We start from the raw sequence: 111,953 nt of genomic DNA on the forward strand, positions 1-111,953 counted from the left end.
TGGATCGGCGGTCGCTGGGGAGGTTCGACAGGCTCGGCAAAGCGTTTTAGTCAAATCTTTTTCAGGCTCCTGCACCTCCCCACCGCCCTCGTTCTGCGATCCAAGTGCTCGGCTTACGATGAACGGCTGGGGGGTGTTCCGTGCTTGAGCTGACCCCCTTCTTGGATGCCATTGCCCGAGCCGATGCCCCGCTGGAAGGCAAGGCCAACGGGTGGCAACGCAAGGCTGTTTTGGCCGAGTTCGGCAACGCCTGCGCCTTCTGCTCCGCTCCACTGGACCTGTCCTCTCCCAAGTCTTGGACGGCTACGCCACTGGTCCCCGCGCAACTGGGAGGGCCAGCTTCCGTTGTCGAAAACTGGGTGCCTGCCTGCCGTCCCTGCGCTGCTGCCAAGGGCCTGCGCGATGTCGTGAGCTGGTCGGACTGGCAAGCGTCGGCGGACCCTGACCGGGTGGCCCTGCTGCTGGAACGTCGGCGCTCTGCATTGCTCTACGCGGAGAACCATTTCACCCCGTTGAGCCGTCACTCGAAGCGTGAGCGGCTGCTAGCACACCTGTCCGCCCGTTTCGACAAGCCCCGCTTCAGGGTCTATGCCTGGTCGGGTGAGGTAGATGGGGAGCGCGTGTGCTTAGTGGGCTGGAGCACCCGGTCAGGCGATGCCCTGGCACTGAGCGAGGCCCTGCTGGCGTTACGACTGAGGGACGGGGGCGAGGTGCTGGCAGAGGGCCAGTTGACCCTTCTGCGGGTTGCGGTGGACGCGTTCCTGCGGGCCGTGTGGGCGCTCATCGAGGCCCATGGGCTCGTCGTGGAGTTGGACGTGCCAGGCGGTGGCCCGCTCGATGTAAACGACTGGAGAGAATGTTGGCGCCACCGAGTCCAGGATCCTGTCAGCAACCACAAGCGCCTCCCGATGACCGGCGGTCCTGCCCTGCCTCATGCTTCCCGTGTGCTGTCTACGAACCCGGATTCGGTTCGCCGGTTGGCCCAGCTGCAGACTGCGAAACGGGCGGACAGGTTGGAAGAAGCGGAGTTGCGGTATCGAGAAGCGATGGCCCGGAAGACCAAATACCTGGAGCGGGTGAAGCGCGGCCTGGAGGCCCCGATGCCGCTGGACGAATACCGGGCGTGGGCGGATGAGGTGCGTCAGCTAGGCGTGGACTGGGCTCGGATGGTCACCGAGAGACTGGGCTGACGCTCGGCGCGGAATGCGGGCCTATGCACCAATGACGTATTCGTTGCCCTTGATCTTCTGCAAGTAAGCCCATGTGCCAGCCAGCGCCAGGTTTGAAGGCGTTGTTTGCAAGCGGAAGGCGCGGTCACGGTAGGCATCGCCCGAGTCGCAGTAGGCGGTGATGAAGTCGTAGCCCTCCTTCCCATGGAAGCGGAACCGATCCCCTTCTACACACTTCAGCAAGGCCTCGGGGAAGCATTCCAGCACCTTGCGCCTCCCGAACTTGACGGTCAGCGTCGGCGGCCCATCGTCGTCAAACACCACCTCGTATGAGCTTGCCTCGATTTTAAGGAGCTCGGACAGGTGATGGATGGTTCCATAGCCGTCGTTCTCCACCTCACCACACATGATCGCCATGCGAGCCACGGCTGGGAAATGCTCCCAGCGCCAGTTCTGAATCCTGTGGGGATAGGGGAACCAACGCTTCTCCAAGCACTCGGGCACTAGCGCGTGAAGTTTTTTAGCGTTGAACCGTGGGCTCCTGGAAACGATGGATCCGGCCAGAGCGACCATGGCTCGAATCTCCTCCACGTCGAGCATCTCACCCTTCAAGCGCTCGTCTGGGATGCCATGAGCCTTGAATGCTTCTTCTGTGGAGGGCCTGGCAACCTCCTGATAGCCGGTATACATGGCCGCGGGCTGGACCTTTCCATCCGCCCCCTTCTCCACGATCACGCACATGATGTGGACGATCGGATCGTCCCGTGTGACACCGGTTGTGTCTGCTTCGACCAGCAGCACGGGAAAGTCGATGGGCTTGTTCCTTGCCATGGCTAAAGCATCCTTGACGCATGAGGCGGAAGTCGGTGTAAGCCCGCATATTACAGCTCGTAGGCCTCGGCCTCGCCATTGGCTTGTTGGTTAAACCATCTCGCATAGGGCGAGTTCTTCACCAGGTGCGGGTTCCAACCCTGATCCCCATCGGTCCACCACACCGGACCACGTTCGCCCAATCCCCTTTTCGCGCTGTCCACGGCGCGCCGGGCGGCGGCCAGTGCCTCCCTGTCTTCGTTGACCTTCGCAGACTTCACGGCACGCCGTGCGTCCATCAGCGCATGAACGAGGCGCTCCCTTTCTGGCTTGCTAAGACGCGGGTTGGTCGTGCGCCAGAGGCGGCCTCGAACAATGACATAACGGCCGTCTAGGGTGGTGAGGGGTTCCATGCGGGGGAGCGTATGGGGCGAGCGGTGACGGTGAAGCAGACAAGAGAAAGGCGGCCCCCTGGCCGCCTTTTGTCTCCCCCCCTGCCTCACCTCACCCAGCTTTTTGCTGCTCCTCACGCCAAGCGTTGAGCAAGGTTTTGAACGTCGGGTTGGCCTTAGTGACGATAAACTCTCGTCCGTCTCCCATGATCTTCCCGCCATTGTGGTAACGCGCATCGTGGACAGCGGTCCAGCGCGAACCCCAACAGAAGCCCTCTTCCTTCTCGAAGCTGACGGGCTCAAGGGAGACTTCAGCATAGTTTTCGACCAGGCCAGGGTTCAGCCCCAAGCCGATCATGACGGATTCTTCAGCCGTGAAAGTATTGTTTTGCATGTTGGTCACCTTTTTGGTTTTCCGGTCAGCGGCATTGCTTCCCTATGAATCCAGGTTACGACAGCACATAAAAATGTAAACCTCAAAACAACACATTTATTTGACTGAAGTGTAGAACTGACGGGCAACCGCAGAAAACACAAAAACCCTGCAACGCCCCACATTTCCAGCCAAGCGCCGGGCCCGGCGGAAGCCGAGGCCCCACCTGCCTTTTCCCAAAACGCTTTTGCTCTAGCCGCTTTTGACGTTGCCTTTTCTCTCCAAGAGCTCAAAAGAACGCGGCCCGAGACCGCGCCTGAAAAGCTCCCTCCGGGGAAGTTAGGACATGGGCCGGGGCTTCCGCCCCAGCCACCGCTCTACCTTCCCACGAACACCAAGCCCGACCATCCACCAATGGGGCACCTGCCCCTTTTGCCCCCAGCATCGCCAGACTCCAGGCATAAAAAAGGCGACGCTCAGGCCGCCCTTCTTCATTTCCATCTGTTCACTGACACTGCTCCAGGCACCGGTCCACCAGTTGCCGCATCGCCTCGCCCAGCGAGATCCCCGCCGTTCGGGCATCCCGCACCAGGCCCTCGGCCACCTCTTCGGTCACCTTCGGGTCCGGCAGAATCGCGCCGTAACGCATCCCATCAGGCCCATGCTTGGCACGGACTCGGGGCTCGAACGGCTGGCGGATGTCAGCATGGGCGGCCACCAGGGCAGCTAGGGCACCGCTGGCCGTAAGCCCCCGTTGGCGAGCGAGAGCCCGGAATGCGGCGGCCTTGTTGGCGGCAATGCGAACCATGGGCAACCGGCGGGGCACCGGTTGCTTGGGTCGGATGGCGTAGGGGTTACGAACCACGAGCGATCTCCTGCAAAACGCTATTGCTCCTCTTTTCTAAATCTTCTTTGTGGAGCTTGAGAAGCTCTCGCATATCTAGGACATGCGCATCGCTTTCAATCAGAACGTTGCATGCATCGACGTAGATCAGCTCTTTCTTCGGTCCAGACAACCGGCGCGGGGCCGGTTGCTTGGGTTGGATGGCGTAGGGGTTAAGCAACTTCCTCATCCTCGCCCTCCTGTCCGTAGGCCCAGACAAAACGCGTTTCATCCACGATGCGCATGTTGCGCCAGCCCAGGTTTTGCTCCAGATCTTCCATGCCCGCTTCGGCTTCGGCGAGCGTCGAGTATTCCGCGTTCTCGATGGGCTCCCAGTTGCTGCTCCAGGTGTTGGTGGAGTAGTCGGCTTCGATGGTGAAAGTGTTGCTTTGCATGGCGCTTACCTTTTTGGCTTTTTCGGTCAGCGGCATTGCTTTCCTATAAATCCAGGTTAAGACAGGCCCGGAAAATGTAAACTCAAAAACAACACATTTATTTGACTAAAGTGTAGAACTGACGGGCAACCGCAGAAAATACAAAAACCCTGAAACGCCTCACACTTCCAGCCAAGCACCGGCCCCGGCGGAAGCCGAGGCCCCACCTGCCTTTTCCCCAACACGCTTTTGCTCTAGCCGCTTTTGCCGTTGCTCTTTCCACCCGCCGCCAGCCATAAAAAAGGCGGCCCATGGCCGCCTGTCTTTCACTGCCACCCGAGGGATGGCGTAGGACCTGCTCAAAACTCTGCAGCGATTTCCTCGTGATCCAACGCTTCGGAAACCTCGGCCAGGGTGGCATACCCGCGGAGGGTGCCTTGATGCTTCCCGTCAGAGAGCTCCCACCGCGGCATGGCTTCGCAGTTGTTGGCAGCTTCCATTTTGACGTGGCGCCCAGCTTCGGAGAGTTCCAGACCCAAACGGGCGGCGCGGTTTTCGAGGGTTCGGCGGCGAGCGGTTTTCATGATGAATCCTTTGTTTTTCAGGTTAGCGGTATTGCCTCCCTATGAACCCAGGTTACGACAGGGCCGAAAAATGTAAATCCGAAAACAACACATTTTTTTGACTAAAGTGTAGAACTGACGGGCAACCACAGAAAACACAAAAAATCCTGAAATGCCTCACATTCATAGCCAAGCACCGGGCCCGGCGAAAGCCGAGGCCCACCCGCCTTTTCCCCACGTCGCTTTTGCTCTAGCCGCCTTTGACGTTGCTTTTTCTCTTCAAGATCTCAAAATAACTCGGCGGCTCTGTTTAAGAGACCGGTCTACCAGCTGCCTCTTCGCCCTGCCCAGCGCGATCCCACCGGCTGTCTCCCTGGCCAGCCGGGTGCCGATCCCAGCAGCTCGACAGGAGCCAAAAGAAAACTCCGTCAGATGCCTGGTCGAATAGCAGGTGTGCTTAGGCGTCGCGCAACCAAATCCGGCGAACGTGTCCGTCGACGAACCCGTTGAAAGTTCCTCTCCTTGCGTGCTAACGCTAGGCACCATCAATGTTCGGCTAAGATTGAACGCATCACCCTTTTGAGATGGAGATTTGATGGACAGCAAACAGGAAGCGAAGTTCGAACAGGTGCTTCTCGAAGCTGTGGACCAGGCCAAGGCATTCAACTATCACCCAAACCGTTTCGTAGCGATGATCCGCAGCAAGGGACCATTTCAAACGGTCAAGGACATCGTCGCGAGCGCTAAGCCCTCGGACGGCTTCAACGAGTTGCTACTGGCGGGCCGAATGGACCTGACCTGTGAGGCCATCATCGTGCAGACCGAATGGCGCACGTTCTTCGATGAAGATCTTCTGGCGATCGCAGAACGGCGGCTCACTGCGCATGGCTACGCTTGGACCCGATTCGCGGAATGATGGACCGAGTGCGCCTGCTTCGCATGGGGCTGGTTTGCCTAGTCCGAACATGGAAGCACCGGTCTATGCTCCGCTCAATCAACCGAGCATCTGCCCTGCCCTACCTTTTCAATCCCAACCACGTGAGCACCACCGCCGAAACAACGGCAAGCAGGAGCCCGATGCCGGCCTTGCCCAAGTTGTCCGCCAGCCAAGAACCCAAGCGGCGGTAAAGGCTATCCTCCCCCGGCGGGGCCTGGATGTAGCGCGATGTGACGTCCTGCCCTTCTTCCGCCAGATCTTCGTTGCCCCAAGAGTAGCGCCCCAGGAACACCACTCCGCCACCTCGGTTGAGCTCATCTGTATTGCGGCGACTCGCCTCTGCCAGCGCCTCCAAAGTGGGCGCGGCGGCTTCGACAGTGGCTCGTATAGCGGTCCAAGTGATGTCCCGCGTTTGGACAACCGAGTTGTCCGGCAGGAGGACCGGTTTGCCCTGCTTGTATGGCCTAACAAAGCGCCGCTTTAGCTCAGCTGCCGTCAAATCGGTGAACAAGGCCTTCTTCTTGTCGCTTCCTTTGAGCAACACGATGACGTGGTGGAAGCGTCCGGAGCTTTGGATTTCAGCCATGGACTAACGAGCCCTCCGGGCCTGGCCTACCAGTGCCTTCCGAACCTGTCTCCGCATCGGATCTAGGTCATCGGTTGCCGTGGTCACTACGAGGCGACGTTTGCTCTTTTTGAGCTCCTGGCAGGCCCAGGACGCCAGCGCGATGAGCGCAGTGGTGAGAATCGGCTGCTCTTCCCCGGTGACGTCCTGAATCTGCTCACGCAGCTTGGGCGGCACGGTGACCATCGTTCGCTCCACACGCGCCCCGTTCTCGTCGCGGTAGTCAAACATGGTGGAGTCGCGTCCCACCTCCAGATGAACCCTCTGGCCGTCCCGCAAGTAGGGCCGCTCTTCTTGGAAATCGAAGTAGGTCTTTCGTCCTGGCGCGTCCCCTGCAGCCACCATCAGCTCTGCCAGCTGCTCTTCGGAAAACTGGTCCAGATCAATGAGCGGCGCATACTCCCGCTGCGGCTTGGCATGAACCACTTTCGCAGCCATGGACAGATCTTTGCGGGCCGGAGCCTTCTTGGCCACGGCGTTCTTGGTAGGGGTCTTCTTGGCAGCCATGAGGTCCGGCAGGGGCAGCATTGGGAGCTCCATCATGCATGCCCCCGGCCCGGGTTGGCCAATCTTTTTTGGATAGCCTGACCTACCCGCAATATATCTTCTCGGGCGTTAGCCACGCCCGCGCCGCGCATGGAAAAGACGGTCTCCCCCAGCTCATAGAAGCTTCCCAGCGCAGCGCGCTCGGGGATGACGATGGCCCCGGCCAGCTCCGGGTCTTCCAGCCGCCGGCGGTGTTCAGCCCGCTTGATGTTGACCCGGTTGGCCACCGGTAGGAAGGCCTTGCCCTGCTTCCGGAGGGTCTCGATGGTATGCAGGTAGACGACGTAACTCCCGCCGTCGAGCAGAGTGGGAACGATGTAGAGGTCGCCATCCGGAAGCTGATCTTTCACTGGGGCGCTGGGCGGCAGGTCTTGGATTTCCAAGTCGAACCCGGGGGAGGCCGAACGGCCCACGGTGAATGGGGTTTGGTCGGAAAGCGCGGCCCAGGCAACAGAACAGCAGTGCGGATCTCGGTCGTTCACCAAAACTCGGTGTTGGGAGGCGAAGAGCGCAGCAAGATTGAGCGAAAGCGTCGTTTTGCCAACGCCCCCTTTGAAACAACAGACGACGAGACGCATGATAGAGATCCCTTTATGGGTAGGTCATGCAACACACTAGGCTGCAAACCTAATCCCGCAAGGGCCTCTGCATCCAGAGGGTTTTCGCCGTGCAGACGTCCGGGATTCAGCGACTCAGGCCGCGGCGGGAGCCGTGGCCCTCCCCGCCCCTTCTCCCACGACGCCTTTCGGCGGCGAGTAGCCGCCGGCACGTGCTTCAAACCTCTTCAGCGACCGGTTGCTGAGTCTTGATGAACGCTGGGTGGTAGCGGTGAAGGTGGGTGTTCATCAAATCCGCGGTATGGCGTGCGAACCATGCCTGCATTGCCGGGCACAGAACGCCTCCACAGACCTCTGCGACGCTCCGACCTTCTGAGATCTGACGACGTTCTAGCTTCCCGGTGTGCCCCCGTCGCACCACGAACCGCTCCCCAATCCGGACCAGCGGGTTGGCCCCGGCGTCCATGAGCGCTTCGATCATCGCGGCATAGCGCGCCGCCAGGATCCGGTCCGACTGGATCGCCTTGGCATACATGACGGAGGCGACGGCCAACGCAGTGATGCCAGGATCGCCCGCCACGCCAGCGTCGAGGTCGGGCGTCCCCTTGAGCGAGTGCAGCCACCCATAGAACGCCAGCGGGTCGTTGGTTTGGATGGCCCTGATGAGGCTTTCGGTCCCGGCACTCATTGCCCACCTCCCAGAACCCCGATGAGCACCAAGGCCACCAACGCGTAGAACGGCACCAGCACGATGCTCCACCACGTCTTCGAAACCTCTTGCAGCACCCTTCCTTGGCGATGCTCCGCCGGCAGTTGATAGAAGCGCACCAGGGCGCGCCCGGCGGAGATGGGGTTGGCGACCAGGTCCCGGTAGAACACCGCGGTGCCCAGGAGACCGACAAACAGCAGGGCCATGTTCAAGAGGCTCATGCGAAGCGCTCCTCTTCCTTCTTCCAACGCCGCTCATGGCGGGCGCGGGTGGCCAAGCGCTGGATCCTGCGGTGCTTGTCGGCCAGCTGATTGAGGCCATTGGTGCGGTCCAGGAACCGCGCGGCGGTGTGGAGTTGGAAATGCGCCAGGTCAGTGCTGGCAGGCTCGACGGGATGAATCTTCATGTCTTCACTCTCTTTTTGTGGATAGGTCGGTTTACCCATTAAACCGCTCCTACACACGATCCAACCACATCGCCAACCGATGTCAACCCATTGATTTGAAAGATTTTTGACTAAAATCAAGAACTGCCGTCGGGGCTTGTCAAAACGCGGTTGTGTCGCATGCTGAAGTGCATGACACCGCATGCCCGCCCTCGCCGCCGTTCTTCCGCTCCAGGCTTTGGCCTGGTCGAGTTGCTGCTCGCATTGGGGGTTGCCACCGCAATGGGCGCCGCCGCGTTTTGGGTCTACCCCCGCGTCACCACTCGGGTCAACGTGGCGTCGGACGTCGAGAACGTTCGGGACCTGGCCAGCCGCGTTGATCGGTCCCATGGCGTCGTCGGTTCGTTCCGCGGCGTCAGCACGTTGAACGTCCTCGAAGAAGGGCTGGCCCCTGCCGACTTCCGCCAAGGCAGCGCAGCGACCATGAGCAACGCGTGGGGCGGCGCAGTGACCGTGTCCCCGGCCACGGTGCGCTTGGCGGGGGATGCCTTCTCCGTGGGGCTGTCCGGGCTTCCTGCGCGGGCCTGCGTGCCGTTCGTCTCCGCCCTTGCGGGCGACGCGAACGTGCGGGACGTGATCGTGGGCAACACCAGTGTTTTGTTGGGCAACGGCGGAACCCTAGACATCCCCGGCTTGGGATTGGCGTGCGGGGCCGATGGGGCCGTGGTCGATGTCGTTTACTACTCAGGCCTTGTGGCCGGCTCGTCGGTGGCCGTGGTGCCCACGCTTCCCCTGCCCTCCACGCCCGCCGTCCCTGGCCCCTCAACGCCAACCCCGGCTGGACCCGTCACTGGTGCGCCCAGCGTGAGCGATGCGGTGCCGGGCGTTCCTGGGAGCGTGTCGTCAGGCCCTGGGGTTGATCCCTCCCCGCCGCTTCCTCCGCTTCCTGATGCACCCAGTGTTCTGGTGCCTCAGCCGCTCCCAACGCCGGTCCCCACCCCGGCTCCGCCGGCTTTGGTGCCGTGCCGGCAATCGGAAAGCTCGGCGGCTCGGGCGAGCTGTCCGGCGGGCACGTGGGGCACGGAAACGGTGCGGACACGCCAGGTCTGCGCCGCTGCTGACGTAGATCCAACCTCAGACGCTGCATGGGCTCGTCCGGAGGCGTGGGTTCAAGCCCAGACGGTGGTAACCGTGACGGCGAGGGATTGCCAGGCCTGCCCTGGAGCCGCCCAGGAGGAACGGGATCAATGGCTGCCCACTTCGCAAGCCTGCCCGTCAGGCCAAACCGGCACGCATACCTGGGAGCGGCAGCAGGTCAGATCGCGGGACGTGTTCACCCATTGCCCGTTCGGCACCGCCGCCCTGCCCGGCCCCACTTACGGCGGCTGGTCCAACTGGGTGGATACAGGGGCGCGTCGCAACGAGGTCAACACCTGCAAGCCCACGGCTGCTCGCTGCAGCGATGGCAGCTTGCAAGTGGTGGCGTGGCATTCGGGCGACTGGCAAGACTTGCCGCCGCTGGTTGGTTCCTGGGCGCTTCAGTATTGGTATTCCGATGCGGTGGTGCGACTGACGCCGGCGGAAAAAGCCAAGCTGGACTGGGCCATCAACAACGTGCCCATCCAACGGGTGGAGACGCCCGCACCGATGCCCGGCAACTGGCCCGCCAACGTGAGCGAGTCGGCTTTTTACGAAGAGCAATGCAACGCGCTTTCGGACGCGGGGAACATCCGTTACGCCTACTCTTACGACTTTGAGTGCGTCGCTAATATGGGATGGCACTACTGCGACTACAACTGGACCAGCGGCGGCACGTCCTTGGCCGTATGCCGGCAAGCATGCGCGTCCGATTTGGTGGGCAAGAGCAACAATCCGTATCGCTGGGAGTGGCCCGAGTCGTCGGTGGTGGCTTCGACGCCCTACACCACCTGCACGGGCCAGCCCGGATGCACGCCCAACGGCGGTTTTGGCACCCAGCAAGGCCTGCCGGCGTGCAACGAGCACAACGTGGGCGAGACCTTCGCGTTCAACTGGTATCGCCAGTTCTACAACCCCGTGCGGGTGGACTACCAGACGCTGACGCTGACATGCAGAGGGCCTAGCTGATGTGCCAGGGACCATCGTCCCCGCCCATAGGTCAGTCGCAGAGATCAAACCTCAACGGCTTGCCATCCCACCGACCATACAGCTCGCCACTCCCCCAATAGCTGACCCGGCCTTCGCTTTCGCGCCGAATCGCTCTGAACACGCCGTTTCCCGGTGTCTGGTCGACCAAGCTCCCATCAAGCACCGGGAGAACATCTCCAACCAGGCCATCCGGCGGAGTTGCTTGAGAAGGGATTGGTAAAAGGAGAGCACCTGTCGGCGTTTCTCGAAGAACGATGCAGAAGCACGGGTAGCTGAAGCTCTTCCAGGAAAAGACCAGCGCAGGATGCGTGCCTCGGGCACGAATCTCGTCGAGCAGCGGGCCGAGCGAAGTCATTGCTAGCGCCCTGGCCTTCGCCTTCATGGCCTCTTGGCTTGCCTCCTCGCACCAAGATGCAACGTCCGATGAGTCGGCGAGGATCAGGTCCTTATTTCGGCTAGCAAAGCGCTTGGCGACGTTTCTGTAGCGTGACGTAGTAACAAACAACCCGCCCGCCTTCTCCCGCAGGCTATGCGCCTCAAGGGCTGCCACTGCATCAAGATCTATAGGACGATGCTTGGCGTAACGCTTCGCTTGCACCAGCGTGAGGGCATCACCCAAAGGGGATTGAATCCACATTCGGACATCCACGCCTTCATCGGCGCTGCCCGGTCCGATCTGAGTCCGCCAGCCTCTGGCCGTGAACACGCTGCTGATCAGCTCTTCGAAGGCACGGGGACTCAGCCGATACAGGTCATCTGGGCGCTTCGAAAAATACTCGTAGATATCGCCGGAAACATCCGCCGTATCGGCCTCGATCAGCCGACAGGTCCACCTCCAGCGAGCCCATTCGTCGAACCTCTTCTGAAGGTCAGACTCCTGGTCAATGAGGTAGTAGCCGGCGGTGACGTGGTCATCTAGCTCAATGAATACACCGATGGACTCCAATGCCGCGTAGAGCTCCTCGGCCTCGTCCATCCCTTCATTCAAGCAGCGCCCCACCATACCTTCGGACCAGAGGGTCAAAATGGAAGAACCCTCACCCGGCTCAGTGTCGTAGTGATCAAGTGGATCCTTGTGCCCAGAATCACCCCACAGGTCGTGGCGCTCTGCCCATGACTCGGTGATCGCCTTGGCTTGGGCAACCACATCCTCCAGCTCTTGATCCGGCTTGGCCCTTGACTTTCGAGCACCCTTGATACTTTTAGATGAAGTTGCCACGACATATCTGCCGTCCGATAAAGTTGGAACGTATACTCCGCCCAACCGACATCTTTTTCCACATCCTCGGACGCACATGACAATCCTTTTCTTGATTGCGCTAGCCCTTGCGATCCCTACCAGCGGCCTATCTCTACTGGTCTACGGTGCAGTATTTGTAGGGAAAGCCATCCTTAAAGCTAAAGTAAGGATGCAGGAGGCCAACAAGAACATCGCCTTTAAAGCGATTGACAGCGAGGGCCCGAAGAACCTTCCCTCTTGGGTTAAAAACGAGGATCGGCGAGATGAGTTTGTCAGCGCGCTGCTGATGATGGCTCAGCGAAGAGGAGTTCCGGAGGCTTACTTGGGCGTGATGCTCAACACTCGGCAGTCTCTAGAAATCCTGTTGGGCTTCGCAGCAGAGATGGAGAAGAACGGCGCCTCTTTCGTGGAGCAGCAGTCCGGCAGCATCGATTTCGTCTGCCAGATGTGGGATCGCTTGGACGCAGCAAACAAAGCTAAGTTCGCAAACATTGATCTGACAGAAGAACAGTATCGCAGCCTCCACACGCCAATCGAACGCCGACTCCCCATCAACGCTCCGAGGCGCAACGATGCCCGCACTACCCAAATGATCGAATGGGCAATCGAGACTCTTGGCAAAGAGCCAAGCGTAATCGGAACCGCCTACGACGAGATTTCCTACAGCGCAGTGGTCAGCTACGTTCATGAACGCAAATGCACGATCATTACGCGAGTGGCAAAGCCCTACGGCGACTGGCTTGAGTTCCAAACGAACGTGCGTGGTCGGTCCTATCAAGTCACACTGGGAATGACACACGAAGGACACGGTTCGGTGCTCACCTCTCATCCCGCCTAAGATGTCAGTCCATGCGCTGGCTCATCAGGCGTCCGGCAGGGCCGTCCTATCCCACGCCCGCATGACCCACCCAAACACCACGGCCAGCACGCCGATCAAGAACATGCCCCAGAGCCAAGCCAAGTAGAACGCTGCGGTAGCGATCTCCCCAAACTGGGGATGCTCCGCATACTTGAACCCCAGAACGGCGGCCGCCACCACCGTCACCACGCCCAATCCGCCCCCGAGCAGCGCCCCTTTCAGGAAGCCGTGCTTCCGAAAATACGGCATCCGCCCCGTGCGGACGTGCCAGTCCCAGAGCCGCTGAGCCCGGATGTGGAGCGCCAGGCAAAATGCCAAAAACGCGAAGACGAGCGCACCGGGCACACAACAGACCACGCCGATGAAGAAGTCGCGCTTCATCACCTCCACGCCGGCCGCCAGCCCAACCAGGCCCAACGGACCCAAGATGACGCTCGGGAGGATCAGCGCGGATGGGCCCGGCGGCGCATACACAACTTGCTGCGGCGGATAGCGGTTCATATGGTCTTCCCCTGTTGGATGGCTGCACGCTTGATCGGGACCGGCGTGCAGTCAAGCGGCGGACTGCGGCCCGTTTAGCCCGCAGAAGTCCCTTCGTCGGTCACTTCGACCACTTGCCAACCTTCGCCTTGCGGGCGGAACAGGGCCCGCAGCTTCGGCTTGAGGGTGCTCGGTTCGGGCTTGGTGGGCTGGCCACCGATGGACCCCTGCGCTTTTACCGACCCGCCCACCATGCATTCTTGATCCCCATTCGGCTTCTTCTCGCAGTCGAGATCCAAGCCGCCCGCGTCGGTCACTTCAAACCGCCAAGAGCGCTGGAGGGTTGCCTGCCTCCCCTGCTCGGTGAAAAAGCCTTCCACGACCTTCACCCCGTCCTCCTTCGTGGGGCCCTTGTCGCCAGAGCAGGCCGTCAGGGTCAAAAGTGCCGCTGCTGCGGCCACGATCAGTGCGTGCTTCATGTCATGCGTCCTTGTCTTTGGAGGGGGTGATGCCGATGATCTGGTTCTTGTAGCCGATCTCGAGGCGGTCGATTTGGAGAACGATGTCGGGCAGGCCGTTGGGCTTCAACCTGCCCTCCACAACCTTGAAAAAGATTCGGTCTCCCGTGGCGTCGCGCCCCACCCGTCGCAGCTCGGCCGCGTCTTCGGGCTTCAATCGCAGCGCGGCATGGTAGCGCCCACCATGCTCGACCCCGACCACCGCACTGCCCTTGCCCAACGGCGAAGGGCCGATAACAGCCGTCGGAAGAAAGTCAGGCGAGCGGGGATACCAGTCGTGGTTCATGACCAGCACGTAGGCGTGGAGAATGTTGGTGCTGGGGTCGATCTCCACGTCGATGTAGGGCCGCAGGTAGAACGCGTCGGTGGAGGCGATCTGCCGCGCCTTGGCTTCAAACGCAGACGCCGGGTCGCCCTGCAGGCCTACGCGTTTGAACTGGTGCCCCCATGAGCCAATGCAGTGGGTTCGCATCGCCGGTGCCAGGGCAGCGCCGGCCTTGGCCTGGGCAAAGAGGTTGTCTTCGCACATGCCGAAACCGGCCGACGCGGTGGCCGCCAAGCCCCACCGGATCCGGGTGTAGCCGTCGAGCACTGGAGGGTCGCCGTCGTCCCAGTAAGTCCCCGCTGGTTCCAAATAGGGGCTCCTTGCCCGTTCACTGACTGTCCTGGGCGTCCCCGAGATCGCCTGCCCGATCTGCCGCAGCAGTCCTTTTGCCTCTTGGGCTTGGACCCCGGCCGACACCATCAACGCAACAGCGAAAATGCCCCCTGTCCAATGCTTCATGCCCTGCTCCTTGCCGTGGTTGCCTGCAACTTACGTGCCACGTAGAGTCTACCCGGGGCGTAGATCATCCGTCATCCTGCCCGCATGCCTGCACTGCATCCGTTCAGCCCATGACAGCAGCCCCGTCCGCTCCCCGGACGATCGTGGCGGCGCGCCTGCGCCAAGCCCGCGAGCTGAGGGGATTGAGCCAACGGGAGGTTGGAGTGCGTATGGAGTTGGACAAAGACACTGCATCCGCCCGCATCTCCCGCTACGAGTCGGGATCGATGTCGATCAGCCTGGAAGCCCTTTTCAAGCTGGCCGAAGCACTGGAAGTGCCACCGGCTTACTTGGTCGCAACGACGCCAAGCATGTCCGAAGCCATTCTCGCCCTGAGCATGGAGAGCGTCTCCCAGCAGTCCCGCTTGGCGGACATGTTGAACGCGCTCGTCAAGCTGCCGACTCAAGAGCGCGAAGCATTCGCCAAACTGCTTGAAGCCAAGACCAAAGACGGTTCCGCGTAGCGGGGCATGTCCAAGAGCACCTGTCGCCATCGCCATCCTTCCTTGGTATTGGCCTCGAATACCCCTTATCGGCCTGCATTACCAATCCTTAAGGCCCTCCTCCCTCGCACCTACGACCATCACCGACTTGCCTCCAAATGTGACCCGCGTCACTATTGCGGAAGGGGAACGGAGCCTTCCTGGCTCTGGCCATTCACAGGGGAAGTGACCGATGGCGAACAAGAATGGGGCCGCTGCACCTACGACTCTGGAAGAGTGGTTGAATGGCCGCCCAAGCTGGCTGCGCATGGCCGCTTCCACGGTGATCCAGCACCGCCGCATGCCGAACGAAGAGGAGATGGAGGCGCTGGCGGATCACTGCCTGGCCGAGGCAGCCAAGAAGCTGGATGCTCCCCACCCGGCGTTGGCACCGGGAACCATCTTGGGGACACCCACCGCCGCTGAGCTTCGCATCGACTCGGTCTCCTCCATCCGCGGCGTCAATGCCCTTGGCGAGGACGCGGCATTGGACCTCAGCCAAGGCCAGATGACCGTGGTCTACGGACCCAACGGGGCCGGCAAATCGGGCTACGCCCGTTTAATGAAGCACGTTTGCGGCGCGCGGGCCAAGGGATCCATCCACGGCAACGTGTTCAAGCAGAACCCCGATGCTGCCTCTGCCCTGATCAAAGTCACGGCGACCCGATCCGACGGCACGACATCGTCTGCTGATCTCACTTGGCAAGCATCCGACGGCCCCCACGCGACATTGAAAGCGGTGCCGGTCTTCGACTCAGCCACAGCGCTGGAGTTCGGAGACAGCGCCACCACCGCCACCCATCTTCCCCGAGCTATGCGGTTCGTCGGGATGCTCATCCACATCTCAGACGATCTCGCCACCCAGTTGAAGGCCCGCGCCGCCAAGCTCACCAGCAAACTGCCCATCATCCCGGAAGACCACGCGCAGAGCAGCGCTGCAACGGTCCTCCGGAAGTTGACGGCGAAACTGACCGAAGAGGAGATCAACCAGCGTTGCGCTTTCCCCGCGGCACTGAACGATGAGCGTTTGGCGCTGGAGACCGCACTGGCCCAGGCGAACCCTGAAGTGGCCCACGCCAAGGCCGTCGGAGAGCTAGAACGCTTGTCGCAGATGGCCACAAGCATCTCGGCATTGAAGGAGAGCTTGAACGACGAGAAGGCCCGAGCCCTCTTGGATGCCCGCAGCAATGCAGAGGTCAAGCGCCAGGCCGCCACCGCCTATGCCACGGCATTCCTCAACGGGTTGCCGCTCAAGGGCATCGGAGACGCCGTGTGGCGAACCCTTTGGGACGCTGCAAAGGCGTATTCGACAGGTCTTGCCTACCGTGACCACCCTTTCCCCCATGTTGGGGACGAATCCCGTTGTGTCCTCTGCCAGCAACCGTTGGGAGACGACGGCAAGGCCCGCTTGGCCAGCTTCGAGAGCTATCTCAACGACACCCTGCAGACAGAAGCCAAGAGCGCGGAAGACGCTCTGACGGCGCTGAAGAAGGCATTGCCCAGTCCTCTCACCGATGTCGCCTGGCAGGCCCAGTGCGCTGCTATTGGCTTGGAAGCCCCTCAAGCCACTGAGCTGCTTGAGGCCATCCATGCGAGGTTGAAAGCCATGGCCGGGGCCACGACGGCTTCGGCGGTGGAGTGGTCGGTGTGGACCAACGCCTACGATCAGAAGGTCAAAACAACCACCGCTGATCGCGACGCGCTGGCGGGCTTGCTGGACCCGACGGGGCGGAAGGAGAAGGAAACCCGCCTAGCAGAGCTGAAAGCACAACAGTGGCTGTCGGAGCAGCGCGATGCGGTATGGGCGGACGTGATCCGCCTCAAACGCGTGGGAACGGTGGAAGCCGCTGTCCGGTCCACCTCAACCAGCCAGTTGACGACCAAAAGCAATGACATCGGCGAATCGGAGTTGGCCAAGGGCTACTGCGACCGCTTCAATGCCGAGTTGCGGGCGCTGGGGGGCCATTCGCTTCCTGTCCGCATGTCGTATCGCTCCCAAGGCAAAGGCGCGTTCACCTTCTACGTGGAGCTGAAGGACGCGCAAGGCGCCCAGAAGAATCGGGAGATCCTGAGCGAGGGTGAGCAACGCATCGTGGCATTGGCGGCCTTCCTGGCCGATGCGACAGGCCTTGAACGGGGCATGCCCGTGATCTTCGACGACCCCATCTCCTCCCTGGATCAACGCTTTGAGGAGGCGGTCGCCAAACGCTTGGTGGATCTGGCCGAGCATCGCCAGGTGATCGTGTTCACGCATCGGCTGTCTTTGATGGTCCTGCTGCAGAGTGCCGCCAAGCAGCGGGCCAACCTCGATCAGTCTACGGTCAAGGTCGCGGTTGAATCGATCGCCCGCGATGGAAGCAGGACCGGCATGCCGGCGCAGATCAATACGTTCTCTCTGAAGCCACAATCCGGCTTGAACCAAATGATCAGCAGCATCGGACAGCTTAAGAAGCTTGATCCGCCGCTAAAAGAACTTACCCTGAAGGCCGCCTGCAGCAACTTCCGAATCTTGGTTGAGCGCTCCGTAGAGGACGAACTTTGTTCGGGCATCATCAACCGCTATCAGCGCGAGATCAACACGCGCAACAAGCTACAGCGGCTCAGCGCAATCACTCCGACAGACTGCGCACTGATCGACGGCATGATGACCAAGTATTCTGCGTTTGAGCACTCTCAATCCATTGATACACCAACGTGGCTTCCAGAGCCGGACGAGCTCCTTAAGGACGTGCAAGACATGCTCGAATGGTGCAAGAAGTTCAGTAAGCGAGCGGAAGCGGCGGCGAAACCCAAGGCGTAGGCCGGGCCACCCTTTACTGCGGGCTCACGGTCATCAGAAGCGCCGCTTGGCAACGACTCCCCCGGCGACTGGCAGCGCTTGATGCAACTCGTGCGCGCGAAGAAACGCGTGCAGCCACTCTTCCGCGTCTTTGGCGCCGGTCAGTTCCCGAACCACCACGCCTGCGACGCAATCCCCAGGGACGGCAAACAGGTCGTCGTTCAGATCGCTGCTGGACAGAGGGGTATGGAAATCGGCCCCCTCTTGGAACGCCTGAAGCAGGTGCTGCCGGGCAAGAGGATCCCGGCGTGCCGCCCATGCGAGGCGAACGAGCTCCGACGATGGCCAGGGTGCGGGGGTCATCAGAACTCGTAACCGTCTGGCACGCCCGAGGGGATGCCCTGCATGGGGCCCGAGTAGCCCACCTGCTGAACCAGGTTCTGGGCGGTTTGCGACATGCGATCCAGGCGTTCCGGGACTTGGTCCAGGGCGAACAGAACCATGCCAAAAAGGGCGATGTTGAGCAGTTTGTTGAAAAGTTTTCGCACGAGCGAGGTCCTCCGTGGTTGTCAGGGGTTCGGGTTTCAAAAAAGCTGGTGGTGTTGGGCGATGCCGAACAGGCAAAGCGCCCAAGTGGCCGCAATCGCTGCAGGAGCCAGGCAGAGCGACACGCCGATGGCAATGTCCGACAGCTTGGCCTTGGGGTCGGTCACCATCTCCCATCCCAGCTTGGCCGCTCCCATGCCCGACATGGCGTCGAACAGGAATCGCAGGAGGGCTCCAGGGGTGGAGGACCGGGCGGGCGCTTGGGTTTGGCTGCGGGTATTCATCAGAGCGCATCCAGTCGATCAGCAATGGCCAATCCGGCGACCAATCCAGCCAAGAGGCAAAAAGCAAAGAACGTCAACATGGGGTTTCCTTTGGTTAAAGAGCATCGGCGCTCTTCTCTGATCTCAAAGTAAAAGAAAACCAACTTTTCGCAATAGATTGACCCTACATTTTTATGACTAAAACACAAAACTGACGGAAAAAAGCAGAAAACACAAAAACCCTAAAACACCTCACATTTCCAGCCCAGCGTCGGGCCCGGCGGAAGCCGAGGCCCCACCCGCCCTTCCCCCAATGCGCTTTTGCTTCATGCCACTTTTGACGTTGCCTTTTTCTCTTCAAGAGCTCAAAAGAACGCGGCCTGGGCCGCGCCTGAAAAGCCCCCTCCGGGGAGGTTAGGACGTGGGCCAGGGCTTCCCCCAGCCTCCGCGTGGCTGTCCTTGGCCCCATGCCCGCAAAAGGCGTCCGAGGGATCAGGCGTTGGCTTGGATGCATAGCCAGACCAGCTGGCGGACGGCCTCGGTCAGACGAATCCCAGCCCGGTTAGCGTCAATCTGCAGGGCCGTCACGGCATGGAGTCCCAGCTGCACACTGGGGAGCGCGGCCCTGTAGCGCTCTCGCCCCTTCGACCCCTCCCCGGTCCACGGCGTCGGGCGTCGAGGGGAAAACGGTTCTCGAATCTGGGCGTGTTGCTCGATGAGTTGAGCCAGTGCAGCGCGCATGCTCAGGCCTTGCGCGGCGGCCAGGGCTTGAAACGCGGCTTTGCTGGGCGCGTCAATCCACGTCTCGTGGATGGTTTCGACCAAGCGTTCTGGGGGGCGGAGAATGTAGCGTTTGGTCATGCAGGGCTCCCGTGCGGCTTGGCCATCCATCCTTGGGCGGCCGCTTCTTCAGCGGTCAGCAACGCGGAAGTGCCCAGGAAGCGTGTGAGCTGGTAATGGCCGATGGTGTGCGGATACCGCTGGAGGTGGGCGTGCATGGCTTTGTCGAAGTAGCACGTGGACCCCGAGCGGCGTTGATAGGCGAAATAGCGGCGGCGACGCGTTGCTAGGGGCTTCATGCCGAACCCCCGCAATCGTCGCAACGCTGCATCTCTGCAGGATACGTTGAGAAGGGGTAGGCCCCTTTCTGCCCCACTTCCCCGCAGCACCCACACCGCATGAGTCCCCGGACGGTTTGGCAAATCGCGGCCTCCGGGCCTTGCCAAACCACGCCGACAACAACGGCTTCCCAAGAGCTGCCGCTCCGGGCCACCACGGTGAGCCTGTCGCCGTTCCGAACATTCGGGGCGAGCACCCGGGCGCCCCACTCGCCCGTCTTGAGTTGGATGGGGCTGGCGTGATGGTGGGCCATTAGAAGAACCCCCGACAACCAAGGGAAACAAAGCCTGACCGGCCAATAGCGCAAGCAATCATTAGAAAACCTTTGAAGAGGGAGCACTCCCTCGCTACCCGCTCAAACTAAGCCGCCCCCAAAAAATCGCAATACTTTCACCCTACGTTTTATCGACTAAATATCAAAACCGCCGTAAGGGCCGCAGATCGCTGGAAAACTTGAACCGCAGCACATTCCCAGCCAACCGCCGGGCCCGGCGGAAGCCGAGGCCCCTCCCGCCTCTTCTCCACGTCGCTTTTTGCTTTTGCTCTAGCCGCTTTTGCCGTTGCTTTTTCTCTTCAAGAGCTCAAAAGAACGCGGCCTGGGCCGCGCCTGAAAAAGCCCACTCCGGGGGAGAGGACGTGGGCCGGGGCTCCCGCCCCAGCCCCCGCTCTTCCTTCCCTTGGTTTCAACGCCCACAAAAAAAGCCCCGGTTTCCCGGGGCTCTGTCTGCAACACTGAAAAGCCGGTCAGGCTTTATACGGATGCGCCGGCCATTCCTGGTCCGGGTGCTTCTTTTTCCACGCCTTGCCTTCAGAGGTTTCCGCCCACGCAAGGAATGCCTTCGGTTGACGTCCAGTGCCAGCCCACGTGGTTCCATCCGGGATCTGGAACTTCGGGGCGCGACTGATGCCGGCGCTTGCGGAAGCCGACTTGCGTGGCTCAAGCAGCGCCTTCAGATCGTTCTTCTGCTTCGTGGTGTAATGCTGCCCGAACTGCTGCAAGGTCTCGTAGACTCCTGCAAAGCTGGCCCCGGCTTCGGCCGCAAGCGCATCGCCTTCGGCCTTTTCCATTTCGGCCAGCAAAGCCTCGGCCTCGGCCTTTTTCTTTCGGATTTGTTCAAGCGTCAGTGCCATGGCTTTCCCTTGGGGTTGGTCAAACCTTGATCCTGCCGTTTCGTAGAACCACTGTAAACCCTCAACGACTCAAACCCGGCTTGCACCGTTTTCGGACCCCAGATGGAGCGGCGTCATCCCTGCATGGTTGAGGCTCTCTCGCCAAGTGCTGCCCCGCCATGAGGGGGACCACCAAACTCAGGTGAGGGGCAGGCCCCATCGGGGCAACGTCGCTGAGGAACAACCCGCGAACACCGGCGATGCTTGCCCCTCTCAATCGCTGCGGCTTTCTTTCACCGGATTCACGCGTCTCAGAGCCCGCGTGGCGCCGTTTATACTGCACATCTACTTAAGCCCTAAGGGGGCGACATGGAACGGTCGAGAAAAGATGAGCTGAACGAGTGGAAGTGGCCCACTCGCCCAACCAACGAAGAAGAGTTCGACGCCATGATGACGTCTCTCGACAGTCGCTTTTCGGCGATGGGCATCGAACCCCGCCATCGAGGAATGAGAGCCTCCCAGCAAATATCCTGGACCTTGAAGCTGGATGGCACTCCAATCCTCGGCGGACCACCGGACAGGGGTCCCCCCTTCGGTCCGCGCGACCTACTTGCCAAGGTCCATGACTGGTATTCGGATCACTACGGCGACGCGATGAAGATCGACTTCTCACCGGGAAGCTTCCTGGTTGTCGTCAACGGCAACCTCTGGAAGGTTCGTCTTCCGATGATCATGGGCGAAGGGACGCTCGTGATTGATCGCGACCTATCCATAGCCCAGAAGGGCGGTGTTGGCAGGGGTCCGGCAATCCACAACGTGTTGTGCTCGGTGGAGGGACTGACACAACCGATGGCCAACAAGTTATCGGACCCGGAGCTTGCGTTTTTCTTCCACGCATTTGTGCATGGTTGGCAAGCAATCATGACTCTGGATTCACTCGGCGGGCATGCACTGTTCTCTGAAGCAAAAGCAGATTTCAGGCACAGCGTCGATGCCATCGCCAGCCGACGCGAGTATGGAAAAGCGCGCTGGGAGGCGGCTCAATGCGCTGAGAAGTTGCTGAAAGGCCTTCTTGCCCGCGAGGGACACTCGTATCCAAAGGATGCCGGAAAGGGGCATGACCACGTCCACCTTGGCAAGCTGCTGGAGGAAAAGCTCAGCATTCGTATCAGCGAAGAGATTCTAACGGCATTGAAGACGTCACCGGCCGTTCGATACGGGGAAGAGGCCAGCACATTAGAGCAAGCGATGGCGTCCCATAGCGCTCTGCTGGCATTGCTAAGGACGCTTGGGCCACACCACTTCGTCGAGACCAGCGATAGCGATTCAACCAATGGAATCGGCTAGCACCGTCTGCTCTACGCTTGCAGGCTGCGTCTCAGTCCGCCGGGATAACGGCAGACACGGCATGAAGGACGTAGCGAGATAGCGCCCCAAGCGCTTGAACGGCCCGTCTTGGAGCGTGGACTACTGCATTCGGCCAGCAAAGGAATGGCATGGACAACGGCAACGACAAACAACGGATCGCCGAATGGCGCGCAAAGCGACGCCGGCAGCGCATCGAGCAGGAACTGGAGCGAAATCGCACGCGGCAGTTCGGCGGGCATTTCTTTCTCGAGGACGATGAAGGGGAAGGCATCGATCCTGCTGACGCCGCTGCGGACGCAGAGGAGCTGGCCTTAGCCCAGCAAAAGTTGGTGCGCGCACAGGCCCCGCCTCGCCTGACGAGCAGCGAGCTCAGGCTGGCGTTGTGGTCATGGGATTTGGACGCGCTGCGCCAGTTGTGGAGTGAGCGGGAGCAAAAGCTGACCTACCTGGAGGACGCCGCTCGGTTGCTTGCACACATTCGTCACCGATCCGGGATTGACCCCGTCCTTCGTGCCCCGGCGCAGATGATGAAGAACGACGCGGTCGAAGCACTCAGGGGGACGCTGGAAGAGTCCGGCCGCCTGATTCCGAGCTCTGCACCCGCCTCACTCGCTCCGCCAGACGTCGAGGTGGATGGCAAGCGCGTCGAGCAGGTGCTGCGAGTCATCCGGGATGGGCAGGCCGAGTTCAGGAAGCGATTGATCGAGCATTACGGGGCCGTGTGCATGGTCACAGGCACGGCGCACGCGGCCGTGATCGATGCTGCGCACATCACGCCCTACAACGGCACGTCCACCAATGCGCTCAGCAACGGGCTGCTGCTTCGGAAGGACATCCACGCCCTGTTCGATGCTGGTTTGCTTGTGGTGTCTCCGAGCCTGGTCATCTCCGTCTCCAGCACCCTTTCTGATGCCTGCTACCGCGATCTGCATGGGCGGCCGCTGAGACTTCTAGCCCCGTCCAAGATCTCTACGAACGCTCTGCGGTCCCGGATGCTTGGCAAGGCAGCGGACGAGATCAGCCTTTCAGGCGTTACCCTCGGGAACAAAAATGAATCTCGCATCTGATCCGCTGGAAGCCGTTCGCTGGGCGAATCATGAGGGGGCAACTTACCAAGGAGTGCTCACTCCTCACCCTCCCACGGATCATCCTCAAGCTCCGACCAACGACCATCCCCTCCCGCCTCAAGGCGCTTGCGTTCAGCTGCACGCTCTGCTTCTTCCTGCTTCAGCCAAGCACGGGCGGCCTCGCCGCCCTCAATCAGTGCCATCAAACGGCGGTTTTGCCGTTCGTATTCACCCTGCTTAAGCAATCCGGCGGCATAGTCCTGCTCGAGTGATTCAAGCTCTGAACCGAACTCCAATGCACTTCTTACTTGATCCGCCTCTTCAGCCTCTCGCCGCGTCGTGTGCTTGAGTAGAGAGAGCATCGGATCTCCTAAATCTTCACCAGGGGCACAAGCTGCCACCTGATCCAAATCGACACCAGCAATTCGGTTAATTTGACCAAGTTCAATGAGCTTTTCCTCAAGCAACAGAACTGATCGGTGGTGGTTCCGTGATATCTCCAGCAATCCCTTGCCGCCAGAGTATGCCCTGGCAACGATCACCTCCTCCGCCTCTGTCCACGGACTATCATCTCGAGTGCCCATCCCCGTCACCTGCTTTACCCCGGTCGATCTTCGGGATTCTAATCGATAGGGCTGCACTAGAAGCCAAGCGCTGCCCCACCTCTTTCCTGCGGGGTCAAAACCTCCGAAGCTGGACAGGTCATCAGGGTGATTCCACCACACCTTATAGACCGACCGCGGGGGTGTCGGCAGGATCCGGCACTCACTAAGCGCCTGTCGGCCACCGTGCACCATTGGGCAGCGCATTCCCTACAGAGCCAGTATGCTGCACGCATGGCCCTCTACAAAATCGCAGATCATCTCGAAAAGGCGAAGGCCTTCCTCACCCAAGGCGAGGAGTCCTCGCTGATTTATGCCGCACTTGAGCTTCGATTCTGCCTGGAATCCGTGGCTTATCAAAATCTGGCCGCCTACGGCGACGACATTTCAGCCGAGTTGGCTAGAGAGTGGCGACCCGATCAAATCATCAAAATGCTGGCCGCGTTCGATCCAAACTCTGATCAAACGGCCAGCTTCTCTATCTCGGTGACGCCGCTGCCCGAAGACCTCGATTTCGCCTCAAGTGACTTAAGAGCTGCCTTCAACGACAGCGATTTCCTGCCGATAGGCGAGGCCAAACGCATTCCTTGGAGCAAGTTTCGTAGCTACTACAACTCGTTGGGCAGCTTTCTCCATTTGCGCAAGGATCTGACGAACGCACGGCCGAAGATCGAAAGGCTACGCGCTCTCATCGCGGAGCTGGAAGAGGTTGCGAGCTCGACGCTGATCGCTGCCGGCAAGCATCTCGCGACGGGCAAATGCGTCGACTGCGGCCATGTGCTGATTCTCGGTCCGGCTGAGCAAGCGGGCGACAAGCCCGTTTTCTGCCCGAACACCAAGTGCAACTCAAGCTATTTGGCCATCAGGGGGGACCCGGAGCGGCGGGTGCAGAAGGTCGAAGCCCTGGGGCTGCGCTGCGAATGCGAGGCCATCGTTCCTATCTTGCCAGAGAGGCTTCTCAAGCCTGCGGTTTGCCCAGCTTGTGGGTCGACCGTTTGCGCAGTCATTGCTGCAAAGGCAAGGGTGCTAGGGGTGCCGCCCACTCGCGAGGGAGACCTGAGCGGCTAGTTGCACCTTAACTTCGCCACTTCGTCCACGCCCGGCAGTGGCGACGGCAACACGGCTTTGCACACGCCCGACACCTCGACGGCCATCCCCGGCTCAGGGTGTTCTAGGTAAAGGGCTCCGTCGTAGCCGACCATGGCTTGTTCGTTCGGCGTGGACGCGACGGTGCCCGGCGCGATGCTGGCCCCTGTCAGGGTGAAGGCCCGGGCGTTCTGGGTCAGCACCGGGAAGGTCACCCGCACGCCGCCTTGGCGGGGGGCCACGGATTGCTTTTCGGTCTCCCCAATCTCCACACCCACGGGCAGGTCTTTATCTTTGAGACTGAAGGTGGTGTGCAGCAGGGAGGGCACGTTGGTGACCAGCACGCGCCCCTGCCGGTTGGTGATGCCCACCGGCGCCCCGTTGACCCGCACCGGCAAGCCCGCCTGGCCCGGCACATCCACCACGGCGAAGCTGGCGTAGGCGGGTCGCCCGAAGGCCACGCCGCGGTGGTCCAGGAACACGGAGCCGGAGAAGTTGGCCGCCACGGAGGTTTGCCCGTCGTAGCGGTCCACCATGATCCGGGCGTCGCCGTAACGGGTCATGGCATCCGCCGTGGCCCGGGTGCTGCGCAGGTCGCCGTCGGTGTGCTCAGCAGCCAAGCGAAGACCGCCCTCGGTGCGGTAGGTGGCCCGGGTGGTCAGGGAGTCTTGGCCCGGTGCCTGGCGGGCGCGCACGCCCACGCTGGCCTTGCTGCCGAAGCGATACGTGTAACTGGCGGATACTTGAAGATCGTCGCCTTGGAGATCTCGGAGCACGTTGGCGGAGACCTGGCCCGCGGTGCCCAGGTTCGCGCTCACGCCCAGGGAAGCGAAGGCCAGGCTGGAGCGCCCCGTGTCGATGGCGCTGTAAGTGCCGCGCACGGTGAAGCGGCGATCCGGGCGGTAGGAAATGCTGGCTTGGGTGCGCGACGCGATGGACAGCGCCGTCTCGCTCTGCAGTCGCCAGAACCCGTCGTTTTCCTCGTGTTCCAATCGCACGCCAAACGTGGGCCCTTTGTAGCCGTAGGCAACAGCCCAGCGCGTCCCGCCGTCGCTTGAGCGACCCACCTCGCCGTCGAGCACGCCCCAGGTGCCTGGGGCCCAGGTGGAACCCACGGTGACGTTGCCCTTGCCGTTCTCGTCCACCTGGCCACCGGCTCGGATGGTCCAGCGATCGTTGACGCCCCTGGCCCAGGAAGCGCTGACGCCGGCCGTGCCGTAGCGGCTTTCGTCTTCGCGGACCTGGCCAGCGGCGATTTCCCACGCGGAGAGGCCCCGACGCAGCAGGGTCGGGGCGACGTAGAGCCGTGCAGTGGAAACGGCGGTTTCCCGGCCGTAGGCGTCGCGCACGACCACGGCCGTTTGGCTGGCTCCTAGGGCCACGTTTCGACTGTCCACGGTGAAGGGCCCGGCCTTGACGTCCTGGCGCGTGATTTCGGCTTGGTTGGACAGGACCTTGACCTGCCCCGGATCCAACGCGATGCCCCCCAAGGTCGGGACGGGCCACGTCGGCGTGAGCGGATCCAGGGCTGCCGGGTCCTTCGTGAGGCGAATCCCCCCCAGCGCCACGGGGCCGATGCGGGGGGTGGCGTAGACATCGCCGGCTTGCCAGGTCCGTTGGCGCTGAAGGTCGTCTTTCTGCCAGGCCGTCATGCCGCGGCGCATGCCGAACCCGTTGGGGGATTGGTTGAGCTGCCCGGTGGTGGAGACCACGCCCCAACGCCCTCCGGTGCGCGCGTCCAGCGCCAACGACGTGGCTTGTCGGCCGCCTGCAATCTGGGTGGCGATGTTGTAGTTGACCAGCACGCCCCCGATGGCCGGCGAGACCTGGGAAACCGGGGTGCCTCGTCGGGTGAGCTGCTGGGCTGGCTTGCGGTCGGCGGGGATGGTGAGCCGGACCGTGGCGTTCTCGGGGTTGTAAGCCACCGAGACGCCCAAGGCTTGGTCAGTCAGGTCCTGCCCCTCTTCGCCCGGGCGAAGGGTCACGCCGAGCTGCTGCCACGTCGTGGCTTCCGCGACCCAAGCCCCGTTCTGCTGCCAGAGCAACACGGGGTCTTTGGCGGGCTGGCCGTTGGCCAGGATAGCCGCTGCAAGCACGGGTTCCACCCCGTCTGGGATGGCCGCGTGCGCGGTGCCGATGGACAGGGCCAGCGCGAGGCCCAGGACGCTTCCCCGCCGCATGCGTTGCCCTTAGTCTGCGGGGACGGTAGCGGGGGACCCGTTGGCCGTGATTGAGAGCGTGGACGCTTTCAAGCCGGGCTTGAGCTCAACCAGCTTGCTCTGACCAGGGAGCACCCACCCCAGCGCCCCTTCGCGCCACGCCGGCATGCCTTGAGGACCGACGGCGGTCACGCGTGCGGCGGTGGGCCCGAAGTTGGTCAGCAGGAGACCTTTGGCGGTGAAGCGCGCCCTGAGCACGGGAGGACCGGCCTTGGCGTCTTCAAACCCCACCGGCAGGTTCTGGTGGATCAACAACTGCACCTGGCCCGCCGTGGACGGCTGGGGCAACTGGCGCAGCAGCACGCGGTAGTAGCCGGGCGTGCCGACGCCTTGGGTGCGGACCAACCGCACGGCCCGGCGGGACCCAGGCGGGATTTCGACAATCGACGGTGCCGCGAGCACCGCGGTGGCGGGGCTGGTCACGTCCTGCCCGCTGGCGTCTTGGGACCAGTCCAGCACCGTCACTTGGAAGCGCTCGGGGGTTTTCCCATGGTTTTCCAAGGTCAACGCGCCCGATTTTTCCCCAGCCGGCGCCACGATGCTCGTGGGAAACAACGACACATTTCCCGCCCACGCAGGCACGGCGAACAATGAGCACAACGAAACGGCCAACAAACGCTTCAACATCACTCCTCCAAACCGATCACCTCCTTTGATCCAACCAAAACATTCAAAGTTGTCAACCCACCCCCAAAAGAAAACCCCCGGGGATTTCCGGGGGCTTTAAGGGAAACGGTTGAGGATCAATAAGTCAGGGTTACGGCGATGGTGTCGGAAAAGGTTCCGCCGGGCACCTTGTTCAGATCATAGAAGGTATAACCGATGCCGATCATCTGCTGCTCACCGGTTCCCACGCCCTCCCAAGCATCGGCCCCACTGCCCCATATCTGGCTGGCACCAGGATCCTTAAAGAGGCCGTAAGCGACGAAGTTTCCAGCACCATCCGACACGGCACGGTGATTGGGACGAGCAATCGCGGCGCCGTAGTTCAATCCATCGCCGGGCACGATGCTAAAGGCCGTGCCCTGGTTACAACGCACCAGCAACGCGCCGTTGGAATAACCCTGCGTGCCAACCGCCAAGCCGTTGTATTCACCACCGCCCAGCTGGGTCACGAGCAGGCTGCACTCGTTGTTCACGGTCGCAGAAATCATCAGGTCTTCGGTGACGTCAGCGGCGGACGCCGAAGTGGCAGAAAACGCGGCCATCAAGGCCAGAGAAAAAGAAAGGGTCTTGCGCATGAAAAATCCTCCTCGGATATTGGGGAAAGGGAAAAGGGCCCGGCTTGGGCTTGCTTCACCAATACTCGATAAATCCATTTCCGCAAGAGGATCGGGCAGCAAGATTTGAAGGTGCCAACCCAAGCGCTTGCACCGAAGACACGAGTAAGCTAAAAAGCAATCGCCGGTCGCTGAAGCGTCGGTGTTGTGCCCGCATAGCCAATAGGCGCCGGGTGCCCGAGGTCCACCCAATGGGGGCGCGGGAATCTTTTTTCGATTCCGGAGCCACCCATGACCGCCAAACGCCGCAAATCGCTTCGTATCTCCGCCTTCCACGCCCAGCACGGCCGCTGCTTCTACTGCGGTCTGCCGATGTGGCTCGCTGCTCCTTCAGAGCTCGGGCTGAAGCCTGGCAAGGCGCGCCCCTTCCAATGCACCGCCGAGCACTTGGTCGCCCAGCAGGACGGGGGCCGAGATGTATCCGGGAACGTGGTGGCCGCGCATGCTCGATGCAACCAGTGCAGGCACAAGCGAAGCGGGCCAGCTCCTTCCCCCGATGCTTTCCGGGCGCTCGTGATGACGCGCGTCAACGCGGGGAAGTGGTGGCCCCAAAACCAGAAGTTCTGGCAACATCAGTCGACCCAGTAGGGGCGATGCCTTGCCCCACTGCAAGGAGGCTTTGATGTTGATTCGGGGGGCAGAACCCGTCAGTTGCTTTGGGCTAGCCGGCTGCGATGAGAACGCGGGCACCTATGCCCTGGGATGGTGCCTGGAGCAGTCCGCAGCGCTTCGTGCGGAGCTCTTCGGTGCCATGGGGCTTGATCCGTTGGCACAGGTGGCGCTTTCCAGCCAAGACTTCGGCATGAAGGATCGCGGGTTCACTGATTTGGAGGTTCTTTCAGGCACGGCCTTTCATCTGGTGTTTGAAGCCAAGCGACACTGGCAGGTGGCCACGCATGCGCAGCTTGCCCGCTATGTCCATCGCTTGGCCGACTCGAATGTGCAGCACAAGCGGCTCATCTCGGTCAGTGCGGCTCGGAAGGATTGGGCCGTTCGGCACCTTCCCGCGGACGTCAAGGGCATCCCCGTCGATCACCTCTCCTGGTCTGAAATCCGTGCCATGGCGAAGCGGGCTCATGCTGCGACCAGAAACCAAATCGAACGCTTGTGGCTGGACCAGCTCGCCTTGCACCTATCGGAATACGGAATGACCTCCAACGCGTTTGACTCGCTCGCCTATGTGGTTTCGCTAAGCCGAGACTTGATGCCCAGCTCTCAAGAGCTGACCTGGATCGATGTCGTCACCAAGCAGGGCAAGTATTTCCATCCCATCGGTGGCAATGGCTGGCCCACTGTCCCGCCGGCCTACATCGGCTTCCGCTACCTATCGCAGTTCCGAAGTGTCCACTTCATCGAGCGCGTAGACACGGTTGACCGGCTTCAGGACGTAGACCCGCATTGGCCGGAGACCCATTCTCCGCACTTCGTTTACACCCTTGGTCCCGCGATGCGTCCAGCGACGGTGTTGCCACTGGGGAACATCTACTACACCGCCCGGCACCGGGTCGCGTTGGATCTGCTTCTTAGCGGCAAAGCAGCCACATATGAGGAGGCGGTTGCGCTCACCAAGGACCGCCAAGCCCAGCGAGGCGAGGCCTGACACCAGGCAAAAAAATAGGCCGGGGATGAGCCAGCAGAAGGATTCCGAGGAACAAGGGACGGGCAGAAGTATGCCCAGCCTCATTCGCAGTGGTAGAGACCCTTGGCCGAAATCCCGTCTGCCTCGATGTCAGGCGTGCGTGGGAAGCTTGACCAGTCCCATCCAGTCCGACTGCGCCGTGGAAGCGCTCGCCATCAGGGGCCCGTGCCCTGGGATGACCTTGAGCTGGTCCACGCCGGCCTGGTCTTGGGGGAAGAACGGGCCATCGTGCCCACGTCCAGCTCGCTGACGTATTTCAGCAGCGATGGGCCGCCTTCCTCGGGATACTCCTCGTCCTCGTTGTCGAGAAACCCAGGCACCCAAATGGCGGTCACCACGATCGACTCCGAGCACTTCCAACAGGTGGGTTCGCCCTGCAGCAGGGCGTAGCTGGTGGCCGTGATATTGAGATCGGTTATGGGGACTCGTCCACGTATGCACCGCGATCCCAGGAGCGGTAGCGCCAGGGCAACACTTCCTCCAAGAAGGTGACACGGGGGCTGGGGAGGTTCTTCAGCCCGCCGATGGCGGATTGAATGCCCTTGGCATTGGACTCTGGGACAAAGAGCCAGGGCCTGGCACTCCAATCCAGCGGCACACCGCTGTCCCGAGCCAAGGCTGCCCTGACCCCAGGCCAATGCTCGTCCCACGCCCGCAAACGGGCCAGCAGCGACGGCGCGCGTGCGGCGTAGGTGATTTCGCAGAGATAGGCCGCCTGCTCCTTGAAGCTGACCGCCACGGCATCGCAATACCAGTGCGGGCCGCTGGTGTCCGGGTTCGCGCCTTCGTTGAGTTGGATGCAGCACTGGCTGTTGACGAACAGCGCCCGGTCGGCGCGCAGGTAATCCAGCACCACGCCTTCAAAATGGTCCATGGTTAGCCCTGCCCCATCGCGGCTCGTAGCTCTTCCAGGCGCTCGGCGATCTTGGCGCCGGAAAGCTTGCCGCCCCCAGCGCCGCGGACATCCTTGACCATGGCCAGCGAAACGACCGAGGCGCGCAGGAGGTCGTTCTTGTTGCGATCCAGAGCCTGCCAGTCGTCTGGCAACGCAGTGAGCGCAGCCGTGGCCTCTTTGCCGGAGAGGTATTGGACGCAGTTCAACGGCGACCAGGCCAGGCCGATCTCATTGACCAGCAAGCTGCGCAACTCGCGCTCGCCGCTCTTGCCTTCGGCCAGGTTCAGCACCGCGTGCGCGGCGACGATGGCCTTCTGCTGGGGGGACAACTTCGCGCTGGGCCAGTTTGTGGTGCGGGCCATCAGGCTGCTTTCCGATGCTCGTAATAGGGGTGCTGCTTGTCGTCCATCAACTCGAACAGCTCTTCTTTCGAGCGCCCCTCTGGTGTCAACCAGGCCTGCACGTGCTCGGGCTTGAGGTTGATGATGGTCCGATCATGGCCAGCTTCTGCCACCTCTGGTTCGGGCTCGTCCGTCACGGCGGCGAAGCTCCAAAGGTCCGGCAGTTCGCCCTTGGGGTCGGTCCAGTGGGAGACCAGGCACGCGATGAGCAAGTTCTCCCCCGTGCGCGGGGTGAACTGGAGATCTTGGCTTCCGCCCTGCCCATCGTCCACGTTCTCGTAGAACGTGCGGGCCACCATCAAGCCGTGCGTGTGCCCGAACTGGCCGCGCCAGAACCGGGTCAAGTTGTCCCTGCGGGCGTTGTAGGTGCCCGACACCTGCCCCGTCTTCGTTTTGTCGATGCTGGGGTCCATGCCCGCCGGGCGACAGTGGTAGCGCATCGGCCGCACGATGGGCCGGCCGTCCTCGATGGTCAGCACCGGGCAATACCAGTCCGGGAATATGCGGTTGTCCCGCTCGGGTTCCAGCGTGGTGCGCTTGCCGTCGGCGATCCAGCGTTTCAGCTGCTTGATCTTGCGCCCGGCGATGCCGACCTCTTTTTCTGCGGTCTTCGTCGCCTTGGTGGCCATCTTCCGCTCGGCGTCGGCCAGGCGCTTGGCCTGCTTGAACAGCTCTTGCTCGCTGCTGCTCACCAGATCGGTGTTGTAGGCCTGGAAGAGGTCGTGGAGCTGCTGCTCTTCCGGCGATTTCGGCTTGTCGAAGGAGCGATCCATGCCCTTGGGGATCTTCAACTTGAGATCGCCTTGGCGCTGGAGGTAGAGCTTTACGAATGCCTTGATATCGATGTCAGCGCCAAAGCGCTCCACGAACAAGTGGTAGTCGGCCCACACTTCCGCGCTGTAGCACATGCTTGCCTCCGCTTGGTCAGGTCACGTCTTCGTCGTCCGCCTCTTGGGGCAAGCCTACTCCTGCCAGCATTTCGCGGATGCGCTGGGCCACGTGAGAGGCATGGGGGCCGGCTTCGTCTTCAAGAACGTCGGCTTCGCCAGCGAAGGCCATGATGAACTCCCCCCGGCTCGGGGTATTGCTCTTTCATGGCGGGGAGCGAGGCTTGGAGCGCGTGCAGGCGGTTGTCGAGCGTGGTCAGGTCAAGCATGGGCTGGGGCCGGTAGCAGGGTGACCGTGCACCCTACCCCGGGTCCGTGTCAGGGCGTGAGACGGCAGGGGCTTGAAAACGATTTTCCCCTCGCTTGCCCCTCATTCCTCCAGGAACGCCAACGCCCTCTAGTAAACGCTGGCCTCGACGTGGTTGAGGACGTGGTGAAGGCGTTGACGGGACCGAAAGGCCTTGTCGGACCGCGCCGCCCCACGGTCGGCAGCCACTTGCTCTTTTGTATACGTCCAGGTTTGAAGCACGCCCACCGGCAAACGCTTGAACAGCACGTCGGTGGTGGTGTGCTTCACCGCGGCTTCCGATTCCAGTTGTTTGAACAGCCGCTCCCGGCGCTCCCGGGCGTCTTGTTCCCACCGGGCAAACGCTGCCCTGCCCTCGGGGGTGTTCGGTTCCAACGCCTCGGTCAGCGGCGCATTCAACAACGCGGCCAAATCCATCAATCGTGCTCCACCACCACGGTCCAAGCAAAGCTGGACTGCGGCAACCCGGTCTTCGGGTCGGTGCCCATGACCACCTGCGGCAAGGTCGTGACGACCTTCCAACCCTTCTCATAGAGCTGCGGAACAGTCATGGAGCCTGCCTTGCACTGGAACACCGTGCTGTTGGACAGCGGCTCGGGCTTGTTGACCTGGGTGGCGGAAGAACACACCTCGCCCTGCTTGGCGAGGGCGGAGGTAGTGGAGAGGGCCAGCAATGCAGCGGCCAGGCAAATCTTTTTCATGCTCATGTCCTTTCCTTGGTTAGAACGGGTTTTCTACATCGTCTACGGCCGAAATCAGCAGCATGTTGAGTGCCGATGGCTCCTTGCCTTCTCGTCTTCCGAAACAGCTGTCGTTGGCAAGCGTGGTGGCTCCAGTGAGGATCACCTTCTTGCCATTGGTTTGCTTCCAGGAGCGGGTCAGCATCCCGCTGCGGACCTGCTCGGATGCACCGGCGGAAGTGGGGCAACTCTCGACCCGGCGCTCGTCCGACTCTTTAGGCGGACCAAACTTCTCGGAAATCTGGGCGACCACAGTCGTCATGAGCAAGCTGTCGTTGCGCCACCGCAGCGTGATCAACGCCAGCTTGCCTCCCTCGAACGTCAGGGAGGATTCCATCGGCTCGCTGCGCCACGGGGTCAGGACCGTTGCGCTGAACTTTTCCGTCCCCGCAGGCGTGCTTGAATAGGCATCCTCTGGTGCGTCGAGCATCGGCGAAGCCAGATGCACCCCTTTGCTTGGGAGCGCGAGGACCTGGGCCTTGGTCAGCCCGATTTGAAGGGCGCCGATTCCGGTTGGGCCCTGGGCCCAGGCCAATGCTGGTGCCCACAAGGCGGCCGTGATGCTGACGGCCGCGGCGGCGTTGCTCCAACGCAAGCCGATCTTTCTGAAACGCATTCAACCTTCCCCTGTAGGTTGCCTTCGTGGCGACCCTTGGACCTTAGCAGCGCCGCGTCTCGATGTGGATCCCCCAGTGCTCAGATACGATGCCGGCATGCCCGTTCGACCAGACTATGCCTACGAACTCCTCAAGGCCGTCAGCAAGCTGGAGTTCCAGCTTCGACGGCACGGAGACTTCTTCCGGAAAGATCGGGATAAGAACCCAACTCCCGACGTGGCCTGGCGCGTGGTGGAAGCGCGCGTTCGCCAGCAGGGCGATGCCTTTGCCGAGGATGTCCCTGGCTGGGCACGCCAGCGCCTTCTAAGCCAGCGCGACGTGCGGCCCATGAAGCAGAGGATCGTGGACGACGGCGGCCGCCTGGTGGCCCGCTTCATGCCCTGCCCACTGGATGCGGAATCGAACGCCGTTGCGTTGGTGGAAGCCATGCGCCAGGTTCGCAACAACCTCTTCCATGGCGGCAAGGAAGATTCCGAAGAGGATCTCTATGCCGAGGACGACGACTGGGAGTATGCGGCAACCCAAGTCGCGCTCGCCCTTCAACGGGCCCTGGCTACAGGCTTGCTCAACGCCCGCGCGTGAAACCGCTTTGCAGTGCTCCCTCCGCCGTTCCACGGCTGGAGGGAGCTCGCAACGACGGGCCCCGGAGCCCGTTCAGGGAAATACTAATAGCGGGGCTTCGAGCGCGGTCGTAGCCTGATCCCCCGGTGGCTGTCTCACCGGGTGATCCAGACTCCCCGGAGACTCGCGCCATGTTCGATCCCGCCCCTCCTACGCTTCTCGGTGCCGCTGACCTGCACGCCGAGCCGATGCCGCTCCCTCACCTGGGCTTCCGCGTGACGTGCGGCTTCCCCAGTCCTGCAGAGGACTACATGGGCGAAGTGCTGGACATCAACCAGCGCGTGATCAGCAACCCGGTGGTGACCTTCTTTGCGACGGCGGAGGGTGATTCGATGGAAGGTCTCGGCATCGAGGCCGGCGACACGCTCGTCATCGACAAGTCGCTGGAACCCAAGCACCTGGACATCGTGATGGTGAACTGGGATGGCGGCTTCATGGTCAAGCAGCTGCGCCGCCGCGGCGGGCGCCTGGAGCTTCATTCCGGCGACCCGGCTACCAATCCGCCGATCCTGGTGGGCGATGACCAGGAGCTGGACGTTTGGGGCGTGGTGACCTGGAGCTTCCGTAAGCAGTTGAGGCGTTAGAAGACATCCGGGGGCGCATCAGCACTCTCCTCATAAAGGTTCGCAAGCTGTGCCATGAGTCTCTTGTTCTGAAGTTCATCTCGGAGAGGTTGCAGCTTGCCGAGAACGTATTTCCACTCCTGCTCACCCATCATTGAATCGCCCAGTTTCGCAAGCGCCCATTCTAAGCTTCCGGGCTTCAGATTGACCCACGGTGACGACTTCTTAGATTTGACGATAAAGGGTTGCAACTCGCCCTTCACCGTTGCGACTGAATCAATGTTCGCCCGACTCTCATCCATCACTCCTCACCTCCATATGCTCGGCCTTGTTGACGGAAACAACTTCTACGCCTCTTGCGAACGGGTTTTCAATCCGTCGCTGCGCGGGCGCCCGGTCGTCGTGTTGTCCAACAACGACGGCTGCGCCATCGCGCGGTCGCAGGAAGCCAAGGACCTGGGCGTGGGCATGGGCCAGCCCATCCACGAAGTCCCGCCAGAGGTGCGCCGGCAGCTGAAAGTGTTGTCGGCCAACTTCGGGCTATACGGCGACTTGAGCGGGCGCGTGGTGTCGATCCTGCGGGACCTGTTCCCCCAAGTGGAGGTCTACTCCATCGACGAGAGTTTCGTGTCCTTCGATGGCATCCCGGAAGCCGAGCACGAGCGCGTCGCTGCTGAGGCACGGGCACGGATTCTGAAGTGGACGGGCATTCCCTGCTGCGTCGGCATCGGCCCAACGAAAACGTTGGCCAAGTTGGGCAACAAGGCCGCCAAGAAGACACCGCACGGGGTCATGATCGCCCTGCCCGGTTCCTCATTGCTGGAGCGGTTCGAGGTCGAGGATGTGTGGGGCGTGGGCCATCGCACCCGCGCCAAGCTCGACGTGGAAGGCATCCTCACGGCCGCTGATCTGGCGCGTGCTGATCCAGAAACGGTGCGGGCGCGCTACGGCGTGACCCTGGCCCGCACCCAGCGCGAGCTTCAGGGCATCGCGTGCTCGGGGTTGGAAGAGGTCGAGCCGGACCGGCAGCAGATCGTTGTGTCACGGTCGTTCGGGAAAGAGGTCGTGGCGCTGGAAGACCTGCAGCAAGCGGTGGCCACCTTCGCGCAGCGGGCCTGCGAAAAGCTGCGCGCTCGCACGCTCCAGGCCGGCGGGGTCTGGGTGTTTCTCCATACCAACCCGTTCAAACCGGGCGCCCCGCAATACCACCCCAGCAAAGCATTCAACTTCGTGGCGCCCACCGTGGACACACGCGAGGTGCTAATGGTCGTTCAAGGGCTGACCAAAGCGATGTGGCGCCAGGGCCACCGCTACAAGAAAGCCGGCATCGGCTTGCTGGACCTGACGGCGGGCGATGTCCACCAGGGTGATTTGTTCGCCCAGGTGGATCCGCGTTCGAAGGCCCTCATGGAGGTGATGGATCGGGCCAATGCCAAGTTTGGCCGCGGGTCGATGGCGTTTGCCTCGTCGGCCAAGCGGGTGCGCGGTGGAGAGCAGCGCAAGCAGGTCTGGGCCATGAACCAGGCGGCGTTGTCACCGGCCTACACGACTCGGTGGGATCAACTTGTCAGGGTGAGATAGCGCACGTTAGTGCGCCAGCCAATCCACAAGCTCTCGCACACCTGCAGCATCTGCACAAACCGCATCTACCCCGTCGTTCTCAAGCATCACTTGGAATGTCAGCCAGGCATGCTCCTTCTTTTCGGTCAGCCCGACATGAGGCTCGATTGCTCCTCGGCTCCATAGCCAAATCGATTTATCCCGAAGCTTTTGAACAAGTGCCTGGATGTGAGGTGCCGCTTCCGCACGCTCGGCCAGCAGCTCAAAAGCTTTCGAAGCTGAGCCTTGGGGACCCTTCTGAGGTAGGCCGCCGCTATCCAGCGCGATCAGACCGTCATCCGCCATTGCTCTCAATGTCACCTTGCAGGCAGCGAGGTCAACATCGTCTGCGTCAAGGAAACCATGCTTGGATGCCTGCCGAAATGCATAGTCCAGGTCCACAATCGCGCACGCGGGGAGTCCAAGAGCCTCCAGGATTTCCATAGATTTCTGAGTGTCTGAGACCCCGCTCATTGCAATGATTGCGAGCGAAGACTGCGCCATCGTCTTTCCAGAGACCGCGTTGAAGAGGCTGGGTAGCAACCGCAACTCAGTCTTTCCCTCAGTCAGGATCACCCTGTCAGCGAACAGCATCTGGGAAGAGTTCGTCAGACTGAAGATCTGATGGAGCTGATGCGTAGGCTCGGCAACCAGTTGCACGACAACCGATTCAAGCCTCGGCCGTGCCTGTGTTCCTTGAGGATGCTTCTTGGTCATCAACAAAGCATTTTTCGCATCTCGCGCGAGAATCATTTGAGCAGAATGGGTTGAAAAAACAACCTGATAGCCTGCTACTGAAAGGGCCCGCAATGCTTCGCGAACCTGCTCAACAGCAAAGGGATGCATGAACAGCTCGGGCTCATCAATCAGCAGAAGCGTCACGCCACCCGCCACGGCGACACCTCGCTTGAGGTCAGCAAGATGACGCACCATTGCCATTTGGATGGCGCGCTGCGCGCCATGTCCATAGGAACCGAACGCCCTACCTTTTCCGTCTCCCTCATAGACTTTGACGGTTCCAGCTTTGATGAGATCGTTCAACACGGGGACAGGGAAATCCAGTTTTATGCTCACTCCAGGGAAGAGGTCTGAAATCTTCTGATTGATGGAGGCATCAATCCGCCCCAGCTCCTCAAATCGCTCAGCCCCCTCTGCGGACAGCATTCCTACGATTGCTGAAAGATGCGGCGATAGATCGGCCTCATGTTGCTCCTGGATAGCGGCGAGCATGTTGGCTAGCAGCTTGCCTATCGTCGTGGTTGTCTTTGCCTTACTGGCGTCTTCTTCGGCATTCTCCATTGCCCCGATGCGTATCGGCTCAGGGAACAACGCTGAAATGGCTTGATCAATGCCGGTTGGGTTTGGATCCCATTCGTTGCTGTCTGGATTGAGAACGGTGAGCGACACCTCTCCGCCTGGCACTTGTTGCTCTCTCCGAACAATCAATACTCCATCGCGCACGTGCGGCTCAATCCTCCTCCTATGCTTGGGATCCAGCGTCGCAAGATCCTCTTCAGCGATGCCGTAGAGGCGCCCCACCACTTCAATGGGAAGAAGAGGGTCATGGAAATCCTCCTCCCCCAACTTTGCCTTTCTGACCAGCCATTGCAACGCGGTCAGGCAGTTGCTTTTACCGCAGTTGTTCAACCCAACCAGCGGCGTGAACTCAGTCAACTGCAACTGCGTAGAGACGCACGACCGAAAGTTGCGAATATCCAACTCTGAAATATAGACAGCCATTCCCTTGCCCCCCTGTTATGAAGTCACTACCCGATGGCTGCCCTCAGTTGCTCGGTCACGCTATTGCCCTTCTCGTCCTTCAGCTGGGCCATGAGGTAGATCCCCCTGCCCTTGCTCTTGGTGGCCCAGAGCTCCCCGATCATGCGCTTCTCCTTCTCGGAGTCGGCCGTGTAGCGGTCGCCGCCCTTGTATTCAACGACCAACAGACGCCCATCCTTTAGCCGAGCGACAAAGTCCGGGTAGGTCCGCTGCTTGGACGTCGGCATCCAGAACTGGCTCTTGTCCACCAAGTTGCGGACCCAGAACTCCACCTCGTCCAGCTGATCGATGGCCTGGGCGCAGAGGAACTCCTCGCCCACTTTGCCCCCGGCGGTCTTCCATTGAAGATCGCCCACGAAGGGGTAGTAGTGCTTGCGGAAGCGATACGTGCCGCCTTGGTAGTAAGAATGCGCTGGATACTGGGTCATGTCCGCCGGATAGGTGAACATGGCATCGGGCTCGTCGCTGACCACGATCTCTGCGTCGGCACCAAACAGGGCCTGCTGGAAGCCATCCTTGAGTGCTTCTGCCTTGGCGATCTGGAGCTGTTCGCCGAGCTTCCGTCGGAGCACGAACTGGCCATTGAGCAGTTGCGATAGCGAGAAGCCCCGATCTTCGGACAGCCCGCTGATGGACCGGCGCAACCACTCCCGCAGCACGGGCTGCTTGACCGCAGGATCGCGGATCTTCTGGTCCAGCCAGCCGACCAAGTCCGCTTGAGTGCGGTCCTTGGCGAAGCCAGGCAAGTAGGTATTTACGTCGTCGTCGATCGGCGTGTAGCTGACCTTCTCGTCCACCAAATCGACTTCAAAGGTTTTGCTGTCCGCGTTGAACTTGAGGCTGGTCAGGTCCGGGGGATAGGCCAGCAAGTCCCAGGTGAAGCCCGGCGGCGTGGCGCCGCTCTCCACGAACTCCAGCTCGTCCTGCTCCATGACCCCGAGCCGGGGCACGCTGAACACCGCGCCGTTCTGGCTAGGGGCTTTGACGGCCTTGGCGGCGATCTGGTGCCGCTGGATTGTAGCCGCCGCTTCCTCGCGCTCCTTGGTTGGCACAGCCTTGGTGATCGCTTCCACGGTGGACTCGTCCACCTCGCCCGTGATCTCCACCGAGCCGCCCTTGCCTTCCTCGTTCGGAGTGAATACAACGCTGGCCTGGTCCCGAGCAGCGATGCCGGTAAGATCAGGCTGTTTGCTCACAGCAATGGTGGCCCTGGGCGTCACGGGCACCGGATTGACCTTGCCGCCTTGCAAGTCCAAGCCGGGCCCAGGTGTGGGATCCGGCAGCACCGCCCCCACGGCCTCCAGAGGGTTGAACCCGATGTCGATGAGCGACTTGGTGAGCTCTGCGGCAGCCAGATTGAACGCCGCAGTGGTGACGTGCGCGTAGGCCCTGTTCATGGCCTCCTGCTTGCGGCGGGTGGCATACGGCATGCGCAGCACGCGCCCCAGCAGCTGCTGGATGTCCTTGTCGCTCTTGACCTGGGCCACCGAGCAGAAGACGTAGGCAAAGGAGCAATCCCACCCTTCCTTGAGCGCTTGCTTGGTGATGATGACCTCGATGGGGCAGTCCTTGGCGAACAGGTCCACCCCGTCGATCTCCCGCTGATCGCCCGTGGCGATGGCAATCGCCTTCTCGGGCACCTTCTCGTTGTCGATGAGGTGCTTCTTGACCTCCTCGACCGTGGCGGTGCCTTTGGCGTTCTCGGCTTGGATGAGCAGGATCGGCCGGATGTAGTCCGGCTCGCCCAGCGCGGTCTTGCCCAGTTCGTTGCGGCGGGCCACGGCGCTACCCACGGCGACTTCCCACTGCCCGACGTGCTCCTTGAGCACGACTGGGAACTTGATCATGTCCGCGCCCTTGAGCTCAAAGGCACTGACGCTGACCAGCACGTTGCTCTTACTGGCTTCCGGCGTGGCCGTGAGCTCCACCACGACCTTGGCACCCAGGCGCTCGTAAACCTGGTAGGACAAGGGCGTGTTGGCATTGTGGGCTTCGTCGGTGATGACCAACGGACCGTGAAGTTTCAGCAGATTGGCAAAGGACGCGATGGCCTTTCCCGCCTTGTTCTGCTCCAAGTAGGGCAAATCGGACACGCTGCCGGCGAAATGGGGCTCTAGGTCCTCGTGGTGCTCATAGACCTTGCGCCCCTCCTGGTTCTCCACGCGCAGGGCCGCCATGGTCGAAATGACCACGCACACCTTGGTTCCCAGATCAGCGGGGCGGAGGTGAGTGAAGTCCTCCACATCGAACACGGCGACCTTGCCCCCAAATGCCTCGTCCAGCTCCTGACGGTAAGGATGGCGGGGGTTCTTGAAGGCCTCCAGCGTCTGGGTCTTGATCTGGGTGGTGGGGACCATCCACATGACCAGCGGGAACTCGCGCTCGAGGTAGGCGTCGCCCGCCGCCTGGATGATGTGCGCGCCCATGACCGTTTTACCGCCGCCCGTCGGAATGCGTAGGCACACGTAGGGCGAGGCCTCCAGATGAGGCATGGGTTTGTATTGGGTGACCAGACCGGCATCCACGTTCTTCTCAAACGCGGATGCGGGGCCGGTCAGCCGGGCGTCGTCGAGGAACTGGGCCAGGCTGGACAAGGCCCGTTGCTGATACACCTTGAGGGAAAGAGCCATGCTTAGCGTGCCTTGATGTCGTAGGGGGTCTGTTTGAAGGTGATCTGGAGCTCCTCCAACCGCTCCTTCGGCAAGTCGCAAGACTCCCCGTAGATCACCTTGGGCCCGTCAAAGGGCTGCAGGCCTTTCAACACCCGCTTGGTCAGCACGTTGCCGCCGGTCTTGCTCTCATCGCCCAAAATGCCGTTGAACAGAAGGTAATAGCCAATCCCATGGTGCTCGCCTAGGAACGGCTGCTTGGGAGCACGGGTGGAGCGTGCCGTCCCGGTTTCGGCGAACCAGACATGCGCGGCCAAGTGTTCGAACTTGATGCCCTCGCGGATGTGGCCCGCATCATCGAACACGGGCACACCGAGCTTGTAGAAGCGGAAACCACCGCCGCCTTTCCAATCCACCGCCTCGGAAATCCCTCCTGCTTCACCGTCCACTACTTGCTTCAACCGTGGCTGGCAATGCGTGCGGGCATGCTCGCCCATTTCAACACCAATCCACCGCCGCCCCATCTTCTGCGCAACTGCTGCAGTAGTCCCAGAACCAAGGTAGCTATCAAGAACCAGATCTCCAGGTTTAGTGGCTATCTCCAGAACACGCTTGAGCAACTTCTCGGGCTTGGGCGTTGCGAATACACCTTCCCCAAAAAGCAAAACACTCTCTTTCTTTGCATCCTGGGTGTGACCCACTTCCTCCCATGACCAGAAGGTTTGAGGAACACGTCCCTGTTTGACTTCCGACAGGAACCGCTTCAGAGCAGGCACATTGTTACCGTCCTTCCCCCACCAGATGCGGTTGTCCTTATCCAAGTCATCCATCTTGGCCTTCGAGATAGCCCAGTAGCGACCTTTGGGAGGCCCCGAAATCTCGCGACCGCCTGGTGTTGTCAATCCGTATTGCCCGAGACTATAGGGGTTACGAGCAGTCAAGTTGTCAGGTCGCCAAGCGCCTCTCGGATCGTTGTCCGGATTCTTGTAGATTTTGTCTTGGCTATCACTTCGCTCGACTAAGTTTGGAACCCACTTAGTTGCTTGCTTCCCGTAGACCAACATGTGGTCATGATCAACAGAAAAATGCCTTGCAGAGCTTTTTGGGGCGTAGTTCTTCCGCCAGATCAGGTTGGCGATGAAGTTCTTTCGTCCGAAAACTTCATCCGCAATCACCTTAAGGTAATGGGCTTCATTGTCATCCAGGGTGATCCAAAGGGATCCATCCTCTGAGAGCAGTTCACGAAGCAGCTCGAGCCGCGGATACATCATCGACAGCCACTGAGAGTGCTCGATGTTATCGTCGTATTGTTCGAAGGCGCTCTTGGTGTTGTAGGGCGGATCGATAAAGATGCACCTCACCTGCCCTGCGTAGTAAGGCAGCAGGGCCTTCAAAGCATCCAAATTGTCGCCTTCGATCAGCATGTTCGGAGAGTCGACCTCCCCATAGGACAAGCTGGCCACCGGCTCCAAGAGCCGGTAGGGCGTCAGGGCGGAGCGGGTCAGGTCCTCATCACGGTCGGACCAGTTGAGCAGTGGCATCGAATACATCCCCTCGAACAGGCTCCAAGTATCGTTCACCGGGTGCGTTTCGGCCAATACTGGGGAATCAAGCCACTTGCAAGCCATTGATAAAAATGACGTTTTGGAGATAAGCGAAAGAACAGGTAGAGGCTCTACCGTTGCCGCGCTCCCTTGCGCCACTCCCATGGCGTCGTGAACTCGCCGGCCCAAACGCCGGCACGCCCGGCTTGCGCCACTTCCTCTGCAGCCACGTAGTCCGTCGAATACTGGCGGTAGGCCAGTGCCCAGCCATTTAGCACCAACCAAGCCTGGACGTCTTCCGTGCCGGCAAAACAACGCGCCAACGTGCGCTGATAGCGGTCCGTGCCAGTGGGGTTACACGAAACAGTGCGGGAACCCAGCCAATCGCTCAACGCGAAGGCAGCCTTTTGGCCACATGGCCACTCCTCGCCTGCCGGACCACACTTCTGCTTGGATTCCGGGGCATCCACTCCGGCCAATCGTATACGCACACCGTGGATCTCGATTGTGTCTCCATCGATGACAGAGCTTCGCCCTACAATCAGACTGGGCGCTTGGCCGCCGGGCTTAGGCGAACGAACTTCTTCATGCACTTGAGCAATCTGGTCATTGCCCTTCCACCAGACTGACGCCTTCTTCAAGCCGGTGAGGGCAGCAGCCAGAAGAACCGCAGTGCCGATAACCTGAATGAATCGCTTTCCATTGGAGTGGATCGTGACCTTCTGGCTCATCATTCAACGGGAAAATAAAACAAAGAAGATGATTGCGATGACCACCATGCCAACCAACATCAGCTTGTTGCTTCCCTTGGTGACCGTAACCTTTGTCTCTCCGCTGGCGGTTCTGTGGGTGCTCGTGAGGGTGAAGTCCTCCTTCCCCTTCCCCAACTCCCGTGCCGTGTCAATGTCCCTTGCAATGCCCACGTTTGCAGCTGCATGACGACGGCGCATGTCTTCATCGCTGCTCTCACGCTCAATGAGCGTCTCAAGAGCCTTTCCTGCGTATTTCTGCCGCTGCTCGGGCGTCATCTGGCTGACCAGCTCACGTGTCAAGCTGGAGCCTCCTCCCGTCCCGTCAAGTTGAATACCGTTGTCGCGCTTAGACAGTTCATTACTCATAGATCACCCCAGCCATCTCTTTAGTTTTGCCCATGCCGAGACCTTCGGCTTGACGATTTGAACTCGGATCGTCCCCTGCGGGAGCTCAATAGTGTGCTCAACCGATGTGTGGTGATCCCCCAACTGTCCCAGCAGCTCCTCGATTCGTTGAAACTCGCTCTTCAGGTAGGAAAGCCGACCAATCGACTCGTCCTTGATCGCTGCAGACAGCATCTTCTCCGCCGCTTCCGTGTCGCCATCCGCCAGCCAAGACAAACGCTGTTTCATATCCTCGGAAAGGTTCGCCGTCTCTCCATGCTTGACCACCTCCTCAATCACAGGAAGGAGAGCATCGATCCATTGCTCTGGGGAAGTCCCCACATACCGGCTCATTTTCCTAAAACTTGCCTGCCGCAACTTCTTGACCAGCTCAAACCTAACGTCGTATGGCAGTAAGGGCGGCAACAGGTTCAAAAGCCGCTCTGCCACCTCGCCACTCATTCGAACACTGCCGCTCTTCCATTTGGGATACGTCTTGCGAGCATAGTTCCCAGCAGACGCGCCGAACTCCTCCGCGTAGAACTCAAACAGATCATCAAGTTCATCGCGGTCCAGCGACAAGAAGAGGCGCTCCACATCTCGGTCGATACCACCGAAGGTCGAGCTCAGCTTTTGCCGCTTCGAAACAACGTAGCCCGCATAACTCCGTCGCCGATACTTGGATCTATATCGTCCCACGCGTCCTCCCTCCCCTGCTTCGCTGCAAGCACGCCTTGCCGCCATTTCCGATGCTACCTGACATTGGCGAAAACAGTCTCCCGCCCCAAGGCAACTTACCATTCAACGGGCATGCGCTGCCCCGTCGGCTTTGTTGCCCTGAGGATTGCCCCCCTAGGTTTGCTGAGCGCTCCTCTCGTCATTGCATGCTGATGTTCCCCGGACCGGCGGACGCGGCCAGGCGACCGCAAATACGTCAGAACTAAGACCCGGTAGCGCCCCCAGAGACATCTTCCGGCCTAAAGTGCCTCAAGTAACTGATTATAAAAACATTTACGACGAATCGATGGCTCGGACACGGGGATCGCTCGTCCGCTTACTTTGCGTCGAAGCCGGTCACGCGGCAGAAGCGGTAGACCGCCGAACTGCTCACCCCAAGCTCCCGCGCCAACTGAGCCCTGCTGACCGTCATCAAGCGGCCCCGAACCTGTTCCAGGCTCAGCCCCCGCAAGGTGCGGTGCTCCGGCCCTTTCAGGACACGCCCCAATCGAAGCGCTTGGCGGTCCAGGCCGATGGTGGCCGGCGACACGCCCAAGCGCTGGGCCACCTCGGCCGAGGTTAGCCCGGCTTGGACCAGCCGCTCCACCTGCTGGCGGCGCTCGATGAGCTCGCGGGTTTGGCGAGCCCGGAACGCCTGCCGCCCAGAACCGGCCAGGCCATGCCGCCGGACAAAGCGGTTCACGGCTTGGTGGGTAACGCCCAGGCGTTGGGCCAAGGCGCGCTGAGTCACCCCTTCGTCCAGCGAAGATTGAACCTGGGCCGGGGATCGTCCGCCGAGGAAGCCTTTGCGTGGGATCATGATGGAGTGGCCTGACGACGTCGCCCATCGCGCGGCGCTTTGAGACCTGCTCTTTTCATGTAAACAGATATAGACGACGCGCTGACCCCAAGATGCAGAGCCACAGCGTTGGCCGTCTGGAATCGGGCGAGCAGGATCTCGACCTCTGCTCGACTCAAGCCCGAGAGGGTCATTTTCTCCGCCGGTTTACGCATGCCCGGAAGCTTCAGCGGTTTGCGGTCGATCGATGGTGTAGTGGCCTGGCGGCATCGCCCGTCCCGTGGCGCTTTGAGGCCGGCTCTCTTCATGTAAGAGGACACATGCGCCCCACTGGTTCCGAGATGCAAAGCCACTGCCTTGATGGTCTGGAATCGAGCAAGAAGGGCCTCTATCTCTGCTCGACTCAAGCCCAAGAGGGTCATTTTCTCTGCCGGCAGACGCACACGCGGCAGCTTCAGCGCTTGGCGGTCGGCCGTTATGCATGCGTATGGCACAGCCAACTGTTGCGCCATTTCAGACACCGATAGGCCGGCCTCGCTCAACCGGCGCACCTCTTTGCGCCGAGCCAGAACAACCGCCTTCTTTCCGTTTTGCGGCATGTCCAGTTCGTATTTCTTGCAAAACAGGCTAACCGCTTGCTGCGTGACGCCGATCCGAGCCGCCACACGGGTGCGGGTGCCCAGTTCGTGGAGCAGGCTCAGCACCTCCTCGACCGAGTGCCCTGCAATGCTCCTCGGTTGTCGTTGGCAGACCGGCAACCGCAGTCCAAGGGCTTTGGCATCGCTCTGCAAGGTGTAGACAGCCATCCCTAGGAACCTTGCGATGTTCTGTCGTTCCATGCCGGCTTGAATGCAGGCGCGGACCGCATAGCGGCGTTGGCTCACATAAGCCCGGTAGCGCTCCGAGGGCATGGCATCCGCAGGATCCACACGCTGGGCGCGCTCGATTTGCTCCGGTTCGCCGTGTGCGTTGCGGTGCGCGGCCAGGGCGTCGTCCACGTCCTTGCTGAAAGGCGTGTTGCGTTGGGCTGCGTCGTAGAGGGCCTGGATGTCCGCGGGCATGGGCAGGAGTTCGATGCCGTCCGGCCCGGGAAGAACGCCTGGGGCAAACAAGGTGGAAGGCTCGCGTGTCATCGCGCCCCACCCCGCTTAGCTGCCCAGAGGATCGAGCAGGCAAGAACCAGAAACACCACGACAGGCCAGCCTGACACTGTCCCGATGGCCGCCATGAACGCCGTGACCACCATCCCTACCCCAAACAGTCCGCCATGGATCACGAAGCGGCCGTGCGTGCGAGCGTCTCGCTCACCGCCTCTCACCCGTTGCCAAGCTGCCTTGGCGTCGGCAAAGCGCTTGAACGTCCAGAACGGAATCAAGACCATGAGGCCAAGCAAGGTCAGCAGAAGGATCGCGCTCACCATGGGCGGCCTCCCGCTTCATTCCTCAGCGGGCGCGCTTGGAAGGTGAGAGGTTGGCCCCACTGGCTGGGCTTGAGATTCCATGCCATTGGCAGGTGGTGCGGCTGTTGAGGTTTCGCAGGGGAGCAGTCCATGCCATCCAGGATCAAATGCCCGCATTGCTTGAAGTCTTCGACGGTCAATGAGCCAGCGGGGCGCTTGCGGAAAAATGCGGACCATTTCATCAGCGCTGCCCCTCAATCGGGACCACACGAAGCTTGCTGCCGCGGCCTGTCAAGAACACCTTGTCCCCGGCGCGGATCGGCAGGTCATCGGCCTGAACAATGGCAATGACTTTTCCGGTCTCAAGATCGCGGACATACACTTCCACCCCGCGGCGCTTGCTCACCCCGTTTTGGATGGCCGTGCCGGCGACGCCCCCAATCACCCCGCCCGCCACCCTAGCGGCACTGCGGTAGTCGCCCTTAACCTCGCGAGCGGCCCCATAACCCACGGCGACGCCGATGGCGGAACCGGCGTTGAGGCGCTTGTCGGATTTGATGTCCACGCTGCGAACCATGAGCACCTCGCCCAGGCGGGCGTTCTGAACGGACAGGGTTTCGCTGCTGCCGTATCGACGGGCGGAACTGTTGTCAGCAGCGGAGGCCGTCAAGGGGAGCAGGCCGACAAGGGCCAGAGAAAGAACCAAAACGCGCATGAGGCCTCCTTTTTTTGAATGGGTTGCACTACCCATAACAAAAGGTTTGGTTTGCGCAAGGGGATCTGGAAAAGAAAAGGCGGCCTTCGACGCCCTTTCCCTTGGCCTTAGAAGCGCGCTCGCAAGCGAGGGACCTCCTGGGTTTGGCCATCCTGCCCATGGGCCTTCATGGCCGCACCGACCTGGCGTTGGGCGTCGGCCCCAAACCCGCCTTCCGGTGGCTTCCAAGCGTTGGCAGCGGGAAGAAGCTCGTCCAAGAGCTTGGATCGGTTGTGGGCTCGCAGCTCGTTCTCAGCGTTGTTCAAGAACGCCTTGGTCTCTCGGTTGCTCGCAAAATCGATGGGCTTCATACGAGGCTCGTTTCGAAAGCCGTTGACATGGTTGTCAAAGCCTTGCTCGCCGACGAGCTTACACCCCTTGTCCCAGTCCGCCCCTGCGAACACCAGTTCTCGGCAGAGTTCCGTTTTCCCCTGCTTCGCCGCTTCATGGAGGACGCTGTAGCCGGCATAGTTGTTGTAGGCCCAGCCCTCGTCTCCGTCGATGTTGAACGTTCGGTTCCGACTGACCAGTTCTTCGTTGGGATCCACCTGCTCCAGCAGACGTTTGGCGTCGCCGGCCTCAACGAGGGCCACAATGTTGAGCACGCGGTCTTGCTCCTCCTTCGTCTCCTCCGCCTTTTCCGCGGCCTGCTCTTCCGCTTCGGCATCCCAATACCGATCCTCCTGGTAGTAATCCCGGGTCGCATAAGGGGTTTCCCCCCTGTCGTTCTCTACGTGGTGCTGGGGAACGCCTCGCCCCACCCCATCGACCAACTCTTTCATGGCGCGCTCGTCCGCGGTGTGAGCAGGAATGTTTCCCTCCATGTCTTTTGCGTCAACCTGGGCGCCGGCCAACACCAACGCCTGCACCATCTCCCCCGTTTTGACGTAGTGAAGCGGGGTTCGGCCCAGCGCATCGGTGTCCCTCACACTGCCGCCCTGCCCCAACGCAGCGACAAGCTCGCTGGGCGTTTCGGCCAGGAAAATCGGGTCGGTCGCCGCATCGACGCGCTCACGCGGCGAAAAATAGTCTCGGTGGTTCCGAGCGTTTTCTCGATAAAGCACCGGATCATGTTTGAGCGCTGGCTCGCCACTGGAGTTCAGCAGGGAGGGATCGGCCTTGGCATCCAGCAAGCGCAGCACAACGCCTAGATCGCTGGCCAGGTGGAGCGGGGTGTCTCCCCCGTCCGCCCGCAGATTCACGTCGGCGCCGGCATCGACAAGCATGTGGATATCGCCTTCAAGCCCTCGCTTCGCAGCGACATGCAGAGCGGATTGCCCTTGGCTCAGGGCATTGACATCCGCTCCGGCCTTCGCCAACAACGCCAAACCTTCCGCAGTAGGTTTTTCGGACCAAGCGGGTTCCCTTTGGTAGGTGCTCAACAGGTGATCAAAAGGCGAACGCCCTTGTTTGTCCAACGCGTGAACATCCGCCCCAGCCGAGATGAGCAGCTCCATCTGCCACGGTTCCTGACATTTATGCAAGGCGGAATCGCCGCGCGAGTCGCGATACCCTTTCACATCGGCGCCGTCTTCGATGGCCTGCCTCACCTCGTCCTCGAAGCGACCCTTCGTCTTCAGACCAGCAAAGGCCAAAGTGCTCCCCAACCGATCCGTTGCCTCATCGTTGAAGGGCACACTTTGAGGGCCCTCAACGGGCGAAAGGGTTGCCGGCTCCGCTGAAGCCACTGGCCGCTGGCTTGAATCGTCCAAGCGCTCCCGGACCGGGGGTTCAGGCGGCTCAGAAGGAGCCACGCCTGGAAGTTCCGTGTCCTTTTGACGGATGAAGGGTCGAAGTAGATTTGAAAAGACGTTGCCAGCCATGGTTCCTCCGCTTGATGAGTGATACCCATGTCTTAACAAAGAAAGGGGGACGCGCAAGGGGCTGCAAAGAGAAAAGGGGTGGCTTTCGCCACCCCTCTCGATCCAGCGCAAGAAGCTCAAGAAAAAACATGGCGCCTAGTTAGTGATTTCTCAGGTCGGTTAACTAAGCATTCTTTCCACCCCGGCGACAGCAACCACCGGAAACCACCAAAACAGCAAGGATAACCACCCCACCACCCCCTAACTGCTCACCCGTCAAAAGTTATTAGTTAGAAGCAGGGGAATCGGACCACAGCCGGGACTTCCCCCGACACATTCATTTCTAACTCGAAACCTTAAAAGGTCAACCCCCCACCTGCGTTAAGCAACCTGGCGTTCCTTGCGTCGCGATGGGGACCTTCGACCGGCTTCCGTCTTTCGCCCCTGCTCCATGTCCTTCTCCTTCTTGACCTGGGGCAGCGGCTCGCGTTCAAACGCCGGGATGTCCAAAAAGGTCATGACCTTCTCCGCTTGGCTGGCTGCGCGGAACAGGGTCCTGGGGTCGTCGGCCAGAGCTTTCATCCAGGACTGCAGGTAGGCAGCGTGTTGCTCTTCGTGCTCCTTGCCCAGGGCAATCCCCAGTCGCTCGGAAATGAACAAACTTGAGAGCTCGGCTACCAGCTCCTCTTTGGCGTAGTCCTGGCTGCCGAACCGACCGGTCTGGTCGCGGTCGAGCCGGTGCTTCGCCCCAGTCCAATGTGCCAGTTCGTGGAGCACGGTTGACGCATAACTAATCGGATCTTGAAAGCTGCCGGCTTTCGGAACGTGGATGCTGTCGGTAGCAACGGAGTAGAAGGCCCTGTTCCCGCCATCGTGATGAAGTTTTGGCTGGTGCTTGTCCAACAACTCTCGCAGACGCAGGTTGCGGATCGACTCGGGCATGATGAAGGGCTGCGGGGGCTCGGGCATGCCATCCATTTGGCTGGCATTGAACACCGTGGCGACGAACACCGATGGCCCTTGGTATCCGTTCTTCTCTTTGCCCTCGGTCAACGGCTCAGCCCCGTCTTTGGCCTTGCCCGTCTTGCTGAAGTCCCAGTAAGCGATCTGCTGGCCCTTTTCGCCGCGCTTGACTTGGGCCCCAATGCTTTCTGCCTGCCGATAGGTCAGCCAGCGGTCGTCTCGGTAGCCGCGGGTGAGTTGGGCACGGCGCAAGATGAGTGTGTTGCTGCCGCGATAAGCCTTGCCCGTGGTCGGGTTCCAGGGCCCGTTGATCGCGCCGTTCTGCGGGGCATCGGGATCGTTCCATGGGCGGCGCCAGGGGATGGTGCCCTGCTTCATCAAGTCGAGCATGCGCCGGGTTTCGGTTTGGATGAGATCGGAATACTTGGACATGGGGTGGTTGCCTCAAATCTTTTTCAACCTCCTGCGCCTCCAAGCGGGTGGTTGTGGGTGGGGTCGGGTCAGAACTCGATATGAAGGGTCAGACTCTTGCGGTGATACAACGCTCGCCGCACCAGCTCGGCGATTTCGTCCTCGCTGCGCAATCCCTGGTCGCCGTCTTTTCCCAGACGGACATGGAGACCAAACCCGCTCTGCACGAGCAAGTATTGCGGGTCCGCTTCCGGCGTCTCTGGGCCCTCCAGATCGGCAGCGGTGATAGCTTCTTCGTGGAAAGCGTCTTCGGGGATGTGGTCGGGCGACGGCATGGGGGCTCCGTTTTGGTTTGGATACCCCTTTGCAATAGCGCAACGTCGCCGGTTGTAAAGGCCTGCCCCGGAAATGCCCGGCGTTGCTGGGTTAGCCGGCCTTCTTCTTTGCCGCCTCGGCCTTGCGCTGCTCCCGTGCTTGTCGCTCCCGGCGATCCTGCCTCTCCCATGCGGCGGCGTTCTTGGCCTGGCGCTCCCGTTCGGCGCGGCGTTCGGCCTGGACCTGCTCGTAGGGCGTATTGGTGAAGCCAAAGACGTCTCGGATGGCATCGGGCATGTCGGCGAAGTCCTGCTCGTCTTGCCGTTCGGCGGCGACGGCCAGTGCTACGTTCTGGGCGTCGTTGGCCGCCTTGGCCTGCTCAGATTCGGCATGACGGGCTTCTGGGGTCAGGGCCTCCAGCCGCTTGAGCTCCAGCTCTTGTGCGCGTTCGGCGTCGGTCTGCTCGCCCTTCCAGCTGCAGAGGTAACAGTCCAACTGCTCGCCCTCCACGCGCCGATTCGACGGCCGCCCACGCAGGTGCCCGGCGGTCTTCAGACCACGGGTGAACTGGCGCTGCGAGAGGATTTCATCCGGTTCAAAGCCCTTCTTCTCGCACCAGGCCACATAGCGGGCATGGATGGCCTTGACGCTTTGCCATTGCTCACTGCCAGCGGCGGCACCGAACAGCACCCGGTCGGCATGGGCCCAGGCGGCGATAGAATCAGCGCCGTGGATGACGGCCTGCTTGTAGGCCTGCGCGGCTTCCGGGAGTTCGTGGTCGGCCATGAACCGGCCTCGGGCCACGACTCGGCGGGCGCCTTCCAGCATCCAGTCGAGGAACAACTGGCCTTCTTCTGCAAGCAGCTTCTTGCTGAAGTCAGGAATGCGGTCACTCTCCGGAATCACGTTCGCCCACTCCACGATAGAGAGGCGGCGGGCCACGCCGCCGGACTTGTCGCGGAAGAACGGCGCGGAGTTGGAGCTGATGATCCACTTGGCCTTGGACTGGTAGTTCAGAACCGAGAGGTGCTTGCGATTGATCGCGATGCCATTGCCGCTGACCAGGGTCTTGAACGTGCCCTCCTTCCATTTTTCGCACTCCACCTCGTCCACCAAGATGAGCTGGCTTCCAAGGATTCCCTCCAGCGCGAACGTGTCGCTCAACGTGCCCAGGTCCAGGCGGGCCACTTTGTTGTGGACGCCTTCCACGCATTCGGCGAGCGTGGACTTGCCGCTGCCGGCAGCGCCATGCCACCACGCCGCAATCTGATAAGACCCGGGCAACAAGGTCATGCCGCATTGCTCCTGCACCAAGGCGCGCACGCCTTCGTCCGGCAACGCATGGGCCAGGAACTTGCCCAGAAGGCTATCGGCCGGCACGGAGCTGGGGATGTAGCGCTGGCCGGGCGTGGCACCCGTGGCGATGTTCAGGGCGTGGGTCATGCCATAGCGCGGCCGGGGTTCCAACGCCTGGATGCTGTCGGCGGTGATTTCCAGGTAAGCGTCAGCGCAGGGGACCACCGCCCGCTTGGGTTCCAACTGCGGCAACGCGCTTTGCTGGCCTAGGCGGGTGCGGGCGTAGGCCCAGCAACTCGAAGCGAGCTTGTCGCTGGCCTTTGCGGGGATGTTGGCATCGAGCCAGTCGGACGCCAGGCCGTCGCCGAGGCCGCGGTGAACCAGCGCCCAGTGATTTGCACTCCAACGGTAGACCAGCGTCGATTGCGTCGCGGATTCGTCGCGGACGCTGGCCCAGAGGTGGCCGTCGAGCCCCAACTGGAGGTGGCGAGCGAACAAGAAGTCCAGGCTTTCCGGGCGCAGCTCGCCTTTGTTGAGCTTGGCTTGCTTGTGGCGATCCAAGGCCCGTTGTTCAACCTTGAGATTGCTGGCGTAATCCCGCCGGTTTTTCTCCCAGTGCTTTTCGATGAGAAAAGCAACCTCAGGGGGGTTGACGACCGACGGATCTTGAGGGAGATTGTTCGTAGACATTGTAGTTCGGCTCCAACGACTCCCCGCCCGGCAAGGCGGGGTTTCGCGTTTGTGGGGTTAGGCGACGTGCGGCAACGCGTTGTCGAGGATCCGGCGCAGCTTCTCGCTGGGAGAAATCCCCGACCGCTTGGCTTCGGCTTTCAGCCGCTCAATCAACGCCCTTTCCATGCGGGCATTGAAAGGGTCTTTGCGTGGGGTTTGGTTCTGCTGCGTGCTCATGGGTTCTCCGTGTTGCATCCGTAATACATTCAAGAAAGCAGGTTTCTTGAAACCGTCAAGCCCCTTCCCCAGAAATATTTTTTAGCTGCTGGTTAACTTTTCTGCTGGTTTTCTGTTTTTTCTTAAACCAGCAGACAAACCAGCAACTAAAAACCTTCCAAGTGATTGTTTAATCTCGTTTTTGTTCAAAAAATAAGCTAACTGCTGGTTTGCTGGTTAAAAAAACAGGTTTACGCTACGCGCCAACGTCTCATTTGGTCGAGAGATTTTCACTTATTCTTAACATTTTACAGTTGCAGAGAAAAAGTGAAAAAGTTAACCAGCAAACCGGCAGGAGCCTTCAAAGCCTTACGTGACAAGGGTTTTGCTGCTGGTTTGGCTGCTGGTTAACGGTTTTAGCGTTAACCAGCAGGAGCGTTAACCAGCAGTCTTTCCTAACAAACCGATACGGCTGGATTATTTTTCGTATGGAATGGCTTTCAGGAAAGCGGAGTAACAAGCACTTGTTACCCGGTTTCTGCGGGTTGAAGAGCAAAAGCAAAAGCGGCTTGGAGCAAGAGCCGGCGGCTGCTCGCCGCCGAGTCTTGGAGAGGGGAAAGGCGGGCCTCCGGCCTACTCGTAGTTGAAGGAGTGGGACCAGAACCCGCATCGCCTAGGGTCGGCCAACTCGTCCCCTTCTGCCTGCCCCTCTCCTTCCGTCTGCTTTTTTCCTCGGACCAGCTCGTTTCCCACCGTCACTTTGACTTCCCTAAGCGGCAGGGAATGAAAGGTCTGGTTCATGTGAATCTGCAAAGCCGTCATCGCTGCGCACAAGGGATCAATGTCTCCCGCGCGAACCCGGATTTCATTGCTTGAAATGAGGTTGAGGCGACTCCGGATCGCGGCCAGGGCCAGTGAGCCGGCACCACAACAACAGTCATAGACGTTACCCACGCTGGCACTGGGGTGCCGCCAGGTGAGGTTGGTGGCAAGGGCTTGAACCAGGTCCAAAAGATCGCCTGGCGTGAAAGACTGCCCCAGCCCTTCCCCGCCCTTCCTGGCCAGCAGCTCGGCATGGACCTGTCCAAGAATGTCCTCAAACGGCCTGCTTGCAGCGACTGCGTCGAAGTAAGCGGTGATGGCCGCCCCCACCTCGGGCACTGCGACGGCTCTTTCTTGCAAGGGGATAAATGCAAGCACTTTGGGGTCGATGTGAGCCACCAGCTTCACGTGGTAAATCCCGAGTGACATCAGCGCGTGCTGAACAAACGTTTCGACTGCAACCCGCGGATTCCACGGCTTGCCATCGGTGGAAGGAATGGCGCGGATGGCCTTCACCAGGTTGGCGACCTCATTCATCGTTGGCCGCCCCCATGTCAGCGCCCGTCATCCGGTTGGCCTTCTCGAGCCGGATCTCCTCATCCATGGCGATGAACCGATCTCGCGAGAGAGACCAAAACACCACCCGCGTTTCCAGGTATTGAGTGATGATGTCTTTGCACTCGACCACCACGCGCCCGATGGGCATCCGCCAGATCAACTGGTTTGACAGCAACTGAAGTGCGGTCATCGCAGCACACAACAGATCGCGGTCGTTCGCTTTCACGGTAAGCCCCCGAAGGGCCTTCGAATCCTTCCCGGCCAGTTCGTGAAGCTTCACAAGCAACAGCGTGCCGGCTCCGCAGGTGGGGTCACCCATGGGCCACTCGTCTTTTTGAGGCGCTTGAGCAAAGGCGTTCAAAGCCATCGCCAAGCCCCAGGGGGTGAAATGTTGAGCGTCGTTCTTTTTCCCTGACCACACCAACTCATTAAACAGCCGGCCCAGGATGCATTCGAACGGCTCGAAGGTTTCCACTGCGCCGCCGTAGGCCTGGCCCGCTTCGAGGCACCAATCCTCGGACCCATCCACATCGGTCCCAAGCAGCGTCAAGTCACACCAGGCGACCAAGGGCCCATATCCCAAGGTGAACAACTCCTCGGCCTGCTTGAGAACGCAAACCTTCAGCGCAAGCGCGGTGAACTTGCGCATCTTTTCCCGGGGCGAATCCCCGGGGATGGTTTGGACGGCCTTCAGCAACCGCTGGTAAGCCGCATCGCGGGGTGAGGTCGGCTTTGCCTTCTTCGAAGTGGGCTTACTCATCGTTGGCCGCCCCCACGTCAGCGCCCAACACCCGGCCCACGCGGGCCATGTCAAAGTAGCTTCCGCGAATCAGGCCAGACTCCACTCCCCGCTTGAGCCTGCGCGCGGCTTCAGCACCGTAGCCGATGAACACCGATCCCGCCGGGCAACTCGTGCCCAGGGTCCCATCCGGGCGGCAGAACGACAGACGCCCCTTCGTGAACACCACCGCTGAAACGCTGGGGTGGTTGAGCACCGACTCCTGCATCCAGCTCGTTTCCATCCGCGCCAGCACAAGGGCAATCCCGTTGCCATGCTCTGCGGCCTTCTCCATCCAGCGGTGCTGCGAGGTCGAGCTGTTCTTGTGCCCACCGTAAGGCGGATTCATCCACACGAATGCCGATTTCGGCCAGGGCGTCTTGAGCCCGTCGTCGCTGGGCTTCAGCATCCGGGTGGCCGTGCGCCAGGGCATGCCCTGCTCCGGGGTGCAGGGATCCAGGTCAAACGGACCCAGGCCGTGGACGATCTTCGGCGGGGTGAGCCAAGTCTCGGTCGTAATGCCTTCCGGTGCCCGGTCGTAACCCACGTTGTGGGCGACGGCGAGCGAAAGCTTGGTCTGCTTGGGCTTCTTCGGCTTGGTGGTGAGGGGGCGAGCAACAGCGTTCATGGGAAATCTCCAGGGTTGAGGGGTTTTTGGGCAAAGCTCCGCCAGCACGGCTGGTCGGCCGCGTTTCGCGAAAAGGGTTGAGGGGGTTGGGCCTAGGCCCGGGTTACCGCTGCGCTGCTGGCTTAGCCGTTGGCGGCGTCGGCCACGTCCAGGAAGCTGTCCAGCGTTGCCAGCTGCAGGGTGAGCACCCGGGCGGGGTGGAGGCCGCGCATGTCGCGGTTGGGCACGATGACCGACGTGCTGGTGTCAGCGGCGAGCTGGGTCAGGGCCTGAGGCAAGGCGTCGGCCAGGGCGTCGATGAGGACCTGCGGTGTCAGGGTGGAGAAGTGGGTCGAGAGCGAGGGGTCGAGCGAGAGGATGAGCGGCTGCATGGCGGTGTCTGTGTCGATTGGTGTGGCGCCAGCCTATCGATCAGGACATGGGAATCGGGCCCAAAAGGGGCGCTTGCCCCTTTCCCGTGCGGACACAAAAAAGCCCCAAGGGCGACCTGGGGCTTGAGCGGGTGAACAAGGCTGCGGCGGAAGCCGCGGCCTCCCTGCCTTTTCTTCCAAGACCGAGCCGGCGGGTAGCCGGCGAGAAATGCTCCAGCCTCCGGTCAGAACGGGCACGGCTTGCGAGCCTGACCTGTGGCAGCCGGCAGGGTCAAATCGAACAACGCCTCGCGAACCTCGGACTGAAGCATCTGCACGTCGCGCTCCTCTCCCCTCCACATGTCCAGCATTGCCGCCTGGACGGCTTGGGCGGTTGGGCTTTCCTCTTGAGCAACCGCCTCACGGGCTTTTCGGATGTCTTGCTCCACCCGGGTTAGGAGCTGGGCCAGCTCGCCCTGGGCGCTTTCCAGCAGCTCCTTGTAGCGTCCCGCGCAATCCTTTTTCAGCGCCTCGTCCGCCCAGGGCAGCGTGAACGCTTCGGGCAGCGTGGCTTCCTTTTGCATGAACATCACCACGCCCCGCTCGTCCTGCTGGAGCGCCCCACGCGCGCCACGCAGCAGCGCTGCAAGTGCAACCCTCTCCTCTTCACTGAGGTGGGAAAGGTCCAGCGTTGACACCTTGCCGTCCACCAGCCCCAGGCGGATCTGGGTTTTTTTGACCACTTGGAACGTCGCCGCTGGCCTTTTGACGGTTGCCCCAAGCAAGTCCTCATCGCGCCGAGACTCACGCCAGCGGCGAACCTTGGGGGCGCCCCTCACCCCTTCTGCCCATTCCAGAAGTCGGGGCAGGCCAATGGCCGCATGCTTGCCATCGTCTGCAAGCAACGGACCTGTTTCGCTGTCCATCGTTGCGAGAACCCGGAAAACCTTTTGGTTGATTCCCAGAAGTCCAGCGGCCTGCGCCGATGTCCACGGCGGGCTCAACTCCACCTTCGTTTTCGCCTTGGCCGCTTTCGCCTCTTGGTCAATGTCGTTCTTCAGACGCTTCCAGGAGACGCCCTCGCCGGCCAGGAACGCCGGGTGCTTTTGGCCCCAGGTTTTTCTGTAGCGTTTTAACAGCTGTGTTTCCGCTTCCTGCTTGGAATCAAGGGACATGGGTTTGCCGCACGGGTGGAATGACGATGGTAGCCGGTCAGAACCGGAACGGTGTGCGAGTGATTGGGTCCGCCGCGGGCGGCAGGCCGTCGTCCAAGCCTTGCGCACGGGCTTGGTTCCGGACCGCCCTCCACGCCGCCTGGAACGCGGATTGTGCCGCCTCCATTGCGTCATCGAATGGCTCGCGCGCCGCGACGCTGGTCCAAGGCTCCAGCAGCGCCTCGGCCAGGGGGGCCTCCCAGAGTTCGCCCTCGGCCAGGGCGCGATCCAGGGTGTCCTCGTCCACGGTGAGCACGTGCCCGGCAATGAGCCCTCCCACCACCGCCCATGGGTGGGGAATGGCCCAACCTTCATGGGACGTGATCAACGCAGCAAAGCGCCCGGCGTTCTTGCGCAGCTTTTCCAATGCCACCTTGGCCTCGTGGATCTGCCGCTCCAGCTCCAGCTCTCGCTGCTGTTGGCTCAAGCGCTCCAGCTCAGCGGTCAGCCGACGCTCTTTCGCTGACCTGCCCTGACGCCCATCCTTCCAAGCCACCAGTTCGTCGTAGTCGTATTTCACACGCTGGTTGGGGCCATTGACGGCGCTGCCGGTGGCCTTCTGAAAGCGGGGCCCGGTGGGCGGGGTGCGTCGCCTCCACTCGCCCAGCGTGTCGGCATGGATGCCCAAGAACCACGCGGCGGCCTTGGCGGACACCAACCCGCCTCCAGCGCTCTTCGCCCGGGCCAACTCTGCGTTCCAAGAGGCTTCCGCTTTGGCTTGGAACGCCTCTTCTGTGCGAACGGGCTCAATCCTCGTCATCGAGCGCCACCTTCTGGTTGCGTGCTGCAAAAATCGTCACTGGCGGGTCGTTGACCTCATCCAGCCGCGGCTTGTCCGTGCCCTTCCAGCGGTTCCAGACCCGGGGACTGCTCGCCATCATGTGCTCTTCCACCACGGCAAACGCTTGACGCAGGACCGACCACTCCTGCTCGGTGTAGATCGCGTCGGTGGCCGCGGAATCCTTGTCCTTGATCCGGTGGTGAAGCATCTGCGACACGACCCGGGCCTTGGTGCCGTGAATCCGTTCGGCATAGCGCCCCAAAGTGCGACGCAAGTCGTGGGGGGTCAGGCCGATGTCCACCTCCTCGCGCAGATCGATCAGCCCAGCGTCGCGACGCACGTTGGCGATGATGGATTTGCTGTCGGAGTAATGACCCGTTTTGCTGCGCCCGGACCTTGCCGGAAAGACGAACCGGGTTCGATCCAACGCGTGCTCAGCGTCAGCCACCGCCGCCTCCAAGGCGTCGATCAGTCGCCGTTGTCCACCCCGTTTGCTCGCGGCGCTCAGCGCGGCCTTGGCGGCCTCCAATCCCTGCTTGGCCCCCGTATCGTCCACGCGCTCGCTGAAGCGCCGCCGCAGGACGCGCTCGGCAAAGTAGGTGACGGGCAAGAACCGCTGCTCTTTGTTCTTGGTCTCGAAAAGGTAGACCTGGCTGCCCGCCCGCTTGGTGGTCGGGTTGATGTCCTCAGGACCCGCCAGCCAGACCCAGGACACCATTTCCTGCGACAACTCTCCGGCGGTGCAGCGGTCATACCACCGCAACGGAGCCGCCTCGCTGCGCCGTGTCCCCCAAAGCAAAGTCAGCAGCAGGTAGTCCGCCCCGGCCGCGTTGCGCCCGCCTTGTTCGTCCCGCCGTGCTGCAATGGCTTTGAGGACCTTGGGCAGGGTTTTGTCGTTCAGGGGATTGCGAACCTCGGCCCGGCTGTAATGGTTTCGCAGCTCGTGTGCTTCTCGGAGCATGTCCCGGGTATGGATGACCACCAGCGGGTTGTAGAACTGGCGTTGGGGCCGGCCAAAGCGATGATCGCGGGCTCTTTCCTCTTCGATGAGGAAGTCGACCGCTCGCCTGGCATCTGAAAACGTGTGTTCCGTTGAACTCAACCCTGCAGCTCGCACACGCTGGATGTATTTGCCGGTGATGCCCAACGCTTCCAGCTGGGACACGGTGAGCTTCGCCCAATCCGCCACCTCCGCCAGCTTCTTGCTCATGTCCCGCGGGATGCGATTGGACAGTTGCATGGAACTGATCCGGCAAGCATCAAAGGCCTGTTGGATGACCTCCAAGTGGAGCTCGTTCAAGGATTTATCCGCCAACCCAACCGCGGGGCGCAAAAGGCGGGCCAAACTGTCCCGCACCGCGTCCACGCTGGCCGGCTTGATCTTCTTGTTCTTTGCGCGGGCGTCCAGGTGGGCGATGTAACGCTCCAATGCCTCGCGCAAGGTCAGATCCCCGAACTCCTTTTCCGATTCCCTCTCCAGCGACTCCAGCAACTGCTGGCGCTTGACGTGGACGGGGTTCTTTCCCGTTTCTTTGAGCAGCGCCAAGTGCTCCCTGCACGCGTCCCTGGCCTCGTCCAGCCCCATGTCGCTCACGTTGCCCAAGGTAAAGCGGATCGGCGTGCCCGTGGGCCCGCGCTTCTGGCCCACGTAGGTGGTCATCGTGGAGCCGACCCGGAAGCCGAACCCCGTGGGAGCGCCTGGTCCACCGTCGAGCACCACGTAGGGTTTGGCTTCCGGGCGGGGGACCAAGCGAACCTTTCCCTGCGCATCCAAGGCCGGGCCTTTGTTGACCGACAACGCCAGCACCTGGGCGTAGGTCAAACTAAACTTGAGTGAACCGGACCTATTGCTCGACGCTGGACTTTTCAACGCATGCCCCTCTGGATGCCAGAGTTGCTACAGTAGCGCACGCCCAGGACCATTGCTACAAGCCGTTGCTACACCCGATAGAGCACTCTCGGCCGCATATCGCTACAACGTCGCTACAACAAACACCGTCACTCGCCCTCATTCGCCTCGAATCACCGCCACTGCCTCGAACAACGCAGACCTCAAGTGACTGATATCAAAGAAAACACTGAAACCACCAAGGGTTCCAAGGAACATACGCCTGCGATGAAGCAGTTCTTCGCAGCCAAGTCCGACTATCCGGACCTGCTGCTGTTCTTCCGCATGGGCGACTTCTACGAGCTGTTCTACGACGACGCCCGCAAGGCCGCACGCCTGCTCGACATCACCCTGACCCAGCGCGGCAGCTCCGGCGGCGCGCCGATCCCGATGGCCGGCGTGCCGGTGCATGCCTACGAGGGCTACCTGGCCCGGCTGGTGGCGCTGGGCGAATCGGTGGCGATCTGCGAACAGATCGGCGACCCGGCGCTGGCCAAGGGCCTGGTCGAACGCAAGGTGGTGCGCATCGTCACCCCCGGCACCGTCACCGACGAGGCATTGCTGGACGAGCGCCGCGACACCCTGCTGATGGCGTTGTCGCGCAGCAAGCAGGGCTACGGCCTGGCCTGGGCCGACCTGGCCGGTGGCCGCTTCCTGGTCAATGAAGTGGAAACCGACGACGCCCTGGAAGCCGAACTGGCGCGCCTGGAACCAGCCGAGCTGCTGGTGCCCGACGAGGAGAACTGGCCGGAGTTCCTGCGCCAGCGCACCGGTGTACGTCGCCGTGCACCGTGGCTGTTCGATGCCGACAGCGGCCGCCGCCAGCTGCTGAACTTCTTCAAGCTGCATGACCTGAGCGGCTTCGGCATCGACGACAAGCCGCGCGCCACGGCGGCAGCCGGCGCCCTGCTCGGCTATGTCGAGGAAACCCAGAAGCAGCGCCTGCCGCACCTGACCTCGATCGCGATGGAAACCGCCGGCGAGGCGATCGCGATGAACGCCGCCACCCGTCGCCACCTGGAACTGGATACGCGCGTCGACGGTGATACCCGCAACACCCTGCTGGGCGTGCTCGACAGCACGGTGACGCCGATGGGCGGCCGCCTGCTGCGGCGCTGGCTGCATCGTCCGCTGCGCCTGCGCGAGGTGCTGGTGCAGCGCCACCATGCGGTGGAAACCCTGATCGATCGCGGCAGCGACGCCGACATCCGCGAGCAGTTCCGCCGCCTGGGCGACCTGGAACGCATCCTCACCCGCGTGGCGCTGCGCTCGGCGCGCCCGCGCGATTTCTCCACCCTGCGCGACGGCCTGGGCCTGCTGCCAGCGGTGCGCGAGGTGCTGGCGCCGCTGGACTCGCCGCGCCTGCAGGCCCTGCACGCTGCATTGGGCGAACACGACGAGTGTGCGCACCTGCTGGCCAGTGCCATCGCCGACATGCCACCGCTGAAGCTCAGCGATGGCGGCGTGCTGGCCGATGGCTTCGATGAAGAGCTCGACGAGCTGCGCCGCCTGTCCACCCATGCCGACCAGTTCCTGGTCGACCTGGAACAGCGCGAGCGCGAGAGCAGCGGCATCGCCACCCTGAAGGTGGGCTACAACCGCGTGCACGGTTACTACATCGAGATCAGCAAGGGCCAGTCCGACCGCGCGCCGGTGCACTACACCCGCCGCCAGACGCTGACCAATGCCGAGCGCTACATCACCGAAGAACTGAAGGCGTTCGAAGACAAGGTGCTGTCCGCGCGCGACCGTTCACTGTCGCGCGAGAAGTACCTGTACGAGCAGCTGCTGGATACGCTCGGCGGGCAGCTGGAGCCGTTGAAGCAGTGCGCCGCCGCGCTGAGCGAACTGGACGTGCTGGCCGCATTCGCAGAGCGTGCGCAGGCGCTGGACTGGTCGCGCCCGGAGCTGCAGGCCGAGCCCTGCCTGAAGATCGAACGTGGCCGCCATCCGGTGGTCGAGGCGGTGCGCGAGCAGCCCTTCGAACCGAACGACCTGGACCTGCATCCGGACCGTCGCATGCTGGTGATCACCGGCCCGAACATGGGCGGTAAATCGACCTACATGCGGCAGAGCGCGCTGATCGTGCTGCTGGCCCACATCGGCAGCTTCGTGCCGGCCAGCCGTGCGCTGATCGGGCCGATCGACCGCATCCTGACCCGCATCGGTGCCGGCGACGACCTCGCGCGCGGGCAGTCGACCTTCATGGTCGAGATGGCCGAGACCAGCTACATCCTGCACCACGCCACCGCGCATTCGCTGGTGCTGATGGACGAGATCGGCCGTGGCACCTCCACCTACGACGGCCTGGCACTGGCCGACGCGGTCGCCCGCCACCTCGCCTACCAGAACCGCTGCTACACGCTGTTCGCCACCCACTACTTCGAGCTGACCGCGCTGGCCGACGAACAGCACGAGGGCGGCCGCAGCGGCATCGCCAACGTGCACCTGGACGCGGTCGAGCATGGCGAGGCACTGGTGTTCATGCACGCGGTGAAGGATGGCCCGGCCAACCGCAGCTTCGGCCTGCAGGTGGCCGCGCTGGCCGGCCTGCCTCGTGCGACCGTGGCGCAGGCTCGCCGTCGCCTGGCCGAGCTGGAGCAGCGTGGCGGTGAAAGCCATGCCGCCGAATTGGCACCGCACGCACTGGATGCACCGCAGCAGTTCGGCCTGTTCGCCGCCCCGACCAGCAAGGCACAGGAAGCGCTGGCCGCGATCGATCCGGACGAGCTGACCCCGAAGCAGGCGCTGGAAGCCCTGTATCGGCTGAAGGCGCTGCTGTAACCACAGCGCCGCGGGAGGCCTTGGGCCCGGGGAGTTACCCCGGGCTATCGAAAGACCCTGCGAATCCGATTCTGAATTTCAATTGACAGAATCTATCAATCTGAACGGATCAATCGATTATTCATTTCATCTGGCCCTAGCTACAGTCGAGTGAAGATGTTTTCCCACGTCTTCACCGCCACCAGGAGCCAGCCGATGAGCCAGTCCGACAACAACAACGCCAAGTGCCCGTATCACACCGCCCCGTCGCCGGAGCAGGGCGCCGAGCAGCAGCGCGAGCTGAGCACCACGCCCAGGCAGAAGCATGGCGATGACCCGGTCACGCCGATGACCACGGCCTTCGGCGCACCGGTGGTGGACAACCAGAACAGCAAGACCGCCGGCCCGCGCGGCCCGCTGCTGATGGAAGACGTGTGGCTGCTGGAGAAGCTGGCCAACCTCAACCGCGAGATCATTCCCGAGCGCCGCATGCACGCCAAGGGCTCAGGCGCGTTCGGTACCTTCACCGTCACCCACGACATCAGCAAGTACACCCGCGCCAAGCTGTTCGAGAAGGTCGGCAAGCAGACCGAGATGTTCGCCCGCTTCACCACCGTGGCCGGTGAGCGTGGCGCCGCCGACGCCGAGCGCGACATCCGCGGCTTCGCACTGAAGTTCTACACCGAAGAAGGCAACTGGGACCTGGTCGGCAACAACACCCCTGTGTTCTTCCTGCGCGACCCGCGCAAGTTCGCCGACCTCAACAAGGCGGTCAAGCGCGACCCGCACACCAACCTGCGCAGCGCGCGAAACAACTGGGATTTCTGGACGCTGCTGCCCGAAGCCCTGCTGCAGGTGACCGTGGTGATGAGCGACCGCGGCATCCCGCGCAGCTTCCGCCACATGCACGGTTTCGGCTCTCACACCTACAGCTTCACCAATGCTGACAGCGAACGCTTCTGGGTGAAGTTCCACTTCGTCAGCCAGCAGGGCATCGAATCGCTGACCGACGCGCAGGCGCAGATCCTGGTCGGCCATGACCGCGAAAGCCACGGCCGCGACCTGTTCGCCGCGATCGAGAAGGGCGATTTCCCGAAGTGGAAGCTGTTCATCCAGGTCATGCCGGAGCTGGAGGCGGAAACCTATCGCGTGCATCCCTTCGACCTGACCAAGGTGTGGCCGAAGAGCGACTACCCGCTGATCGAAGTGGGCCAGTTCGAACTGAACCGCAACCCGGTCAACTGGTATCAGGACGTGGAGCAGTCGGCATTCGCACCGAGCAACCTGGTGCCGGGCATCGGCCCGTCGCCGGACAAGATGCTGCAGGCGCGCCTGTTCGCCTATTCCGATGCGCAGCGCTACCGCCTGGGTGTGAACCACCACCAGATTCCGGTGAACGCCGCACGCTGCCCGGTGCACAGCAACCACCGTGACGGTGCGATGCGCGTGGACGGCAACTACGGTGGCCTGCCGCACTACGAGCCGAACAGCTACGGCCAGTGGCAGGAACAGCCGCAGTACCGCGAGCCGCCGATGAAGATCCGCGGCGACGCCGACTTCTGGAATTTCCGTGAAGACGACGCCGACTACTTCAGCCAGCCCGGTGCCCTGTTCCGCAGCTACAACCAGGCCCAGAAGGACCGCCTGTTCGCCAACACCGCCCGCGCCCTGGGCGATGCGCCGGACTTCATCAAGCAGCGCCATATCGACAACTGCAGCAAGGCCGACCCGGCCTACGGCGCCGGTGTGGCCGCGGCCCTGAAGGCGCTGGCCAGCCAGCCGTCGGATCCGTTCAAGCCGGCGCAGCCGGAAACCGACTTCCCGGCCGCCACCCCGGGCGCGGAAGACATCGAGCTCTGACCGTCCCTCCGCCCGTACGACGCCGCCCCCCCTGTGGGGCGGCGTCGCCGTTTTAACGGCCCGCGTCGTATCGTCTGCACGCCCAAACCCAATCAAGGAGCCCCCTGATGAGCCTGACCGATGAACTTCTCTCCAAACTGCAGGGCGCCCCGCTGCAGCAGGTGTCGCAGCAGCTCGGCATCAGCGACACCCAGGCCTCCGGTGCGATCAGTGCCGCACTGCCGGTGCTGATGGGCGCGCTGGGCAACAACGCCTCGCAGCCACAGGGCGCCCAGGCGCTGCTCGGCGCACTGCAGAACAACCACAGTGGGCTGGACCTGGGCAGCGTGCTCGGTTCGGTACTGGGCGGCGGTGGCGGTGGTGCCGCCAGTGACGGTGCAGGCATCCTCGGCCACATCTTCGGCGGCAGCCAGCAGAAGGTGGAAACCGGCCTGGCCCAGGCCACCCAGCTCGACAGCGGCCGCACCAGCCAGCTGCTGCAGATCCTCGCCCCGATCGTGATGGCCTTCCTCGCCCAGCGCCTCGGCGGTGGCCAGGCCGATGCCGGCTCGCTCAGCCAGGCGCTGGGCCAGGAGAAGCAGCAGGTGCAGCAGCAGGGCGGTCTCGCCGGTGGTCTGCTTGGCAGCCTGCTGGACCAGGACGGCGATGGCCAGCTGGGTGTGGGCGACCTGCTGAAGCTGGGCGGCAACCTGCTCGGTGGCAAGCGCTGACCGAAGATGTCGCCGGGTATGGCTCGGCGCTATCGGGGCGTCGCGTTGATTGGTATCCGCCGAGCGCATGATCGGAATTTCAATGGGTAGCGCCGGGCCATGCCCGGCGTCTTACCGGTTGCCTGCCTTCAGCCGCTCCAGGATCGGTGCGAACAACGGCGCCTGCATCGAACGCGGCGGTGCCACGGTCTTCCCCTTCTCCTGCGCCTGCCAGTACGACCACGGCAGCGGCCCGTCGCCCAGCTCGTAGTCCATGCCATCCCAGGCATCCTCGCGGAAGGCGTAGAACGCCCAATGCACCTTTTCCTGCTCCAGCACCTGCAGCACATCCTGCAGGTAGCGCTGGCAGTCGGGCCAGCGCCGCATGCAACCGAACTCGCCCACCACAATGCGGTTGGCCCCCACGCCATGCGTCTTCGCCCAGTCCATCGGCTGCTGCAGGTAACTGCGCACACGCGTGGCATCCCAGCGTTCGCTGTGCTCGCCAAACGGCACCACGCCCGGGTAGCGATACGGCGTGGTGCGCTTCTGGTTTGGCGCGCTGGTGGCGGCATACGGCTCATACATGTGCACGCTGTACAGGAGTTTCGCGTCTGCCAGCGGCGCCGGCCAGTAGTTGAAACCGTCGGCAGCGGCGTACCAGCCGGCATCCAGCATCAACGGCATGTCCGCATCGACCGCGCGGATGCTGGCGATCAGTTCCGAATAGAAACGACGCAGATCGCGCGGCCCGTCCTGCACACCGGTGTACCACTGGCGCATGGCCTCTGCTGAAGCATGCTCGGCCAGGCCAGCACCGTATTCGGGAACCGGTTCGTTGATCAGGTTGTAGGCGGCCAGCGCGGGATGGCCCTTCAATGCCTTGGCGAGGTCGTTCCAGAAGCGCCGCGCGGGAACGTGGTTGTCGAAGGATTGCCACAGGCGCGGGTCGACCTTGCCATCATTCTTCTGCTTCCAGCGCAGCAGGGGCAGCGACAGCGGCACCAGCACCACCTTCAGGCCCGCGGCATTGGCGTCATCCAGCGCGCGGCGCAGGGTCGTCACATCCGCCTGCACCAGCCCTTGGTAATCGTCGGCGTCGCCCATCAGGAAATCGCGGCCGCCGGCACTTTTCCACTTGTCCGGGCTCAGCCGTACCCAGGTCGCGCCGGTGTCACGCAACGCCTGGAAATAGGCACGGTCAGGTGGTGCTTCGTTGAAGCTGTTGCCACCGCGCTGCGGCATATCCCAGAAGGTGATGTCGGCGGCGGACGCCGGGACGGCAGTGGCGAGGGTCAGGCACAGCAGGCTGCGGCGCAGGCGCATTGCGATCTTCCATGAGAAGGAAGATCCAACCTGCGGGGCGCAAGCCGAACGGTAGCTGAGCGCGCGCGGCACAGCGCACGCCGCGCGGCCATGAACCGGTAGATACCAACTTTGGTTGGCAGCCAGGCACAACGCCCACCAAGGTGGGCAACTACCTTCAAAGCGCGTCCAGGTCACCCAGCGCGCGGATCAACCGACGTGCGCGCTTGTCAGGCTTGTGCTCCGGCGGCTGGAACCCGTCGCGTGCGGCGATGCGCAGCGCACGCTGCTCGGCACGACGCGCCTTCGAGGCCTCGCTCTCGGCATACAGCTGCTGCGCCGCCGGGGCCGGCCCGCGCTGATCGCTCAGGCCCAGCACCTGGATCTCGAAATGCTCCTCGCCACGATCCACCTGCAGCTGCTCGCCCACGCGCACCGCGCGCGAGGATTTCGGACGCTGGCCGGCGACGCTGACCTTGCCGGTTTCGATGGCCTGCTTGGCCAGGCTGCGGGTCCTGAAGAAACGGGCCGCCCACAGCCAGATGTCCAGGCGGACACTGGGCGACAGCGGGGAAAGTTCATGCATCGATCTGGACTACTCCGGTGGCTTGTTCAGAGGGCGCGGATGGTCGGGGTCGGTCCGGCAACCGGTGCCGCCGATCAGGGTCGGCACACCCGCGGACAGATCCTGGCGCTGGCTGCCGACCAGGCATTCGGGGCGGTCGGTCGGCCGCACCTGGGTATCGCCCAGCCGGTCACCTGTCGAACATGCGGCCAGTGCGGCGCCGATCAAGGCCAGCGCCAGAGCCTGCGTCACCTGCAGTCGTTGATGCATTGCCACATCCCGCAAACCGGCTTGGTGCTAGTGTGCGCCTCCCGGGATTCGATCACCACTCCATGGCCAAAGCGCCGCTTGACCTGACCTCCGGCCCGATCGGCCGCAATCTCCTGTTGTTTTCGCTGCCGATCCTGGCGGGCAACATCGCGCAGTCGCTGAACGGCTCGGTGAATGCGGTGTGGGTGGGGCGCTTCCTCGGCGAAGCGGCACTGACCGCCACCGCGAACGCCAACAACATCATGTTCTTCCTGATCGGCTCGGTGTTCGGCTTCGGCATGGCCTCGACCATCCTGATCGGCCAGGCGATCGGCGCGCGCGACATCGCGCAGGCGCGGCGCGTAGTCGGCACCAGCGCCACCTTCTTCATCGGCCTGTCGGTGATCATCGCCATTGCCGGTTGGTTCATGGCGCACCCCTTGCTGGCGGCAATGGGTACGCCAGCCGCCTCGCTGCCGCTGGCCGAGGCCTACCTGCGGATCATCTTCCTGGCGATGCCAACGCTGTATGCGTTCGCCTTCCTCACCGCCGCGCTGCGTGGTGCCGGCGATTCGCGCACGCCGTTCCGCTTCCTGATGGTCTCGGTGGCGCTGGACATCGTGCTGAACCCGGTGCTGATCTTCGGCATGGGGCCGTTCCCCGCGCTCGGCATTGCCGGTTCGGCCTGGGCCACCCTGGTCGCGCAGACGCTCTCGCTGGCCGGCCTGCTGCTGTACATGCGGCACAAGCGCCACACGCTGTGACTGGGCCGCGCCGACATGCGCCTGTTCAAGCTCGACCTGACCATCCTCAAGGCACTGGTGCTCAAGGGCGTGCCGATGGGCCTGCAGATGGTGTTGATCTCGCTGTCGGTGATCCTGCTGATGACCATGGTCAATCAATACGGCACCGATACCGGCGCCGGTTATGGCGCCGCGCTGCAGCTGTGGAACTACCTGCAGATGCCGGCGATGGCGATCGGTGCAGCGTGCTCGTCGATGGCCGCACAGAACGTCGGTGCGCAGCGCTGGGACCGTGTACGCGGCACTGCGCGCCAGGGCGTGCTGTTCAACTTCCTGCTGACCGGCGCACTGATCCTGCCACTGGTGGTGTTCGACCGGCAGCTGCTGGCGCTGTTCCTGCCTCCGGCCAGCCAGGCGCTGGACATCGCCCGCCACCTCAATCACGTGGTGATCGGCTCGTTCCTGTTCTTCGGTGTCAGCTTCGTCATCTCCGGCGTGGTGCGCTCCACTGGCGCGGTGATTCCGCCGCTGCTGATCCTGGCCGGTTCGCTGTGGGGCGTGCGTGTGCCGTTCGCCGAACTGCTGCAGCCGTACTGGGGCGCCGACGCGATCTGGTGGAGTTTCCCGGTCAGCTCGTTCGTGTCGATGCTGCTGTCGCTGGCGTATTACCGCTGGGGTGGCTGGCGCAAGGCGAAGATGATCGGCAAGCCCTCCCACGCCGAGGAACTGGCCACGCCGTCGGAGATTCCGGCTTGTCCGCCGTCGCCGGTGGCCGATCCGGACGCCGCGCTGGATGCCACTCCGCCGCGGTGAGGTGGGTGCGAACCGTTGGCCCGCACAGGCATGGCCCCCCAGCCAAGCGTGGGCTCGGCTCTACGGGAAGCGGTCAGCGTTTCTTCTTTGCGGCGTTGAATTTCGCGGCTTCCCGCAACAACGCCTTCAACGCCGCGGCATTGGGCATCGCACCTTCATGGATGTCGATCGCACGCCGCGTGTTGCCATCCAGGCTGGCGTTGAACAGGCCCTTCGGATCGGCCAGCGCCGCACCGTTGGCGAAGGTGAGCTTCACCGCCTGCTTGTAGGTCTCGCCGGTGCACAGGATGCCATTGTGCTCCCACACCGGCGTGCCACGCCACTTCCAGGTTTCCTGCACGTCAGGCAACGCCTCATGGATCAATGCACGCACGCGGGCCAGCGTTTCGCCGCGCCAGTCGCCCAGCTCGGCGATGCGCGCATCGATCAGTTCAGCCGCCGTGGTTCCGGCGTCGTCAGGGTTCGGCGCGTGCGTGGTCATCAGCGGTTCTCGTCGGCAAGGAGATCGTAACGGTGGAATTACATGCGTTCTCCAGGCAATGCGGCCGCCTGGCGCACCCAGTCGAGGAACTGTGCCTCATCCCGCACGCCATCCTGCTCAATGTGCAGGTAACGCGTATCGGCACTTTTGGACGGCTCCGGCGGCACCGGCCTCAGCGCGGCGCCGCGGAAGAACGCGACCTTTATGTAGCGGGTGAAGCAATGGAAGCTGAGGAACCAGCCTTCGCCCCTGGCCACCGAGTACATCGGCGAGTTCCACTTCACCGCCTTGTGCACGCCGGGTACGGCCTGTTCGATCAGCGCATCCAGCTGTTCGCCGATCGGACGTTTCCAGTCCGGCATGGCGGCAATGTAGGCCTGCACCGGAGCATTGCCCTCGCCCTTGGCGATCTGCGGGTTGCCGCCGGACAGCAGTGTTGGGGCGGCGGAGGGTGCGGTTCGCTTGGCGGGCATCGCACGGCACGTCCATCGGGATGATGCCGGCAGCCTAGCGCGACGCGCGCCTGCTGGTCACGGCGCGGTGCGCCATCAGCTCAGTCCGCCTGCCGCGCGCGGAACTGCCGCCAGTCCGGCAGCTTGCGGTGGCGGCGCAGCGAGCGCATCAGGGCCGCCATCACCACGCCGAACAGCGCGCCGGCCAACAGACCGGCCACCAGCAGCAGCGCCAGCGGGCGCTCGCTGCCCTGCCACAGCATCAGCCATATCAGCGCGGTCCAGAACAACCCGAACAGCAGGCCCTGCACCAGCGCATTGATGCCGAAGCCGGCCAGGATCGGTGGCGGCAGCGCAATGCCCAGGCGCCATAGCAGGCGGTACAGCAGCGGCGCCGACTGCACGCGCGCCAGCCCCTTGCCGTCGAGGAAGCGCAACGCCGACTGGATCACGGCGGGATAGCGCGGATTGATGTCGTTCATCACCTGATCGTGGCCGATGCGATGCCGGAAACGCAAACGGCCACCCGAAGGTGGCCGTCGCGGCAACAACCGAAGTTGTTTATCAGGCCTTATCGGCCAGACGGGCAGCCTTGGCGGCAGCAGCGGCAGCCAGGTCTTCCTTGATGCGGGCAGCCTTGCCTTCCAGGCCACGCAGGTAGTACAGCTTGCCGGCGCGGACCTTACCACGACGCTTCACTTCGACCGAGTCGATGATGGCGCTGTGGGTCTGGAAAACGCGCTCGACGCCGTAGCCGTGCGAGATCTTGCGGACGGTGAACGAGGAGTTCAGGCCGGCGTTCTTGGTGGCGATGACGACGCCTTCGTAGGCCTGCACGCGCTCGCGGCTGCCTTCCTTCACCTTCACGTTGACGACAACGGTGTCGCCCTGGCTGAACTTCGGCAGTTCACGGGTGATCTGGGCGGATTCGAATTCCGCGACGATGGACTTGTTCAGCTTGCTCATGGGTTACACCGATTCTTGTTCGGGTGGGCGTGTCGTGTCGACAACGTAGGCTCATGCAGTCACCGGACTGTGCTGCACGTTTGTTGTGGGTACTGCGCGCGCCGGCCGGGGCTGGCGGTAATTGGCCATGATAGCCGATAAAGCCGGCCCTGCGCTAGGGGTCGGCCTTCTGTCTCTGGGCTTGGCGGGCCTGTTCCAGCAGCTTGCGGTCAGCCTTGCCCAGCGCCTGTTCATCCAGCAGGTCCGGGCGCCGCTGGGCGGTACGGACCAGCGACTGCTGGCGGCGCCAGGCGGCGATGGCCGCATGGTTGCCCGAGCGCAGCACGTCCGGCACGTCACCCAGCGGGTGCTGGGCCGGCTGGCTGTAGTGCGGGCAGTCGAGCAGGCCCAGGTCACCTTCGAAGCTGTCCTGGGCGGCCGATTCAGCGTCGTTCAGCGCCCCGTCCTGCAGGCGGGCCACGGCGTCGATGATCACTGCCGCACCCAGTTCGCCGCCAGACAGCACGTAGTCGCCGAGGGAAATCTCCTCGTCGACATTGGCCTCCAGGAAACGCTCGTCGATGCCTTCATAACGGCCGCAGAGCAGGACCATGCGCGGCAATGCCGCCAGTTCCCGCACCTTGGCCTGGGTCAACGGCGCCCCCTGCGGGCTGAGGTAAATCACCCGCGCCGGGGTCGGATCAGCGTCGCGGATCGCCTGCAGGCAGGCCTGCAGCGGCTCGATCAGCATCACCATGCCCGGGCCACCGCCGAACGGACGGTCGTCCACCCGGCGGTAGTTGCCTTCGGCGTAATCACGGGGATTCCAGCCATGCAGGCTGAACAACCCCTTCTCCTGCGCGCGCCCGACCACGCCCAGTCCGGCGGACTGGGCGAGGAACTCGGGGAACAGGGTGATGACGTCGAAACGCATGCTCACACTCAGAACTCGGGATCCCAGTCGACCACGACCAGGTTGGCCTCGAAGTCGACCGATTTGACGAAGTCCGGCTGCACGAACGGAATCATCCGCTCGCGGTCACCCCGGACCACCACCACGTCATTGGCGCCGGTGCTGAACAGGTGCGAGACCTGGCCCAGGGCAACGCCCTCGGTGGTCTTCACATCCAGGCCTTCCAGGTCCACCCAGTAATACTCATCGGGCTTCGGCGGCGGCAGGGCACTGCGGGCCACGTAGATCTCGGTGCCGCGCATCGCTTCGACCGCATCACGGTCCTCGACACCGGGGAAACGGGCGACCAGGTGCTTGCCGCTGTCGCGGCCACGCACACCTTCAATCGTGGTTTCCACGCCGGACGGGCTGCGCACGATCCACGGCTGGTAACGGAAAATGGCGGAACGTGGCTCGGTCCAGGACTCGAGCTTGATCTCGCCGCGCACACCAAAAGCGCCGACAACCCTGCCCAGCAGGATGCGGCGCTCGATATCTTTCATCTGCTTCAACCAAGAGGGCCACGCCGAAGCGTGGCCCGTCAGGATCAGGCCGCAGCGGCCTGGGACTTGGTCGCTTCCTTGATCAGGTTGCGGACCTTGTCGGTCGGCTGGGCGCCGTTCTTGACCCAATGGTCAACGCGGGCCAGGTCCAGCTCGATGCGCTTCTCGCCGCCCTGGGCGACCGGGTTGTAGAAACCAACGCGCTCGATGTTGCGGCCGTCGCGCGCGCTGCGCACGTCGGTGACGATGATGTGGTAGAACGGACGCTTCTTGGCGCCGCCGCGGGTCAGTCGAATCTTGACCATGGTGTTTTTCCTATTGCCCAGTCGCCAGGATGGCGAGGTAAGCGGGCGATTATAGCGGCAGAGCCCGGCCGAGCCAACCCCAGGGGTGAACTCCCGGGGTCAGATCCCTTTTGCGCCGCAAAAGGGATCACCCCAATCTGTCCCAAGGCACCGCCGCCAGCACCGCCCTTCCCTGTTCAGCCAAGGCCTGCGAGCCGGGCAGGACATGCCCGTCGATGGCCTCCAGCGCCCACAGGCCGCTGGCGTTGCAGGCGAAGGCGGCCTTCACACCGGCCAGATCCGCCAGCTGCAGAGGCTGCGTGGCCTGCGGGCCCGGCCAGTGCCTCTTCAGCAGCGCCTCGGCCGTACCGCGCAGGGCCGGCGCCTGCGGCCAGAGCAACCGTTCACCATCGTGCACAGCCAGGTTCCAGGTGCTGCCTTCACTCACGTCGCCCTCGGCGGTCACGAACAGCACATCGTCGAATCCTTCCGCCATCGCCGCGCGACGCTCGGCGAACAGGCCAAAGGTGCCCACATGCTTGAGCTGCGGCAGTTCACGCTGCCAGGCCACGCTTCGCACGCGCTTTGAGGCGGTCAGCGTCACCGGCGCGGACACCGCCACCAGCACGTCCACCTGCACCGCCGCGAGCGGGTTTCGGAAATCGAAGCGACGCGAGTACACCGTCACCCGCAGCGAGGCATCGCCCAGGCCGGCCTGCCGCAGCGCCTGCGCCATCCAACCCCGCACCTGCGCCGTATCCAGCTCGCTGCCGAACAGTTCGCGCGTGGCCTGCGACAGCCGCGCCAGATGCAGGTCCAGTCCCTGCACGGCGTGGTCGCGCACCTGCAGCGAAGTGAAGTGGCCGTAGTTCACCAGCGCCGGCAGCAGATCCTCGACCTGTGCCGGCAGGCCGTTACAGGTCAGCGTCATCGCAGCAGTGCCTGCGCCTGTTCCCACATGCCGCGCAGCACGTCGGCGGCCGGCTGTGCCGGCGCCATCCACGCCGACTGCCCGGCCCAGGCCTGCATCGCCGCCAGGCGGTTTTCCTGCGCAGCCTGCTTGCGCATCGGCGCGGTCAGGCCGCGCTGCACCGGATACGGACGCGGCGCCGGGGCGCCTTCCGCAGCGGCCGCGCGTACATAGGGTGTCGCCAGGCCGCGGCCCAGGCGGCCACTGAAGGCGCGGGTCGGCCAGGTATCTTCCGGTTCGCTGGCGGCCAGCCCATCGGCCCACGCCGAGGCGATCGCCGCTTCGGGCGTGCGCAGGAAGGCGGTGCCGATCTGCACGGCGCTGGCCCCCAGGGTGAGTGCGGCCGCGATGCCACGGCCATCGGCGATACCGCCAGCGGCAATCACTGGAATCTGCAGGTGATCGGCCAGGCGCGGCAGCAACGCGAACAGGCCGACCAGCTGGCGCTCGGCCATTGCCGGATCGAACGCACCGCGATGGCCACCGGCCTCCATGCCCTGCGCCACCACCGCGTCCGCACCGGCGTCCTGTGCGGCACGCGCTTCGGACAGCGTAGTCGCACAGGCGATCCAGGCAATGCCGGCGTCCTTCAGCTGCTGCACGTGGCGCGGCAGCAACACGCCCATGATGGTCGAGGCCACCGCCGGGCGCGCGGCCAGCAGTGCGGCGAACTGTTCTTCGAAGTCGGCGGGCGTGGCATCGGCGGCGCTGGCCGGCACGTCCGGGCCCCACTGCGCCAGGAAAGCGCGGCTGGCGGCCTCGGCGGCAACGTCACGGGTAGGTACGGGGTCCGGCACCCACAGGTTCACCTGCGCCGGGCCGGTGGAGGTCGCGCGGAAGTCCTCCATCCAACGACCGATATCGGCCGATGACGACAGCACCGCGCCCATTGCCCCCATGCTGCCGGCATTGGCCAGCGCGGCCGACAACGGTACCGGGCAGGCGCCGGCCATAGGTGCCAGCAGGATCGGAAGCTGCAATGAAAAACGCCGACAGAAGGTGTCGGCGCGTTCAAGAATCGGCGATGCGTTCACGCGACATACCCGTTGGAGAAGTCGCCGCCCAGCATACGCCAGTCATTGTGACCGGGGCCGGATCGCAATGCGCGCCGGCCCCGTCGCTGCATCAACGGAACGGCATGCCACGGCCGCCCATGGCACCCATCATGCCCTTCATGCTCCGCAGCATGCCCTTCATGCCGCCGCCGGCCATCTTGCTCATCATCTTTTCCATCTGCATGTACTGCTTCATCAGCTTGTTGACGTCGGCCGGGGTCACGCCCGAGCCCTTGGCGATGCGCGCGCGGCGCGAGCCATTGAGCAGGTTCGGGTTGCGCCGTTCCTTCTTGGTCATCGAGCCGATGATGGCGATCATGCGCGGCACTTCCTTGCCCTGGCTGACCTGCTGCTTCAGATGGTCGGGGATGTTGCCCAGGCCCGGCAGCTTGTCCATCAGGCCGCCAATGCCGCCCATGTTCTGCATCTGCTCCAGCTGGTCACGCATGTCGTTCAGGTCGAACTTCTTGCCCTTGGCGACCTTCTCGGCCAGCTTGGCGGCCTTGTCCTTGTCGACCTGCTGCTCGACCTGCTCGACCAGCGACAGCACGTCGCCCATGTCCAGGATGCGGCTGGCGATACGGTCCGGATGGAACACATCCAGGCCTTCCGGCTTTTCGCTGACACCGACGAACTTGATCGGCTTGCCGGTGATGTAGCGCACGCTCAGCGCGGCACCGCCACGGGCGTCACCGTCGGTCTTGGTCAGCACCACGCCGGTCAGCGGCAGCGCGTCGCCGAAGGCCTTGGCGGTGTTGGCCGCGTCCTGGCCGGTCATGGCGTCGACCACGAACAGGGTTTCGGCCGGGTTCACCGCCGCGTGCAGGGCCTTGATCTCGGCCATCATCGCTTCGTCGATGGCCAGGCGGCCGGCGGTATCGACCAGCAGTACATCCACGAACGACTTGCGCGCATCGTCGATGGCGGCGCGGACGATGGCTTCCGGCTTCTGGTCGGCGCTGGACGGGAAGAACAGCACGCCCACCTGCTCGGCCAGGGTCTTCAGCTGCTCGATCGCGGCCGGACGGTACACGTCGGCCGAGACCACCATCACCTTCTTCTTGCGCTTTTCCTTCAGGTGCTTGGCCAGCTTGCCCACGGTGGTGGTCTTGCCGGCGCCCTGCAGGCCCGCCATCAGGATGATGGCCGGGGCCGGAACATTCAGGTTCAGGTCGCTGGCTTCAGCACCCATCACCGCGGTCAGCTCGTCGCGCACGACCTTGATCAGGGCTTGGCCCGGGGTCAGCGACTTCAGCACTTCCTGGCCGACCGCGCGCACCTTGATGCGCTCGATCAGGGCCTGCACCACCGGCAGTGCGACGTCGGCTTCAAGCAGCGCGATGCGGACCTCGCGGGTCGCCTCGCGGATGTTCTCCTCGGTCAGGCGGCCACGGCCACGCAGGCGCTCGATGGTGCCGGAAAGGCGCTGGGTCAGGGACTCGAACATGCGGCGCAACCTGTCTGAAAGCGGGGGACAATAAGGCAGACAGTATAACGGGTCCGCCCCTGCCCCCGGGCTGCGACGCTGCGGCCGTCGCCACCACCGCGGGGGTATGCGAAACTGCAACGATGACAATCGTTCTCATCGCCGTCCTGCTGTACCTGGCTGCCAGTGCCCTGCTGGTGCGCGCGCTCGGCCGCGATGGAACCCCTGGCGCGCCCACCTGGCTGTGGCCGGCCCTGCCGGCGATGCTGCTGCATGGCAGCTACCACGTGTTGATCGCAATGCGCACCAACGGCGGCCCGGACATGCACTTCTTCGCCGCGCTGTCGCTGGTCGGCCTGGGCATGGCCTGGCTGACCTCGCTGGTCGGCGCGCGCGGGCGGATGTCGGCGCTGGGCGTGGTCGTGTTCCCGCTGGCCGGGGTGCTGCTGCTGGCCTACCACGGCTACGGCCACGAACCGAGCAAGGTGCTGGGCTGGCGCCTGGCCAGTCATGCCTGGCTGGCACTGCTGGCCTACGCGACGCTGAGCATCGCCGCGCTGCTGGCGATCATGCTGTGGCTGCAGGAGCGTGCATTGCGCCGTCGTGAGTTCCGCCCGTGGCTGCGCGCACTGCCGCCGCTGGCCGACCTCGAATCCCTGCTGTTCCGGGTAATCACCGTCGGCTTCGCGCTGCTCACCCTGACCCTGGTCACCGGCGTGCTGTTCGTCGATGACCTGCTGGCGCAGAAGCTGGTGCACAAGACCGTGCTGAGCGTGTTGTCATGGATCGTATTCGGCGTGTTGCTGATCGGCCGCCGTCGCTACGGCTGGCGCGGCATGAAGGCGGTGCATTGGACGCTGGCGGCGATGCTGTTGCTGCTGCTGGCGTTCTTCGGCAGCCAGTTCGTGATCGAACTGGTGTTTGGGCATACGCGGTAGAGGCGTGCCGACCAACGGTCGGCACCCACCCCAACATCACCTGGTAGTGCCGGCCGCTGGCCGGCAACTGAACCACGCCCTGCGTGGATGCCGCAGACGATCAAGGCAGCGGCTGGGCCAGGATCTTCCGCACCGAACGGCCACTGTTGGTGAGGATGTCATCGACCTGCCAGCAGCCCTGCGCTTGGCGCACCATCGGCAGGCGGGTCACGTAGGCCTTCTCCCAAACCGAATAGCGCATCTCGACCTGGCCGGAATTCGCCGAGGCCGCTTTCCAGCTGTAGCGCACCGGGGTTTCGATGTCGCCGTCCTGCGCATCCAGCCACGGATCGGAATCGATCGTGCAGATGCCCTGTTCGCGTTCCTGGCAGGCACGCTCGCCGCGCAGTGCCTTGCCGAAGGCGGGACTGACCAGCGCCGGTGGCGGCTCCAGCAGGTCGCCATCACCCGTCGTTGCCTCGTAGAAGGCGCGGGCCACAGCGGCAGGCTCCTGGCAGGTGGGCGCGGCCTGTGCGGCGGGCGCCAGCAGCAGGCCGGCGATCACGAGCATCCCTGTCTTTCGCATGTCCAATCCCTCTGGTCGTGATGGCGATCTTTTGTAGAGCCGAGCCCATGCTCGGCTGCGTCCCAGCATAAGCCGAGCGCAGGCTCGGCTCTACTTACAGCCCGTAGCGCTCGATCACGTCCAGGTGCGGCTGGCGATCCTGGTCGCAGGCCTCGGCCAGACGCAGCCAGCAATGCGGATGCGGCCACGTCGCGGTTTCCCGCTGCAGGAAGCGATGCAGTGCCAGCGGTGCATGGTCCTGCGGCTGTGCCACGGTGAACAGCAGGCCGGGCACCGTGCCGTCTTCCACATCGGGGTCGGTGACGGTGTAGTCCGGCCGGCTGTGTGACCACACCTTCCAGCCCTGTGCTTCGGCCGCCTCGACGAAGGCATTCCAGGCCTCTTCGCCCGGGTGCGCGCCATCGATCATCCAGCTGCGGGCGAAGCCGCCGCGCTCCAGCACATGCACCTGCGCATAGGTCGGGATGAAATGCTCGCGCGCTTCTTCTTCCTCCGGGGCCGGATGCACCAGCGCTGCATCGAACACCACCCAGTCACCCACCTGCTGGGCGCGGTTGGACGGCGCGTTCTCGACGATGCGCGCGGTCACCGGACCGCTGCGACGGGCGTAGTACTCCATCGGTTCGCCGTTCTCTTCGCTGCGGATGATCACCCATCCCCACGGCTCCTCGACCACGCCGTCCTGGCTGGACAATTCCATGCCTATCGCCGTCGCCGAGCGACGCACGGCGTCCCAGTCGCGCGCCGCGCTGGCGGCACTCATGTGGTCCCAATGCGCGGCATTCGGCTCTTCCAGCAATTCAACCAGCTGCGCATAGCAGGCCTGTGCTTCGCTGAAGCGGCCGGTTTCCATGTACATCCGCGCCAGCGTGCCACGCGCGCCGTGCGAGCCCGGAGACAGCTCCAGAAGCGATCGGGCCGCCTGCTCCAGCGCCGGCCAGTCGGACACACGGCGTGCACGCTGCACCTCGCACCAGTGCGCGAACACCGGCACGCTGCCGCGATAGAGATCGGCCAGCTGGCGCAGTCCGTCGTCATCGCCCTGTTCGGCCAGCCAGCGCATCAGCGTGTAGGCCGCGGGGCCATCGTGCTGGGTATGGCCGCGTACGAACCGCCACAGCAGCGACCGCGCCTCGGCCTGCGCGCCGCAGGCATTCAGTGCCGAGGCGGCCATGTCAGCCAGCGCCTCGTCATCGGGCAGCTCGGCATGCGCCTGCAGCAACCACTGCGCTTCGCGCTCGGGATCGCGCGACTGGTTCTGTTCGCCCTGCGCGTCCAGCCATGCCAGCAGCTCGCCCGCCGGCACCGGTAGCGGCGCGACGTCCGGTAATGCCTCGATGCGCGCGGCCAGGCCTGCCACCAGCGCCGCAGCACCCCGATCCTGGCGCAGCTGCGCCAGATGGGTGCGGGCAAGTTCCAGCTGCCGCAGTGCCACCCAGCGCGCGCCACGCTGCAGCGCCAGCTCCAGGCTCAGCGCCGCGACTTCGATCAGCAGGCGGTGCGAACCGACCCGTGCGAAGTGCTCGATGATGGTGTTGAAGCGCGTGCCCAGATCCCAGGTGTTGCGCGCAGGATCCCGCTGACAGAGCGCGGCGGCGGTGTTGGCCCACAGGCGCCAGTAGTTCGGGGTCAGCTCGCTCCACGGCACCAGCTGCTGCAGCGCCTCTTCGTCGCGGCCCAGCTGGGCCAGCGCCCAGGCCTTGGACAGGCGGCGCGGCACCGTGCAGTTGGCCGGCTCGTACTCCCCGGAGGCTGCCACTTCGGCCTCGCGCTTCTCGATCAGCGCCAGTGCCTCGTCGGCACGGCCGACAGCGAGCAGGATCTTGATCTGCATCTCGGGGAAGCTGTCGAACACTTCCTTGCCACAGGCTTCCACGGCATCGGCCTGCACCTGCAGGTAATCCAGCGCCTCCTGGCCACGGCCATCATCGAGCAGCGCATCGGCCTTCTCGCAGCTCAGGCACTGGAAACAGGCCCAGCTCGGGTCGATGCGGCCAAGGGTTTCGTCGCAGACCTCGATGCGCTCGGGCACCCAGCCCGGGCCGTCGATGTTGCCGTAGCAGGCGGCCAGGTCCTGGGTCACGCAGATCGACTGCGGGCATTCCAGGGTGTCCTCGCGGTGCGCGCGCTCGAACAGCGCTACGGCTTCGCCGAGTGCGCTCTCGCCTTCCACGCGGTTGCCGACGCGGTTGCGCAGCGCCCAGTGGCCGACATAGACGTCAACCCAAGGGTTGTCCAGCGCCTTGCCCAGGGCGCGTGCTTCGGGCAGCAGGGCATCGACGCGGTCGATCTGCAGTTCACTGACCTCGTCGGCGAGACGGTTCAGCAGGTGCGCGTTCTGCGCCTGGCCGGCCTGGCGCAGGTCACCCTGCAGCTTTTCGACCCAGTTCCAGATGTCCATGGGGGTAATTGCTCCTGTCTAGCGAAGGCTGGATGAGAGGGTGCGGTGCTCAGCGCAGCATCTGCTGCAGGGCACCGGCGATATCGGTGAAGGCACCATTGAGATCCGGGCCCGGCGTAGCAGTCGCGCGTGCCAGCGGGCGGCCCTGCGCGGCGACGATGACTTTCAGCGAGCGCAGCAGGCGGGCTGCGGCCTCGGCCTGTGGGTGGCCCTCGCGCTGGGCGCGCAGTAGTGCCTGCACCGCCGGGTTGTCGAGGTTGAGGTACAGCCGCGACGGTGCACGCGATTCGATGCGTGCGGTGAACTGCCGGGCCAGGCGCAGCGCGGCCATCGAGACGCGCTTGTCGTTCTCGTCGTCTTCCAGCCGCTGCTTCAGCTCGGCCTCGCGGTCGGGCACCACCACCACCGGCAGCGCCTCCGGGCTGAAACGTGCGGGCAGCAGCTGCTCGCCGTCGCCCAGTTGTTCGCGCAGCCACGCCAGCTGCGCCTCGTCGAGGCTGTCATCACTGCGGAACAGTGAGCGGTTGCCCTGCTCGGTGCCGAGCTCGACCAGGCGCAGGCCCTTGGCCTGGGCCCAGCGCCGCAGGAATGGCACCACCGCATAGCGATGGCCGTGCGCGACCGGTACGCCCATCGCGCGGAACAGCATCTCTTCAAAACCACCGCCGTTGTCGAGGATGACATGCACGGCACCGCGCGCCGGCAGCGCACTGGCCGGCAGGTCGCCCTGCGAGGTCGGTACCCGCACATGCTCCATCAGCAGTTCGAACAGGCGGTCATCACACAGCGCCGCGCCCAGCAAGGCCTCATTATGGCGCGTGAGAACGCGTCGCCAGGCTTCCGGCTGCTGCTTCGCAACGTCGGCCAGGCCGTCGATCAGCGCTTCCAGCAGTGCATGCTGCACGGCTCGGTACTGGTCGTCGCGCTGCAGGTCTTCGCGGCTGGCGGTAGGCGTGAGACGCGAGGATTCGATCACCCCGCCGATGAAGCCGGCCCAGGGCGGCAGCAGGTCGCGGGCGTCGTCGTCCAGCAGCATGCCGCGCACGAACACCGACAGGTTGCGGTTGTCGCTGGTGCCGTAGGTAGCACCGTCCTGCACCCACAGCAGGCCGGTGGCATCGCTGTTGCCATCCGCGCGCAACGGCACGGTGACGATCGGCTCGAAATCGTGCTCGAAGCGCGCTGCGAACTGCAGCGCCTGGCGCCGCGCCTGCACCGGATGCACAGCGACGTCGCCCTGGCCGCGCCACGGCGGCGGCTCGGGGTTGAGCGCCTCGGCCGCAGCACCGATGAAGATCGGTTCGGACAGCAACGCGCAGTAGCGGCCCAGCACCTCATGCAGGCGCGCCTCGTTGGCCAGCGGCAGGAAGTCCGGATGCAGCTCCAGCTCCACCTCGGTACCGACCGACCGCGCCGGCACTTCACTGACGGTGTATTGCTCGGCATTGCTGGACACGTACAGATGCCCCAGCTCCGGCGTCTGGTACGAGGTGGTACGCACGCTGACCCGGCGCGCCAGTACGAAGGCCGACAGGAAGCCGAGGCCGAACATGCCGATCAGGCCTTCGTCGTCCTCGCCGCCCTGGCGCAGGCCACGGGTGTAGCCGACGCCGACGGTGGCCAGGTAGTCGTGGATTTCCTGGCGGGTCAGGCCGGCACCGGTATCGGTGATGCGCAGCACGCCGGCAGCGGCATCGACCTGTACCGAAATGCGCGAAGGCACTTCGATGCCCGGCTGTTCGATGCGACGGCGGATGATCGAGTCGTGCGCGTTCTGCACCAGCTCACGCAGCGCCACCACCGGGGTGGAGTACAGGTGCTTGCCCAGCACCGTCATCAGTCCATTGAGATCGACCCCGGCACGACGGATTTCGGCGTTGGGGGCGGTGAGCGCGTTGTCCTGCATGTAATCGTTTACTCCTGGGCACGGAAAGACGCCAGAGGGCGTCTTCGTCGAGCGGGAAAAACTAGCACAAGGAAGCTGACGAGCCGATGCTCGGCTGCTGTTCGACCACCCGTCGAGCATGGCTCGACTCTACAAGAAGCAGCCGAGCGTGGGCTCGGCCCTACAGGACGGGCATCACGCCGCGTCGATGGCCTCGGACAGGCGTTCCACCGCAATCACTTCCATGCCCTTCACCGAACCACCCTTGGGCGCATTGGCCTTGGGCACGATGGCACGCTTGAAACCATGGGTGGCGGCCTCGCGCAGGCGGTCCTCGCCATTGGGCACCGGGCGGATCTCGCCGGACAGGCCAACCTCGCCAAAGGCAATCGTCTTTTCCGCCAGCGGCCGGTCCTGCAGCGAGGACAGCACCGCCAGCAGCACCGGCAGGTCGGCGGCGGTCTCCTGCACACGGATGCCGCCGACCACATTGACGAACACGTCCTGGTCGCCGACCAGCACGCCACCATGACGGTGCAGCACGGCCAGCAGCATGGCCAGCCGGTTCTGCTCCAGGCCGACCGCGACACGGCGCGGGTTCGACAGCGGCGAAGCATCTACCAGCGCCTGCACCTCCACCAGCAGCGGCCGGGTGCCCTCGCGGGTGACCATCACGCAGCTGCCCGGCTGATGGGTGCTGCCGCCGGACAGGAAGATCGCCGAGGGGTTGGAGACTTCCTTCAGGCCCTTGTCGCCCATCGCGAACACGCCCAGCTCGTTCACCGCGCCGAAGCGGTTCTTGAACGCGCGCAACAGGCGGAAGCGGCTGCCGCTCTCGCCTTCGAAATACAGCACCGCATCGACCATGTGCTCGAGCACGCGCGGGCCGGCGATGCCGCCCTCCTTGGTCACGTGGCCGACCAGGAACACGGCGGTGCCGGTCTCCTTGGCAAAACGCACCAAGCGCGCCGCGCTCTCGCGCACCTGGCTGACCGAACCCGGCGCGGCGGTCAGGCTCTCGGTCCACAGGGTCTGCACCGAATCGGCCACGATCAACCGCGGGCCGGCCCTGGAGGCATGCTGCAGGATCGACTCGACGCCGGTCTCGGCCAGCGCGTTGACGCCATCCAGTGGCAGTTCCAGCCGGTGCGCGCGGCCGGCCACCTGCGCCAGCGACTCCTCGCCGGTGACGTACAGCACCGGCAGTTCGGCCGCCATCTTCGCCACTGCCTGCAGCAGCAGGGTGGACTTGCCGATGCCCGGGTCGCCGCCGACCAGCACCACCGCGCCCTCGACCAGGCCGCCGCCCAGCACGCGGTCGAACTCACCGATGCCCGTACTGACCCGTCGGTGCTCGGTCTGCTCCACGTCCTTCAGGGCGGTGATCTTCGGCGGATCGATCTTGCCCGCCCAGCCCGCCCGCCGCGACGCCGGCGCCTTGGCCGCCGCCGCGCTCTCCAGCACGATTTCCGACAGCGAGTTCCAGGCATTGCACTCGGTGCACTGGCCCTGCCACTTGCTGAATTCGGCGCCGCATTCATTGCAGACGTAGGCGGTGCGGGCTTTTGCCATTGGATGATTTCCAGCAACGGGAACAGGCGTGGCAGGATAGCCGAGCCGGGTCGCAGGTGCTGCGACCGCTCAAGTCCCACCCACCCGCGCCGATAGGGGTCGCGGGCGTGCGCCTTGCGGGCGCCCCTCCCTCCCCCACTGGATTCAACATGACTGGCAGTTACAGTCAGAGCCTGGTCATCATCTCCCTGCTGGTGGCCATCCTTGCTTCGTACACGGCGCTGGACATGGCCGGACGCCTGGCCACGGCCGAGGGGCGCGTGGCCCGCTGGTGGCTGGCCGGGGGTGCGGCGGCAATGGGCCTGGGCATCTGGTCGATGCACTTCATCGGCATGCTCGCCTTCGACCTGCCGATCCCGGTCGGCTACGACCTCGGCATCACCCTGTATTCGCTGGCGGTCTCGATTGGCGCTTCGGCCTACGCACTGTGGCTGGTGTCGCGACCCAGCCTGCCCTGGCGGCGCTTGCTGGCTGGCGCGGTACTGATGGGGCTGGGCATTGCCACCATGCACTACCTGGGCATGGCCGCGATGCGCATGCAGCCGGGCATCGACTACCACCCCGGCTGGTTCGCCGCCTCGATCGCGGTGGCCATCGGTGCCGCCGGTGCTGCGCTGTGGATCGCCTTCCGCCTGCGTGCCGAACAGCGCAACACCCTGCGCCTGCGCGTGCTCGCCTCGCTGGTGATGGGCGTGGCCATCGTGGGCATGCATTACACCGGCATGGCTGCGGCGCGTTTCCCCGCAGGCAGCATCTGTGGCGCGGTGGGCAGTGGCGGCATCGATACGCGCTGGCTGGCAGTGCTGGTGATCGTCACCACCGTGGCGACCCTGGGCATCGCCCTGGTGGCCTCGCTGTTCGACCGGCAGATGCGCGTGCGCACCGGGCTGCTGGCCGACTCGCTGGCGCACGCCAACGACAAGCTGATCCAGGCCGCCCTGCACGACCCGCTGACCCAGCTGCCCAACCGCATGCTGCTGCAGGACCGCATCGAGCAGGCCATCGAGAAGGCGCGGCGGCGCAACCAGGCGGTGGCGGTGATGTTCTGCGACCTGGACGGCTTCAAGGCGGTCAATGATGCCTATGGTCACCAGCTCGGTGACCGCCTGCTGGTGGCGGTGGCACAGCGTATCGGCGGCCTGCTGCGCCCGCAGGACACCTTCGCCCGCCTCGGCGGCGACGAGTTCGTGATCGTGCTGGCCATCGACATTCCCGACGATGCCGTGGTCGTGGCCGAGCGCATCATCGCTGCTGCGGGCGAGCCGTTCACCCTGGACGCGGCCGAACTGCAGGTCAGCGCCAGCCTCGGCATCGCCCTGTATCCAGATGATGCCGTCAACGAACGCGAGCTGATGGCACACGCCGATGCGGCGATGTACCACACCAAGGAAACCGGCCGGAACGGCTATACCTTCTTTACGCCGTCGATGCAGCTGAGCGCCAACCGCCAGCTGCGCCTGCTGCAGGACCTGCGCAAGGCGATCACGCGCAACGAACTGGTACTGCATTACCAGCCCAAATTCCCCGCGGCGGGTGCACCGGCCACCGGCGCCGAGGCCCTGCTGCGCTGGCAGCACCCGGAGCTGGGCCTGCTGGCACCGGATGTGTTCATTCCCATCGCCGAGCGCAGCGGCCTGATCCTGCCGATCGGCGACTGGGTACTGGACCGCGCCTGCGCGCAGCTGCGTGCGTGGCACGATGCCGGACATGCCGAATGGTCGATGGCGGTGAACCTGTCGCCACTGCAGTTCTCCTCGCCGGCCCTGTTGGACAGCGTGCGCGAGGCACTGGAGCGGCACCGCATCGAACCGGCGTGCCTGACCCTGGAGATCACCGAGACCACCGCGATGAAGGACGTGGACGCCAGCCTGGCGATTCTCAACGACCTGACCGCGATGGGCGTGCACATTGCCATCGACGACTTCGGCACGGGCTATTCCAGCCTGCTCTACCTGAAGCGCATGCCCGCCACCGAACTGAAGATCGACCGTGCATTCGTGCACGACCTGGAGTGCAACGCCGAAGATGCCGCCATCGTCTCGTCGATCATCGCGCTGGGCCGCACCCTGCAGTTGCAGGTGGTGGCCGAAGGCGTGGAGACGCAGGCGCAGCGTGAATACCTGAGCGAGCTGGGCTGCGACCAGTTGCAGGGCTACCACCTGGGCCGGCCGATGGACGCCGACGAGTTCCTGCGCCGGGTGGGGTGAGGTCCCGGTTTCGAGGTCGGGCCCCTTGCCGCAGGCAAGGGCTCTGCCCCCCGGATGGATCGTGCGCGCGGTTCATCCACGCATGGCGTGGATCTACCCGGGCCCCGGGGTCAGAGCCCTGGCCTGCGGCAAGGGATCCGACCCCATCCATCCGCCAACAAAAAGGCCGCCCCGAAGGGCGGCCTTTCTGCGTGGCAACGTCGCGAAGACGTCAGTGCATCATGTGCACGTTCATGTTGTGCATGACCCACAGGGTGCCGACCACGATGATGCCGATCACCACCACGGTGAAGGCCGCAGCGTTGACGTTCCAGCGGCTTTCCGAGGAGCGGTCCAGGTGCAGGAAGAACACCAGGTGGACCAGCATCTGCAGCACCGCGGTGATGGCGATGACCACACCGTTGACGGTGCGCGAGAAATCGCCCGACATCACCATCCAGAACGGGATGACGGTCAGCACCACCGCCAGCACGAAGCCGATCAGGTACGACTTCACGGTGCCATGGCTTTCGCCGCCGGTGCCGTGGTCGTGTGCATGGTTGTCATGTGCCATTACAGGGCTCCATTGAGGTAGACGACGGAGAACACGCCGATCCAGATCAGGTCCAGGAAGTGCCAGAACAGGCTCAGGCACGCCATGCGGGTCTTGTTGGTCGGGGTCAGGCCGTACTTCTTCAGCTGCACGAACATCACCAGCAGCCACAACAGGCCGGCGCTGACGTGCAGGCCGTGGGTACCGACCAGGGCGAAGAATGCCGACAGGAAGGCACTGCGGTCCGGACCGTAGCCCTGGTGGATCAGGTGCTGGAACTCCCACACTTCCATGCACATGAAGCCGAAGCCCAGCAGCCAGGTGATGCCCAGCCACAGGTACATCTGGCCCATCTGCTTGCGGTGCATGGCGATCATGCCCAGGCCGAAGGTCAGCGACGAGGTCAGCAGCAGCGCGGTTTCCCATGCCACGAACGGCAGTTCGAACAGGTCCTTCGCGGTGGGGCCACCATCGGTACCGCCTGCCAGCACCACGTAGGTGGCGAACAGCGAGGCGAAGATGAGGCAGTCGCTCATCAGGTACACCCAGAAACCGAAGACGGTGTTGCCGCCGGTGTCGTGGTGCTCGTGGTCGTCATGGCCATGGGCCGCCGCATGCGCGGCGTGCCCGTGGCTCAGGGTCGAGGTATTGGTGCTCATGCCTTCAGCTCCGACTTCACCAGGCCCTGGGCTTCCAGGTGCTTGCGGTGTTCGTTCTCGATGCGTTCCACCTCGGCGGCCGGGACCCAGTAGTCCACGTCCTGGTCGAAGGTGCGGTAGATGAACGTGGCGATCATGCCGACGAAGCCGACGATGGCCAGCCACCAGATGTGCCAGATCATCGCAAAGCCGAACACCAGGCTGAAAGCACCGATGACAACGCCCGTGCCGGTGTTGCGCGGCATGTGGATGTCGGTGTACTTGGCCGGCTTCGGCCAGGCTTCACCACGCTGCTTGCGCTCCCAGAAATCGTCCAGTTCGGTGACTTCCGGCAGGGTGCCGAAGTTGTAGAAGGCCGGCGGCGAAGAGGTTTCCCACTCGAGCGTACGGGCATCCCACGGGTCGCCGGTCAGGTCGACGGTCTTCTTGCGGTCGCGGATCGACACGGCCACCTGGATGATCTGGCACAGGATGCCGGCACCCACGATGAAGGCACCTGCGGCGGCGATCAGCAGCAGCGGCTCATAGGCCGGGTTGACGGTGCTCTGCAGGCGGCGGGTCATGCCCATGAAGCCCAGCACGTACATCGGCATGAAGGTCACGTAGAAGCCGATGAACCAGCACCAGAACGCGCACTTGCCCCAGAACTCATTGAGGCGGAAGCCGAACATCTTCGGCCACCAGTAGGTGATGCCGGCGAACATGCCGAACACCACGCCGCCGATGATGACGTTGTGGAAGTGGGCGATCAGGAACAGGCTGTTGTGCAGCACGAAGTCGATGGCCGGGATTGCCAGCATCACGCCGGTCATGCCGCCGATGACGAAGGTGACCATGAAGCCGATGGTCCACAGCACCGGGGTGGTGAAGTGCACGCGGCCGCGGAACATGGTGAACAGCCAGTTGAAGATCTTCACGCCGGTCGGGATCGAGATGATCATCGTCGTGATGCCGAAGAAGGCATTGACGTTGGCACCCGAGCCCATGGTGAAGAAGTGGTGCAGCCACACGATGAACGACAGCACGCCGATGCAGGCGGTGGCGTAGACCATGCCCTTGTAGCCGAACAGCGCCTTGCGCGAGAAGGTCGCGATGACTTCGGAGAACACACCGAACGCCGGCAGGACCAGGATGTACACCTCCGGGTGACCCCAGATCCAGATCAGGTTGATGTACAGCATGGCGTTGCCGCCACCGTCATTGGTGAAGAAGTGCGTGCCCAGGTAGCGGTCCAGGGTCAGCAGCACCAGGGTGATGGTCAGCACCGGGAAGGCGGCGACGATCAGCACGTTGGTCACCAGGGCGGTCCAGGTGAACACCGGCATCTGCATCAGCTTCATGCTGGGGGTACGCATCTTCAGGATGGTGATGAAGAAGTTGATACCGCTCAGCGTGGTACCCAGGCCTGCGACCTGTAGACCCCAGATGTAGTAGTCCATGCCTACGCTTGGACTGTATTCGATGCCTGACAACGGCGGGAACGCCAGCCAGCCGGTGGCGGCGAATTCACCGATCCACAGCGACAGCATGATCAGCACCGCGCCGGACACGAACAGCCAGAAGCTGAGCGAGTTGACGAACGGGAACGCGACGTCGCGAGCACCGATCTGCAGCGGCACGGCCAGGTTCATCAGGCCGGTGATCAGCGGCATCGCCACGAAGAAGATCATGATCACGCCGTGGGCGGTGAAGATCTGGTCGTAGTGGTGCGGCGGCAGGTAACCCTCGGACCCGCCGACGGCGAGCGCCTGCTGGGTACGCATCATGATGGCGTCGGAGAAGCCGCGCAGCAGCATGACGAAGGCGACGATGAGGTACATCACGCCGATCTTCTTGTGGTCCACCGAGGTGAACCACTCCTTCCACAGATAGCCCCACAGCTTGAACTTGGTGATCAGGGCCATGACGCCCAGGCCACCCAGCACCGCGCCGACCAGGGTGGTCAGCACGATCGGATCGTGGGGGATCGACTCAAGAGAGAGTTTTCCCAACATGTTCATTCTCCCGAACCCGCATGGCCAGCATGGCCAGCGTGTTCGTGTTCGGTGGCATCCAGGTTTTCACCCGATTCCTTGGAATCATGCGCGTCACTGGGGGCGTGGCCCTCGTGCGCTTCATGGCTGGCGGCATCGGCAGCGGCGGCACCGGCATGTTCGTGCTTCATGCCGTAGTGCTTGTTGTCGCCCATGTGCTTGGCGATGACCCAGTTGAACAGGCCTTCTTCGGTCTTGCCGAAGTAGGTGACCGGGTACCACTCCGCGTTGCGTGCTTCACCCAGGGCCTTGAACGAGGTCTTGTCCAGGGTCTGCTCGCCGGCACGGACCTGGTCCAGCCACTGGCGGTATTCGGCATCGGTGACCGAGTAGGCAGTGAAGTGCATCTTGGCGAAGCCCGCGCCGCTGTAGTGCGAGGACATGCCCGGGAATTCACCGGTCTCGTTGGCGATCAGGTGGAGCTTGGTCTCCATCGCAGCCATCGAGTAGATCATGCTGCCCAGGTGCGGGATGAAGAAGGCATTCATCACCGAATCGGACGTGATCTTGAAGTTCAGCGGCGTGTTGACCGGGAACTTGATTTCGTTGACGACCGCCACCTTCTCTTCCGGATAGATGAACAGCCACTTCCAGTCCAGCGAGATCGCCTCGATGGTGACCGGCTTGACGTCCGATTCCAGCGGCTTGTACGGGTCCAGCGCGTGCGACGAACGCCAGGTCAGGACCGCCAGCACCAGCACGATCATGCAGGGAATGGACCACACCACCACCTCGATCGCCGTCGAGTGGGACCACTTCGGCTCGTAACGGGCCTTGGTGTTGGAGGCGCGATACTTCCACGCGAAGGTCAGGGTCATGATGATGACCGGGATGACGACCAGCAGCATGAGCACGGTGGCCGTGATCAGCAGGGTCTTCTCATCCTGGCCGATCTGGCCCTTCGGACTGAGGATGGCCACGGCATCGCAGCCGGTGAGCATCACCAGCAACGACAGCAGCAGGCCCGGGCGCAACCAGCGCCCAAGGGTTTTCAACGGAATCATCGGTCGATCCAATTGCGAGGGAATGCCGTTCCCCGTCCTGCCTGTTCCGGCAAAAGCCGGTCCCGCCGGTCCGGAAGACAGGCAGGGAGGTGGGGTCGAGTCAGCCTTTCAATTTTAGGCCGTCACCCACCATTTAAGAAAGGCATTGACAATGATCAGGCGCAGGAAAGGCCCGTTTCAGGCTGCGACACGTTGTCGCAGTGCGCGGCCACGGCGGGCAGAGCGCTCGCGGGCGGCATCCTGGCATCGGGCGATGGCGGCTGCTCCGCCCGTGCCCGGAAAGGTCGCCTGAACATGTTCAGGCATGCCCGCGAAGGTAATGCATGGGATGCTTGGCGTTGGAGGAAGCCCCATGGACAAGATCAACTTCAAGAAGCGTGATCGCGCGTTGTACCAGCCCCCGGCGGGCCGGTTCGTAACGGTGGACGTACCGCCCCTGCCCTACCTGATGATCGACGGCCGCGGTGACCCGAACACGGCCCCGGCCTACCAGCTGGCCGTGCAGTGGCTGTACGCGGTGAGCTATGCGCTGAAGTTTGCACTGAAGAGCGAAGGCCAGGACTACGTGGTGCCACCGCTGGAAGCGCTGTGGACCGCCGAGGATCCGTCGAGCTTTGTGGCACGCCGCAAGGATGAGTGGAGGTGGACGGTGATGATCCGCACGCCGGACGGGATCAGTCCAGCGCAGTTGGAGGCTGCCATTGCCAAGGCAGTGAAGAAACTGGGCGACGTTCCGGCCAGCCTCCGCCACGAAATTCTCGAAGAAGGCCTCTGCCTGCAGACCCTGCATATTGGTGCCTACGATGAGGAGGGCCCGATCCTGGCGAAGTTGCACGATGAACTGATGCCTTCGCTGGGCTACACCTTCGCCGGCCCCCATCACGAGATCTACCTGGGCGACCCGCGCAGGACCGACGCTGCGCGGTTGAAGACCGTACTGCGGCAGCCGGTGCGGGCGCTTGAGCCTGTTAAGGGTTCGCGCTCATGACACAAGGCCCGTGATTGCTTCAAATGCCCAAACAAAAAGCCCCGACCAAGGCCGGGGCTTTTCATGCAACTGGTGCCGGAAACAGGAGTCGAACCTGCGACCTACGCATTACGAATGCGCCGCTCTACCAACTGAGCTATTCCGGCGTAGCCCGCGATTTTAAGGGCTTGACGCCCCGGCGGTCAATCCATCCGACTCAGCTAACCTCTACCCGGTTGGCGCACACCCGCCCGGCGGCGAAATCCTGCAGGTTCCCCAGCGTGATCGCCGAGATCTCCTGCAGCGCCTCCACGGTGAAGAAGCCCTGGTGGCCGGTCACCAGGACGTTGGGGAAGGTCATCAGGCGCTGGAAGGCCTCGTCGTCGATGATCTCGCCGGACAGGTCCTGGAAGAACAACGCGCTTTCCTGTTCGTACACGTCGATGGCCAGGTGGCCGAGCCGGCGCGACTTCAGCGCGCGGATCACTGCATGGGTGTCCACCAGTGCGCCGCGTGAGGTGTTGACCAGCATTGCACCGGGTTTCATCCGCGCCAGAGAGGCGTCGTTGATCAGGTGCTGGGTACCGGGTGTCAGCGGGCAGTGCAGCGAGACGATGTCGGCGCGCGCCAGCAGTTCATCCAGCTCCACCATCTCGCCGACACCCGCGAAGGCGGCCGACGGATACGGGTCATGCCCCAGCACGGTGCAGCCTATGCCCTTGAATATGCGCGCGGTGGCCAGCCCGATCTTGCCGGTACCGACGATGCCGACGGTGCGTCCATGCAGGGTGCGCCCCAGCAGGCCATCGAGCATGAAGTTGCCTTCGCGCACGCGGTTGTAAGCGCGATGGGTCTGGCGGTTGAGGGTCATCACCAGCGCCAGTGCATGCTCGGCCACGGCCTCGGGCGAATACGCAGGCACCCGGGCGACGAACAGGTCCAGTGCTTCCGCAGCGGCCAGGTCCACATTGTTGAAGCCCGCACAGCGCAGCAGCACCGCACGCACGCCCAACACGTGCAGCGCGCGCAGCACCGCCGCATCCAGCCGGTCGTTGACGAACACGCAGACGGCGGCGCAATCCTGTGCGAGTGCTGCGGTATGCACATCCAGCGCGGCATCGAAGTAGACGAACGTGTAACCCTGCCCCGCTGCATCGCGCAGGTTGGCGTCGTCCAGGAAGCGACGGTCGTAGGGTCGGGCGCTGAAGACGGCGATCTGCATGGAAGAACCTGGGTGGAATGCCATGCCGACCATACCGCAGCCACGCGTCCGTGGGGATGGCACCGGCGATGCGAACGTCGCCGGTGCCCTGTACCACTTAGAACCGGTAGCCCAGGCCCAGCATCACGCCGTTCTGGATCTGCCCGTCACGACGCTCGCCCACGTAATCGGCCATGATCGACAGGCGTTCGCTGGCGCGGCTGGTCACGCCCAGGTTCCAGGCCAGTACCTGCTCGCCCACGGCCTGGCTGCTGGCGCCGAACACCAGGTCCGGTGCTGCGGCGAAGCCGGTGCTGTAGCGGGCCTGCGAATCGCCCAGCTCCTTCTGCCAGACCACGCGCGCACGCGGGGTGATGCGCTCGCCGTTGTCGCCCTCGAAGGTCCTGAACAGCTGCAGGCCCGCACCCACGCGGATGCTCTCCAGGCTGCCGCTGCGACCCACCAGCGCACCCGCGCCCTGCCCTTCATTGAAGCGGGTGGCCGAGGTCCGCGCGTAGTCCACCACCGGCAACAACGGCTGGATCACCAGGCCCTTGCCAGTGGTGAACGAGAACGCGTGTTCCACCCGTGCCGAGATCGCATCGTTGTTGTACTTGGCGCGCAGCGGCTGCTGCAGGCCGTCGATGCCGCTCACGCTGCGCCGGGTGTCATGACGCAGGTCGGTATAGCGCACCGCCGCCGACAGATAGCCGCGCGAATAGGTCGCGTCCAGATAGCCGCCCACGTCCAGCGCGCGCACGTCACCGCTGAAGTCGGAACCATCGCGGCCCTTGGTCGACATATCTGCCGCTGCCACGCTGACGCCCAGGGTGACGCGGTCATCGGCAACGCGGGTATCGGCACCGACGACGACGCCGCCGATGTTATGGCTCAAGCCGGCCACGCCACCGTCGGCATCGATGCGGCCGTGGCTGGCGAAACCTCGCGCCCACAGGCCATGGTTGCGACCAGAGCCACTGCCTTCACCGCCACCCGCCGCCGGCTCGACCAGATGCATGGCCAGCTGGTTGAACAGGCTGCCGTGGCGCATGCCCGGCTGCGCCGAGACCGACTGCGCGGCCTGCGAGGCCAGGCCGTCGGCATCGCCGCCACTGCGCATCGCCGCCTGGTGCTGCTGCACCACGTTGCCAATGCTGCCCACCAATGCATTGTCGGCCAGGCGCAGGCTCGCGTGCGCGTCACCGCGCAGGGCACCGGCCTGCTGTGCGATCACATCACGGTCGGCGAACTGCAAGGCGCCGAGCAGCGACTTCAGGCCACCATCCTTGCGATCGGAAGCGGTCGCCAGCGCACGGCCAAGGGCATCGCCCGAAACAGCATTGGCAAACAGCCCCAGCTGGTCGAAGCCCGGGTTGGCGGTCAACCACAGGCCGTCCGCGGTCTGTTTCACGTTGAAGCTCAGCAGCGAGTTGTGGCGTGGGCGGAACACTTCGCCGCCGGTGATGTTGGCGCTGTAGCCGGTGTCGCCCAGGCGCACGACGTCTTCGAAGCCGCCCTGGTAGATCGGGCCCTGCACGAGATCGCGACGGAAATCCTGGCCGTAGTAGCCCTGCGCCACGTTCAGTTCAAGGAAGGCACCCTTGGAGATCACCAGCGCGCCGTCGGTCTGCTTGCTGTCGAAGAAACTGCCTACGCGCAGGCGGCCACTGCCGGCGCCGCCGTTCTCGGTCACGTCGAACAGCACCTTGCCGCCCGGCATGATGTTGACGTAGCCATGGGTGACCAGGTCGCCACCGCGCGGCATCAGCGTGCCGTAGACGCGCAGGCGGTTGAAGCCATCCTCGCGCCAGGACGGGCGGGTGCCGCTGGCCAGCGCACTGAGATCCATCGCGGTGCCCGCCACATCACCATTGCCGACCAGCATGCCTGCGCCCATCACCCGCACCTCCGAAGCGCGCAGGGCGCCGCCTTCCAGCGCGATGGTGCCGTTGTCGACCAGCATGAAGTCGGCACCGGTGGTCGCGGAGGTTCGCCAGGTGGCACCGTTGGTCACGCGGATCACGCCCATCGAGTCGTCCAGCGTGGACACGTCCAGGTCGCCCAGGCGCAGCTTCGACAGCAGCAGGGCCTTGTAGTACGGATCTTTCTGGTAGTCCTGTACCGAGTTCGCGCCGATGCCCTGCGGACCATTGCTGGACGCGTTGTAGATGCTTTGCGCCAGGTTGATGTAGCTGGACTGCCAGTTGGTGTTCCACCGCGCGAAATCATCATCGACGAAGGTCTGCAGCTGGCGACCGGTGCGCAGGTAACCCGGGTTGATGTCGCCGCTCACGTTGGCGGTAACACTCAACGTATCGCCCGGATCGCGGTAACCCTTCGCAGTGATGATCCTGTTGTTGTAGATGTCCTGGCCCGGGAACGACTCCAGCTTGCTGCCGCTGCCATCAGGGTCGAAGGTGACCGAGGTACCCGTGGTGCGCGCCGGATCTCGGAATACCAGCAAGCCGTTGGGTTGCACGACTTCATACATGGCCTTGTGCAGCAGCCCGGCGTCCATGCCGCCGCCGTAGTTGCCGGTGTAGATCTGGGTCATCCGTGGCGACGGCGTGTAGATCACCTTGCCACTGTTGCTGGCCGCATGGATCTGTACCGAATCGACGATTGGCAGATCACCGGCCAGATAGCGTTCGACGCCACCGGACTGCATGATCGAGCAGGACGAAATGCAGTGGCCGGACACGATGGTGTTCAGGCCGGATGTGCGGATGATGCCCTGCAGCCACTCGCCGGCGATCAACGCGCCGCCATTGGAGGTGCGCAGCACCACTTCGCGGATCGGCCGGCCCTCGGCCTGCGCCTTGGCCAGCAACGCTGGCAGCGATACCACGTCGGCGTAGGTCACCCCGCCGCTCAGGAAGATGCGATCCCCCTGCACGTGATAACTCATTGCCATGACGTCATCAGCCGCCGCGATGGCGCCAACGCCGATCAGCCCGGCCAGGGCCAGGCTCAACTTCGAATGCTTCATACGTTCTCTCTCTCCACCCGCAACACGCGGGTAAGGAGTCAAACGGCAAAGCGCCGGAATCTCCCCCAGCCCGGCAGGCCGGGAAAAATGAATGCATTCACAATGAGAGAGGAGCACCACACACTCTTCCCCATCCGGTCATCGTCGCGTAAAACTCGAAGGCGGATCCGCCAACGTCAGCCGAGGCCAGCCCTGTCCGTCCCGTCCCCCCTGATCCACCACGCGCCGGAGCCACCCGCGCCTGCGGACGCCTTCATCGCGTTCGTACGCGAGGAACGCGCGCCACTGTGTGCGTTCCTGCGCACACGGGGCGTCGGGCCGGAGGATGCAGAGGACATCGCGCAGGACTGCATGGAGCGGCTGATCCGCTATCGCGCGCACGGCACCGACGAACTGCGCCTGCTGCTGTATCGTATCGCGCGCAATCGCCTGGCCGATCGCGGCCGATCGCCGCAGTCGCGACCTCACTTGTCACTGGCCGAGCATGATGGTCACGACGAGCCCACCAGCCCGTCGCCGGACCCCTTGCGCCAGGCAGAGTCCGGGCAGATGTTGTCCCTGCTGCGGCAGGCCCTTTTCAAACTGCCCGAGCGCGCGCGCGAGGTGTACCTGCTCAACCGGATCACCGGCATGAGCTATACGCAGATCGCGCGGCACTGTGGAATTACAGCCAAGACCGTGGAAAAACATATCGCCCGCGCCCTGCAGGGCCTGCGCCAGGAGTTGGGACCGGATCCGCTGCACAACGACAGGGATACCGAATGAGCAGCCACCGGCATAGGGAAGACGCCTCGCTGTTCGCACGCGCCAGCACCTGGGTGGCGCGTCTGGAAGCTCCGGACTGCACCGCAGCCGAACGCGAGTCATTCGAAGACTGGCTTGCTGAAGACCCTGCCCATGTCAAAGCCTGGGTGCAGGCCGAAGACCTTTTCCAGCAGGGCCAGGGCCTGGCTGCGGACCCGTGGCTGCGGACGGCTGCGGCGCGCGCGGCACGGCCTGCCCGGCGCCGCTGGCTGCCTGCTGCGGCCGCAGCCGCGGGTATCTGCGTGGCCATCGGCGTGGGCTGGATGGTAGCGGTGGATGGCAACCCTGCCCCGCAACACTTTGCCAATGACACGCATCAGGCACAGCGGCTGACCCTGCCCGATGGCAGCGTGGCCATGCTCGATGCCGGCACGACGCTGCATGCGCGCTTCGGCTGGCGCCACCGCGAGCTGGACCTCGAACGCGGCCGCCTGCAGCTGCAGGTCGCGCCATCGAGCAAGGCATTGCAGCTGCGCGCCGGCACCAGCACGATCCGCGATATCGGCACGACCTTCCAGGTTGAGCGCCTGCACGATGGACTGGTCGAGGTCGCGCTGCTGGAGGGCGCGGTGGAAGTCAGCAACGGCGCCGCCCAGCACACGCTGGCCCCTGGCCAGCAACTGCAGGTACTGCCCTCCGGGCGCATCCAGCCCGGTCCAGCGCTGTCCTCCACGGCAGCCGCCGAGGGCTGGCTGCATGGGCAGCTGGTCTTCGATGCCACCCCGCTGTCGATCGTGGTCGAACGCATGAACCGCTATGGCCATGCACCGCTGGTGATCGCTGACCCTGAGATCAGTGATCTGGCGGTCAGCGGCACGTTCCGCGCAGGTGACGCACAGGAGTTGCTGTCCGCGCTGGAACTTGGCTGGTCCATTGCTGGCCAGACGCGCCCGGATGGCGCGCTGGAACTGCGCCGCACGTACTGAGGAGGCCTGCGGTGATGGCAGGACCAGGCACGCTGCAGTGGGGGCTGCTCCGCCCCCTGCTGTGCCTGGCGCTGCTGGTCGCCGCGCCGCCTGCCGCCATCGCAGGCGATTCCGCTGCGGCCCATGACTACCGTATCGACGCCGGCCCGTTGCCTTCAGCATTGCAGCAATGGGCACGGCAAAGCGGCATCGCCCTGGTGTTCGATGCCCGGGAACTGGCGGGGCTCCGTGCCAACGGCACCCACGGCCTGGCCGATCCAGCATCGGCCCTGAAACGGCTGGTCGCCGGCATGCCGGTGACCATCCTTCGAACACCGTCCGGAGGCTTCGTGGTCCGCCGCATCCGCGTCGCGCCCGCGGCCGCCCCGCCGGTTCCGGCAGCAGTCGCGCCGCGCCCACGCACGCCCCCGCCATCGCCGCGCCAGGTGGACCTGGCGCCGATCCATGTCACCGGCAGCCGGTTGCCGCGCACCTCCGTGCAGACCACCCTGCCGGTGACTACGATCGATCGCGCAGATATCCTGCGCAGCGGCTACGGCAGCCTGTTCGACCTGCTGCGACACCTGCCCGGCATGAACGGACTGCCCGCGATGAGCAGCGCACGCAGTGGCGATTCGCAGTACCTGCCTGTCGGTGCTGCCGCCACCACCAGCCTGGATGGCATGGGACCACGCGCCACGCTGTTCCTGGTCAATGGCCGGCGCCTGCCCCGCTACCCGATGGTGTCGCTGGAGCAGGGCGGGCTCACCGATCTGGGCGGCATTCCACTCAGCTTTGTCGAACGCATCGAACTGGTTCGCGGCGGTGCTTCAGCCATCTACGGCGCCGATGCCATGTCCGGCGTGGTCAACATCATCCTGCGCGACCAGGCCGACGGCCCGGAGGCGACGCTGCAGACCGGCCTGAGCAGCCGTGGCGACGCTGGCCAGTACCGCGTGCAGGCCGCCACCGGAGGCCTGCGCGGGAACGGGGACCGCTGGTTCGCAGGCATCGACCTGCATCGCGTCGATCACCTGGCGGGGGACCAGCGTGACTGGCACGCAGAGACGTCGCAGTACCTGATCGGCGCCTTCCGCGATGGCGACTACTGGCCCGCTACGCGCTGCGACGGGCCATTGAAACGACGCAATGGCGCCTGCTGGTTCGACAGTTCGCGCCCTCGTTCACTTCAACCGGCCTCCGATACCGCCTCGGCCTATCTGCGCTACCGGCATGAGCGTGGCCAGGGGCGCTACGTCTATGCCGAAGCCCGCGCCAGCCACAACCGGCAGCGCTTCGATCTGGGCCCGACCGCCGTCGCCCTCGGCCTGTACGGCTACACCTTCAACAGCGTCCTGCGGGAAGCCGGCAATGTGCGTCCCCAGGTACGTGCCACCGACGCCGATCTCACCCTGGGCATCGGCCGGGACCAGGGCAGCCACAGTTGGGACGCCGGCATCAGCGCGCAGCGCAGCGACGTCACCCTGTCCACGCCGGGCACCGTGCGCGCCGAACCCTTCATCGAGGCTGCGCAGTCACTCAGGTTCCTGCCAGGCTTCAATGCATTGCCCGCGGATGAAGCAACATCGCTGTTCCCGTCGATCCGCAACCGTGGACTTACCGAGCAGTGGCAGGGCTGGTGGGGCGTACAGCGGATGCTGGTGCCGATGCAGGGCGGCAATGCGCAGCTGGCTACCGGCATCGACCTGCGCCATGAACGCTGGACGTCCCACCCGGACACCCTGCTGAGCCAGGGCGATCTGGCACTGGGGCTGCCGCAGCAGCAGCGGCGCCTGTCGCGGCAGAGTGGCGGCGCGTATGCGGAACTGGGCCTGCCGCTCACATCGGAGCTGCGCATGGACGTGGCCGCGCGCTGGGACTACGACGGCGACTACACGGCATTCTCGCCCCGTGCCGGCCTGCGCTGGACACCCACACCGCACTGGTCGTTCCTGCTGGCCAGCGGCCGCGGCTATCGCGCGCCCAGCCTGTTCGAACAGCGCCGGCCGCCAGGACAGTTCGGCACCCTCACCCTGCCCGCCTCAAGCGCACTGCCGCCCTGTGCACAGAGCGAGCCCGACGGCCGCTGCGTGGTCACTGTGGACGTGGAAGAGAACACCACGCTCAAGGCCGAGAGCTCACGCAGCCATTCGCTGGCGGCGACCTGGTCACCCAGCGATGCGTTCTCGCTGTCGCTGACCCACAACATCGTCGAGCTGCGCAATGAGATCCTTGCGCTGCAGCCGGCCGATGCCGTGTGGAACCGTGACACCTGGCAGCTGGATGAGAATGGCAACCTGAGCAGCCTGCGGCTGTCGTTCGACAATATCGGCCGTACCACCTCACGCAACTGGGTACTGCGTGGCGAATACCGGATCGACACCGGCAGCAACGGCCAGTGGATGTTCTCGCTGGACGCGCTGAAGCAGCAGGAGCTGCGCCGTCGTCGCGACCACGAACCGGCGATCGACCTGCGCGGGCATGTCACCCCCGAGATGGCGGCGGTCCTGAACGTGCAATGGCAGAACAGCAACTGGGACATCGCCCTGCGCGGCAACCAGGTGGGCCGCACCCGTGCATGGCTGCCCGGCGCCGAGTGCCCGCAGCGGCAGATCGAACAGAACCACTGCATGAATCCGCGCCAGCTGCGCTGGAACCTGCACCTGGCGCGCCGCCTGGGCCCGCGTGTCATCGCGGCGCTGGACGTGCACAACGTGCTTGATGCGCAGCCGGTGAACTACCTGGACGGCAATGGCGGGCAGATGCCGGGACTGGACGATCCACTGGGCCGTTACTACCTGCTTACCCTGCAGTTCCGCTGAGCGTAGTACGCTACGCGGCCTGTTCCACCGGCCTGCCACCTCCCCCATGAAAGCCTATCTCTGGTTCTGGGGCGCGTTCCTGCTGTTCTTCGCGTTGCCCTTCCCCTGCATCCTCTATTTCGGCACCTCCTGGCCGGTAGCGCTGGCTGATCGCAGCGCGCCGTGGCTGTCCCTGCTGCTGCTTGTACTGTCGCTGGCTGCATGGCTCTCTCTGCTGTTCGCCTTCCTGCATTTCCTGCTGCTCGGCCCACCGCGCGCCCTGCATCGCGTTCGCTCGATCCTCGCCGATGGCGAACTGCGTGATGCGCTGATCGAACACGCCGAGCAGACCGGTGTGCACGTGCGTGGATTCGCACAATGGAAACTGCAGCTGTCCTTCCAGAATCTGTCGGGCACGCCGATCAGGGAACAGCTGCTGGTGGTCGACAGCAAGCCGCAGCTGCAGCGTTTCGTTGCCGGCCAGCGCCTCGAGGTTCGCCTGAGCCGCGAACCGGGCGCGTTCCCCAATGTGGTGCTGGAGGGGGCGCAGCCCGAACTGGATGTCGCCAGCCTCTGGCGTCGTGGTGTCGGCGCAGCGATCGGCATCGTGGCGGTGGCCAGTGCCTATGTGTTTGCCTACCGGCTGCAGAGCGAGGGGCTGGGCTGGACCTTCCTGTCGTTCGGCCATCCCCTGCTGGTGTGCCCGCTGGTGCTGTGTGGCTATGCGCTGGGCCTGCGCCTGCTCGGCCGGCTGCTGCAGGCCGATGCCCGCGGTGACGCATTGAAGTACCGCGGCATCGGCGTGGAGGCCAGGGTACTGAAGGTGCGCCAGACCGGCACCTACCTCAACGAACAGCCGCAGGTGGAGTTCCAGCTGGAGTACACCGATCGTGACGGCCGCCTACAGCAGGTGAGCGTACGCCGATTCATCCCGCTGATCGACCTGGCCAACATCCCGCGCGAACACGTGACCCTGCTGTACGACCCGGATGACCGCGGCAACGTGCGCCTGGAGGGCATGTGAAGCGGCCTCCTTCCACCCGACGGGTGTTTTCGCTGGTGCTGCTGGTGCTGGCCGGCGTGGCCGTAGCCGGCGGTGCACTGGGAACGATCGCCGAAACGCTGGGACATCCGCTGCAGCCCGACCGTCCGCCGAGGCCATCTGAATCGCAACCGCCGCGCGAGCAGGCCGACTCACTGGCAACGGCGCCCGGACTGCAGTCCGACCCGATACCCCACCGCAGCAACCGGCTGTTCGATTCGGAGTACCTGCTGGGCGCACGCCAGGCACTGGAGCAGTTGCCTGCATTGTCCGGACACCGGCTGACGGTGTTCCACAGCATCCACTTCTACGACGATGGCCGCATCAATCTGGACCTGGTCGATCCGCAGCAGCCGGACCACGTCGACAGCTACCACTTCGAACGTGGCCAGTGGCGCAAGGGCAATCCGGTGAACCCGCAGCAGTTCGCGCCGACCATCAGCCTGCATCGCAGCAGCACACCCCTGGCCAACATCGATTTCGATGCCGTACCACGCGTGGCCAAGGCACTGCAGGAACAACGCAACGCATTGCAGAACCCGGCCTCGGAAGTCGGCCACGTCTACGTGATCGTGCGCAAGGCTGGCAAGCTGGCATGGCTGCCGGACGAGGTTGCAGGCGACCGCGAATCGGCACGCCTGCAGTTCGATGCACAGGGCATCGCGCGCAGCGTCAAAAAAGGGGACGGAGGGAATTAAGTCGCCATCGGCATCAAGGCAGTTACGACTTAATCCCCTCCGTCCCCTTTTTCTATTTTACCGAGCGGGCGATGGCGTACTGCGCGGCGTAGTAGGTGGACAACACCAGCAGGCTGGCCAGCGGCAGGCCGCCAGCAAAGCGGTCCCAGGCCAGCAGTGAATCGCTGGCCACGAACAGCAGGGCACCGGTTGCCGCCCAGCGTGCACTGCACGGTTCCGGCGCGGCCGCCTGAGGACGCGTCCATGCGCGCGCCAGCGCCAGCACCGCCATCGAGGCGAGCACCACCACGTAGGCCAGCACCGGAATGCGCATCGGCGCCGGCAGGTGCGGCCACAGGCCCATCACGTTGAGCACGGCGAAGGCACCCAGCAGCATGCTGGCGCCAACCAGACCACGACCGGCGCGCAGGCCAGCGCGGAAGGCGACGATGTAGCAGACGTGGGCCAGCAGGAAGGCGACCAGGCCCGGCACGAACGCGTCGATCGGCAGCATCAGCGCGATGTCGCCCACGCACGACAGCAGCATGCCGGCCAGCACCGCGCGGCGGTAGAACCGCTGCGCCGGATCACGCACACACCAGGCGATGGCGGCGATCAGCAGCGTGGTTGCCGGCTTGGCCAGCCAGTGCAGCCAACGCCCCTCGCCATCCAGGAACGCGCCGACGATGGCGAGGACCGCCATCAACAGGATCACGCCATCGCGCACCCGCGGCTTCATCGCGCCTTCCACAGGTCGGCCAGGCGGTCGGGCTTGCCGGCAATGCGCTCCAGCACCGGGTACTGCAGGCCACCGCGGTAGTCGATGTTCATCGTCTCGATCCGGTCGAACTGCTTCACCAGCAGCACGATCGGTGCCTTGTCCTTCGCCGCGCCGGCCACCGCGTCCTTCAGCCGCTGGCTGCTGTATTCGCGGCCACCCACCGCGATCACCTTCATGCCCGGCGCGAGCCCAGCGTTGAACGCCGGGCTGTCCCAGATCACGTCGCCGACCACGCCGCTGTCGAGCACGGTCGCGCCCAGCGAGTAGGCCAGCAGCGCCCCCTTGGCGCGCTTTTCCTGCGCCTTGTAGGCATCGTTCGGGGTATCGCGGTAGACCAGCTTCCAGCCGGCCAGCTCCAGGCCTCCGTTCAACGAACCGTGGCCATCCAGGCGGCCGCGCAGGAAGCTCGACCAGTCGTACGGCGCGATGCCGTTCAAGGTCGCCACCACATCGTCGAAGGTGTACGGATTGACGTCCCAGTCGCCCTTGCCGACGCCGAAGAAGGCACGCGCGAAGTCATCCAGGCTGCGGCGGTTGCCGCTCAGCTCGCGCAGTTTGCCTTCCACCTCCAGCCACAGCATCTGGCCGCCGGAGTAGTAGTCCTCGCTCATCTGGTAGTTGCGGTACGGCAGGGTGCGGCGCTGGGCGATGGTCGGGTCGTTGGTGGTGTCCTGCAGCGGGCGCCAGGCGAGGCCCGGGCGACCGCGATCATAGGTGGCGGCCACGTTGGCCAGCATGTCGCGCGCCTGCGCGACCGACCACAGCCCCGAGCGTGCGGCCAGCACCTGGCCCCAGAACTGGGTCTGGCCCTCGTACACCCACAGCAGGCTGTCGCCCATCGGCACGTTGAAATTGGCAGTAGCCAGATCGGCGCCGCGACGGTACTTGCCGTTCCAGGAATGGGTGTACTCGTGCGGCAGCAGGTCGCGCATCCACGCGTTGCTGTCCCACTCGGTGAAATAGCCCGGATCGGCGCTGTTCTCGCTGGAGCGGTGATGCTCCAGGCCGATGCCGCCGAGACGGTCGGTCAATGCCAGCAGGAACTCATAGTGGTTGTAGTGACGCGCACCGTAGAGCTTGTCGGCCTGCTGCACCAGCGCGCGGTGCAAGGTGATCTGCGCGTCGGTGGGCTTCAACGACTTGGCCTCGTCGGCGAACACGTTGAGGTGCACCGGCACCTTCGCACCCGGGTCGAGATCGATGCGCTGGTAGTGCTCGCCGGCGAACAACGGCGAATCGACCAGGTGATCATAGGAGATCGGCTTGAACACCACGGTATCGCCGTCACGGCGCGCAGTCTCCAATGCGGTGGCGAATGACCAGCCCTTGGGCAGCGTCACGCTGGCCTGCGCCTGCAGCTGGCGCGCATCGACACCGGCCGGATACAGCGAGTTGGCGTTCCACTGCAGGTTGAGCATCTCCGGGGTCATCACCACCCGGCCCTGGCTGCCACCCTGCGAGGACAGGAAGTCGAAGTGCGCGACGATCTCGCTGACGCCCTCGGGCACGTTCACCTTGAACGCATAGACGTTGTACTGGTCACGCTGCCAGGCCAGCGGCTTGCCGTTGGCGGTCACGCGCAGGCCGGCCAGCTTGTCGATCGGGCCGGTGGGCGAATGGTTGCCGGGAATCCACTGCGGGTACAACAGGGTCATCGGGCCGGGCTTGGCCGGCACGGTGGCAGTCACCTTGAAGATGCGCCGGGCCAGGTTGCGCGCGTCCACGTCGATGCGCAGCAGGCCGGGCGCCGCCGCGTTGGCCGGTGGCGAGGTCTGCGCCAGTGCAGGCGAGGCCGCCAGCGCGAACAGCAGGGACATCACCAGGGCTCGGGTCTTCATCGGGCAGCATCCAACAGCGGAGAATCCTCCGATGCTAGGCCTGTAGAGTGCCCTGCCCCATGGCCAAAGGTCATGGGAGAGAGGCTTGCTGAAGGCCTCAGGCAGGGAACCCCTCTAGAATCTCTCGGCACCATTGATGCACGTGCCTTCGAGAGTTTGCTTGCCAGGCCCATCGTCGGCTTGGCAAGCCCTCTGGATTGGGAATCTACTTCGACGCTTCTTGCTTGTAAGCGGCTTCAATGGCCCCCTTTAATCTCGCCGGATCCTCGATCCTGACGCCTGTCAAACATCTGGAACCCGTTGCGTCAAAAAATACCGTGGATGCCGAGCCCCCTTGGAAATGTGCGTAACCGAAAACCGGTGCCGGTGAATCGGCCAGCGGCGCCCATACGATCTTGCCAAGTACCAGTTTTGCCTTCGCAAGGTCCCGATCGATACACCCACCCGATGCCCTTACAACGATCGTAGTCTGGCCTGATCGTTGATCAAGTTCGGTAGCTAGCTCAATACCGCCGAAATTCCGGACAGTCCCGAAAGCAGTCGCGACCTCAGCAAGCGAGCCGTTTTTGATGCCCAAAGCATCAGCGGCGGCATCCGGCCCCGCACTTCGCGCCAACTCCAGCTTCTCGATGTAATCGAGTGCCTCGAGCTGCGAAGCTTTTGCCGCGGAACTCCATGCCTGAGGGGGCGAGGTTGCCGCTACAGCGGCGAGCGGAACAATCATAGGCAAGGTCAGCAATGATTTCACTGACGCCCTAGCAAAATCACCAAGGATAGTTGGCATCGTAGTAGTCCTCGTGCTGCTTGGTATACGTTTTTCCCGACGCGACATGATTGTTATCGCAGAAAACTTTCCCGATATCCACCAACGACTCACCACCCGACCACATGCTCCATAGCTTAGCGGAGTTATCGGAAATCAACGGGACTTCAACAAATCCTTCAGATGCCACGCGAATCTGATCACTCACTACCGCGTTGTTAACTACGGCCTTAGCCTCCCACACGCAATTCCTTTCAACATACTGGGCTTTGGTGATCGGAGCATCAATATTGGGAACACCTGCCTCGTGGTGACCAAGCTCATGACTCAGATAGCCCACAGTTTTATAGAGACCAGGCCAGTCATTGCTTTCGCAAGAGTATGGTGGCACCAATATTTTCGCCGTCAGCGGGTCGTAACTAGGTGGAAGACCGTATGCCCTTACCCCCACATGTGCCTGGATCTGGGAGGTGAGCGTGGTGGAAGCAGCGGAGATGAAGTCTACGCACTGGCCCAAACCAGTTACAGGGAAGGCCTGCGATTTCGCGTAGGTCGGACAAAGAAGTGAGATGATCAAAATCAGGTATTTCCATACCATTTGTTTACCCCTTTCCTTGGATCGCAGCGATCCGACTCAAAAAATAGCGCCAACAGTCCTTTTTCATCATAGGAAAATTCCTAAAGACTCCGCCATTTGCAGTCAATCACACCCGAAACGAGAACGCGTTAAAACTTTTCGGCATCAGGGGCAAGCGTCGGATTTTGAAGAAAAACCGCCATGCGTTCGCAGAGTGAAAGCCCCCCGGCGAGGCCGTTGATGGAACAGCGCATCAAAGCTCGGAGTGTTCAAGTCGCATGATCGCTCATCTGCTCATCTGCTCATCTGCTCAGCCAGCAGTGAGCTGAGTATGGGTCGCGTGTTTATTTGGCAGCTTCCAGCGATGGTACCCTCGATAATCACCATCGCTGCGCCCATCTACTCATGGCGTGAACCTATTTGCGATGCGCAAGCGGGAAAAAGGTCACGCGCGGTGCGCCCATCCACGCATGGCGCGGATCTACTGGGGTGCGTGGGCGGACAAGGTCATGGTCGGTGCCCATCCACGCATGGCGTGGATCTACGGGTGTGCCGACCGGATGCAGTAGATCCACGCCATGCGTGGATGACATGCACCCGGTAGCGCCGGGCCATGCCCGGCGAACAAGCTGCCGCGGTCAGTCGACCAGACGCAGGCGCAGTTCCTTCGGCAGCGCGAATACCATCGATTCCGGCTCGCCATCCAGCTCGCCCACGCCGCTGGCACCCAGCTCGGCCAGGCGTGCCAGCACGCCATCGACCAGCACCTGCGGCGCCGAGGCACCGGCAGTGACGCCGATGTGCTGCTTGCCCACCACCCACGCCGGGTCGATTTCATGCGCGCCGTCGATCAGGTACGACTCCACGCCTTCGCGGCGGGCCAGCTCACTCAAGCGATTGGAGTTGGAGCTGTTCGGCGAACCGACCACCAGCACCAGGTCGCAGCGCTTGGCCAGGTCGCGCACCGCATCCTGGCGGTTCTGCGTGGCGTAGCAGATGTCGTCGTTCTTCGGGCCCTGCATCGCCGGGAAGCGCTCACGCAGCGCATCGATGATGCCGCGCGTGTCGTCCACCGACAGCGTGGTCTGCGTGGTGTAGGCGAAGTTTTCCGGCTGGTTGATGTGCAGCGTGGCGACCTGCTCCACGTCTTCGACCAGGTAGATCTGGCCGGTACCGGCTTCGCGGTTCCACTGGCCCATGGTGCCTTCCACTTCCGGGTGGCCGGCGTGGCCGATCAGCACCACGTCGCGGCCGGCACGGCAGTGGCGGGCGACTTCGAAGTGGACCTTGGTCACCAGCGGGCAGGTAGCGTCGAACACCTTCAGGCCACGGCGCTCGGCTTCCTGGCGCACGGCCTGGGACACGCCATGCGCGCTGAAGATGACCGTGTTGTTGTCCGGCACTTCGTCCAGTTCCTCGACGAAGATCGCGCCGCGCTGCTTCAGATCGTCCACCACGAAGCGGTTGTGCACCACTTCATGGCGAACGTAGATGGGCGCGCCCAGCGTTTCGATCGCGCGCTTGACGATCTCGATCGCACGATCGACACCGGCACAGAAACCACGCGGGTTGGCGAGCAGCACATCCATCAGTTCAATCTCCCGGCAGCGGCCGGCTTACGGTTTCGGGTTGGCATTATCCGCCTTTTTGGCGGACTTGCCTTCGAACAGGCCAAACAGGGCGATGCCGATGGCACCCACCACGATGGCCGAATCGGCGATGTTGAACGAGGGCCAGGTGTAGCTGCCCACGTACCACTGGATGAAATCGACCACGTGGCCGTGCACCTGGCGGTCGATCACGTTGCCGATGGCACCGCCGATGATCAGCGCATACGGCACCGCGGCCTTCCAGTTGCCGCGGGCGGTGCCGCGCAGCCACCAGGCCATCAGGCCGCTGATGGCGATGGCCAGCGCGGTGAAGAAGTACTTCTGCCAGCCACCGGCGTCGCTCAGGAAACTGAACGCGGCGCCGGTGTTGTAGGTGCGGTACCAGTTCCAGAAGCCGTCGATCACAACCACCGGCTGGAACTCCGGCAGGCTCGACAGGACCCAGGCCTTGGACCACTGGTCCAGGCCGATGATGGCGGCCGACAGCAGCAGCCAGACCAGGGCGTTCGGGTGCGGACGGGGCGCGGCCATCAGAACCAGCTCCGCACTTCACCAGCGCCGGTGATGTTGCTCACGCAGCGGCCGCACAGTTCCGGATGGTCGGCGTTGCTTCCGACATCGGCACGGTGGTGCCAGCAGCGCACGCACTTGGCCTTGGTGGTCGGCTGGGCGCTGACGAACACCTCGTCGGTGGTCGCCGGGCGCACCTGCACGTCGCCGCTGATGAACAGGAAGCGCAGTTCATCGGCCAGCGGCTGCCACTTCGCGGCCTGCTCCTCGTTGGCGGCAATGGTGATTTCCGCTTCCAGCGCGGCACCGATCGCGCCGTTGGCACGCATCGGCTCCAGCACCTTGGCCACCTGCTCGCGCACGGCCAGCAGCTGATCGAAGTCGGTGGCGTTGAGCTGGGCATCGGCCGGCAGCGGCGCCAGGCCGTCGTACCAGGTGGTGAACAGCACGTGGCCGGCGCGTTCGCCCGGCAGGTAGCCCCACAGCTCGTCGGCGGTGAAGGTCAGGATCGGTGCGACCCAGCGGGTGAACGCTTCGGCGATGTGGTACATCGCACTCTGTGCCGAACGGCGACCGTGCGAATCGGTCGGCATCGTGTACAGGCGGTCCTTGGTCACGTCCAGGTACAGCGAACCCAGGTCCACGCTGCAGAAATTCAGCAGCAGCTGCACGATCTCGGCCATGTTGTAGCCGTCGTAGGCTGCCTTGATCTTCTCCTGCAGCTCCCACGCGCGATGCACGATCCAGCGGTCCAGCGCGACCATCTTGTCGAGCGGTTGCAGGTGCTGGGCCGGATCGAAGCCGTCCAGGTTGCCGAGCAGGAAGCGTGCGGTGTTGCGCAGGCGACGGTAGGCGTCGGCGTTGCGCTTGAGGATCTCCTGCGACAACGACATCTCGTTGCTGTAGTCGGCCGAGGCGATCCACAGGCGCAGGATGTCCGCGCCCAGCTTGTTCATGATGTCCTGCGGCTCGATGCCGTTGCCCAGCGACTTGGACATCTTGCGGCCGTGCTCGTCCACGGTGAAACCGTGGGTGAGGCACTGCTTGTACGGGGCGCGCTTGTCGATCGCCACGCCGGTCAGCAGCGAGGACTGGAACCAGCCGCGATGCTGGTCGGAACCTTCCAGGTACAGGTCGGCCGGCTTGCCGAAGCCACGCGCGGCGAGCACGCCCTCATGAGTCACGCCCGAATCGAACCAGACGTCGAGGATGTCGGTGACCTTCTCGTAGTCGGCCGCTTCAGCGCCCAGCAGTTCGGCGGCATCCAGCGAATACCACACGTCGATGCCCTCAGCTTCGACGCGGTCGGCGACCTGCTGCATCAGCTCCACCGAACGCGGATGGATCTCGCCGGTCTGGCGATGGGTGAACAGGGCGATCGGCACGCCCCAGGTGCGCTGGCGCGAGATGGTCCAGTCCGGACGACCGTCGACCATGCTCTGGATGCGCGCCTTGCCCCAGCTCGGGAACCAGCCGACGGTATCGATGGCGGCCAGCGCATCGCGGCGCAGGTGGGCCTTGTCCATCGAGATGAACCACTGCGGGGTGGCGCGGAACACCACCGGCGTCTTGTGGCGCCAGCAGTGCGGGTAGCTGTGGCGGATCGGGTGGAAGGCCAGCAGCGAGCCGTTGTCGCGCAACACGCCGACGATGGCTTCCTGCGCCTTCCACAGGTGCTGGCCGGCCAGCACCACGTCGCCGGCCGGCGGCGTCGATTCCAGGTACACGCCACGGCCGTCGATCGGTGTGACCTGACCGGCGTTGTACTTGTCCAGCAGGCCGTACTTCTGGCTGACCACGAAGTCTTCCTGGCCGTGGCCGGGGGCGGTGTGCACCGCACCGGTACCGTCCTCGTCGGAGACGTGGTCGCCGTTGAGCACCAGGATCTCGCGTTCCGGGTAGAACGGATGCGCCAGCAGCTGGTTTTCCAGCGCCGCGCCGGTGGTTTCACCGTGCAGCACGACCTCATCCACACCGTAGCGCTGCAGCGCACGCTCGGCCAGCGCGGCGGCCAGCACCAGCCAACGGCGCTTGCCGTTGTGGGCCGGACCTTCGGCCAGCACATAGTTGATCTCCGCGCCCAGCGACACCGCCAGCGAGGCCGGCAGCGTCCACGGGGTGGTGGTCCAGATCGGCACGGCCACTTCGACGTCGGCCGGTACGCTCACGCCGAACGCCTGGCCGATGGCCTGCGCATCACGCGCGGCGTAGGCCACGTCGATCGCCGGCGATTCCTTTTCCTGGTACTCGATTTCCGCCTCGGCCAGCGCCGAACCGCAGTCGAAGCACCAGTACACCGGCTTGGCGCCGCGGACCAGGTGGCCGTTGGCCACGACCTTGGCCAGTGCACGGATCTCGTTGGCTTCGAAGTCGAAGCTCAGGGTCTTGTACGGGTTGTCCCAGTCACCGGTCACGCCCAGGCGCTTGAAGTCCACGCGCTGGATGTTGATCTGCTCTTCGGCGAACTCACGGCACTTCTGGCGGAATTCAACGGCGTCGAGCTTGGTACCGACCTTGCCCCACTTCTTCTCGACCGCGATCTCGATCGGCAGGCCGTGGCAGTCCCAGCCCGGCACGTAGGGCGCATCGAAGCCGGCCAGGTAGCGCGACTTGACGATGATGTCCTTCAGGATCTTGTTGACCGCGTGGCCGAGGTGGATGCGGCCGTTGGCGTACGGCGGGCCGTCATGCAGCACGAACAGCGGGCGGCCGGCGGCGTTGTCGCGCAGCTGCTGGTAGAGCCCCTGCGCTTCCCACTGCGCCAGAATGCCCGGCTCGCGCTTGGGCAGGTCGCCGCGCATCGGGAATTCGGTGGCTGGCAGGTTCAGGGTGGTCTTGTAGTCCTGGCTCACGCAGTGGCTCGCAATCTATGTTCGGAAAGGAGGGCGCGCGCCTGTTCGGCGTCGCGGTGCATCTGGTCGGTCAGCGCCGCCAGATCATTGAATTTCTCTTCGTCGCGCAGCTTGGCGACGAACTCCACGTCGATGTGGCGCCCGTACAGGTCGCCCTGGAAATCGAACAGGTGGGCTTCCAGCAGCGGCTCCACGCCCTCCACCGTCGGCCGCGTGCCGAAGCTGGAGACCGACGGCCACGGCTGGTCGAACACACCGTGCACCCAGGTTGCGTAGATGCCCGACAACGCCGGGGTCTTCGGGAAACGCAGGTTGGCGGTGGGGAAGCCCAGCGTGCGGCCGAGCTGGCGCCCGCGCACCACCCGGCCGCTGATCGCATACGGACGGCCGAGCAGGTCGTTGGCACGGGCGAAGTCGCCGTCCTGCAGCAGCTGGCGGATGCGGGTGCTGGAAATGCGCTCGCCATGCAGGTCGACCGCTTCGATCTCGCCAGCAGTGAAGCCCAATTCGGCGCCCATCTTCTGCAGCAGGGCCAGGTCACCACGGCGGCGGTTGCCGAAGCAGAACTCCGGGCCGATCCAGACTTCGCGTGCGCCCAGGCGGTGGGCCAGCAGCTGGTGGACGAACGACTCGGCCGGCATCGCTGCCATGGCCGCGTCGAAGCGCAGCAGGCCGATCGCATCGACGCCGAGCTCGCGCAGGATCTCGACCTTGCTGCGCGCCAGGGTCAGCCGCGGCGGTGGTGTGCCCTGGGCGAAGAACTCACGCGGCAGCGGCTCGAACGCCACGGCCACCGCGGCCACGCCCAAGGCGCGCGCGCGGGCGACCGCGTGGCGGACCAGCGCACGATGCCCCAGGTGGAGGCCGTCGAATGCACCGATACAGACCACGCTTCCGCTGGGGAACAGCTCCCCGCCCTCGACGCTTCTGAACAGCCTGCTCATCAACTCTCGTTCCGGCCCGCCCGGGGCCGCCGCTTCAATGGTGTAACCCTGAAGTATAGCCGCCACAAGCGGTGATCAATGCCCGCGCAGGTCGCGCGGGCGGAAGCCCATCGCCACCATGGTCACCGCGTAGGTGGCGCCGCCGCCGCCGACCAGCAGCGACAGGCTGCCGATCCGCTCCCATACGCCCATCGCCGAGAACGCCGGCAGCCAGTGCAGCAGGGCCAGCAGCGCAGCAACCATGGCCGCGCAGGCCAGCAGCAGGCGCAACAGATAGCCGCCCCAGCCCGGCCGGCGCTGGTAGACATCGGTCTTGCCCAGCCAGTACCACAGCAGGCCCAGGTTCAGGTAACTGGACAGCGCACTGGCAATGCCCAGTGCCAGATGCAGGCCCGGCTGCTTGCCGATGGCCGCCATCACGCCCTGTGCCTTCAGCTCGTGCGGCACCATCACCTGGTACAGCACCGCCAGCAGGGCGAAGTTGAACACCATGTTGGCCACCAGTGCAGCCACACCCGCGCGTACCGGGGTCTTGGTGTCCTGGCGGGCGTAGAACGCCGGCAACACCACCTTCAGCAGAGCGAACGCCGGCAGGCCGAAGCTCAGGCCGTACACCGACAGCGCGGTCATGCGGGTATCGAAGGCACTGAACTGGCCGTGCTGGAAGATGGTCGCGATCAGCGGCTCGGCCAGCAGCAGCAGGCCGAGCATGGCCGGCACCGAGATCAGCAGGGTCATCCGCAGGCCCCAGTCCAGCGAGCGCGAGAAGCCCTCGCGGTCGGTGCTGACGTGGTGACGGGCCAGCGCCGGCAGGATCACCGTGCCCAGCGCCACACCGAACACGCCCAGT

112 protein-coding genes, 1 tRNA gene and 3 pseudogenes (1 of these 116 cut by a window edge) are annotated in these 111,953 nt (G+C 63.6%); 27 read left to right on the forward strand and 89 right to left on the reverse strand.

Going from position 1 to position 111,953, the window contains the following annotated elements; genetic code table 11:
* Positions 1-140: 140 nt before the first annotated feature.
* A complete protein-coding gene (locus AASM09_RS16165; protein ID WP_343368497.1) occupies positions 141-1,190 on the forward strand; it encodes a hypothetical protein in 1,050 nt (349 codons plus the stop codon).
* Positions 1,191-1,211: 21 nt separating this feature from the next.
* Here the strand turns inward: AASM09_RS16165 and AASM09_RS16170 are convergent, their stop codons facing one another.
* From AASM09_RS16170 to AASM09_RS16200, 7 genes are all read right to left on the reverse strand, one after another.
* Complete coding sequence (locus AASM09_RS16170; RefSeq protein WP_343368498.1) at positions 1,212-2,000, reverse strand: hypothetical protein; 789 nt, start codon at positions 1,998-2,000, stop codon at positions 1,212-1,214.
* Between the two features lie 50 nt (positions 2,001-2,050).
* Positions 2,051-2,392: a hypothetical protein gene (locus AASM09_RS16175; RefSeq protein WP_235650264.1), complete on the reverse strand. Its 342-nt coding sequence runs from the start codon at positions 2,390-2,392 to the stop codon at positions 2,051-2,053.
* Between the two features lie 91 nt (positions 2,393-2,483).
* Positions 2,484-2,765: a hypothetical protein gene (locus tag AASM09_RS16180; RefSeq protein ID WP_266192821.1), complete on the reverse strand. Its 282-nt coding sequence runs from the start codon at positions 2,763-2,765 to the stop codon at positions 2,484-2,486.
* A gap of 484 nt (positions 2,766-3,249) precedes the next feature.
* The gene (locus tag AASM09_RS16185) at positions 3,250-3,552 is read right to left on the reverse strand and encodes a hypothetical protein (protein ID WP_266192822.1); all 303 of its coding nucleotides are present in this window, start codon (positions 3,550-3,552) and stop codon (positions 3,250-3,252) included.
* A gap of 46 nt (positions 3,553-3,598) precedes the next feature.
* The gene (locus tag AASM09_RS16190; RefSeq protein WP_343368499.1) at positions 3,599-3,817 is read right to left on the reverse strand and encodes a hypothetical protein; all 219 of its coding nucleotides are present in this window, start codon (positions 3,815-3,817) and stop codon (positions 3,599-3,601) included.
* Positions 3,801-4,058 carry a hypothetical protein gene (locus AASM09_RS16195; protein WP_343368500.1) on the reverse strand — a complete coding sequence of 86 codons (258 nt, stop codon included), beginning with the start codon at positions 4,056-4,058 and terminating at the stop codon, positions 3,801-3,803. Before AASM09_RS16195 ends, AASM09_RS16190 begins: the two co-directional genes overlap by 17 nt.
* A 302-nt stretch (positions 4,059-4,360) precedes the next feature.
* Positions 4,361-4,585, reverse strand: a complete 225-nt coding sequence (locus tag AASM09_RS16200) for a hypothetical protein (RefSeq protein WP_343368501.1) — start codon at positions 4,583-4,585, stop codon at positions 4,361-4,363.
* Between the two features lie 574 nt (positions 4,586-5,159).
* Between AASM09_RS16200 and AASM09_RS16205 the strand changes: the two genes are divergently transcribed.
* Entirely contained in the window at positions 5,160-5,480 is a 321-nt protein-coding gene (locus tag AASM09_RS16205) for a hypothetical protein (protein ID WP_312390640.1), read from the forward strand.
* A 100-nt stretch (positions 5,481-5,580) separates the two neighbouring features.
* Here the strand turns inward: AASM09_RS16205 and AASM09_RS16210 are convergent, their stop codons facing one another.
* The 6 genes from AASM09_RS16210 to AASM09_RS16235 all read right to left on the reverse strand — a co-directional run bounded on the left by AASM09_RS16210 (position 5,581) and on the right by AASM09_RS16235 (position 8,383).
* Complete coding sequence (locus AASM09_RS16210; protein ID WP_312390637.1) at positions 5,581-6,087, reverse strand: hypothetical protein; 507 nt, start codon at positions 6,085-6,087, stop codon at positions 5,581-5,583.
* Between the two features lie 3 nt (positions 6,088-6,090).
* Complete coding sequence (locus AASM09_RS16215) at positions 6,091-6,654, reverse strand: hypothetical protein (RefSeq protein WP_312390634.1); 564 nt, start codon at positions 6,652-6,654, stop codon at positions 6,091-6,093.
* 11 nt (positions 6,655-6,665) lie between these two features.
* On the reverse strand, positions 6,666-7,250 hold the full coding sequence (locus tag AASM09_RS16220) for a ParA family protein (RefSeq protein ID WP_343368502.1): 585 nt from the start codon (positions 7,248-7,250) through the stop codon (positions 6,666-6,668).
* A gap of 196 nt (positions 7,251-7,446) precedes the next feature.
* The gene (locus AASM09_RS16225) at positions 7,447-7,917 is read right to left on the reverse strand and encodes a hypothetical protein (RefSeq protein ID WP_343368503.1); all 471 of its coding nucleotides are present in this window, start codon (positions 7,915-7,917) and stop codon (positions 7,447-7,449) included.
* The gene (locus tag AASM09_RS16230; protein WP_343368504.1) at positions 7,914-8,159 is read right to left on the reverse strand and encodes a hypothetical protein; all 246 of its coding nucleotides are present in this window, start codon (positions 8,157-8,159) and stop codon (positions 7,914-7,916) included. The genes AASM09_RS16225 and AASM09_RS16230 overlap by 4 nt, the downstream gene beginning before the upstream one ends.
* Complete coding sequence (locus tag AASM09_RS16235) at positions 8,156-8,383, reverse strand: hypothetical protein (protein ID WP_130519086.1); 228 nt, start codon at positions 8,381-8,383, stop codon at positions 8,156-8,158. The genes AASM09_RS16230 and AASM09_RS16235 overlap by 4 nt, the downstream gene beginning before the upstream one ends.
* Before the next feature lie 222 nt (positions 8,384-8,605).
* Here AASM09_RS16235 and AASM09_RS22240 point away from each other — a divergent pair.
* Both AASM09_RS22240 and AASM09_RS16240 read left to right on the forward strand, forming a co-directional pair.
* Positions 8,606-8,977, forward strand: a pseudogene (locus AASM09_RS22240) (type 4 pilus major pilin); the annotation flags it as partial.
* Between the two features lie 675 nt (positions 8,978-9,652).
* Positions 9,653-10,429, forward strand: coding sequence for a hypothetical protein (locus AASM09_RS16240; protein ID WP_343368505.1), 777 nt, complete (start codon positions 9,653-9,655; stop codon positions 10,427-10,429).
* A 31-nt stretch (positions 10,430-10,460) separates the two neighbouring features.
* Here the strand turns inward: AASM09_RS16240 and AASM09_RS16245 are convergent, their stop codons facing one another.
* Positions 10,461-11,669, reverse strand: a complete 1,209-nt coding sequence (locus tag AASM09_RS16245; RefSeq protein WP_343368506.1) for a restriction endonuclease — start codon at positions 11,667-11,669, stop codon at positions 10,461-10,463.
* A gap of 76 nt (positions 11,670-11,745) precedes the next feature.
* Between AASM09_RS16245 and AASM09_RS16250 the strand changes: the two genes are divergently transcribed.
* Positions 11,746-12,528, forward strand: a complete 783-nt coding sequence (locus tag AASM09_RS16250; RefSeq protein ID WP_040008391.1) for a hypothetical protein — start codon at positions 11,746-11,748, stop codon at positions 12,526-12,528.
* A 24-nt stretch (positions 12,529-12,552) separates the two neighbouring features.
* On the opposite strand, the gene AASM09_RS16255 is transcribed toward AASM09_RS16250, so the two are convergent.
* The 3 genes from AASM09_RS16255 to AASM09_RS16265 form a co-directional block, all read right to left on the reverse strand.
* Positions 12,553-13,050 (reverse strand): hypothetical protein, encoded by a 498-nt coding sequence (locus tag AASM09_RS16255; RefSeq protein ID WP_343368507.1) that lies wholly within the window; start codon positions 13,048-13,050, stop codon positions 12,553-12,555.
* 74 nt (positions 13,051-13,124) lie between these two features.
* Positions 13,125-13,508 (reverse strand): hypothetical protein, encoded by a 384-nt coding sequence (locus tag AASM09_RS16260; protein WP_140222681.1) that lies wholly within the window; start codon positions 13,506-13,508, stop codon positions 13,125-13,127.
* Between the two features lies 1 nt (position 13,509).
* A complete protein-coding gene (locus AASM09_RS16265; protein ID WP_343368508.1) occupies positions 13,510-14,331 on the reverse strand; it encodes a hypothetical protein in 822 nt (273 codons plus the stop codon).
* 110 nt (positions 14,332-14,441) lie between these two features.
* Between AASM09_RS16265 and AASM09_RS16270 the strand changes: the two genes are divergently transcribed.
* Positions 14,442-14,834 (forward strand): helix-turn-helix domain-containing protein, encoded by a 393-nt coding sequence (locus AASM09_RS16270; protein ID WP_343368509.1) that lies wholly within the window; start codon positions 14,442-14,444, stop codon positions 14,832-14,834.
* A gap of 211 nt (positions 14,835-15,045) precedes the next feature.
* A complete protein-coding gene (locus AASM09_RS16275) occupies positions 15,046-17,652 on the forward strand; it encodes an AAA family ATPase (protein ID WP_343368510.1) in 2,607 nt (868 codons plus the stop codon).
* Positions 17,653-17,685: 33 nt separating this feature from the next.
* Here the strand turns inward: AASM09_RS16275 and AASM09_RS16280 are convergent, their stop codons facing one another.
* From AASM09_RS16280 to AASM09_RS16300, 5 genes are all read right to left on the reverse strand, one after another.
* Positions 17,686-17,994, reverse strand: coding sequence for a hypothetical protein (locus AASM09_RS16280; protein WP_343368511.1), 309 nt, complete (start codon positions 17,992-17,994; stop codon positions 17,686-17,688).
* A complete protein-coding gene (locus AASM09_RS16285; RefSeq protein WP_008268538.1) occupies positions 17,994-18,179 on the reverse strand; it encodes a hypothetical protein in 186 nt (61 codons plus the stop codon). Before AASM09_RS16285 ends, AASM09_RS16280 begins: the two co-directional genes overlap by 1 nt.
* A gap of 36 nt (positions 18,180-18,215) precedes the next feature.
* A complete protein-coding gene (locus AASM09_RS16290; RefSeq protein ID WP_024958712.1) occupies positions 18,216-18,461 on the reverse strand; it encodes a hypothetical protein in 246 nt (81 codons plus the stop codon).
* 471 nt (positions 18,462-18,932) lie between these two features.
* Complete coding sequence (locus AASM09_RS16295) at positions 18,933-19,301, reverse strand: hypothetical protein (RefSeq protein WP_024957548.1); 369 nt, start codon at positions 19,299-19,301, stop codon at positions 18,933-18,935.
* Between the two features lie 1,002 nt (positions 19,302-20,303).
* Positions 20,304-20,690 (reverse strand): H-NS family nucleoid-associated regulatory protein, encoded by a 387-nt coding sequence (locus AASM09_RS16300; RefSeq protein ID WP_235650258.1) that lies wholly within the window; start codon positions 20,688-20,690, stop codon positions 20,304-20,306.
* A gap of 348 nt (positions 20,691-21,038) precedes the next feature.
* Here AASM09_RS16300 and AASM09_RS16305 point away from each other — a divergent pair, with 348 nt between their 5' ends.
* On the forward strand, positions 21,039-22,016 hold the full coding sequence (locus AASM09_RS16305) for a HEPN domain-containing protein (protein ID WP_343368512.1): 978 nt from the start codon (positions 21,039-21,041) through the stop codon (positions 22,014-22,016).
* Between the two features lie 149 nt (positions 22,017-22,165).
* Positions 22,166-23,104, forward strand: a complete 939-nt coding sequence (locus tag AASM09_RS16310) for an HNH endonuclease (protein WP_343368513.1) — start codon at positions 22,166-22,168, stop codon at positions 23,102-23,104.
* A 56-nt stretch (positions 23,105-23,160) separates the two neighbouring features.
* Here AASM09_RS16310 and AASM09_RS16315 read toward each other — a convergent pair whose 3' ends face one another.
* On the reverse strand, positions 23,161-23,688 hold the full coding sequence (locus tag AASM09_RS16315) for a hypothetical protein (protein ID WP_143579325.1): 528 nt from the start codon (positions 23,686-23,688) through the stop codon (positions 23,161-23,163).
* A 252-nt stretch (positions 23,689-23,940) separates the two neighbouring features.
* Here AASM09_RS16315 and AASM09_RS16320 point away from each other — a divergent pair, with 252 nt between their 5' ends.
* Complete coding sequence (locus AASM09_RS16320) at positions 23,941-24,774, forward strand: hypothetical protein (protein WP_343368514.1); 834 nt, start codon at positions 23,941-23,943, stop codon at positions 24,772-24,774.
* On the opposite strand, the gene AASM09_RS16325 is transcribed toward AASM09_RS16320, so the two are convergent.
* The 3 genes from AASM09_RS16325 to AASM09_RS16335 all read right to left on the reverse strand — a co-directional run bounded on the left by AASM09_RS16325 (position 24,771) and on the right by AASM09_RS16335 (position 28,252).
* The gene (locus AASM09_RS16325) at positions 24,771-26,972 is read right to left on the reverse strand and encodes a fimbria/pilus outer membrane usher protein (protein WP_343368515.1); all 2,202 of its coding nucleotides are present in this window, start codon (positions 26,970-26,972) and stop codon (positions 24,771-24,773) included. The genes AASM09_RS16320 and AASM09_RS16325 overlap by 4 nt on opposite strands.
* A gap of 9 nt (positions 26,973-26,981) precedes the next feature.
* Entirely contained in the window at positions 26,982-27,638 is a 657-nt protein-coding gene (locus AASM09_RS16330) for a fimbrial biogenesis chaperone (RefSeq protein ID WP_343368516.1), read from the reverse strand.
* 116 nt (positions 27,639-27,754) lie between these two features.
* Complete coding sequence (locus AASM09_RS16335) at positions 27,755-28,252, reverse strand: spore coat protein U domain-containing protein (RefSeq protein WP_176556904.1); 498 nt, start codon at positions 28,250-28,252, stop codon at positions 27,755-27,757.
* Positions 28,253-28,522: 270 nt separating this feature from the next.
* Between AASM09_RS16335 and AASM09_RS16340 the strand changes: the two genes are divergently transcribed.
* Both AASM09_RS16340 and AASM09_RS16345 read left to right on the forward strand, forming a co-directional pair.
* Positions 28,523-28,879, forward strand: a complete 357-nt coding sequence (locus tag AASM09_RS16340) for an HNH endonuclease (protein ID WP_343368517.1) — start codon at positions 28,523-28,525, stop codon at positions 28,877-28,879.
* 34 nt (positions 28,880-28,913) lie between these two features.
* Positions 28,914-29,891, forward strand: coding sequence for a hypothetical protein (locus tag AASM09_RS16345; RefSeq protein ID WP_343368518.1), 978 nt, complete (start codon positions 28,914-28,916; stop codon positions 29,889-29,891).
* A 454-nt stretch (positions 29,892-30,345) separates the two neighbouring features.
* On the opposite strand, the gene AASM09_RS16350 is transcribed toward AASM09_RS16345, so the two are convergent.
* The 7 genes from AASM09_RS16350 to AASM09_RS16380 form a co-directional block, all read right to left on the reverse strand.
* Entirely contained in the window at positions 30,346-30,804 is a 459-nt protein-coding gene (locus tag AASM09_RS16350; protein WP_032960331.1) for a hypothetical protein, read from the reverse strand.
* 2 nt (positions 30,805-30,806) lie between these two features.
* Positions 30,807-31,187 (reverse strand): hypothetical protein, encoded by a 381-nt coding sequence (locus AASM09_RS16355; protein ID WP_343368519.1) that lies wholly within the window; start codon positions 31,185-31,187, stop codon positions 30,807-30,809.
* Positions 31,187-32,134: an SOS response-associated peptidase family protein gene (locus AASM09_RS16360; protein WP_343368520.1), complete on the reverse strand. Its 948-nt coding sequence runs from the start codon at positions 32,132-32,134 to the stop codon at positions 31,187-31,189. Before AASM09_RS16360 ends, AASM09_RS16355 begins: the two co-directional genes overlap by 1 nt.
* Before the next feature lie 16 nt (positions 32,135-32,150).
* Entirely contained in the window at positions 32,151-32,285 is a 135-nt protein-coding gene (locus AASM09_RS16365) for a hypothetical protein (RefSeq protein WP_343368521.1), read from the reverse strand.
* Positions 32,286-32,510: 225 nt separating this feature from the next.
* Positions 32,511-32,837, reverse strand: coding sequence for a hypothetical protein (locus AASM09_RS16370; protein ID WP_343368522.1), 327 nt, complete (start codon positions 32,835-32,837; stop codon positions 32,511-32,513).
* Positions 32,837-33,127 (reverse strand): hypothetical protein, encoded by a 291-nt coding sequence (locus tag AASM09_RS16375; RefSeq protein ID WP_343368523.1) that lies wholly within the window; start codon positions 33,125-33,127, stop codon positions 32,837-32,839. The genes AASM09_RS16370 and AASM09_RS16375 overlap by 1 nt, the downstream gene beginning before the upstream one ends.
* A gap of 13 nt (positions 33,128-33,140) precedes the next feature.
* A complete protein-coding gene (locus tag AASM09_RS16380; protein WP_343368524.1) occupies positions 33,141-33,776 on the reverse strand; it encodes a hypothetical protein in 636 nt (211 codons plus the stop codon).
* Positions 33,777-33,873: 97 nt separating this feature from the next.
* Between AASM09_RS16380 and AASM09_RS16385 the strand changes: the two genes are divergently transcribed.
* Both AASM09_RS16385 and AASM09_RS16390 read left to right on the forward strand, forming a co-directional pair.
* Positions 33,874-34,359: a hypothetical protein gene (locus AASM09_RS16385; RefSeq protein WP_343368525.1), complete on the forward strand. Its 486-nt coding sequence runs from the start codon at positions 33,874-33,876 to the stop codon at positions 34,357-34,359.
* Between the two features lie 170 nt (positions 34,360-34,529).
* Entirely contained in the window at positions 34,530-34,982 is a 453-nt protein-coding gene (locus tag AASM09_RS16390) for a LexA family protein (protein ID WP_343368526.1), read from the forward strand.
* On the opposite strand, the gene AASM09_RS16395 is transcribed toward AASM09_RS16390, so the two are convergent.
* Entirely contained in the window at positions 34,979-35,263 is a 285-nt protein-coding gene (locus tag AASM09_RS16395; protein WP_343368527.1) for a hypothetical protein, read from the reverse strand. The genes AASM09_RS16390 and AASM09_RS16395 overlap by 4 nt on opposite strands.
* Before the next feature lie 16 nt (positions 35,264-35,279).
* On the opposite strand from AASM09_RS16395, the gene AASM09_RS16400 reads away from it, so the two are divergent.
* Positions 35,280-36,542: a Y-family DNA polymerase gene (locus tag AASM09_RS16400; RefSeq protein ID WP_343368528.1), complete on the forward strand. Its 1,263-nt coding sequence runs from the start codon at positions 35,280-35,282 to the stop codon at positions 36,540-36,542.
* 6 nt (positions 36,543-36,548) lie between these two features.
* On the opposite strand, the gene AASM09_RS16405 is transcribed toward AASM09_RS16400, so the two are convergent.
* The 22 genes from AASM09_RS16405 to AASM09_RS16510 all read right to left on the reverse strand — a co-directional run bounded on the left by AASM09_RS16405 (position 36,549) and on the right by AASM09_RS16510 (position 59,925).
* The gene (locus tag AASM09_RS16405; protein ID WP_343368529.1) at positions 36,549-38,300 is read right to left on the reverse strand and encodes an ATP-dependent nuclease; all 1,752 of its coding nucleotides are present in this window, start codon (positions 38,298-38,300) and stop codon (positions 36,549-36,551) included.
* A 26-nt stretch (positions 38,301-38,326) separates the two neighbouring features.
* A complete protein-coding gene (locus AASM09_RS16410; RefSeq protein ID WP_343368530.1) occupies positions 38,327-40,969 on the reverse strand; it encodes a DEAD/DEAH box helicase in 2,643 nt (880 codons plus the stop codon).
* Between the two features lie 2 nt (positions 40,970-40,971).
* Positions 40,972-42,528: a site-specific DNA-methyltransferase gene (locus tag AASM09_RS16415; RefSeq protein WP_343368531.1), complete on the reverse strand. Its 1,557-nt coding sequence runs from the start codon at positions 42,526-42,528 to the stop codon at positions 40,972-40,974.
* A 95-nt stretch (positions 42,529-42,623) separates the two neighbouring features.
* Positions 42,624-43,223, reverse strand: coding sequence for a thermonuclease family protein (locus AASM09_RS16420; protein WP_343368532.1), 600 nt, complete (start codon positions 43,221-43,223; stop codon positions 42,624-42,626).
* Between the two features lie 3 nt (positions 43,224-43,226).
* Positions 43,227-43,610, reverse strand: coding sequence for a hypothetical protein (locus AASM09_RS16425; protein WP_343368533.1), 384 nt, complete (start codon positions 43,608-43,610; stop codon positions 43,227-43,229).
* 3 nt (positions 43,611-43,613) lie between these two features.
* Positions 43,614-44,210: a hypothetical protein gene (locus AASM09_RS16430; protein ID WP_343368534.1), complete on the reverse strand. Its 597-nt coding sequence runs from the start codon at positions 44,208-44,210 to the stop codon at positions 43,614-43,616.
* Between the two features lie 472 nt (positions 44,211-44,682).
* Entirely contained in the window at positions 44,683-45,165 is a 483-nt protein-coding gene (locus AASM09_RS16435; RefSeq protein ID WP_343368535.1) for a hypothetical protein, read from the reverse strand.
* The gene (locus tag AASM09_RS16440; protein WP_343368536.1) at positions 45,162-46,205 is read right to left on the reverse strand and encodes a hypothetical protein; all 1,044 of its coding nucleotides are present in this window, start codon (positions 46,203-46,205) and stop codon (positions 45,162-45,164) included. Before AASM09_RS16440 ends, AASM09_RS16435 begins: the two co-directional genes overlap by 4 nt.
* Before the next feature lie 68 nt (positions 46,206-46,273).
* The gene (locus AASM09_RS16445; RefSeq protein ID WP_343368537.1) at positions 46,274-46,564 is read right to left on the reverse strand and encodes a hypothetical protein; all 291 of its coding nucleotides are present in this window, start codon (positions 46,562-46,564) and stop codon (positions 46,274-46,276) included.
* A 220-nt stretch (positions 46,565-46,784) separates the two neighbouring features.
* Positions 46,785-47,258, reverse strand: a complete 474-nt coding sequence (locus tag AASM09_RS16450) for a hypothetical protein (RefSeq protein WP_099470374.1) — start codon at positions 47,256-47,258, stop codon at positions 46,785-46,787.
* Between the two features lie 107 nt (positions 47,259-47,365).
* A complete protein-coding gene (locus AASM09_RS16455) occupies positions 47,366-49,120 on the reverse strand; it encodes an ankyrin repeat domain-containing protein (RefSeq protein WP_343368538.1) in 1,755 nt (584 codons plus the stop codon).
* 360 nt (positions 49,121-49,480) lie between these two features.
* Positions 49,481-50,494: an ArdC family protein gene (locus AASM09_RS16460; protein ID WP_343368539.1), complete on the reverse strand. Its 1,014-nt coding sequence runs from the start codon at positions 50,492-50,494 to the stop codon at positions 49,481-49,483.
* 68 nt (positions 50,495-50,562) lie between these two features.
* Positions 50,563-50,808: a hypothetical protein gene (locus tag AASM09_RS16465; protein ID WP_343368540.1), complete on the reverse strand. Its 246-nt coding sequence runs from the start codon at positions 50,806-50,808 to the stop codon at positions 50,563-50,565.
* 91 nt (positions 50,809-50,899) lie between these two features.
* Entirely contained in the window at positions 50,900-52,774 is a 1,875-nt protein-coding gene (locus tag AASM09_RS16470; RefSeq protein ID WP_343368541.1) for a DNA primase family protein, read from the reverse strand.
* Between the two features lie 57 nt (positions 52,775-52,831).
* Positions 52,832-52,993, reverse strand: a complete 162-nt coding sequence (locus AASM09_RS16475) for a DUF3450 domain-containing protein (RefSeq protein ID WP_136191690.1) — start codon at positions 52,991-52,993, stop codon at positions 52,832-52,834.
* Positions 52,994-53,605: 612 nt separating this feature from the next.
* Positions 53,606-54,331 carry an N-6 DNA methylase gene (locus AASM09_RS16480; RefSeq protein ID WP_343368542.1) on the reverse strand — a complete coding sequence of 242 codons (726 nt, stop codon included), beginning with the start codon at positions 54,329-54,331 and terminating at the stop codon, positions 53,606-53,608.
* Complete coding sequence (locus AASM09_RS16485) at positions 54,324-55,112, reverse strand: hypothetical protein (protein ID WP_343368543.1); 789 nt, start codon at positions 55,110-55,112, stop codon at positions 54,324-54,326. Before AASM09_RS16485 ends, AASM09_RS16480 begins: the two co-directional genes overlap by 8 nt.
* The gene (locus AASM09_RS16490) at positions 55,105-55,758 is read right to left on the reverse strand and encodes a DNA N-6-adenine-methyltransferase (RefSeq protein ID WP_114618567.1); all 654 of its coding nucleotides are present in this window, start codon (positions 55,756-55,758) and stop codon (positions 55,105-55,107) included. The genes AASM09_RS16485 and AASM09_RS16490 overlap by 8 nt, the downstream gene beginning before the upstream one ends.
* 122 nt (positions 55,759-55,880) lie before the next feature.
* On the reverse strand, positions 55,881-56,129 hold the full coding sequence (locus AASM09_RS16495; protein WP_343368544.1) for a hypothetical protein: 249 nt from the start codon (positions 56,127-56,129) through the stop codon (positions 55,881-55,883).
* A gap of 224 nt (positions 56,130-56,353) precedes the next feature.
* Positions 56,354-57,283 (reverse strand): hypothetical protein, encoded by a 930-nt coding sequence (locus AASM09_RS16500; protein WP_046429566.1) that lies wholly within the window; start codon positions 57,281-57,283, stop codon positions 56,354-56,356.
* Between the two features lie 37 nt (positions 57,284-57,320).
* Entirely contained in the window at positions 57,321-57,977 is a 657-nt protein-coding gene (locus AASM09_RS16505; RefSeq protein ID WP_234801838.1) for a nucleotide-binding protein, read from the reverse strand.
* Positions 57,978-58,068: 91 nt separating this feature from the next.
* Complete coding sequence (locus AASM09_RS16510) at positions 58,069-59,925, reverse strand: integrase arm-type DNA-binding domain-containing protein (RefSeq protein WP_343368545.1); 1,857 nt, start codon at positions 59,923-59,925, stop codon at positions 58,069-58,071.
* 294 nt (positions 59,926-60,219) lie between these two features.
* Between AASM09_RS16510 and mutS the strand changes: the two genes are divergently transcribed.
* The 3 genes from mutS (at position 60,220) to AASM09_RS16525 (ending at position 65,324) form a co-directional block, all read left to right on the forward strand.
* Positions 60,220-62,775 (forward strand): DNA mismatch repair protein MutS, encoded by a 2,556-nt coding sequence (gene mutS, locus AASM09_RS16515; protein WP_049429958.1) that lies wholly within the window; start codon positions 60,220-60,222, stop codon positions 62,773-62,775.
* A 195-nt stretch (positions 62,776-62,970) separates the two neighbouring features.
* On the forward strand, positions 62,971-64,614 hold the full coding sequence (locus AASM09_RS16520) for a catalase (protein ID WP_049429957.1): 1,644 nt from the start codon (positions 62,971-62,973) through the stop codon (positions 64,612-64,614).
* 107 nt (positions 64,615-64,721) lie between these two features.
* Entirely contained in the window at positions 64,722-65,324 is a 603-nt protein-coding gene (locus AASM09_RS16525; protein ID WP_049429956.1) for a DUF937 domain-containing protein, read from the forward strand.
* 111 nt (positions 65,325-65,435) lie between these two features.
* On the opposite strand, the gene AASM09_RS16530 is transcribed toward AASM09_RS16525, so the two are convergent.
* From AASM09_RS16530 to AASM09_RS16540, 3 genes are all read right to left on the reverse strand, one after another.
* Complete coding sequence (locus AASM09_RS16530; RefSeq protein ID WP_049429955.1) at positions 65,436-66,629, reverse strand: glycoside hydrolase family 5 protein; 1,194 nt, start codon at positions 66,627-66,629, stop codon at positions 65,436-65,438.
* Between the two features lie 157 nt (positions 66,630-66,786).
* Positions 66,787-67,194, reverse strand: a complete 408-nt coding sequence (locus AASM09_RS16535; protein WP_049429954.1) for an RNA-binding S4 domain-containing protein — start codon at positions 67,192-67,194, stop codon at positions 66,787-66,789.
* Between the two features lie 9 nt (positions 67,195-67,203).
* On the reverse strand, positions 67,204-67,443 hold the full coding sequence (locus AASM09_RS16540) for a hypothetical protein (protein ID WP_049429953.1): 240 nt from the start codon (positions 67,441-67,443) through the stop codon (positions 67,204-67,206).
* Between the two features lie 62 nt (positions 67,444-67,505).
* Between AASM09_RS16540 and AASM09_RS16545 the strand changes: the two are divergent.
* Positions 67,506-68,978 (forward strand): annotated as a pseudogene (locus AASM09_RS16545) (MATE family efflux transporter).
* A 73-nt stretch (positions 68,979-69,051) separates the two neighbouring features.
* Here AASM09_RS16545 and AASM09_RS16550 read toward each other — a convergent pair.
* The 10 genes and pseudogenes from AASM09_RS16550 to ffh all read right to left on the reverse strand — a co-directional run bounded on the left by AASM09_RS16550 (position 69,052) and on the right by ffh (position 76,067).
* On the reverse strand, positions 69,052-69,459 hold the full coding sequence (locus AASM09_RS16550) for a DUF1801 domain-containing protein (RefSeq protein ID WP_049431216.1): 408 nt from the start codon (positions 69,457-69,459) through the stop codon (positions 69,052-69,054).
* A gap of 38 nt (positions 69,460-69,497) precedes the next feature.
* Positions 69,498-69,932, reverse strand: coding sequence for a DUF1801 domain-containing protein (locus tag AASM09_RS16555; RefSeq protein ID WP_049431215.1), 435 nt, complete (start codon positions 69,930-69,932; stop codon positions 69,498-69,500).
* Between the two features lie 80 nt (positions 69,933-70,012).
* Positions 70,013-70,393 carry a DUF6404 family protein gene (locus AASM09_RS16560; protein ID WP_049431213.1) on the reverse strand — a complete coding sequence of 127 codons (381 nt, stop codon included), beginning with the start codon at positions 70,391-70,393 and terminating at the stop codon, positions 70,013-70,015.
* A gap of 82 nt (positions 70,394-70,475) precedes the next feature.
* Positions 70,476-70,877 carry a 50S ribosomal protein L19 gene (gene rplS, locus AASM09_RS16565; RefSeq protein ID WP_005415736.1) on the reverse strand — a complete coding sequence of 134 codons (402 nt, stop codon included), beginning with the start codon at positions 70,875-70,877 and terminating at the stop codon, positions 70,476-70,478.
* A 154-nt stretch (positions 70,878-71,031) separates the two neighbouring features.
* A complete protein-coding gene (gene trmD / locus AASM09_RS16570; RefSeq protein ID WP_049431211.1) occupies positions 71,032-71,790 on the reverse strand; it encodes a tRNA (guanosine(37)-N1)-methyltransferase TrmD in 759 nt (252 codons plus the stop codon).
* Between the two features lie 8 nt (positions 71,791-71,798).
* Positions 71,799-72,311, reverse strand: a complete 513-nt coding sequence (gene rimM, locus AASM09_RS16575; RefSeq protein ID WP_049431209.1) for a ribosome maturation factor RimM — start codon at positions 72,309-72,311, stop codon at positions 71,799-71,801.
* A gap of 44 nt (positions 72,312-72,355) precedes the next feature.
* The gene (rpsP, locus tag AASM09_RS16580) at positions 72,356-72,616 is read right to left on the reverse strand and encodes a 30S ribosomal protein S16 (RefSeq protein WP_005408594.1); all 261 of its coding nucleotides are present in this window, start codon (positions 72,614-72,616) and stop codon (positions 72,356-72,358) included.
* Between the two features lie 99 nt (positions 72,617-72,715).
* A pseudogene (locus AASM09_RS16585) lies at positions 72,716-73,526 on the reverse strand (aminotransferase class IV family protein).
* Complete coding sequence (locus AASM09_RS16590) at positions 73,523-74,599, reverse strand: NAD(P)H-dependent flavin oxidoreductase (RefSeq protein WP_049431204.1); 1,077 nt, start codon at positions 74,597-74,599, stop codon at positions 73,523-73,525. The pseudogene AASM09_RS16585 and the gene AASM09_RS16590 overlap by 4 nt, the downstream one beginning before the upstream one ends.
* Before the next feature lie 91 nt (positions 74,600-74,690).
* Positions 74,691-76,067, reverse strand: coding sequence for a signal recognition particle protein (ffh, locus tag AASM09_RS16595; RefSeq protein ID WP_014036403.1), 1,377 nt, complete (start codon positions 76,065-76,067; stop codon positions 74,691-74,693).
* 122 nt (positions 76,068-76,189) lie between these two features.
* Between ffh and AASM09_RS16600 the strand changes: the two genes are divergently transcribed.
* Complete coding sequence (locus AASM09_RS16600) at positions 76,190-76,984, forward strand: cytochrome C assembly family protein (RefSeq protein WP_343368546.1); 795 nt, start codon at positions 76,190-76,192, stop codon at positions 76,982-76,984.
* A 100-nt stretch (positions 76,985-77,084) separates the two neighbouring features.
* On the opposite strand, the gene AASM09_RS16605 is transcribed toward AASM09_RS16600, so the two are convergent.
* The 4 genes from AASM09_RS16605 to radA all read right to left on the reverse strand — a co-directional run bounded on the left by AASM09_RS16605 (position 77,085) and on the right by radA (position 83,407).
* A complete protein-coding gene (locus tag AASM09_RS16605) occupies positions 77,085-77,549 on the reverse strand; it encodes a DUF3828 domain-containing protein (protein WP_049431198.1) in 465 nt (154 codons plus the stop codon).
* A 94-nt stretch (positions 77,550-77,643) separates the two neighbouring features.
* Positions 77,644-79,950, reverse strand: coding sequence for a tetratricopeptide repeat protein (locus AASM09_RS16610; RefSeq protein WP_049431195.1), 2,307 nt, complete (start codon positions 79,948-79,950; stop codon positions 77,644-77,646).
* Positions 79,951-79,999: 49 nt separating this feature from the next.
* Positions 80,000-81,856, reverse strand: coding sequence for an ATP-binding protein (locus AASM09_RS16615; RefSeq protein ID WP_049431191.1), 1,857 nt, complete (start codon positions 81,854-81,856; stop codon positions 80,000-80,002).
* Positions 81,857-82,030: 174 nt separating this feature from the next.
* Positions 82,031-83,407, reverse strand: coding sequence for a DNA repair protein RadA (gene radA, locus AASM09_RS16620; protein WP_005408586.1), 1,377 nt, complete (start codon positions 83,405-83,407; stop codon positions 82,031-82,033).
* Positions 83,408-83,556: 149 nt separating this feature from the next.
* On the opposite strand from radA, the gene AASM09_RS16625 reads away from it, so the two are divergent.
* The gene (locus AASM09_RS16625; RefSeq protein WP_049431188.1) at positions 83,557-85,614 is read left to right on the forward strand and encodes a putative bifunctional diguanylate cyclase/phosphodiesterase; all 2,058 of its coding nucleotides are present in this window, start codon (positions 83,557-83,559) and stop codon (positions 85,612-85,614) included.
* Positions 85,615-85,825: 211 nt separating this feature from the next.
* On the opposite strand, the gene cyoD is transcribed toward AASM09_RS16625, so the two are convergent.
* Genes cyoD through cyoA form a run of 4 tightly spaced genes read right to left on the reverse strand, consistent with a single transcriptional unit; the run spans position 85,826 to position 89,842 of the window.
* The gene (gene cyoD / locus AASM09_RS16630; protein ID WP_005408584.1) at positions 85,826-86,167 is read right to left on the reverse strand and encodes a cytochrome o ubiquinol oxidase subunit IV; all 342 of its coding nucleotides are present in this window, start codon (positions 86,165-86,167) and stop codon (positions 85,826-85,828) included.
* Positions 86,167-86,805 carry a cytochrome o ubiquinol oxidase subunit III gene (gene cyoC, locus AASM09_RS16635; protein ID WP_005408583.1) on the reverse strand — a complete coding sequence of 213 codons (639 nt, stop codon included), beginning with the start codon at positions 86,803-86,805 and terminating at the stop codon, positions 86,167-86,169. Before cyoC ends, cyoD begins: the two co-directional genes overlap by 1 nt.
* Complete coding sequence (gene cyoB / locus AASM09_RS16640; RefSeq protein WP_005408582.1) at positions 86,802-88,799, reverse strand: cytochrome o ubiquinol oxidase subunit I; 1,998 nt, start codon at positions 88,797-88,799, stop codon at positions 86,802-86,804. The genes cyoC and cyoB overlap by 4 nt, the downstream gene beginning before the upstream one ends.
* Positions 88,800-88,801: 2 nt before the next feature.
* The gene (cyoA, locus tag AASM09_RS16645) at positions 88,802-89,842 is read right to left on the reverse strand and encodes a ubiquinol oxidase subunit II (RefSeq protein ID WP_049431185.1); all 1,041 of its coding nucleotides are present in this window, start codon (positions 89,840-89,842) and stop codon (positions 88,802-88,804) included.
* A 352-nt stretch (positions 89,843-90,194) separates the two neighbouring features.
* Here cyoA and AASM09_RS16650 point away from each other — a divergent pair, with 352 nt between their 5' ends.
* The gene (locus AASM09_RS16650; protein ID WP_049428525.1) at positions 90,195-90,830 is read left to right on the forward strand and encodes a GyrI-like domain-containing protein; all 636 of its coding nucleotides are present in this window, start codon (positions 90,195-90,197) and stop codon (positions 90,828-90,830) included.
* Between the two features lie 70 nt (positions 90,831-90,900).
* On the opposite strand, the gene AASM09_RS16655 is transcribed toward AASM09_RS16650, so the two are convergent.
* The 3 genes from AASM09_RS16655 to AASM09_RS16665 all read right to left on the reverse strand — a co-directional run bounded on the left by AASM09_RS16655 (position 90,901) and on the right by AASM09_RS16665 (position 94,999).
* A tRNA-Thr gene (locus tag AASM09_RS16655) sits at positions 90,901-90,976 on the reverse strand.
* A 50-nt stretch (positions 90,977-91,026) separates the two neighbouring features.
* Positions 91,027-92,031 (reverse strand): 2-hydroxyacid dehydrogenase, encoded by a 1,005-nt coding sequence (locus tag AASM09_RS16660; protein WP_049428528.1) that lies wholly within the window; start codon positions 92,029-92,031, stop codon positions 91,027-91,029.
* Between the two features lie 97 nt (positions 92,032-92,128).
* Complete coding sequence (locus tag AASM09_RS16665; RefSeq protein WP_049428529.1) at positions 92,129-94,999, reverse strand: autotransporter outer membrane beta-barrel domain-containing protein; 2,871 nt, start codon at positions 94,997-94,999, stop codon at positions 92,129-92,131.
* A 285-nt stretch (positions 95,000-95,284) separates the two neighbouring features.
* Between AASM09_RS16665 and AASM09_RS16670 the strand changes: the two genes are divergently transcribed.
* From AASM09_RS16670 to AASM09_RS16690, 5 genes are read left to right on the forward strand one after another with little or no spacing between them, the layout of a single operon-like run.
* Positions 95,285-95,764, forward strand: a complete 480-nt coding sequence (locus AASM09_RS16670) for an RNA polymerase sigma factor (RefSeq protein ID WP_238378640.1) — start codon at positions 95,285-95,287, stop codon at positions 95,762-95,764.
* Complete coding sequence (locus AASM09_RS16675) at positions 95,761-96,729, forward strand: FecR family protein (RefSeq protein WP_049428532.1); 969 nt, start codon at positions 95,761-95,763, stop codon at positions 96,727-96,729. The genes AASM09_RS16670 and AASM09_RS16675 overlap by 4 nt, the downstream gene beginning before the upstream one ends.
* Positions 96,730-96,743: 14 nt before the next feature.
* Positions 96,744-99,530 carry a TonB-dependent receptor gene (locus AASM09_RS16680; protein WP_049428534.1) on the forward strand — a complete coding sequence of 929 codons (2,787 nt, stop codon included), beginning with the start codon at positions 96,744-96,746 and terminating at the stop codon, positions 99,528-99,530.
* 46 nt (positions 99,531-99,576) lie between these two features.
* Positions 99,577-100,533: a hypothetical protein gene (locus AASM09_RS16685; protein ID WP_049428536.1), complete on the forward strand. Its 957-nt coding sequence runs from the start codon at positions 99,577-99,579 to the stop codon at positions 100,531-100,533.
* Positions 100,530-101,249, forward strand: a complete 720-nt coding sequence (locus AASM09_RS16690; protein ID WP_049428538.1) for a hypothetical protein — start codon at positions 100,530-100,532, stop codon at positions 101,247-101,249. The genes AASM09_RS16685 and AASM09_RS16690 overlap by 4 nt, the downstream gene beginning before the upstream one ends.
* A gap of 52 nt (positions 101,250-101,301) precedes the next feature.
* Here the strand turns inward: AASM09_RS16690 and AASM09_RS16695 are convergent, their stop codons facing one another.
* The 9 genes from AASM09_RS16695 to murJ all read right to left on the reverse strand — a co-directional run.
* Positions 101,302-101,967 carry a lysoplasmalogenase gene (locus AASM09_RS16695; protein WP_049428540.1) on the reverse strand — a complete coding sequence of 222 codons (666 nt, stop codon included), beginning with the start codon at positions 101,965-101,967 and terminating at the stop codon, positions 101,302-101,304.
* Entirely contained in the window at positions 101,964-103,847 is a 1,884-nt protein-coding gene (locus AASM09_RS16700) for a M61 family metallopeptidase (protein WP_049428541.1), read from the reverse strand. The genes AASM09_RS16695 and AASM09_RS16700 overlap by 4 nt, the downstream gene beginning before the upstream one ends.
* 205 nt (positions 103,848-104,052) lie before the next feature.
* A complete protein-coding gene (locus AASM09_RS16705) occupies positions 104,053-104,631 on the reverse strand; it encodes a hypothetical protein (RefSeq protein ID WP_152906559.1) in 579 nt (192 codons plus the stop codon).
* Complete coding sequence (locus AASM09_RS16710; RefSeq protein WP_152906560.1) at positions 104,612-105,208, reverse strand: hypothetical protein; 597 nt, start codon at positions 105,206-105,208, stop codon at positions 104,612-104,614. The genes AASM09_RS16705 and AASM09_RS16710 overlap by 20 nt, the downstream gene beginning before the upstream one ends.
* A gap of 617 nt (positions 105,209-105,825) precedes the next feature.
* Positions 105,826-106,776, reverse strand: a complete 951-nt coding sequence (gene ispH, locus AASM09_RS16715) for a 4-hydroxy-3-methylbut-2-enyl diphosphate reductase (protein WP_049428543.1) — start codon at positions 106,774-106,776, stop codon at positions 105,826-105,828.
* A gap of 27 nt (positions 106,777-106,803) precedes the next feature.
* On the reverse strand, positions 106,804-107,328 hold the full coding sequence (lspA, locus tag AASM09_RS16720; RefSeq protein WP_049428546.1) for a signal peptidase II: 525 nt from the start codon (positions 107,326-107,328) through the stop codon (positions 106,804-106,806).
* Complete coding sequence (gene ileS, locus AASM09_RS16725; protein WP_049428548.1) at positions 107,328-110,159, reverse strand: isoleucine--tRNA ligase; 2,832 nt, start codon at positions 110,157-110,159, stop codon at positions 107,328-107,330. The genes lspA and ileS overlap by 1 nt, the downstream gene beginning before the upstream one ends.
* Positions 110,156-111,103 carry a bifunctional riboflavin kinase/FAD synthetase gene (locus tag AASM09_RS16730; RefSeq protein ID WP_049428550.1) on the reverse strand — a complete coding sequence of 316 codons (948 nt, stop codon included), beginning with the start codon at positions 111,101-111,103 and terminating at the stop codon, positions 110,156-110,158. Before AASM09_RS16730 ends, ileS begins: the two co-directional genes overlap by 4 nt.
* Positions 111,104-111,178: 75 nt before the next feature.
* Positions 111,179-111,953, reverse strand: partial view of a murein biosynthesis integral membrane protein MurJ gene (gene murJ / locus AASM09_RS16735; RefSeq protein ID WP_100443650.1) — the end only. The gene runs 830 nt beyond the window's last position; only the last 775 of its 1,605 coding nucleotides appear in the window; its start codon lies off the right edge, out of view; the stop codon is at positions 111,179-111,181.

This window comes from Stenotrophomonas maltophilia (genome assembly GCF_039555535.1).
Classification (GTDB): Bacteria; Pseudomonadota; Gammaproteobacteria; order Xanthomonadales; family Xanthomonadaceae; genus Stenotrophomonas; species Stenotrophomonas maltophilia_Q.

Coding starts and splice junctions, on each gene's coding strand:
- AASM09_RS16170 (WP_343368498.1), bottom strand. CDS start 2,000: ATGGCAAGGAACAAGCCCATCGACTTTCCCGTGCTGCTGGTCGAAGCA.
- AASM09_RS16175 (WP_235650264.1), bottom strand. CDS start 2,392: ATGGAACCCCTCACCACCCTAGACGGCCGTTATGTCATTGTTCGAGGC.
- AASM09_RS16180 (WP_266192821.1), bottom strand. CDS start 2,765: ATGCAAAACAATACTTTCACGGCTGAAGAATCCGTCATGATCGGCTTG.
- AASM09_RS16185 (WP_266192822.1), bottom strand. CDS start 3,552: ATGGTTCGCATTGCCGCCAACAAGGCCGCCGCATTCCGGGCTCTCGCT.
- AASM09_RS16190 (WP_343368499.1), bottom strand. CDS start 3,817: ATGAGGAAGTTGCTTAACCCCTACGCCATCCAACCCAAGCAACCGGCC.
- AASM09_RS16195 (WP_343368500.1), bottom strand. CDS start 4,058: ATGCCGCTGACCGAAAAAGCCAAAAAGGTAAGCGCCATGCAAAGCAAC.
- AASM09_RS16200 (WP_343368501.1), bottom strand. CDS start 4,585: ATGAAAACCGCTCGCCGCCGAACCCTCGAAAACCGCGCCGCCCGTTTG.
- AASM09_RS16205 (WP_312390640.1), top strand. CDS start 5,160: ATGGACAGCAAACAGGAAGCGAAGTTCGAACAGGTGCTTCTCGAAGCT.
- AASM09_RS16210 (WP_312390637.1), bottom strand. CDS start 6,087: ATGGCTGAAATCCAAAGCTCCGGACGCTTCCACCACGTCATCGTGTTG.
- AASM09_RS16215 (WP_312390634.1), bottom strand. CDS start 6,654: ATGCTGCCCCTGCCGGACCTCATGGCTGCCAAGAAGACCCCTACCAAG.
- AASM09_RS16220 (WP_343368502.1), bottom strand. CDS start 7,250: ATGCGTCTCGTCGTCTGTTGTTTCAAAGGGGGCGTTGGCAAAACGACG.
- AASM09_RS16225 (WP_343368503.1), bottom strand. CDS start 7,917: ATGAGTGCCGGGACCGAAAGCCTCATCAGGGCCATCCAAACCAACGAC.
- AASM09_RS16230 (WP_343368504.1), bottom strand. CDS start 8,159: ATGAGCCTCTTGAACATGGCCCTGCTGTTTGTCGGTCTCCTGGGCACC.
- AASM09_RS16235 (WP_130519086.1), bottom strand. CDS start 8,383: ATGGGTAAACCGACCTATCCACAAAAAGAGAGTGAAGACATGAAGATT.
- AASM09_RS16250 (WP_040008391.1), top strand. CDS start 11,746: ATGACAATCCTTTTCTTGATTGCGCTAGCCCTTGCGATCCCTACCAGC.
- AASM09_RS16255 (WP_343368507.1), bottom strand. CDS start 13,050: ATGAACCGCTATCCGCCGCAGCAAGTTGTGTATGCGCCGCCGGGCCCA.
- AASM09_RS16260 (WP_140222681.1), bottom strand. CDS start 13,508: ATGAAGCACGCACTGATCGTGGCCGCAGCAGCGGCACTTTTGACCCTG.
- AASM09_RS16265 (WP_343368508.1), bottom strand. CDS start 14,331: ATGAAGCATTGGACAGGGGGCATTTTCGCTGTTGCGTTGATGGTGTCG.
- AASM09_RS16270 (WP_343368509.1), top strand. CDS start 14,442: ATGACAGCAGCCCCGTCCGCTCCCCGGACGATCGTGGCGGCGCGCCTG.
- AASM09_RS16275 (WP_343368510.1), top strand. CDS start 15,046: ATGGCGAACAAGAATGGGGCCGCTGCACCTACGACTCTGGAAGAGTGG.
- AASM09_RS16280 (WP_343368511.1), bottom strand. CDS start 17,994: ATGACCCCCGCACCCTGGCCATCGTCGGAGCTCGTTCGCCTCGCATGG.
- AASM09_RS16290 (WP_024958712.1), bottom strand. CDS start 18,461: ATGAATACCCGCAGCCAAACCCAAGCGCCCGCCCGGTCCTCCACCCCT.
- AASM09_RS16295 (WP_024957548.1), bottom strand. CDS start 19,301: ATGACCAAACGCTACATTCTCCGCCCCCCAGAACGCTTGGTCGAAACC.
- AASM09_RS16300 (WP_235650258.1), bottom strand. CDS start 20,690: ATGGCACTGACGCTTGAACAAATCCGAAAGAAAAAGGCCGAGGCCGAG.
- AASM09_RS16305 (WP_343368512.1), top strand. CDS start 21,039: ATGGAACGGTCGAGAAAAGATGAGCTGAACGAGTGGAAGTGGCCCACT.
- AASM09_RS16310 (WP_343368513.1), top strand. CDS start 22,166: ATGGACAACGGCAACGACAAACAACGGATCGCCGAATGGCGCGCAAAG.
- AASM09_RS16315 (WP_143579325.1), bottom strand. CDS start 23,688: ATGGGCACTCGAGATGATAGTCCGTGGACAGAGGCGGAGGAGGTGATC.
- AASM09_RS16320 (WP_343368514.1), top strand. CDS start 23,941: ATGGCCCTCTACAAAATCGCAGATCATCTCGAAAAGGCGAAGGCCTTC.
- AASM09_RS16325 (WP_343368515.1), bottom strand. CDS start 26,972: ATGCGGCGGGGAAGCGTCCTGGGCCTCGCGCTGGCCCTGTCCATCGGC.
- AASM09_RS16330 (WP_343368516.1), bottom strand. CDS start 27,638: ATGTTGAAGCGTTTGTTGGCCGTTTCGTTGTGCTCATTGTTCGCCGTG.
- AASM09_RS16335 (WP_176556904.1), bottom strand. CDS start 28,252: ATGCGCAAGACCCTTTCTTTTTCTCTGGCCTTGATGGCCGCGTTTTCT.
- AASM09_RS16340 (WP_343368517.1), top strand. CDS start 28,523: ATGACCGCCAAACGCCGCAAATCGCTTCGTATCTCCGCCTTCCACGCC.
- AASM09_RS16345 (WP_343368518.1), top strand. CDS start 28,914: ATGTTGATTCGGGGGGCAGAACCCGTCAGTTGCTTTGGGCTAGCCGGC.
- AASM09_RS16350 (WP_032960331.1), bottom strand. CDS start 30,804: ATGGACCATTTTGAAGGCGTGGTGCTGGATTACCTGCGCGCCGACCGG.
- AASM09_RS16355 (WP_343368519.1), bottom strand. CDS start 31,187: ATGGCCCGCACCACAAACTGGCCCAGCGCGAAGTTGTCCCCCCAGCAG.
- AASM09_RS16360 (WP_343368520.1), bottom strand. CDS start 32,134: ATGTGCTACAGCGCGGAAGTGTGGGCCGACTACCACTTGTTCGTGGAG.
- AASM09_RS16365 (WP_343368521.1), bottom strand. CDS start 32,285: ATGGCCTTCGCTGGCGAAGCCGACGTTCTTGAAGACGAAGCCGGCCCC.
- AASM09_RS16370 (WP_343368522.1), bottom strand. CDS start 32,837: ATGGATTTGGCCGCGTTGTTGAATGCGCCGCTGACCGAGGCGTTGGAA.
- AASM09_RS16375 (WP_343368523.1), bottom strand. CDS start 33,127: ATGAGCATGAAAAAGATTTGCCTGGCCGCTGCATTGCTGGCCCTCTCC.
- AASM09_RS16380 (WP_343368524.1), bottom strand. CDS start 33,776: ATGCGTTTCAGAAAGATCGGCTTGCGTTGGAGCAACGCCGCCGCGGCC.
- AASM09_RS16385 (WP_343368525.1), top strand. CDS start 33,874: ATGCCCGTTCGACCAGACTATGCCTACGAACTCCTCAAGGCCGTCAGC.
- AASM09_RS16390 (WP_343368526.1), top strand. CDS start 34,530: ATGTTCGATCCCGCCCCTCCTACGCTTCTCGGTGCCGCTGACCTGCAC.
- AASM09_RS16395 (WP_343368527.1), bottom strand. CDS start 35,263: ATGGATGAGAGTCGGGCGAACATTGATTCAGTCGCAACGGTGAAGGGC.
- AASM09_RS16400 (WP_343368528.1), top strand. CDS start 35,280: ATGCTCGGCCTTGTTGACGGAAACAACTTCTACGCCTCTTGCGAACGG.
- AASM09_RS16405 (WP_343368529.1), bottom strand. CDS start 38,300: ATGGCTGTCTATATTTCAGAGTTGGATATTCGCAACTTTCGGTCGTGC.
- AASM09_RS16410 (WP_343368530.1), bottom strand. CDS start 40,969: ATGGCTCTTTCCCTCAAGGTGTATCAGCAACGGGCCTTGTCCAGCCTG.
- AASM09_RS16420 (WP_343368532.1), bottom strand. CDS start 43,223: ATGAGCCAGAAGGTCACGATCCACTCCAATGGAAAGCGATTCATTCAG.
- AASM09_RS16425 (WP_343368533.1), bottom strand. CDS start 43,610: ATGAGTAATGAACTGTCTAAGCGCGACAACGGTATTCAACTTGACGGG.
- AASM09_RS16435 (WP_343368535.1), bottom strand. CDS start 45,165: ATGATCCCACGCAAAGGCTTCCTCGGCGGACGATCCCCGGCCCAGGTT.
- AASM09_RS16440 (WP_343368536.1), bottom strand. CDS start 46,205: ATGCCCGCGGACATCCAGGCCCTCTACGACGCAGCCCAACGCAACACG.
- AASM09_RS16445 (WP_343368537.1), bottom strand. CDS start 46,564: ATGGTGAGCGCGATCCTTCTGCTGACCTTGCTTGGCCTCATGGTCTTG.
- AASM09_RS16450 (WP_099470374.1), bottom strand. CDS start 47,258: ATGCGCGTTTTGGTTCTTTCTCTGGCCCTTGTCGGCCTGCTCCCCTTG.
- AASM09_RS16455 (WP_343368538.1), bottom strand. CDS start 49,120: ATGGCTGGCAACGTCTTTTCAAATCTACTTCGACCCTTCATCCGTCAA.
- AASM09_RS16460 (WP_343368539.1), bottom strand. CDS start 50,494: ATGTCCAAGTATTCCGATCTCATCCAAACCGAAACCCGGCGCATGCTC.
- AASM09_RS16465 (WP_343368540.1), bottom strand. CDS start 50,808: ATGCCGTCGCCCGACCACATCCCCGAAGACGCTTTCCACGAAGAAGCT.
- AASM09_RS16470 (WP_343368541.1), bottom strand. CDS start 52,774: ATGTCTACGAACAATCTCCCTCAAGATCCGTCGGTCGTCAACCCCCCT.
- AASM09_RS16475 (WP_136191690.1), bottom strand. CDS start 52,993: ATGAGCACGCAGCAGAACCAAACCCCACGCAAAGACCCTTTCAATGCC.
- AASM09_RS16480 (WP_343368542.1), bottom strand. CDS start 54,331: ATGAATGAGGTCGCCAACCTGGTGAAGGCCATCCGCGCCATTCCTTCC.
- AASM09_RS16485 (WP_343368543.1), bottom strand. CDS start 55,112: ATGAGTAAGCCCACTTCGAAGAAGGCAAAGCCGACCTCACCCCGCGAT.
- AASM09_RS16490 (WP_114618567.1), bottom strand. CDS start 55,758: ATGAACGCTGTTGCTCGCCCCCTCACCACCAAGCCGAAGAAGCCCAAG.
- AASM09_RS16495 (WP_343368544.1), bottom strand. CDS start 56,129: ATGCAGCCGCTCATCCTCTCGCTCGACCCCTCGCTCTCGACCCACTTC.
- AASM09_RS16500 (WP_046429566.1), bottom strand. CDS start 57,283: ATGTCCCTTGATTCCAAGCAGGAAGCGGAAACACAGCTGTTAAAACGC.
- mutS (WP_049429958.1), top strand. CDS start 60,220: ATGAAGCAGTTCTTCGCAGCCAAGTCCGACTATCCGGACCTGCTGCTG.
- AASM09_RS16520 (WP_049429957.1), top strand. CDS start 62,971: ATGAGCCAGTCCGACAACAACAACGCCAAGTGCCCGTATCACACCGCC.
- AASM09_RS16525 (WP_049429956.1), top strand. CDS start 64,722: ATGAGCCTGACCGATGAACTTCTCTCCAAACTGCAGGGCGCCCCGCTG.
- AASM09_RS16530 (WP_049429955.1), bottom strand. CDS start 66,629: ATGCGCCTGCGCCGCAGCCTGCTGTGCCTGACCCTCGCCACTGCCGTC.
- AASM09_RS16535 (WP_049429954.1), bottom strand. CDS start 67,194: ATGCATGAACTTTCCCCGCTGTCGCCCAGTGTCCGCCTGGACATCTGG.
- AASM09_RS16540 (WP_049429953.1), bottom strand. CDS start 67,443: ATGCATCAACGACTGCAGGTGACGCAGGCTCTGGCGCTGGCCTTGATC.
- AASM09_RS16550 (WP_049431216.1), bottom strand. CDS start 69,459: ATGACCACGCACGCGCCGAACCCTGACGACGCCGGAACCACGGCGGCT.
- AASM09_RS16555 (WP_049431215.1), bottom strand. CDS start 69,932: ATGCCCGCCAAGCGAACCGCACCCTCCGCCGCCCCAACACTGCTGTCC.
- AASM09_RS16560 (WP_049431213.1), bottom strand. CDS start 70,393: ATGAACGACATCAATCCGCGCTATCCCGCCGTGATCCAGTCGGCGTTG.
- rplS (WP_005415736.1), bottom strand. CDS start 70,877: ATGAGCAAGCTGAACAAGTCCATCGTCGCGGAATTCGAATCCGCCCAG.
- trmD (WP_049431211.1), bottom strand. CDS start 71,790: ATGCGTTTCGACGTCATCACCCTGTTCCCCGAGTTCCTCGCCCAGTCC.
- rimM (WP_049431209.1), bottom strand. CDS start 72,311: ATGAAAGATATCGAGCGCCGCATCCTGCTGGGCAGGGTTGTCGGCGCT.
- rpsP (WP_005408594.1), bottom strand. CDS start 72,616: ATGGTCAAGATTCGACTGACCCGCGGCGGCGCCAAGAAGCGTCCGTTC.
- ffh (WP_014036403.1), bottom strand. CDS start 76,067: ATGTTCGAGTCCCTGACCCAGCGCCTTTCCGGCACCATCGAGCGCCTG.
- AASM09_RS16600 (WP_343368546.1), top strand. CDS start 76,190: ATGACAATCGTTCTCATCGCCGTCCTGCTGTACCTGGCTGCCAGTGCC.
- AASM09_RS16605 (WP_049431198.1), bottom strand. CDS start 77,549: ATGCGAAAGACAGGGATGCTCGTGATCGCCGGCCTGCTGCTGGCGCCC.
- AASM09_RS16610 (WP_049431195.1), bottom strand. CDS start 79,950: ATGGACATCTGGAACTGGGTCGAAAAGCTGCAGGGTGACCTGCGCCAG.
- AASM09_RS16615 (WP_049431191.1), bottom strand. CDS start 81,856: ATGCAGGACAACGCGCTCACCGCCCCCAACGCCGAAATCCGTCGTGCC.
- radA (WP_005408586.1), bottom strand. CDS start 83,407: ATGGCAAAAGCCCGCACCGCCTACGTCTGCAATGAATGCGGCGCCGAA.
- AASM09_RS16625 (WP_049431188.1), top strand. CDS start 83,557: ATGACTGGCAGTTACAGTCAGAGCCTGGTCATCATCTCCCTGCTGGTG.
- cyoD (WP_005408584.1), bottom strand. CDS start 86,167: ATGGCACATGACAACCATGCACACGACCACGGCACCGGCGGCGAAAGC.
- cyoC (WP_005408583.1), bottom strand. CDS start 86,805: ATGAGCACCAATACCTCGACCCTGAGCCACGGGCACGCCGCGCATGCG.
- cyoB (WP_005408582.1), bottom strand. CDS start 88,799: ATGTTGGGAAAACTCTCTCTTGAGTCGATCCCCCACGATCCGATCGTG.
- cyoA (WP_049431185.1), bottom strand. CDS start 89,842: ATGATTCCGTTGAAAACCCTTGGGCGCTGGTTGCGCCCGGGCCTGCTG.
- AASM09_RS16650 (WP_049428525.1), top strand. CDS start 90,195: ATGGACAAGATCAACTTCAAGAAGCGTGATCGCGCGTTGTACCAGCCC.
- AASM09_RS16660 (WP_049428528.1), bottom strand. CDS start 92,031: ATGCAGATCGCCGTCTTCAGCGCCCGACCCTACGACCGTCGCTTCCTG.
- AASM09_RS16665 (WP_049428529.1), bottom strand. CDS start 94,999: ATGAAGCATTCGAAGTTGAGCCTGGCCCTGGCCGGGCTGATCGGCGTT.
- AASM09_RS16675 (WP_049428532.1), top strand. CDS start 95,761: ATGAGCAGCCACCGGCATAGGGAAGACGCCTCGCTGTTCGCACGCGCC.
- AASM09_RS16680 (WP_049428534.1), top strand. CDS start 96,744: ATGGCAGGACCAGGCACGCTGCAGTGGGGGCTGCTCCGCCCCCTGCTG.
- AASM09_RS16685 (WP_049428536.1), top strand. CDS start 99,577: ATGAAAGCCTATCTCTGGTTCTGGGGCGCGTTCCTGCTGTTCTTCGCG.
- AASM09_RS16695 (WP_049428540.1), bottom strand. CDS start 101,967: ATGAAGCCGCGGGTGCGCGATGGCGTGATCCTGTTGATGGCGGTCCTC.
- AASM09_RS16700 (WP_049428541.1), bottom strand. CDS start 103,847: ATGAAGACCCGAGCCCTGGTGATGTCCCTGCTGTTCGCGCTGGCGGCC.
- AASM09_RS16705 (WP_152906559.1), bottom strand. CDS start 104,631: ATGCCAACTATCCTTGGTGATTTTGCTAGGGCGTCAGTGAAATCATTG.
- AASM09_RS16710 (WP_152906560.1), bottom strand. CDS start 105,208: ATGGTATGGAAATACCTGATTTTGATCATCTCACTTCTTTGTCCGACC.
- ispH (WP_049428543.1), bottom strand. CDS start 106,776: ATGGATGTGCTGCTCGCCAACCCGCGTGGTTTCTGTGCCGGTGTCGAT.
- lspA (WP_049428546.1), bottom strand. CDS start 107,328: ATGGCCGCGCCCCGTCCGCACCCGAACGCCCTGGTCTGGCTGCTGCTG.
- AASM09_RS16730 (WP_049428550.1), bottom strand. CDS start 111,103: ATGAGCAGGCTGTTCAGAAGCGTCGAGGGCGGGGAGCTGTTCCCCAGC.